96 protein-coding genes, 1 other RNA gene and 1 pseudogene (1 of these 98 running past the window's edge) are annotated in these 115,343 nt (G+C 44.5%); 54 read left to right on the top strand and 44 right to left on the bottom strand.

All coding sequences use genetic code 11. The annotated features are described in order from the left end of the window. Window positions 1-94 carry the 5' portion of a retropepsin-like aspartic protease family protein gene (locus tag LHL20_RS02330; RefSeq protein WP_226432106.1) on the bottom strand. It extends 425 nt beyond the left edge of the window, so only the first 94 of its 519 coding nucleotides appear in the window; it begins with the start codon at window positions 92-94; its stop codon lies off the left edge, out of view. A gap of 132 nt (window positions 95-226) precedes the next feature. Here LHL20_RS02330 and ampD point away from each other — a divergent pair, with 132 nt between their 5' ends. From ampD to LHL20_RS02295, 7 genes are all read left to right on the top strand, one after another. Further along, complete coding sequence (gene ampD, locus LHL20_RS02325) at window positions 227-796, top strand: 1,6-anhydro-N-acetylmuramyl-L-alanine amidase AmpD (protein WP_226432105.1); 570 nt, start codon at window positions 227-229, stop codon at window positions 794-796. Between the two features lie 3 nt (window positions 797-799). Beyond that, window positions 800-1,669, top strand: a complete 870-nt coding sequence (gene ampE, locus LHL20_RS02320) for a beta-lactamase regulator AmpE (RefSeq protein ID WP_226432104.1) — start codon at window positions 800-802, stop codon at window positions 1,667-1,669. A 348-nt stretch (window positions 1,670-2,017) separates the two neighbouring features. After that, complete coding sequence (locus LHL20_RS02315; protein ID WP_226432103.1) at window positions 2,018-2,764, top strand: GntR family transcriptional regulator; 747 nt, start codon at window positions 2,018-2,020, stop codon at window positions 2,762-2,764. 195 nt (window positions 2,765-2,959) lie between these two features. Further along, window positions 2,960-5,635, top strand: a complete 2,676-nt coding sequence (gene aceE / locus LHL20_RS02310) for a pyruvate dehydrogenase (acetyl-transferring), homodimeric type (protein ID WP_226432102.1) — start codon at window positions 2,960-2,962, stop codon at window positions 5,633-5,635. Window positions 5,636-5,656: 21 nt separating this feature from the next. Continuing rightward, window positions 5,657-7,654, top strand: coding sequence for a pyruvate dehydrogenase complex dihydrolipoyllysine-residue acetyltransferase (gene aceF, locus LHL20_RS02305; RefSeq protein ID WP_226432101.1), 1,998 nt, complete (start codon window positions 5,657-5,659; stop codon window positions 7,652-7,654). A gap of 132 nt (window positions 7,655-7,786) precedes the next feature. After that, window positions 7,787-9,208, top strand: coding sequence for a dihydrolipoyl dehydrogenase (gene lpdA / locus LHL20_RS02300; RefSeq protein WP_159626855.1), 1,422 nt, complete (start codon window positions 7,787-7,789; stop codon window positions 9,206-9,208). 227 nt (window positions 9,209-9,435) lie between these two features. Then, window positions 9,436-9,876 carry a hypothetical protein gene (locus LHL20_RS02295; protein WP_226432100.1) on the top strand — a complete coding sequence of 147 codons (441 nt, stop codon included), beginning with the start codon at window positions 9,436-9,438 and terminating at the stop codon, window positions 9,874-9,876. A 28-nt stretch (window positions 9,877-9,904) separates the two neighbouring features. On the opposite strand, the gene LHL20_RS02290 is transcribed toward LHL20_RS02295, so the two are convergent. Then, a complete protein-coding gene (locus LHL20_RS02290; protein WP_226432099.1) occupies window positions 9,905-10,987 on the bottom strand; it encodes a LysR family transcriptional regulator in 1,083 nt (360 codons plus the stop codon). A gap of 960 nt (window positions 10,988-11,947) precedes the next feature. Between LHL20_RS02290 and LHL20_RS02285 the strand changes: the two genes are divergently transcribed. The 7 genes from LHL20_RS02285 to LHL20_RS02255 all read left to right on the top strand — a co-directional run bounded on the left by LHL20_RS02285 (window position 11,948) and on the right by LHL20_RS02255 (window position 20,438). Beyond that, window positions 11,948-13,210, top strand: a complete 1,263-nt coding sequence (locus tag LHL20_RS02285; protein ID WP_226432098.1) for an efflux RND transporter periplasmic adaptor subunit — start codon at window positions 11,948-11,950, stop codon at window positions 13,208-13,210. Continuing rightward, on the top strand, window positions 13,210-16,332 hold the full coding sequence (locus tag LHL20_RS02280; protein ID WP_226432097.1) for an efflux RND transporter permease subunit: 3,123 nt from the start codon (window positions 13,210-13,212) through the stop codon (window positions 16,330-16,332). The genes LHL20_RS02285 and LHL20_RS02280 overlap by 1 nt, the downstream gene beginning before the upstream one ends. A gap of 167 nt (window positions 16,333-16,499) precedes the next feature. Further along, complete coding sequence (locus tag LHL20_RS02275; protein ID WP_226432096.1) at window positions 16,500-17,210, top strand: SIMPL domain-containing protein; 711 nt, start codon at window positions 16,500-16,502, stop codon at window positions 17,208-17,210. A gap of 153 nt (window positions 17,211-17,363) precedes the next feature. Further along, window positions 17,364-17,642, top strand: coding sequence for a DUF1289 domain-containing protein (locus tag LHL20_RS02270; protein WP_159626867.1), 279 nt, complete (start codon window positions 17,364-17,366; stop codon window positions 17,640-17,642). Between the two features lie 90 nt (window positions 17,643-17,732). Further along, window positions 17,733-18,557, top strand: coding sequence for an HDOD domain-containing protein (locus LHL20_RS02265; protein WP_226432095.1), 825 nt, complete (start codon window positions 17,733-17,735; stop codon window positions 18,555-18,557). A 120-nt stretch (window positions 18,558-18,677) separates the two neighbouring features. Then, entirely contained in the window at window positions 18,678-19,481 is an 804-nt protein-coding gene (locus LHL20_RS02260) for a DUF481 domain-containing protein (protein ID WP_226432094.1), read from the top strand. Between the two features lie 210 nt (window positions 19,482-19,691). Beyond that, on the top strand, window positions 19,692-20,438 hold the full coding sequence (locus LHL20_RS02255) for a DUF481 domain-containing protein (protein ID WP_202262223.1): 747 nt from the start codon (window positions 19,692-19,694) through the stop codon (window positions 20,436-20,438). A gap of 78 nt (window positions 20,439-20,516) precedes the next feature. Here LHL20_RS02255 and serA read toward each other — a convergent pair whose 3' ends face one another. The 8 genes from serA to ssrS all read right to left on the bottom strand — a co-directional run bounded on the left by serA (window position 20,517) and on the right by ssrS (window position 28,513). Continuing rightward, the gene (gene serA, locus LHL20_RS02250) at window positions 20,517-21,746 is read right to left on the bottom strand and encodes a phosphoglycerate dehydrogenase (RefSeq protein ID WP_226432093.1); all 1,230 of its coding nucleotides are present in this window, start codon (window positions 21,744-21,746) and stop codon (window positions 20,517-20,519) included. Between the two features lie 253 nt (window positions 21,747-21,999). Next, entirely contained in the window at window positions 22,000-22,656 is a 657-nt protein-coding gene (rpiA, locus tag LHL20_RS02245) for a ribose-5-phosphate isomerase RpiA (RefSeq protein ID WP_226432092.1), read from the bottom strand. A 153-nt stretch (window positions 22,657-22,809) separates the two neighbouring features. Then, on the bottom strand, window positions 22,810-23,808 hold the full coding sequence (locus LHL20_RS02240; RefSeq protein ID WP_226432091.1) for a hypothetical protein: 999 nt from the start codon (window positions 23,806-23,808) through the stop codon (window positions 22,810-22,812). A 295-nt stretch (window positions 23,809-24,103) separates the two neighbouring features. Next, window positions 24,104-24,718, bottom strand: a complete 615-nt coding sequence (locus LHL20_RS02235) for a 5-formyltetrahydrofolate cyclo-ligase (RefSeq protein ID WP_226432090.1) — start codon at window positions 24,716-24,718, stop codon at window positions 24,104-24,106. A 24-nt stretch (window positions 24,719-24,742) separates the two neighbouring features. Continuing rightward, complete coding sequence (locus LHL20_RS02230; protein ID WP_319003205.1) at window positions 24,743-26,368, bottom strand: ATP-binding protein; 1,626 nt, start codon at window positions 26,366-26,368, stop codon at window positions 24,743-24,745. A gap of 78 nt (window positions 26,369-26,446) precedes the next feature. Further along, complete coding sequence (locus LHL20_RS02220; protein WP_226432089.1) at window positions 26,447-27,388, bottom strand: nucleoside hydrolase; 942 nt, start codon at window positions 27,386-27,388, stop codon at window positions 26,447-26,449. 24 nt (window positions 27,389-27,412) lie between these two features. Further along, window positions 27,413-28,309, bottom strand: coding sequence for a ribokinase (locus LHL20_RS02215; RefSeq protein WP_226432088.1), 897 nt, complete (start codon window positions 28,307-28,309; stop codon window positions 27,413-27,415). Between the two features lie 21 nt (window positions 28,310-28,330). Next, window positions 28,331-28,513: non-coding RNA, 6S RNA (gene ssrS, locus LHL20_RS02210), on the bottom strand. A 597-nt stretch (window positions 28,514-29,110) separates the two neighbouring features. On the opposite strand from ssrS, the gene LHL20_RS02205 reads away from it, so the two are divergent. The 7 genes from LHL20_RS02205 (at window position 29,111) to LHL20_RS02175 (ending at window position 37,569) form a co-directional block, all read left to right on the top strand. Further along, window positions 29,111-29,677: a UPF0149 family protein gene (locus LHL20_RS02205; protein WP_202262218.1), complete on the top strand. Its 567-nt coding sequence runs from the start codon at window positions 29,111-29,113 to the stop codon at window positions 29,675-29,677. A gap of 50 nt (window positions 29,678-29,727) precedes the next feature. Then, window positions 29,728-31,038, top strand: coding sequence for a Xaa-Pro aminopeptidase (pepP, locus tag LHL20_RS02200; protein WP_226432087.1), 1,311 nt, complete (start codon window positions 29,728-29,730; stop codon window positions 31,036-31,038). 89 nt (window positions 31,039-31,127) lie between these two features. Next, complete coding sequence (gene ubiH, locus LHL20_RS02195) at window positions 31,128-32,420, top strand: 2-octaprenyl-6-methoxyphenyl hydroxylase (RefSeq protein WP_226432086.1); 1,293 nt, start codon at window positions 31,128-31,130, stop codon at window positions 32,418-32,420. A gap of 18 nt (window positions 32,421-32,438) precedes the next feature. Beyond that, window positions 32,439-33,611, top strand: a complete 1,173-nt coding sequence (locus LHL20_RS02190; protein WP_226432085.1) for an FAD-dependent monooxygenase — start codon at window positions 32,439-32,441, stop codon at window positions 33,609-33,611. Between the two features lie 92 nt (window positions 33,612-33,703). Beyond that, window positions 33,704-35,332: a M28 family metallopeptidase gene (locus LHL20_RS02185; protein WP_226432084.1), complete on the top strand. Its 1,629-nt coding sequence runs from the start codon at window positions 33,704-33,706 to the stop codon at window positions 35,330-35,332. Next, entirely contained in the window at window positions 35,332-36,207 is an 876-nt protein-coding gene (locus tag LHL20_RS02180; protein ID WP_226432083.1) for an EamA family transporter, read from the top strand. The genes LHL20_RS02185 and LHL20_RS02180 overlap by 1 nt, the downstream gene beginning before the upstream one ends. A gap of 72 nt (window positions 36,208-36,279) precedes the next feature. Then, window positions 36,280-37,569, top strand: a complete 1,290-nt coding sequence (locus tag LHL20_RS02175; protein ID WP_226432082.1) for a M24 family metallopeptidase — start codon at window positions 36,280-36,282, stop codon at window positions 37,567-37,569. Window positions 37,570-37,656: 87 nt separating this feature from the next. Here the strand turns inward: LHL20_RS02175 and LHL20_RS02170 are convergent, their stop codons facing one another. The 4 genes from LHL20_RS02170 to LHL20_RS02155 all read right to left on the bottom strand — a co-directional run bounded on the left by LHL20_RS02170 (window position 37,657) and on the right by LHL20_RS02155 (window position 41,383). Beyond that, on the bottom strand, window positions 37,657-37,803 hold the full coding sequence (locus LHL20_RS02170; protein ID WP_202262211.1) for a hypothetical protein: 147 nt from the start codon (window positions 37,801-37,803) through the stop codon (window positions 37,657-37,659). Window positions 37,804-37,903: 100 nt separating this feature from the next. Then, window positions 37,904-38,761 carry a LysR family transcriptional regulator gene (locus tag LHL20_RS02165; RefSeq protein WP_202262210.1) on the bottom strand — a complete coding sequence of 286 codons (858 nt, stop codon included), beginning with the start codon at window positions 38,759-38,761 and terminating at the stop codon, window positions 37,904-37,906. Window positions 38,762-38,861: 100 nt separating this feature from the next. Further along, on the bottom strand, window positions 38,862-40,358 hold the full coding sequence (locus LHL20_RS02160; RefSeq protein ID WP_226432081.1) for a tryptophan halogenase family protein: 1,497 nt from the start codon (window positions 40,356-40,358) through the stop codon (window positions 38,862-38,864). After that, complete coding sequence (locus LHL20_RS02155) at window positions 40,358-41,383, bottom strand: LacI family DNA-binding transcriptional regulator (RefSeq protein WP_159626934.1); 1,026 nt, start codon at window positions 41,381-41,383, stop codon at window positions 40,358-40,360. The genes LHL20_RS02160 and LHL20_RS02155 overlap by 1 nt, the downstream gene beginning before the upstream one ends. A gap of 218 nt (window positions 41,384-41,601) precedes the next feature. Here LHL20_RS02155 and LHL20_RS02150 point away from each other — a divergent pair, with 218 nt between their 5' ends. The 6 genes from LHL20_RS02150 (at window position 41,602) to LHL20_RS02125 (ending at window position 51,596) form a co-directional block, all read left to right on the top strand. Next, the gene (locus LHL20_RS02150; RefSeq protein WP_226432080.1) at window positions 41,602-44,328 is read left to right on the top strand and encodes a TonB-dependent receptor; all 2,727 of its coding nucleotides are present in this window, start codon (window positions 41,602-41,604) and stop codon (window positions 44,326-44,328) included. Window positions 44,329-44,469: 141 nt separating this feature from the next. After that, entirely contained in the window at window positions 44,470-46,983 is a 2,514-nt protein-coding gene (locus LHL20_RS02145; protein WP_226432079.1) for a family 20 glycosylhydrolase, read from the top strand. 84 nt (window positions 46,984-47,067) lie between these two features. After that, a complete protein-coding gene (locus LHL20_RS02140; RefSeq protein ID WP_226432078.1) occupies window positions 47,068-47,973 on the top strand; it encodes a BadF/BadG/BcrA/BcrD ATPase family protein in 906 nt (301 codons plus the stop codon). Further along, window positions 47,973-48,983 carry a glucosamine-6-phosphate deaminase NagB-II gene (gene nagB-II, locus LHL20_RS02135; RefSeq protein WP_226432077.1) on the top strand — a complete coding sequence of 337 codons (1,011 nt, stop codon included), beginning with the start codon at window positions 47,973-47,975 and terminating at the stop codon, window positions 48,981-48,983. Before LHL20_RS02140 ends, nagB-II begins: the two co-directional genes overlap by 1 nt. Further along, window positions 48,980-50,221, top strand: coding sequence for an N-acetylglucosamine-6-phosphate deacetylase (gene nagA / locus LHL20_RS02130; RefSeq protein WP_226432076.1), 1,242 nt, complete (start codon window positions 48,980-48,982; stop codon window positions 50,219-50,221). Before nagB-II ends, nagA begins: the two co-directional genes overlap by 4 nt. A 22-nt stretch (window positions 50,222-50,243) precedes the next feature. Then, window positions 50,244-51,596, top strand: coding sequence for a sugar MFS transporter (locus LHL20_RS02125; RefSeq protein ID WP_226432075.1), 1,353 nt, complete (start codon window positions 50,244-50,246; stop codon window positions 51,594-51,596). Window positions 51,597-51,598: 2 nt separating this feature from the next. Here the strand turns inward: LHL20_RS02125 and LHL20_RS02120 are convergent, their stop codons facing one another. Beyond that, a complete protein-coding gene (locus tag LHL20_RS02120; RefSeq protein ID WP_226432074.1) occupies window positions 51,599-52,606 on the bottom strand; it encodes a hypothetical protein in 1,008 nt (335 codons plus the stop codon). Between the two features lie 449 nt (window positions 52,607-53,055). On the opposite strand from LHL20_RS02120, the gene gcvT reads away from it, so the two are divergent. From gcvT to gcvP, 3 genes are all read left to right on the top strand, one after another. After that, window positions 53,056-54,135 (top strand): glycine cleavage system aminomethyltransferase GcvT, encoded by a 1,080-nt coding sequence (gene gcvT, locus LHL20_RS02115; RefSeq protein WP_159626894.1) that lies wholly within the window; start codon window positions 53,056-53,058, stop codon window positions 54,133-54,135. A 26-nt stretch (window positions 54,136-54,161) separates the two neighbouring features. Then, window positions 54,162-54,551, top strand: a complete 390-nt coding sequence (gene gcvH, locus LHL20_RS02110; RefSeq protein WP_159626895.1) for a glycine cleavage system protein GcvH — start codon at window positions 54,162-54,164, stop codon at window positions 54,549-54,551. A 119-nt stretch (window positions 54,552-54,670) separates the two neighbouring features. Then, window positions 54,671-57,580 carry an aminomethyl-transferring glycine dehydrogenase gene (gene gcvP / locus LHL20_RS02105; protein WP_226432073.1) on the top strand — a complete coding sequence of 970 codons (2,910 nt, stop codon included), beginning with the start codon at window positions 54,671-54,673 and terminating at the stop codon, window positions 57,578-57,580. A gap of 132 nt (window positions 57,581-57,712) precedes the next feature. On the opposite strand, the gene LHL20_RS02100 is transcribed toward gcvP, so the two are convergent. Continuing rightward, a complete protein-coding gene (locus tag LHL20_RS02100) occupies window positions 57,713-58,021 on the bottom strand; it encodes a hypothetical protein (RefSeq protein ID WP_226432072.1) in 309 nt (102 codons plus the stop codon). On the opposite strand from LHL20_RS02100, the pseudogene LHL20_RS02095 reads away from it, so the two are divergent. Beyond that, a pseudogene (locus tag LHL20_RS02095) lies at window positions 58,020-58,589 on the top strand (integrase core domain-containing protein); the annotation flags it as partial. The gene LHL20_RS02100 and the pseudogene LHL20_RS02095 overlap by 2 nt on opposite strands. A 375-nt stretch (window positions 58,590-58,964) precedes the next feature. Here the strand turns inward: LHL20_RS02095 and LHL20_RS02090 are convergent. Further along, window positions 58,965-60,134 (bottom strand): hypothetical protein, encoded by a 1,170-nt coding sequence (locus LHL20_RS02090; RefSeq protein WP_226432071.1) that lies wholly within the window; start codon window positions 60,132-60,134, stop codon window positions 58,965-58,967. A gap of 481 nt (window positions 60,135-60,615) precedes the next feature. Beyond that, on the bottom strand, window positions 60,616-62,331 hold the full coding sequence (locus LHL20_RS02085) for a patatin-like phospholipase family protein (protein ID WP_226432070.1): 1,716 nt from the start codon (window positions 62,329-62,331) through the stop codon (window positions 60,616-60,618). A 281-nt stretch (window positions 62,332-62,612) separates the two neighbouring features. On the opposite strand from LHL20_RS02085, the gene LHL20_RS02080 reads away from it, so the two are divergent. Beyond that, window positions 62,613-63,053: an SRPBCC family protein gene (locus LHL20_RS02080; protein ID WP_226432069.1), complete on the top strand. Its 441-nt coding sequence runs from the start codon at window positions 62,613-62,615 to the stop codon at window positions 63,051-63,053. A gap of 41 nt (window positions 63,054-63,094) precedes the next feature. On the opposite strand, the gene LHL20_RS02075 is transcribed toward LHL20_RS02080, so the two are convergent. From LHL20_RS02075 to LHL20_RS02065, 3 genes are read right to left on the bottom strand one after another with little or no spacing between them, the layout of a single operon-like run. Further along, on the bottom strand, window positions 63,095-66,328 hold the full coding sequence (locus tag LHL20_RS02075; RefSeq protein WP_226432068.1) for a tetratricopeptide repeat-containing hybrid sensor histidine kinase/response regulator: 3,234 nt from the start codon (window positions 66,326-66,328) through the stop codon (window positions 63,095-63,097). 20 nt (window positions 66,329-66,348) lie between these two features. Then, entirely contained in the window at window positions 66,349-66,552 is a 204-nt protein-coding gene (locus LHL20_RS02070; RefSeq protein WP_159626912.1) for a hypothetical protein, read from the bottom strand. 1 nt (window position 66,553) lies between these two features. Further along, window positions 66,554-67,393 (bottom strand): SAM-dependent methyltransferase, encoded by an 840-nt coding sequence (locus LHL20_RS02065; protein WP_226432067.1) that lies wholly within the window; start codon window positions 67,391-67,393, stop codon window positions 66,554-66,556. A 245-nt stretch (window positions 67,394-67,638) separates the two neighbouring features. On the opposite strand from LHL20_RS02065, the gene LHL20_RS02060 reads away from it, so the two are divergent. After that, entirely contained in the window at window positions 67,639-68,760 is a 1,122-nt protein-coding gene (locus LHL20_RS02060) for a zinc-binding dehydrogenase (RefSeq protein WP_226432066.1), read from the top strand. 60 nt (window positions 68,761-68,820) lie between these two features. Here the strand turns inward: LHL20_RS02060 and LHL20_RS02055 are convergent, their stop codons facing one another. Continuing rightward, window positions 68,821-69,192 (bottom strand): hypothetical protein, encoded by a 372-nt coding sequence (locus tag LHL20_RS02055; RefSeq protein WP_226432065.1) that lies wholly within the window; start codon window positions 69,190-69,192, stop codon window positions 68,821-68,823. Window positions 69,193-69,507: 315 nt separating this feature from the next. Between LHL20_RS02055 and LHL20_RS02050 the strand changes: the two genes are divergently transcribed. Then, window positions 69,508-69,954, top strand: a complete 447-nt coding sequence (locus LHL20_RS02050) for a retropepsin-like aspartic protease family protein (RefSeq protein WP_226432064.1) — start codon at window positions 69,508-69,510, stop codon at window positions 69,952-69,954. A gap of 7 nt (window positions 69,955-69,961) precedes the next feature. On the opposite strand, the gene LHL20_RS02045 is transcribed toward LHL20_RS02050, so the two are convergent. The 3 genes from LHL20_RS02045 to LHL20_RS02035 are packed head-to-tail and all read right to left on the bottom strand — an operon-like array spanning window position 69,962 to window position 71,195. Next, window positions 69,962-70,270: a hypothetical protein gene (locus LHL20_RS02045; RefSeq protein WP_226432063.1), complete on the bottom strand. Its 309-nt coding sequence runs from the start codon at window positions 70,268-70,270 to the stop codon at window positions 69,962-69,964. Next, a complete protein-coding gene (locus tag LHL20_RS02040) occupies window positions 70,270-70,818 on the bottom strand; it encodes a YaeQ family protein (RefSeq protein ID WP_226432062.1) in 549 nt (182 codons plus the stop codon). The genes LHL20_RS02045 and LHL20_RS02040 overlap by 1 nt, the downstream gene beginning before the upstream one ends. A 38-nt stretch (window positions 70,819-70,856) precedes the next feature. Next, window positions 70,857-71,195 carry an FKBP-type peptidyl-prolyl cis-trans isomerase gene (locus LHL20_RS02035; RefSeq protein ID WP_226432061.1) on the bottom strand — a complete coding sequence of 113 codons (339 nt, stop codon included), beginning with the start codon at window positions 71,193-71,195 and terminating at the stop codon, window positions 70,857-70,859. A 198-nt stretch (window positions 71,196-71,393) separates the two neighbouring features. Here LHL20_RS02035 and LHL20_RS02030 point away from each other — a divergent pair, with 198 nt between their 5' ends. The 4 genes from LHL20_RS02030 (at window position 71,394) to LHL20_RS02015 (ending at window position 74,686) form a co-directional block, all read left to right on the top strand. Then, entirely contained in the window at window positions 71,394-72,290 is an 897-nt protein-coding gene (locus LHL20_RS02030; RefSeq protein ID WP_226432060.1) for a DUF2268 domain-containing putative Zn-dependent protease, read from the top strand. Between the two features lie 83 nt (window positions 72,291-72,373). After that, the gene (locus LHL20_RS02025; RefSeq protein WP_226432059.1) at window positions 72,374-73,207 is read left to right on the top strand and encodes an NmrA family NAD(P)-binding protein; all 834 of its coding nucleotides are present in this window, start codon (window positions 72,374-72,376) and stop codon (window positions 73,205-73,207) included. After that, on the top strand, window positions 73,200-73,649 hold the full coding sequence (locus LHL20_RS02020; protein WP_226432058.1) for an anthrone oxygenase family protein: 450 nt from the start codon (window positions 73,200-73,202) through the stop codon (window positions 73,647-73,649). The genes LHL20_RS02025 and LHL20_RS02020 overlap by 8 nt, the downstream gene beginning before the upstream one ends. A 50-nt stretch (window positions 73,650-73,699) precedes the next feature. Then, window positions 73,700-74,686 (top strand): AraC family transcriptional regulator, encoded by a 987-nt coding sequence (locus LHL20_RS02015; protein WP_226432057.1) that lies wholly within the window; start codon window positions 73,700-73,702, stop codon window positions 74,684-74,686. Here the strand turns inward: LHL20_RS02015 and LHL20_RS02010 are convergent. The 4 genes from LHL20_RS02010 to LHL20_RS01995 all read right to left on the bottom strand — a co-directional run bounded on the left by LHL20_RS02010 (window position 74,683) and on the right by LHL20_RS01995 (window position 79,116). Further along, window positions 74,683-75,537 carry an alpha/beta hydrolase gene (locus LHL20_RS02010; RefSeq protein ID WP_202262163.1) on the bottom strand — a complete coding sequence of 285 codons (855 nt, stop codon included), beginning with the start codon at window positions 75,535-75,537 and terminating at the stop codon, window positions 74,683-74,685. The two genes, LHL20_RS02015 and LHL20_RS02010, sit on opposite strands and share 4 nt — an antisense overlap. Before the next feature lie 127 nt (window positions 75,538-75,664). Continuing rightward, window positions 75,665-76,561, bottom strand: a complete 897-nt coding sequence (locus tag LHL20_RS02005; RefSeq protein WP_226432056.1) for an alpha/beta hydrolase — start codon at window positions 76,559-76,561, stop codon at window positions 75,665-75,667. 141 nt (window positions 76,562-76,702) lie between these two features. Further along, a complete protein-coding gene (locus LHL20_RS02000; protein WP_226432055.1) occupies window positions 76,703-77,401 on the bottom strand; it encodes a LytR/AlgR family response regulator transcription factor in 699 nt (232 codons plus the stop codon). Next, a complete protein-coding gene (locus LHL20_RS01995) occupies window positions 77,398-79,116 on the bottom strand; it encodes a sensor histidine kinase (protein ID WP_226432054.1) in 1,719 nt (572 codons plus the stop codon). The genes LHL20_RS02000 and LHL20_RS01995 overlap by 4 nt, the downstream gene beginning before the upstream one ends. A gap of 263 nt (window positions 79,117-79,379) precedes the next feature. On the opposite strand from LHL20_RS01995, the gene LHL20_RS01990 reads away from it, so the two are divergent. Both LHL20_RS01990 and LHL20_RS01985 read left to right on the top strand, forming a co-directional pair. Beyond that, window positions 79,380-80,861: a serine hydrolase domain-containing protein gene (locus tag LHL20_RS01990; RefSeq protein WP_226432053.1), complete on the top strand. Its 1,482-nt coding sequence runs from the start codon at window positions 79,380-79,382 to the stop codon at window positions 80,859-80,861. 201 nt (window positions 80,862-81,062) lie between these two features. Beyond that, entirely contained in the window at window positions 81,063-83,570 is a 2,508-nt protein-coding gene (locus LHL20_RS01985) for a putative bifunctional diguanylate cyclase/phosphodiesterase (protein WP_226432052.1), read from the top strand. Here the strand turns inward: LHL20_RS01985 and LHL20_RS01980 are convergent. Beyond that, window positions 83,567-84,517, bottom strand: a complete 951-nt coding sequence (locus tag LHL20_RS01980) for a YihY/virulence factor BrkB family protein (RefSeq protein ID WP_159626927.1) — start codon at window positions 84,515-84,517, stop codon at window positions 83,567-83,569. The two genes, LHL20_RS01985 and LHL20_RS01980, sit on opposite strands and share 4 nt — an antisense overlap. Before the next feature lie 294 nt (window positions 84,518-84,811). Between LHL20_RS01980 and LHL20_RS01975 the strand changes: the two genes are divergently transcribed. The 3 genes from LHL20_RS01975 (at window position 84,812) to LHL20_RS01965 (ending at window position 91,164) form a co-directional block, all read left to right on the top strand. Continuing rightward, on the top strand, window positions 84,812-85,699 hold the full coding sequence (locus LHL20_RS01975) for an SDR family NAD(P)-dependent oxidoreductase (RefSeq protein ID WP_226432051.1): 888 nt from the start codon (window positions 84,812-84,814) through the stop codon (window positions 85,697-85,699). Window positions 85,700-85,879: 180 nt separating this feature from the next. Then, the gene (locus tag LHL20_RS01970; RefSeq protein ID WP_226432050.1) at window positions 85,880-89,131 is read left to right on the top strand and encodes a VPS10 domain-containing protein; all 3,252 of its coding nucleotides are present in this window, start codon (window positions 85,880-85,882) and stop codon (window positions 89,129-89,131) included. A gap of 104 nt (window positions 89,132-89,235) precedes the next feature. Then, entirely contained in the window at window positions 89,236-91,164 is a 1,929-nt protein-coding gene (locus LHL20_RS01965; RefSeq protein WP_226432049.1) for a TonB-dependent receptor domain-containing protein, read from the top strand. Here LHL20_RS01965 and LHL20_RS01960 read toward each other — a convergent pair. Next, a complete protein-coding gene (locus LHL20_RS01960; protein ID WP_226432048.1) occupies window positions 91,156-91,680 on the bottom strand; it encodes a PepSY domain-containing protein in 525 nt (174 codons plus the stop codon). The two genes, LHL20_RS01965 and LHL20_RS01960, sit on opposite strands and share 9 nt — an antisense overlap. Before the next feature lie 318 nt (window positions 91,681-91,998). Between LHL20_RS01960 and LHL20_RS01955 the strand changes: the two genes are divergently transcribed. The 4 genes from LHL20_RS01955 to gloA all read left to right on the top strand — a co-directional run bounded on the left by LHL20_RS01955 (window position 91,999) and on the right by gloA (window position 94,318). Beyond that, window positions 91,999-92,163 (top strand): hypothetical protein, encoded by a 165-nt coding sequence (locus tag LHL20_RS01955; RefSeq protein ID WP_226432047.1) that lies wholly within the window; start codon window positions 91,999-92,001, stop codon window positions 92,161-92,163. Further along, a complete protein-coding gene (locus LHL20_RS01950; RefSeq protein WP_226432046.1) occupies window positions 92,160-93,047 on the top strand; it encodes a DUF547 domain-containing protein in 888 nt (295 codons plus the stop codon). The genes LHL20_RS01955 and LHL20_RS01950 overlap by 4 nt, the downstream gene beginning before the upstream one ends. Before the next feature lie 62 nt (window positions 93,048-93,109). After that, window positions 93,110-93,703 (top strand): DUF1456 family protein, encoded by a 594-nt coding sequence (locus LHL20_RS01945; RefSeq protein ID WP_226432045.1) that lies wholly within the window; start codon window positions 93,110-93,112, stop codon window positions 93,701-93,703. Window positions 93,704-93,769: 66 nt separating this feature from the next. Continuing rightward, window positions 93,770-94,318: a lactoylglutathione lyase gene (gene gloA, locus LHL20_RS01940; protein ID WP_226432044.1), complete on the top strand. Its 549-nt coding sequence runs from the start codon at window positions 93,770-93,772 to the stop codon at window positions 94,316-94,318. 133 nt (window positions 94,319-94,451) lie between these two features. Here the strand turns inward: gloA and LHL20_RS01935 are convergent, their stop codons facing one another. The 5 genes from LHL20_RS01935 to LHL20_RS01915 form a co-directional block, all read right to left on the bottom strand. Next, entirely contained in the window at window positions 94,452-95,606 is a 1,155-nt protein-coding gene (locus tag LHL20_RS01935; protein WP_226432043.1) for a M56 family metallopeptidase, read from the bottom strand. Next, window positions 95,599-95,991: a BlaI/MecI/CopY family transcriptional regulator gene (locus tag LHL20_RS01930; RefSeq protein WP_202262148.1), complete on the bottom strand. Its 393-nt coding sequence runs from the start codon at window positions 95,989-95,991 to the stop codon at window positions 95,599-95,601. Before LHL20_RS01930 ends, LHL20_RS01935 begins: the two co-directional genes overlap by 8 nt. Window positions 95,992-96,116: 125 nt before the next feature. Further along, the gene (locus LHL20_RS01925; protein WP_226432042.1) at window positions 96,117-98,099 is read right to left on the bottom strand and encodes a class I adenylate cyclase; all 1,983 of its coding nucleotides are present in this window, start codon (window positions 98,097-98,099) and stop codon (window positions 96,117-96,119) included. Between the two features lie 39 nt (window positions 98,100-98,138). Further along, window positions 98,139-98,393: a hypothetical protein gene (locus LHL20_RS01920; RefSeq protein ID WP_226432041.1), complete on the bottom strand. Its 255-nt coding sequence runs from the start codon at window positions 98,391-98,393 to the stop codon at window positions 98,139-98,141. 117 nt (window positions 98,394-98,510) lie between these two features. Then, window positions 98,511-99,047 (bottom strand): DUF4136 domain-containing protein, encoded by a 537-nt coding sequence (locus tag LHL20_RS01915; protein WP_226432040.1) that lies wholly within the window; start codon window positions 99,045-99,047, stop codon window positions 98,511-98,513. A gap of 193 nt (window positions 99,048-99,240) precedes the next feature. Between LHL20_RS01915 and LHL20_RS01910 the strand changes: the two genes are divergently transcribed. Continuing rightward, window positions 99,241-100,074 (top strand): hypothetical protein, encoded by an 834-nt coding sequence (locus LHL20_RS01910; protein ID WP_226432039.1) that lies wholly within the window; start codon window positions 99,241-99,243, stop codon window positions 100,072-100,074. A 21-nt stretch (window positions 100,075-100,095) separates the two neighbouring features. On the opposite strand, the gene LHL20_RS01905 is transcribed toward LHL20_RS01910, so the two are convergent. Beyond that, window positions 100,096-101,751: an acyl-CoA dehydrogenase family protein gene (locus tag LHL20_RS01905; RefSeq protein ID WP_226432038.1), complete on the bottom strand. Its 1,656-nt coding sequence runs from the start codon at window positions 101,749-101,751 to the stop codon at window positions 100,096-100,098. A 215-nt stretch (window positions 101,752-101,966) separates the two neighbouring features. On the opposite strand from LHL20_RS01905, the gene LHL20_RS01900 reads away from it, so the two are divergent. The 3 genes from LHL20_RS01900 to LHL20_RS01890 all read left to right on the top strand — a co-directional run bounded on the left by LHL20_RS01900 (window position 101,967) and on the right by LHL20_RS01890 (window position 104,682). Continuing rightward, window positions 101,967-102,764, top strand: coding sequence for a PaaX family transcriptional regulator (locus LHL20_RS01900; protein ID WP_226432037.1), 798 nt, complete (start codon window positions 101,967-101,969; stop codon window positions 102,762-102,764). Between the two features lie 63 nt (window positions 102,765-102,827). Then, window positions 102,828-103,937: a hypothetical protein gene (locus tag LHL20_RS01895; RefSeq protein WP_226432036.1), complete on the top strand. Its 1,110-nt coding sequence runs from the start codon at window positions 102,828-102,830 to the stop codon at window positions 103,935-103,937. Window positions 103,938-104,214: 277 nt separating this feature from the next. Continuing rightward, window positions 104,215-104,682, top strand: a complete 468-nt coding sequence (locus LHL20_RS01890; protein WP_226432035.1) for a DUF3718 domain-containing protein — start codon at window positions 104,215-104,217, stop codon at window positions 104,680-104,682. Between the two features lie 85 nt (window positions 104,683-104,767). Here the strand turns inward: LHL20_RS01890 and LHL20_RS01885 are convergent, their stop codons facing one another. After that, window positions 104,768-106,078 (bottom strand): M24 family metallopeptidase, encoded by a 1,311-nt coding sequence (locus LHL20_RS01885; RefSeq protein ID WP_413228874.1) that lies wholly within the window; start codon window positions 106,076-106,078, stop codon window positions 104,768-104,770. Between the two features lie 283 nt (window positions 106,079-106,361). On the opposite strand from LHL20_RS01885, the gene LHL20_RS01880 reads away from it, so the two are divergent. Further along, entirely contained in the window at window positions 106,362-106,997 is a 636-nt protein-coding gene (locus LHL20_RS01880; protein WP_226432033.1) for a transporter substrate-binding domain-containing protein, read from the top strand. Window positions 106,998-107,066: 69 nt separating this feature from the next. Here LHL20_RS01880 and LHL20_RS01875 read toward each other — a convergent pair whose 3' ends face one another. Continuing rightward, window positions 107,067-107,447: a VOC family protein gene (locus LHL20_RS01875; protein ID WP_226432032.1), complete on the bottom strand. Its 381-nt coding sequence runs from the start codon at window positions 107,445-107,447 to the stop codon at window positions 107,067-107,069. Window positions 107,448-107,532: 85 nt separating this feature from the next. Here LHL20_RS01875 and soxR point away from each other — a divergent pair, with 85 nt between their 5' ends. After that, window positions 107,533-108,012 (top strand): redox-sensitive transcriptional activator SoxR, encoded by a 480-nt coding sequence (gene soxR / locus LHL20_RS01870; protein ID WP_226432031.1) that lies wholly within the window; start codon window positions 107,533-107,535, stop codon window positions 108,010-108,012. A 40-nt stretch (window positions 108,013-108,052) separates the two neighbouring features. Next, window positions 108,053-108,955, top strand: coding sequence for a 23S rRNA (adenine(1618)-N(6))-methyltransferase RlmF (rlmF, locus tag LHL20_RS01865; protein WP_226432237.1), 903 nt, complete (start codon window positions 108,053-108,055; stop codon window positions 108,953-108,955). Between the two features lie 26 nt (window positions 108,956-108,981). On the opposite strand, the gene LHL20_RS01860 is transcribed toward rlmF, so the two are convergent. The 5 genes from LHL20_RS01860 to betB all read right to left on the bottom strand — a co-directional run bounded on the left by LHL20_RS01860 (window position 108,982) and on the right by betB (window position 115,220). Beyond that, complete coding sequence (locus LHL20_RS01860; protein ID WP_226432030.1) at window positions 108,982-109,407, bottom strand: hypothetical protein; 426 nt, start codon at window positions 109,405-109,407, stop codon at window positions 108,982-108,984. A 467-nt stretch (window positions 109,408-109,874) separates the two neighbouring features. Further along, a complete protein-coding gene (locus tag LHL20_RS01855) occupies window positions 109,875-110,573 on the bottom strand; it encodes a TorF family putative porin (protein WP_226432029.1) in 699 nt (232 codons plus the stop codon). A 112-nt stretch (window positions 110,574-110,685) separates the two neighbouring features. Further along, window positions 110,686-111,903, bottom strand: coding sequence for a BCCT family transporter (locus LHL20_RS01850; protein WP_226432028.1), 1,218 nt, complete (start codon window positions 111,901-111,903; stop codon window positions 110,686-110,688). Between the two features lie 176 nt (window positions 111,904-112,079). Then, window positions 112,080-113,738, bottom strand: a complete 1,659-nt coding sequence (betA, locus tag LHL20_RS01845) for a choline dehydrogenase (RefSeq protein WP_226432027.1) — start codon at window positions 113,736-113,738, stop codon at window positions 112,080-112,082. Between the two features lie 15 nt (window positions 113,739-113,753). After that, the gene (gene betB / locus LHL20_RS01840) at window positions 113,754-115,220 is read right to left on the bottom strand and encodes a betaine-aldehyde dehydrogenase (protein ID WP_226432026.1); all 1,467 of its coding nucleotides are present in this window, start codon (window positions 115,218-115,220) and stop codon (window positions 113,754-113,756) included. Window positions 115,221-115,343: the final 123 nt, after the last annotated feature.

Genomic DNA, 115,343 nt, shown 5'->3' with positions numbered 1-115,343 from the left:
AAAATACAAACACCAGCAGACCAAAACCGCAGATCCAAGCCAATGCGACCATCCATTTACCTGCGCTTTGGACAGTGTCATTTTCATTACTCATGCTTTTTCCTTCTCAGTAACGCGTTTTCCTGTTTTTTTAAGTGATAGCATCCAATCCGAATGGCTTGCAATCAAACGCATCGCGATGTCACACTTTAACCTATGTAGATGATTACTCAATAAATCAATTATTATGGTGCTTTACAATCAAGCCACATTTACCCAATCGCCGCATTTCGATGAGCGGCCCTTTGATGCTATGTTGCAGCCTAACAATATCGATTTATTGGTTGTCCACAATATATCGTTGCCTCCTTCTCAGTTTGGCACGAGTGGTATCAGAGATTTATTTACAGGTAACCTTGACCCCCAAGCGCACCCGTTTTACAAGGAAATTGCAGGTCTTCGCGTATCTGCCCATTGCGTAATTTACCGTACAGGAGAGATAGAGCAGTTTGTTCCTTTTGAGAAAAGAGCCTGGCATGCGGGTTTATCTTCTTTCCAAGGTCGCCAACGTTGTAACGACTTTTCAATTGGAATTGAACTTGAAGGCACTGACACGCTACCTTTTACCGACGCGCAATACGAATCACTTAAATCATTGAGCGAATTTATAATTAAGCGCTATCCTCGGATCACTTTAGGGCGTATTGTAGGTCATAATGATATTGCACCGGGTAGAAAAACTGATCCCGGCGAGGCTTTTGACTGGCCTAGATATCGAACCAGTTTACGACGCGTGCTTAAACAAGGACATGCCTAATATATGATGTTAATGAGTTTATTGTTGGTGTTAAGCCTAGAGAGACTTATCACTAAAGACAGTCACTGGCATATTGAGACTTATGCCACTAAGTATCGCCAGTTGTTAGTCAACAATAAATGGCTCACTGAAGACAGTTCGTCAGCGTACTTATATGTGAGCATGTTGCTCCCGCCCATTATTCTTGGGGTGATTGAATACTGGCTATTAGGCGCGTTTCTAACCTTCATAGAGCAAAGCCTAGTCTTATTTATTTGCGTAGGTTGCCCGGCACTGCGTGCAACGTATAAATGTTTTTTAAATGCGGCTGATAGAGGCGACCTGCAAGCGTGCAGTATGTACACTGATCAGCTAGGGCATTGTGGCACGCCAAACGAAAGTGACGGTACCGCCACAACCGAAGGTAAAAGCTTTGGGCAGCACCTGACATGGCTTAACTATCAGCACTATGCCGCGGTTATGTTGTGGTTTATTGCATTTGGCGCACCTGGTGCACTGTTTTATAGCTTAAGTCGCAGTACCACCGAAGCAATGTGCGGTAAAAATCACCCATTGAAGGAAAGCGCAGGGCGTTTGATGTTTGCGCTTGATTACATTCCTGTACGAATTACGGCGTTCGGAATGTTAATGATGGGACATTTTTCACGGGCTTTGCCCGAGTGGCTCAAACATGCGTTGCAATTTGATATTTCGGCCTATGACGTACTGACTAAAATTTCCTCTAAAGCCGAAATGCTAACACCTGAAGAGCGCGAAGCGCAGGCTAAAAATGCAGCGGTTGAACCCAAAGTATTAGTAAAATTGGCTAAACGTAATGTTATTTTTCTTCTGGTAATTACTTCAGCGCTTACGCTAATTGGCAGTCTCGCATAACCACTATTATTAACATTTAATCACCATATCTACTAGAGCTACGTTTGGTCTATAAATTATTTGTTTATAGATCAGACGCTTTCATCTCAATATATACTGCATAGGCCTCATCAGACCAGTTGGTGGGCGCTGATTTTTGTTAACAAATTCAATAATAAACCTTAACAGCAAGCAAAGTGCGCAAGCTTTGCTATGCTCTAGAGTATTTACCTCGAAATCGATCTGCCTTAAACTGTAGAGGTAAAATGGTATTACCAATTTTATGAATGTTTAAATTTTCTCCGATTATTTTTTACATTCACAATGTTGATATCACCCAGTGTTTAAGAAGAAGGATAGATACTGCGCATGCGTCAGCAGCGAAAAAAACTCTCTGATGTAATTACCGAACAATTAGAGTCGATGATACTCGACGGTACGTTATTGGCTGGTCAAAAGCTGCCACCAGAGAGAGAGCTTGCGCTTGAATTTGATGTGTCTCGTCCTTCTTTACGTGAAGCTATTGGTAATTTACAGGCGCGGGGTTTAGTTGAGCGAAAACAAGGCGGCGGTACGTTTGTTAATCGCAACCTAAATGCGGCAATGAAAGATCCATTGATGGATTTGGTGAGTCAGCGTCCAGAAACGCAGTTCGACTTGCTTGAGTTCCGTCACGCGCTTGAAGGCATGTCAGCGTATTACGCGGCATTGCGTGGCCAGCCTGAAGATTACGATGCGTTGAAACAAGCATTAAATGATTTGCCAACGCCCAAAGCCGATGAGAGTAAACGTGCTCAAGCAGAAGCGCTGGGGCAGTTTTATATCATCATGGCACGCGCTTCTCACAACATGGTATTGCTGCATGTAATGAGCACTATGCAAAGTATGTTGGTTGACAACATTGAACGAAATTTAGACATGCTGGCCGCACATCCAGAAGCGGTGGAAGACATTGCCAAGCAGCGTCGCGAAATTGTAGATGCGATAGCCTCGCGTGACCCTGAAGCGGCACGACAAGCGTGTAATACGCATCTGGCGTTTATTGAAAAAACGCTATTGACAATAAATCAGCGCGATACACGTGTTCAACGTGCACTGCGCCGACTGGAAATTTAGTTAAATAACATTGTTGTTTAACTATTCATTCGCAGAGGCCGGTCGGGTTTTTACCTGTGCCACTGCAAAAGCAGGTGAGCCAGATAGGGTCACTGTGAGTACAACGTAATTTAGTTTTCCTTCTTTTAGCGTTCTTTTTGACAAGAACAAGGCTTGAGGAGGATTTTCTATATAAGCAAAAAATAGGATGGCACCATGACTGATATGATGCACCAAGATGTGGATCCACAAGAAACGAAAGAGTGGATTGACGCGCTTGAGTCGGTTTTAGAAGAGGAAGGCGTAGAACGCGCACATTACTTACTCGAAAAGCTTATTGATAAAGCTCGTCGCAGCGGCGCGCATTTGCCTTATGACGCTACCACTGCCTACATCAATACCATTCCTGCGGCGCAAGAGCCAAAAATGCCGGGCGATTTAACCATTGAAGCGCGTATCCGTGCGGCAATTCGCTGGAACGCATTGATGATTGTATTGCGTGCATCGAAAAAAGAACTAGAGCTTGGTGGCCATATTGGTAGCTTCGCGTCATCTGCAATGCTTTATGATGTGGGCTTTAACCATTTCTTTAAAGCGCCAAATGAAAATCAAGGCGGTGACTTTATTTTTGCTCAAGGTCACATTGCACCGGGTATCTACGCGCGCTCGTACATGGAAGGTAACTTAACTGAAGAACAGTTAAACAACTTCCGTCAGGAATGTGCAGGCGACGGTTTGTCTTCTTACCCGCACCCGCATTTGATGAAAGACTACTGGCAGTTCCCAACTGTATCGATGGGTCTTGGTCCACTTCAAGCAATTTACACAGCGCGATTCCTTAAATACCTCACTAACCGCGGTATTAAAGATTGTTCAGGCCAGCGCGTTTACTGCTACATGGGTGACGGTGAGTGTGATGAGCCAGAAAGCTTGGGTGCAATTGGTCTTGCGTCTCGCGAAGGCCTAGACAATCTAACGTTTGTTATCAACTGTAACCTTCAGCGCCTAGACGGCCCGGTACGTGGTAACGGCAAAATAATCCAAGAACTTGAAGGTACATTCCGCGGCGCAGGCTGGGAAGTAGTGAAAGTGATTTGGGGTAGCTACTGGGATGAGCTTCTTGCGCGCGATAAATCTGGCAAGCTTATCCAGCTTATGGGTGAAACCGTAGACGGTGAATACCAAAACTGTAAAGCCAAAGGCGGCAAGTACACCCGTGAAAACTTCTTTAACAAGTACCCTGAAACGGCGGCACTTGTAGCGAATATGTCTGACGATGACATCTGGCGCTTGAACCGTGGTGGCCACGACCCAGTTAAAGTATTTGCAGCTTATCAAAAAGCCATTGATACGAAAGGCCGTCCAACAGTGATTCTTGCGAAAACGGTTAAAGGCTTTGGTCTTGGCCGTTCAGGTGAAGCACAAAACGTAGCGCACAACGTGAAGAAAATGGATGTGGATTCAATCAAACAGTTCCGCGACCGTTTCAACATTCCAGTAGCAGACGACAAAATTGCCGACTTGCCTTACTTCAAGTTCGACGAAGACAGCGAAGAAATGAAGTACCTTCGTGCACGTCGTGAAGCACTAGGTGGTTATTTACCTGCGCGTCGTGAGCAAGCCGAAGAGCAGCTTGAAATTCCAGAACTGAGCGCGTTTGACGCTATCTTAAAAGGTTCTGGCGACCGTCAAGTTTCATCAACCATGACATTTGTACGTGTACTTAACGCGTTGTTGAAAGATAAGAAAATTGGCAAGCGCATTGTACCAATTATTCCTGATGAAGCGCGTACCTTCGGGATGGAAGGCTTGTTCCGTCAGGTAGGTATTTACGCAAACGAAGGCCAAAAATACGTACCTCAAGATGCCGACCAAGTCGCTTACTATCGCGAAGATAAGAAAGGTCAGGTACTGCAAGAAGGTATCAATGAACTAGGTGCAATGGCATCGTGGGTAGCGTCAGGTACGTCTTACTCAACGTGTAACGCAACAACTATTCCGTTCTATATTTACTACTCTATGTTTGGTTTCCAACGTGTTGGCGACTTAGCATGGGCAGCAGGTGATAGCCAAGCACGTGGTTTCCTATTAGGCGCAACAGCAGGTAGAACTACACTAAACGGTGAAGGTCTACAGCACCAAGATGGTCACTCACATGTTCAGGCTAACCTTATTCCTAACTGTGTTACTTACGACCCAACATACGGTTATGAAGTAGCCGTTATTATTCAAGACGGCTTGCGTCGCATGTACGGTAATAACGAAAACATCTTCTACTACCTAACGTTGATGAACGAAAACTATCATCACCCAGAAATGCCAGAAGGTGATGATGTTGCTGAGCAGATCATTAAAGGTATTTACAAGCTAGAGCGTGTTGAAAACGACAAGTCTAAGCTTAACGTACAGCTAATGGGTTCTGGTACTATCTTGAACGAAGTACGTAAAGCAGCACAAATCCTGTGTGACGATTACAACGTATCTTCTGACGTGTACTCAGTGACCTCGTTCAACGAGCTAGCTCGTGAAGGTCAAGACGTAGCGCGCTGGAACATGCTTAACCCAGAAGCTGAGCAGAAAGTACCTTACATTGGTCAGGTTATTACCAAAGACGCAGGTCCTGCTATTTCAGCTACTGACTATGTTAAGAACTACTCTGACCAAGTACGTGCGTTCATTGATACTGAATATCGCTGTCTAGGTACAGACGGTTTCGGTCGAAGCGACAGCCGTGAAAACTTGCGTACACACTTTGAAGTAAATGCGTCGTACATTGTGGTTGCATCACTTTATGAACTGGCTCAGCGCGGCGACGTTGAGAAGAAAGTGGTAGCAGAAGCCATTAAGCGTTTCGATATTAACACTGAAAAACTTAACCCGCTTTACGCGTAAGCCAGATAAGGTATTTTACATATGTCAGATATTCAAAAGATTATCGTGCCCGACGTAGGCGGTGACGAAGTTGAAGTTATCGAGCTATGTGTTGCCGTAGGCGACAACATTGAGGCAGATGAAGGCGTTGTTACTGTTGAAAGTGATAAAGCGTCAATGGACATCCCTGCACCGTTTGAAGGTGAAATTGTAAGCTTGTCAGTATCGGTAGGCGATAAAATTAAAGAAGGCGATGTAATTGGTGAAATGAAGGTTGCTGGTGGTTCTGAAGCATCTGAAGAAGCATCTTCAGACGATTCAAAAGAAGAAGCGCCAAAGCAAGAAGAAACACCAAAAGAAGAAAGCAAATCAGAGGCAGCACCTGCTGCGTCTGGTAGTAGCGAAGTCATTGAAGTTGCTGTACCCGATATCGGTTCTGAAGACGAAGTTGACGTTATCGACGTATTGGTTTCTGTAGGCGATACCATCGAAAAAGAAGATGGTCTTATTACCCTTGAAACCGATAAGGCCACAATGGATGTTCCTTCAACGCACTCAGGTACGGTGAAAGAAGTATTCATTAGCACCGGTGATAAGGTGAAAGAAGGCACGGTTGTCATCAAGCTTGAAGTTGCAGGCTCAGGCTCCACTTCAAGTGAATCTTCTGATGCGCCTGCTCCGGCTGCCCAAGAAAGTGAAAAGCAAGCGTCGGAACCCGCGGCGTCGTCAAGCAGCGAAACTATTGAAGTTGCGGTACCTGATATTGGCGAAGATGGCGAAGTAGACGTTATCGATGTACTGGTATCGGTAGGCGATACTGTTGAGAAAGAAGACGGTCTAATTACGCTTGAAACTGATAAAGCGACAATGGATGTACCTTCAACGCATGCGGGTACTATCAAAGAAGTCTTTATTAAAACAGGCGATAAAGTTAAGCAAGGCACGGTAGTGGTTAAGCTTGAAACTAGCGGCGGCGCATCGTCTCAAGCATCTGAGCCAGCAGCTGAAAAGCCTGCAGCAAAGAAAGAAGAACCGAAGAAAGAAGCGCCTAAACAGGAATCGGCTAATCGTTCTCCAGTGCCAGCAGAGCCCGCACCGAAAGGTAACGGTAAAGCCCATGCGTCGCCTTCGGTTCGCCGTATTGCACGTGAATTTGGTGTAGACCTAACCTTAGTGAATGGCTCTGGTCCTAAGAATCGTATCTTGAAAGAAGACATTCAAGCCTATGTGAAAGCTGAGCTTGCTAAGCCTCGTACAGCCGCAGCATCGGGTAATGCGACGGTGGGCGACAATGTGCTTCAAATTGTGCCAGTTAAACCTGTTGATCACAGCAAGTTCGGTGAAATTGAAGAACAGCCGCTATCGCGTATTCAAAAGATTTCTGGTCCATTCCTACACCGTAACTGGGCAACTATTCCGCACGTTACGCAGTTCGACGAAGCCGATATCACAGAAGTGGAAGACTTCCGCAAAGAGCAAAACGCCTATCACGCGAAAATTAAGTCTGGTCTTAAGATCACGCCACTTGTTTTCGTAATGAAAGCAGTAGCGAAAGCGCTTGAAAAATACGAGGTATTTAATTCTTCATTGTCTGATGACGGCGAAAGCTTGATCATCAAGAAGTTTATCAATATCGGTATCGCGGTAGAAACGCCAGGTGGCCTAGTTGTTCCGGTTATTCGTGACGTGAATAAGAAAGGTATTGAGCAGCTATCACGTGAGCTTATCGAGACCTCTCAGAAAGCGCGAGAAGGTAAGCTTAAAGCGGCTGACATGCAAGGTGGTACTTTTACTATCTCTAGCCTAGGCGGTATTGGCGGTACGGCGTTTACGCCTATTGTAAACGCGCCAGAAGTCGCCATATTAGGTGTATCGAAGTCTGAGATGAAGCCAAAGTGGAATGGTAAAGAATTCGAGCCGCGTTTGATGGTGCCGCTGAGCCTGTCATACGACCACCGAGTAATCGATGGTGCAGTAGGTGCGAGATTCTCTACTGAGGTTGCTGCAAACCTTACTGATTTGCGCAGAATCATACTTTAAATAAAAGGTCGAAAAAGTTTACAATATCAGTAACATTTTCGACGATTTTATAAGCCCATTTGGTGGCATTTAGGTTATGCTATTGCACAAAAGTAATAGCATGACCCTACAAGAACAGGATTGAGGTTCACAATGAGCGAAATTAAAACGCAATTGGTGGTACTGGGCGGCGGCCCTGGCGGTTATTCAGCAGCATTCCGTGCGGCTGACTTAGGTATTGAAACAGTTATCGTAGACTCTCGTGACACACTTGGTGGCGTTTGTCTTAATGTTGGCTGTATCCCTTCAAAAGCCCTTCTTCACGTAGCGAAAGTGATGAAAGAAGCGAAGCACCTTGCAAGCCACGGTGTAACGTTTGGCGAGCCAACCATCGATCTAGACAAAATCCGCGATTATAAAGATAGCGTTGTTAAGCAATTAACTAACGGTCTTGGCGGCATGTCTAAAATGCGTAAAACCAAGCACGTGCAAGGCTTTGGTAAATTTACAGGCGCAAACACCCTTGAAGTAAAAAATGGTGACGACGTTACTACTATTACTTTTGAAAAAGCGATTATTGCTGCGGGTTCTGAGCCTGTAAGCCTGCCGTTCATCCCAGAAGATGAGCGCGTAATTGACTCAACTGGCGCACTGGAAATGAAAGACATTCCAGAGAAAATGCTAGTACTAGGCGGTGGTATCATCGGTCTAGAAATGGGTACAGTATACGAAGCGCTTGGCTCAAACATTGATGTAGTTGAATTCTTAGACCAGCTTATTCCAGCAGCTGACAAAGACATCATGAAAGTATTCATGAAGGACTACAAAGAAAAATTCAACATCATGCTAGAAACGAAAGTTACTGCAGTTGAAGCAAAAGATGACGGTCTATACGTAACATTTGAAGGCAAGAACGCACCTGCTGAGCCAGTACGTTATGACAAAGTACTTGTTGCTGTTGGTCGTAAGCCTAACGGTAAATTAGTGGGCGCAGAAGCTGCTGGCGTTAATGTTGACGATCGCGGCTTTATTAATGTTGATAAGCAAATGCGTACTAACGTTGACCACATCTTCGCAATCGGTGACCTTGTAGGTCAGCCTATGCTTGCGCACAAAGCGGTTCACGAAGGTCACGTTGCAGCAGAAGTTATTGCTGGACAGAAGCACTACTTCGACCCACGTGCAATTCCTTCAGTTGCATACACTGAGCCAGAAGTAGCTTGGGTTGGTTTAACTGAGAAAGAAGCGAAAGAGCAGGGCGTAAGCTACGAAACAGCGGTATTCCCATGGGCAGCCTCTGGTCGTGCAATTGCATCTGATGCAACTAACGGTATGACCAAGATGATCTTCGACAAAGACACGGGTCGCGTTATCGGTGGTGCAATGGTAGGTACCAACGCGGGTGAAATGCTTGGTGAGATTGGCCTAGCCATTGAAATGGGGGCGGATGCTGAAGATGTAGCATTAACTATCCACGCTCACCCAACGCTGAACGAATCTATCGGTCTTGCGTCTGAAATCTTCGAAGGAAGCATTACAGACTTGCCAAATCCGAAAGCGAAGAAAAAGAAGTAAACGTCTTTTTCGCTAATTAATGAAAACCCGCTCAACGAGCGGGTTTTTTGTATCTTGCATTTTTACAGCTCTGTGCTTTTCCTTTCTTTCGCTTAAGTTCTAACATAAAAAATTTCTTATTTGTTGGTTTTTTATACTAAAGGGTGATTTACGTTATTGAACGATTAATTAAAATACGCGCCTCTTAAGTTATCCCATTTTATACTCAACATACATAAAAGGTTTTAATGCAAAGTACTCCACCATCTCGTTTGTCATCTCCGGCTTCATTTTCTAAACACGGTGAATATGCCATTGAACTCAACGGCTGCGTTATAAAGGCAGAATTGAAAGGTATTGCAACGCAAAAAATGCTGCAGCAATATCACGACGATGTTCTCATGCTGACAGGGAATCTTGATGGTGCGCAATGGGGCTTCATCGGCTCAATTTTTGGGACCGGTGTATTAACACCAGAAGCGGAAGAGTGGCTTGTAGTGTCTATAAAGCGCCGTATGGAACTTGGCATGCTTGCAAGTGTGGTAATTGCAGAAAGGGCAAAAGTGCCAGCCTTAGTGGTTAGGCAGTTTGAGCGGGTATTCCAGCAGGCGGGAATAAAGTACTTGTTCTGTAGTAGTGAGCAGGAAGGGCTAGATTGGCTTTCTTCACTGGGATGTAAAGCCAACTAACCCTGTTACTTGTTTTGTTATTGCATGTTTAAGCAATCACTTTTTCTTTAATTTTTTGGTTGGCTGCAACTTCTTCAGTGTCAAACTCTTGCGTTTTAAGATGCGCTGGCGTGAATTCGTTGCAGTCCATATTACGCTGCTCCATAAAGCGCTTAACGGTTTTTTCGCAATACGCTTTACGGCAACATTGAGACAGCAACATTTCGTGACGCTGTACCCATTCGCGTATAAATTTTACTACCAAACCTCGAAGCCATTGTAATCCTGCATCTTGGTCTTGACGCTTGTGCCACATAACAGACAGTGGTGAACTTACAATTTCAATTGGCGTTTCAAAAACCGCAAGTTCACCAGAAAATATCTCTCGCTCCATTACAAGTGATGGTGCAACACAAATGAGGTTACTTTCTTTTAGCAGAGGCGTTGCGTTGTAAAACTGATTAACCGACATAGCTACGCGGCGTTTTAACCCTAAGTTAGCCAATACTTGATCGGTAGGGCCTGTCACATCGCCTGTCACAGAAACCAATAGATGATCAGCGGCCACAAACTCTTCTAACGTAAGCTGACTTTTCGCCAATGGGTGATCTGGGCGCATAACCACAACCCAGCTGGGATCAAGTACATGTTCGGCGCGTATAACTGAATCTGGCTCTTGGTATTTGGAAAACGTTAGCTCAGCTTCTGCGTCTTTAAGTATTTTGTCCGTTTCCATGTCGTAATTAGGAATAGCGTGAATATTGATACCTGGCGCTTCGTTTTCGATAACTTGGCGAAGTGGTCCCCACACCATAGAAACAATACTGTCTGTCGCGGCAATTCTAAATGTACGCTTGGCCGTTGCAGGGTTGAAGTCTGTCGGGTTTACCGCAACTTCAAGTTCACCCAACGGGCCTTGAATTTGGCTCCATAAGTTTTTGGCAAATGAAGTGGGTTGAATACCGCGTCCGTCTTTAACAAATAATTCGTCTTTCCATGCAGTTCGCATACGTGACAGGGCATTTGATACTGCCGGCTGAGTCATTGACAGCCTATCTGCGGCGCGGGTAATAGCACCTTCTGTCATTATCGCATCGAATATCATTAGTAAGTTTAAGTCATGTGGACGCATAATCGTCTCCGGTCTTTAGACGCTTCTTGCGATAATCATTTAGCCAAAAAGGAGGAAGCGCTGCGTAAACGCGCCGTAAACCCATCCTTGGGGGCTCCGCTACCGCATCCTTGCGGTAGAGGGTTTACTCCGCGCTTCCACCTCTTTGTCTCTCGACTATCGCAAAAAGCGTCAATTGTTTTTTATGTACCCAAAGGTACAAGTGAACTACTTCGCATTGACAACGTGTGTCGTCTCGCTTTGTATCTACAGGCCTTGTTATTTCGCCTGAAGTAAGGTGAAGTTACTCCGCGCTTTCACCTCTTTGTTTCTCGACTATCGCAAAAAGCGTCAATTGCTTTTTATGTACCCGAAGGTACAAGTGAACTACTTCGCATTGACAACGTGTGTCATCTCGCTTTGTATCTACAGGCCTTTTTAATTCGCCTGAAGTAAGGTGAAGTTACTCCGCGCTTTTACCTCTTTGCCCCTCGACTATCGCAAAAAGCGTCAGTTGCTTTTTATGTACCAAAAGGTGCAAGCGAATTACTTCGCATTGACAACGTGTGTCATCTCGCTTTGAATCCACAGGCCAAAAAGTTCCGCCTTAATTTTGGTGAACCGTACTTCGGTACACACATTTACTTTTCAGTTTTCGAAAAATATATCGATGTCATAGCAATGACATAGTTTAGTTATAGGTTATAGCTAAATGCATTTATTTTCCAAATGAATGCGATGAGTGACAGTGTTACACTGCGCCGCTGCAGCCCGCTAATTTCATAAGTTCTCGCTTTCTAAGCAGTTATTTGCGTGATAAAGGTGAAACCACCTTTTATACGTTCAAACTTTGTTCACTAGATTCTCAATATATAACATTGTGTGATGTGTTGCATATAAAAAGATAATTATTTTTATTGTTTGGCGTGGTCCATAATGCATTCCATCAAACTTTAGTCGAATTTAAGAGAGAATCTTGCAATGAAAACTTTTACCCGTTTATTGGCTGTTTTAAGCCTTACTGCGCTAGTCGCTGCATGCGGTGGTGACGAGCAGGATCCTAGTCAATCTATGCAGGCAAATGCTGGCGTACCTGTGGATGTAGCAGCAGTTGTCACGCAACGTCTTACCGAATGGGACAATTTCACTGGTCGCTTGGAATCGCCACAAATTGTAGCGCTTCGTCCTCGTGTTTCAGGTTACATCGATTTTGTCGCATTTAAAGAAGGCGAATATGTTGAGCAAGGGCAAACACTGTTCCTTATTGATAATCGCACTTTTAAAGCAGAAGTCGCTCGCTTGACTGCACAGCTTGAAGAATCGAAAAGTCGACTAGAGCTTGCCGAGCAGAACTATAAACGCGCCTACAAACTGCGTAAGACGCAAGCTGTATCTGAAGAAGTGCTTGATGCCCGTTTAGCAGAAAAAAACCAAGCGCTAGCTAGCCTTAATCAAACTCAAGCCGCTCTTGAAGTAGCGCGCTTAAACCGAGGTTTTGCACGCGTTGAGGCACCTATCTCAGGCCGCATTTCTCGCGCTAATATTACTGAAGGTAATTTTGTAACGGCGGGTCAAACGGAACTTACTCGTATCGTGTCAACAGACCGTCTATATGCATACTTTGACATCGACGAGCAAACCTACCTTAATTATGTATCAAGTAGCAATGCCACGTCTGTAAACGACAAGCCAGTTGCGCTGCGCTTAGCCAATGAGTCTGATTATCAGCATTGGGGCCAAATTGACTTTATCGATAACCAAGTGAATGGCAGTACAGGTACTTTACGCGTTCGCGCGGTGTTCAATAACGAAAAAGGTCGCTTGATCCCTGGTTTGTTTGCCCACCTTAAACTCGCTGGAAGTACAGACGAGCAGGGCATCCTTATTAAAGAAAAGGCCATTGGTACCGACTTGAATAACAAGTATGTGCTTGTGGTAAATGAAGAAAACAAAGTGGAATACCGTGCGGTTACACTGGGTGACAAAGTTGGCAGCATGCGCATTATCAAAAGTGGGCTTGCCGCTAGCGACACCATAGTAGTAGACGGATTACAACGCGTACGTCCAGGGGCGCCAGTGTCGGCGAACGAAGTACCTATGGGTGACCAAGATGCACTTGCGAGCTTGCAGGATTGGCAGTCTCAGGTAGATAACGTAACAGAAGTAACCAACATGGCGCATTACGAGGACGTACTGTCTGGTGGTTCAGTGGTATCTAGCACTGTAACAGTAGGTCTTAAGTAATGAACATCTCGCAATTCTTTATTAGCCGCCCGATTTTTGCGGGCGTGCTATCACTACTCATTTTTATTGGCGGTGCCATTGCAGTATGGCAGCTGCCCATTACAGAATATCCAGAAGTTGTTCCGCCAACGGTAGTGGTAACAGCCAACTATCCGGGCGCAAACCCAGAGGTAATAGCCGAAACCGTCGCGACACCACTTGAGCAAGAAATTAACGGCGTTGAAAACATGTTGTACATGTCTTCACAAGCAACCAGCGATGGCCGCATGACATTAACTATCACGTTTGCTATCGATACAGACCCGGATGAAGCTACCACGCTGGTCCAAAACCGTGTGAATCGTGCTACTCCACGTTTGCCACAAGAAGTGCAGCGTTTAGGTGTGGTTACTGAAAAGTCATCGCCTGACCTTACCATGGTGGTTCACCTAACCTCGCCAGATAACCGCTACGACATGCTTTATCTGTCGAACTATGCCGATCAGTTTGTAAAAGACGAGCTGGCACGCATTGACGGGGTAGGGCAAGTACGCCTGTTTGGTGCTGGCGAGTTCAGCATGCGTGTGTGGCTAGACCCTAACAAACTTGCAGCGTTGCAAATGAACCCTGGCGATGTAGTAGCGGCAATTGCCGATCAAAACCAGCAAGCGGCTGCGGGCAGCCTTGGTGCACAGCCAACGGGTACTAGCGAATTTCAGCTTCTAATTAACGTACGCGGTCGCCTTAAAGACGAATCTGAATTTGAAAATATCATCGTTAAAACCGGTGACAATGGCGAGATTACGCGCCTTAAAGATGTAGCTCGTATTGAACTAGGTTCAGAGTTTTATTCACTTCGTTCATTGATTAACAATAACCCGGCAGCGGCTTTACCTATTTTCCAAGCGCCAGGTTCAAATGCTATTCAAATTTCAGACGATGTGCGTTCGCGTATGGCTGAGTTATCACAGTTATTCCCAGAAGGCCTAGAATACGAAATTGCTTACGATCCTACCGTGTTTGTGCGTGGCTCAATTGAAGCAGTAATTAGCACATTACTTGAAGCGGTATTGCTTGTTGTTCTTGTGGTAGTACTTTTCCTTCAAACATGGCGTGCATCTATAATTCCATTGGTTGCAGTTCCAATTTCGTTGGTGGGTACCTTTGCATTTATGCAGTTGATGGGCTTCTCACTTAACGCCTTGTCATTGTTTGGCTTAGTACTCGCCATCGGTATTGTTGTTGATGACGCCATTGTAGTTGTTGAGAACGTCGAGCGTAATATTTCTGAAGGCAAAACCCCATTTGATGCCACGGTACAGGCAATGAAAGAGGTAACTGGGCCTATTATTGCGACAACACTTGTACTTGCTGCAGTGTTTGTACCGACCGCCTTTATGAGTGGCTTAACGGGGCAGTTCTATAAGCAGTTTGCACTGACTATCACTATTTCAACGGTAATCTCAGCAATTAACTCGTTAACGCTTAGCCCTGCCTTGTCTGCACTATTGCTGAAGCCTCACGGTCAAGCTAACGACTGGCTTACCCGAGTAATGGATAAAGTGTTTGGTCGTTTCATATTCGCGCCTTTTAACCGTTTCTTTGACCGAGGTTCTAAGAAGTACACTGGTGCTGTGGGCGGTCTTATCCGTAAAAGCAGCGTCATTATGGTGCTTTACGCTGGGTTGCTTGGCCTAACTTATTTCCAGTTCGCCAATACACCCACTGGTTATGTACCGCCACAAGACAAGCAGTACCTGGTCGCGTTTGCTCAGCTACCTAATGCCGCCAGCTTAGATAGAACTGAAGAAGTTATTCGAGAGATGTCACGTATTGCCATGGAACACCCTGGCGTTGAAGATGCCATTGCATTTCCGGGGCTAAACATTAACGGCTTCACCAATAGCCCAAGTTCAGGTGTTTTATTCGCTACCTTGACCGACTTTGACAAGCGTACAAGTCCTGAATTATCGGGTGGCGCCATTGCTGCTCAGCTAAACCAAAACTTTGGCTCTATTAAAGGTGCATTTGTGGCTATCTTCCCACCACCACCAGTAATGGGGTTAGGGACAATTGGCGGGTTCCGTTTGCAGGTGGAAGACAGAGGCAATCTTGGTTTTGAAGAGCTAGAGCGCGTCACACAAGAAGTGATTGGCAAAGCATGGGCACATCCTGCGCTTACCGATGCTTTCACCAGCTTTACGGTTGCTGTACCTCAACTTGACGTAGATGTAGACCGTGAAAAGGCCGTAAGCCAAGGCGTGAATATCGATACCTTGTTCACCACTATGCAGGCTTACTTGGGCTCACTGTATGTTAATGATTTCAATTTGTTTGGTCGCACGTACCAAGTGAATGTGCAGGCCGATGCGCAGTATCGTCAAGATATTGAAGATATTACGCAATTTAAAATCAGAAATGCACAAGGTGAAATGATTCCCCTAGGTTCATTTTTAAATATCGAGCACAGCGCAGGTCCAGACCGTGTTATGCACTATAACGGCTATATCACGGCAGAAATCAATGGTGCGCCGGCGCCGGGTTATTCATCTGACCAAGCGAAAGCCGCTATTGAAGAAATTTTGGCGGAAACACTGCCATTAGGCATGACTTACGAGTGGACTGAATTAACGTATCAGCAAATTCTTGCAGGTAACGCATCAGCCTTCGTATTCCCACTCGTGGTGTTGTTGGTGTTCCTTGTGCTTGCAGCACAATATGAAAGCTTGCGTCTGCCATTGGCTATCATTTTGATTGTACCAATGACATTGCTGAGCGCGTTAATAGGTGTGCAAGTTTACGGTGGTGATAACAACATCTTCACTCAAATTGGATTGATTGTACTGGTCGGCCTTGCCACTAAGAACGCCATTCTTATTGTCGAGTTTGCTAAAGAGCTGCAAGACAAGGGTATGGATGCGCTGTCTGCTATTAAAGAAGCGAGCCGTTTACGTTTACGTCCTATTTTGATGACTTCAATAGCATTCATCATGGGCGTATTGCCAATGGTTATCTCTACTGGCGCAGGCGCTGAAATGCGTCAGGCGATGGGGGTAGCAGTATTCTCAGGCATGATAGGCGTAACCTTCTTCGGGTTAATCCTGACCCCAGTCTTTTACTATTTGCTAAAGCGCAACGGTTAACTCTCCCGTCTACCCAAGCGTTGCCCTCTTAAGGGGCTCTTTAGGCCACTCACTTGAGTGGCCTTTTTTTTGCCTTAATTCGCCTCAACTAGCCTTATTTACACAATAAAAAGGGTGCTATTGTTGATTAAACTTGGATAAGTATTAAATGTATTAGGGAGTTAATCGTGAAAGTAGGTGCAGCAAGTATTATTGCAATAGGAATGATTGTCGCGTTAAGCGTACTTGGTCTTCAGGTATCAGGCGCGATGAATGATATGCAGACGTGGGACAGAGTCGTCACTGTTAAAGGCCTTTCTGAAAAAGAATACATTGCCGATCAGGTAATTTGGCCCATTCAGTTTGTTGATGCGGGTAACGACTTACCTCTACTGTACGATCAAATCGAAAAGAACAGTGCCAAGGTATCACAGTTTTTACAAACCAAGGGAATCTCAAGCGAAAGCATCACCATTGGGAAGCCAGAAATCACCGACAAGCTAGCACAACAATACGGCGGTTCTGACAGAGTGCCATTTCGTTACAGTGCTATTCAGACCGTCACGGTATTTTCTGAAGACGTGGAAAAAGTCAGACTGTTGATGCAACAAATTGGAGAATTGATCAAAACGGGAATTGTGTTATCTGATCAAAGTTATCGCGCCCAACCAGACTATGTATTTACGCGTTTAAACGAAGTTAAACCGGAAATGATTGAAGAGGCAACACTCAATGCTCGAGAGGTCGCTGAGAAATTCGCAAAAGACTCGCAAAGTACGTTAGGAAAAATCAAGCGGGCGAATCAGGGGCGGTTTACTATCAGTAGCCGAGATAGCCATCACCCTCATATCAAAAAGGTAAGAGTAGTCTCAACCATTGACTATACGCTCATCGATTAGCGCTAGGCGTGCTATGCTATTAAAAACCAACACGTAAACAGTGCCTTCATTTAGGTACTGTTTATTGTTGTTTGACGGGCATTGCAATGAAGCTATCACTCAGTGGAAGCTTGGTAACCCTGTATTTCGCGTATCGATAAACGAGTGTGTCGCATGTCAGAACAATCACCACAGTCTCAGCAGCTGGAATTTTTTGAAATTCCTAGTCCCTGTATTGGTGTATGTGAGTCTGGGCCGAGAGGGTTTTGTAAAGGTTGCTTTCGAAGTCGAGACGAGCGCCTGTATTGGCTTAAGGTGGACGATGCTACCAAACGCCAAATAATCAGTGCGTGTGCTAGACGAAAACGCGCGGTACTTGCAAGGGCCAGAAAACAAGGTGAATCAAGTTCAACTGATGAACTAGCCCAGTATAATTTATTCGGTGAGCCATAAATACGTAATACGTGTTTAAGGGTAGGGTCAACCAAATGATAGATGTATAATGTCATTGTATTGGCAAGTAACCTAAGTGAGAGTAATTAGATGTCGATAGAAAAGTACGTTGCATTTGCGGCGAAATCTTTTGCGCTACCTGATATATGTGTGCGATTACGCGCAGTACTAGATGATCCGCGCTCTACCGCGGATGATTTAGGCAACCTTATTGGTGTTGATCCTTCCTTAACAGCTAAAGTGTTGCGCCTTGCTAACAGTTCACTTTTTCGTTTTCCCTCTCAGATAGATTCCGTTTCAAAAGCAATCAATGTGATTGGCGGAGAGGCGCTCTACAATATTGTTGTTGCAGAAACTGCAGGTACTGCCTTTAAACACTTCGAAACCAAATACGTGAGTATTGATAAACATTGGTACTCTTCGGTGTATTGCGGCATGGTGGCAAAGAGCCTTGCCATGCGACTGAATATTCGTGGTGCAGATCGCTTTTTTGTTATGGGTATGCTGCAAAACTTAAGTGAGTTAGTGGTGGCAAAGCGTGCTCCGAAGCGCTATGTCGCTTACCTAGACAGTAAAAGCAATGGATTACCAGATGAAGGGCAACGTGCGCATTTTGGTTTTACGTTTGCACACTGCAGCGGTATCATATTGCAAAATTGGAACTTACCCCTTGGTCTTTCTCAGCCCGTTACGCACATGAACGACGGTGATCATCAAGCCTCTGATATCGATGTTGGTGTCCTTGCGCTGGCAAATAAAATTACAATTAGCCAGTTAGAACAAGAAATGTATGGTGATATTGAACTTTTTACTTCAGAGATAGCCAATACAGTAAGTCTAGATATGGAACTGGTTAGAATATCTGCGGAGTACGCGGAAATTGAAACTGCAAAAGTGGTATCTCTAATTCAGTGAGCAAATAAAATCAGAATTATAATGCTAGCGTCAAACCGCTAGCATGCTCTTCCAGCGGATGGACGTAAGCAAGCGCCAACATAGGCGTAATATAAAACGAAGCTCGACGTGTATCTCAATATGTTTAATAAAAAATTTATACCGCGCTTAGTAGTGTGTTTAGTTAGTTTTTGCCCCGTTTTTTCACTTCAGGCCAAAGACCTTATCCAAACGCTTTATCACGCTGACTTTACCCCAGATACTGACGATGAAATTCCGCGTTTTTCTTTGGACGGCGAATTAGGCGTCCTGCTTAACTCTGGTAATACGTCCGCAGCGAGTATAAAAGCCGCAGTTAATGCTGACCATGAAACTCAGCAATGGAGTAGTCTTTATTTCGCTGAGCTGCTTTACAAAGAGTCGGGCACAGCAACAACAAACCGAGAGGTGAGCGCTCAGCGGTTTTATACCAGTGCCCAATTTGACTACAAGCTGGTAGCAAACGGGCGACGTCTGTTCATGTACGGCGACTATGAAGACGACAAGTTTACCGGTTACGACCACCGTGCGTCTTTGGCCGCGGGGTGGTCGCAGCGCCTGTGGCGTAACGAAGATAGTGAGTTTCGTTACAGTATTGGCCCGGGCTACACATTTATACAAGCTGAGGAAGACAATGATAACTTGGTGAACGACGGTATCATTGTGCGTGCGTCAGCAGAGTATCGTTATCGCTGGAGTAGCGGAGCGAAGCTTCGTCAATTTGTGAGTACCGAAGCGGGTGAAGAGAATACCAAATCGCGCTCAGAAACCTCGCTCTCTGCCAATGTGTTTGGCTCGTTGGCCATGAAGCTTTCCTTTATTCTTAACCATGAGACAGACACCGCTGAAGACGTAGAACCACTTAGTACAGAAACGTCAGTGGCCTTGGTATATCAGTTCTTTTAATTAATTAGTGTAAATTCGTCTGATTGCTCGCAGTTTTTATGGCGATGTCATTGACGGATAGAATGAGAAATGTACACTTCGCAGCAATGTTTATAAGGCCGCGCTTAGCGCGACCTTTATGCCCTTAATACTAAAATTCGCGTTGCACCGCCTTGCAGTTCAAAAGGTTTCGTGTGTAACAAATGGAACGATAATCAATAGGATTGTTCAATGAAAAAGCACGCGCTTGCATCTTTAATCGCACTTTCACTTTCTTCAACCGCTTTTGCTCAAGATGACGAAGTTAAACCATTCACAATGGAAGGTGAGCTAGGTTTTATCTCAACAACGGGTAACACTGATACTACGTCTATCAATGCAGGTATTACCGCAAGTCAGGAGCTTGAAAACTGGAGCAATGACTATGCTATTGAAGGTTTGTACCGCCAAGAAACGGTAGAAGGTGATGATGGCGAAGACGAAGATGTAACATCAGCGCAGAAGTTCTTTGCATCTGCTCAGGGTAACTACAAATTGGAAAACCCTGACAATCGATTATTCGTGTTTGCGTCATACGAAGATGACCGTTTTAGTAACTTTAATTACCAGTCAACAATTGCAGCGGGTTGGAACCAAAAAGTGCTTCAAACTAAAAAGCACACGCTAGAATACTCAATCGGTCCGGGTTATTCATTTGTTGAAACTCAGGAAGATGAAAGTCAGAACAGTGTCATCGTTCGTGCTTCAACCATTTACTCATGGAAAATTTCAGATACGGCGAAGTTCACACAAACAGCCAGTACCGAAGTGGGTGAAGAGAACACGAAGTCACGTGCAGAATCTGCGCTTACTGCAACAATTAGCGGTAACCTTTCAATGCGCTTATCTTTCAAGCTAGATCACAACTCGCAAGTCGCAGAAGGTGTCGAGAAGCTTGATACTGAAACAGCGGTTAGCTTGGTATACAACTTCTTCTAAGCCAATAGTGGCTAATTGTTAGATATAAAAAAACGCTGCATTTGCAGCGTTTTTTGTTTAAGACGTAGTGCCCAACAATTAATGAAGAATACGGGTTTTTATCGTACCTTCAATTTGTTGCAATTCGGCCAATGCCTCATAGCCACGGTCTTCTTTTACATCAACTACCACGTAACCAATTTCAGCATTGGTTTGTAGGTATTGCGCTTCAATATTGATATCTTTCTGCGCAAATGCTTGGTTAATTTGCGTTAAAATACCAGGCTGGTTTTTGTGAACATGCAATAAACGCGAGCGTCCAGTGTGCTCTGGCAACGATACTTCAGGGAAGTTAACCGCAGATAACGTAGAGCCGTTGTCACTGTATTTGGCCAGTTTACCCGCTACTTCAATGCCGATATTCTCTTGCGCTTCTTGTGTGCTACCACCCACGTGCGGCGTTAGAATTACATTGTCGAATTTACGCAAAGGAGATTGGAATTCTTCGGTATTCGACTTAGGCTCAACAGGGAATACGTCGATAGCGGCCCCATTTAAATGGCCACTCTCAAGCGCATTTGCCAGCGCTTCAATATCTACAACCGTACCGCGAGATGCATTAATCAATATGCTGCCAGGCTTCATTTGTGCCAGTTGTTCTGCCCCAATCATATTCTGTGTTTGTGGTGTTTCTGGTACGTGAAGAGAAACCACATCTGACGTGTTAAGAAGCTTTTCAAGCGACTTAACTTGGGCTGAATTGCCCAGTACCAGTTTATCTTCAATATCGAAAAACTGAACGCGCATACCCAAATGTTCGGCAAGTATACTCAATTGCGTACCAATGTGACCATACCCAATAATACCAAGTGTTTTACCGCGTGCTTCATAAGAACCAACCGCTGTTTTTTCCCACTCGCCACGGTGCGCTTTTGCATTTTTGCTGGGCACTTGACGCAATAGAAGAATAATTTGGCCAAGTACTAATTCTGCTACAGAGCGGGTATTTGAGAACGGCGCGTTAAATACGGGAATACCTCGGCGCTGCGTTGCTTCAAGGTCAACTTGGTTTGTACCAATGCAAAAGCAACCAATGGCTACTAGCTTTTGAGCTGCTTCAACGACTTTCTCTGTAATTTGGGTACGCGAGCGAATACCAACAAAGTGGGCGTCTTTGATTTTCTCAATTAGCTCATCTTCTGGAAGCGAGGTTTTAAGAAACTCAATGTTGCTATAACCATTACTTTTAAGGGTTTCCAATGCACTTTGGTGAACGCCTTCTAGCAATAAAATTCGGATTTTATCCTTCTCTAATGAAACTTTGCTCATGAACTCGCTATCTCTCGCTGATGTAATGTGGGCAATAACTACGTTTTTGTAGGGTTGCTACCAGTATATATTCACCACTAGGGCCGCTTTATACGTTGAGTGGTCTTAACTCACTTCATTATGATAGGCGTCGTCGATTATCTTCAAGGCCATCTAGACGTCTAAACGAAAGCTATCAGAAAATAGCCAAAGATAAAAGTGGTAATTGTGCTAACACTGCACCCAGCGTGTGTGCGCAGTGTCAGCAAAAAGGCTATTTATATGTATCAACACCCGCATCGGTAGCTGAAAGGACAATGTCTGCGCCACGAAGCGCGAATATACCGTTCGTTACTACACCTGGAATATTATTGATTTTTTGTTCAAGCTCTCGTGGGTTTAAAATTTCAAGATTGTGAACATCAAGAATTACATTGCCATTGTCGGTGACCACACCTTGTCGATATTCAGGATCACCACCAAGTTTCACTAACTCTCTTGCAACGAATGAACGTGCCATCGGAATAACTTCAACAGGCAGTGGGAATTTACCCAAAACAGGCACACGTTTACTCTCGTCAACAATACACACAAACGTTGTGGCTGCACCAGCAACAATTTTTTCACGGGTTAGCGCTGCACCACCACCTTTTATCATATGCTTGTGCTCAGTCACTTCGTCAGCGCCGTCGATATACACAGAAAGGTCACTTACTTCGTTAAGTTCGAAAACTTCAATGCCCAGTGCTTTCAAGCGCTCGGTAGATGCTTCAGAGCTTGATACTGCGCCTTCTATTTGGTGTTTTATTTTGCCGAGTTCTTCAATAAAAAAGTTAACGGTTGAGCCTGTACCAACACCAACAATACTGTCTGGTTTTACGTAGGCAATAGCCGCTTTTGCCACGGCCTGTTTCTTTGCATTCTGATCCATAGGGTTACTCTCTGGGTATTTTTGCTTGCAGTGTAACCGATAAAATAACGTGAACCCACCTAAACGAGTGGATATTTTGACAAGAACTTAAAAATGAAAAACGCAGCAAAACAAATTTTGCTGCGTTGGGGAAAGGTCAATATGCCCTCGTGCTTACACCTTAGCTTCTGGCAGTCTTAATTGCATTTGTTGAGGCACTAGCTTTAATACCCAGCGACGGCAGCTATGCCAATACGCTGAAAGCAGAAGCAGTGAAGTACCAATGCACAGACCTGTGATAGCAAAGCTTGAAGACACCATGCCAAAGTCTTCCATAAGTGCTGAGAAGGTGTAAACCACATAGGTCAGGGCCGAAACCATAATGGCACGACGGTCAACGGCGATAGATATGATGGCAAGTAGCACGTACAGAGCCAAAACAATAAGCGAGATAAACAGATCGCCGCTACCTTCAAGCACGCCTAGACTTTGAAATATAGGGTGTACAATCATTGGCGCCGAAATAAGGTGCAGCCAAAATGCAACGTCTGAAGCGCGAGTTTGTCTTGCTGTGTCTTTGCTGTCCCAATACATAGCTAGGCCGAAGATCACTAATCCAAACGCCAAAATGAAGTGGTTAATGTATAGCAATGTTGCTGGGAACATATAAACAACGGTAGCAACAATACCAGCCGTTAGTGTTGCCGCTCCAGCCGCTACGGTAATGGGTACTCTAAAACGCATCCAATGAGCTATTGCACCAAAGGTAGTTAACAACCCTGAGCCTATGAACGCAATTTCTTTAACTTCAGGTCGAAATAGAATAGGAATGGCAAACAACCCAAGTAGGAATGAAAGCAGTAATGCAATTGCAGGTAGTGCCATACGACGTTTATTCACGAAGTATTCGGCAAGTATCCAAGAGCCAACAGCCAGAGCGATACCACCAAGAGGAGGTGTTACCGCAAATCCTAACCAAGCGAGCGACGCAAGTAAAAGTGCACTGGCTATCACGACAAATATATCGTTAAAACCATTTATCAAGCGGAAGTTTTCTTCATCAACAGCATGGCTATTGCGGGTGCTGTTGATGAACTGTCGAAACTGCGTTACATCCGTTTGACTAAATATGTTCTGCTTTACCGCCAGTGTGAGGTCTTCGTCTGTATACATATCCTGTTCCTTATTCTTCTATGCGGATGGTATTGTCATTAACCATTAAAGCAATTTAAACGCCAAGGTAAAAAGTTTATATAAATCAATATTATACTGGTATTTTGGTTGCGTTTTTTTTAAATTGACCACAAAGAAATGACATAACTGACGAATAGATAGCCAACCTGACCATATCATTCAGCAAGCACTAATTCGCTTGCATAAGAACCAGAACGCTAAAAATTGGGCGGCCGGCTGTTGTTAAACGTCATGTACGAGAGTGCTAGTACAATGAATCTAGTGAGGGAGTACCTTAAAAATGAAGTATTCTTGTAGGCGTTACAATTGCATCTAGCGGGATATCCCAAGGGGCGATAGGCAGTGCTGAAACTTCTTGGATATCGTGAGCTACACCAATAAGTGTTGGTTTTGTGTTTGCCAATTTTGTAAAAGCGAGTGTTCTATCATAGTAACCGCCACCCATACCCAACCGATTGCCCGCAGTGTCAAATCCAACAAGTGGCATCAAGATGAAATTTATGTTTTTTGCAGGTACTACGTCGTAGCAAGCGAGTTGGGGTTCTTTAATACGGTACTTATTTTCAATCATTTTGGTTTGCGCACTGTAACGCAAAAACAGCAGGTGTCCTTTGCATACAGGGTGCAAAACGGGCAAACAAAACGTGATATTGGGAAGTTCTCGCCAGCAATGACTGACAAAGGCTTGTAAATCAACTTCGCCATCGTTTTGAAGATACACAGCAACGTTGCAGTGTTGGTCACGAGGAAAAAGAAGCAATAATTGTGAAACCATAGCCTTCGCCGCACGCCTTTGTGCATCAGTTGCTATGGCCTTTCTTGCGGTGCGAAGCGTTTTCCTTAATGCTGCCCGTGCGTTCATATCGGTAAGCTGTAAAGAATCAACCATTGATGTTTTTAACTCAAACTACGGTTATTGATCTCGGCAAAGAAAGGTATTTAGCATGCTTACCAGTTCTTTGCTGTCTATTGGCTTAGTCAGGACTGCATCTAGCCCTTTCTTATGCAAAGCATCGGCTTCTGTGATTACATCTGCGGTAAGTGCTACAACAGGCAGTTCCGGCTTTATCGCCTTAATTTGGGCGGTGGCTTCATCACCTTGTATACCGGGTAGATTCAAATCCATAAGCACGAGATCAACAGGGTTGGATTTGACGTATTCCACGCCTTCCTCGCCAGTACTCACCAAGGCGACAGGGGTTCCCAGTTTTTCGAACAAAGTCTCGATAACAATTTGGTTTATTTCGTGATCTTCCACCACAAGTACATTAACAGTTTTATCGAACATGGCCTGCGCTACAAAGCTTTGAGGCTGGTCCTCAACAAACTGATTCGCGCTAATTTCATCAGCCGGAAGCGTAATACTTACCCTAGTGCCTTCATTGAGTTTGCTGCTTACTTTGATACTACCATCCATCAATTCAACGAGGCGCTTTGAAATATTTAAACCAAGCCCTGTGCCTTTAATTTGATAGGCATTGTCCATGCGTTCATACGCAGTAAAAAGTCGCTCTTGGTCTTCTTCACTCATGCCGATACCTTGGTCGACAACAGTGAAAATAAGACAACTATTTTTGTACTTAACCTGTGCCTTAACCGCTTTATCTCTGGGCGTATATTTTATGGCATTTGACAATATATTAAGGGCAACTTGGCCAAGCTTGGTATCGTCAAAGAAAAGTGAATCTGGAACCGACTTATCAATGTCAGTGGTAAATGTGATATTACTGTCTTGTGCACGAATAGTAGTAAGCGAAAACAAATGGGTGAAAAAATCTTTGGTGTTTACCGCTCTTGGCATAACACGCATTTTTCCTGCTTCTATTTGCTTAATGTCCAGTACCGAGTTAACAATTTCAAGCAAGCGTTCACCGCTTTTGGTGACATGAGAAAGCGGGCCGCTAAAACTCATTGGTAATTCTAGCTTTTTGGCTTCTACTTCAAGCAAATGACTAAACGTGTTTATGGCATTAAGCGGCGTTCGAATCTCGTGACTTACATAAGACAGAAAATCTGATTTAAATTGACTAGTGCGTTCCAGCTCTCGGTTTTTACGTTTTAGTTCAAGATGAGCCACCACTGACTTACTCAAGGTAAGCAACGATGCGCGCTGTTCATCGCTAAGTTCTCGCGGCTTTTGGTCAATAGCGCATAGGGTGCCGATAGCATGACCAGATGGCGTGACTAAGGGGGCGCCAGCATAAAACCGAATGTCGGGCGCGCCGGTTACCAGTGGGTTGTCGTGAAAGCGTGGATCTTGTGTAGCATCGGGAACTTCAAATATTTCCCTTTGTAAAATGGCGTGAGAGCAAAACGCTATTTCGCGTGACGTTTCTTGTGCATCAAGACCTACTCTTGATTTAAACCACTGCCTATTGGGATCGACAAGGCTAATGAGTGCAATTGGTGTTTCGCAAATTTGCGATGCCAATGCCGTCAGATCGTCGAATAGCTGCTCAGCCTCGGTATCGAGTACGTCGTAACTCAATAGTTCGGCTAATCGCTCGTTTTCATTTTCAGGGATAGGCGCAGATATCATGACGTTCTTTATTCAACCTTGAAGACAATAAAAAAGGGAGCTGATCCAACAGCTCCCTTTAACATTATCACACTGAGTTTAAAGTGCGTAAGTATCTATAAAGAATTGTTCAAGTTTCGCGTGGTCGACCTTAGTCGCCACCTTAATGGTGTTTGCTTCATTCCACAATGGGCTGGGTGTTGTGCCTTTAGGCGCTACAACCGTTTGGCCTCGATCAAGCGTACCTGTACCAACGCGAACATGGCCTTCAGTAAGCTCAAATAGCTCAGGGTTACGCAGATGCGCGATAGGGAACGCATCGTGGAAGAAACATACGCGGTCTTCACGGTTTTGCGAGTAAAAGTCCATGTAGAACTGCGCACTTTCTTGAACGAAGCTACCTAGGGTTGGGTTCTTTTCTGCAAGTACGTCTACGAACGTTGGCGCAAATGGAACATCGTTAGTCACGTCTAGACCAAACATGGTCAAATCCCAATCGGCAGCAAACACAATTTCCGCGGCGTTTGCGTCGTTCCAGATATTCGCTTCAGCAACAGGTGTAACGTTGCCTCGAACAAAGGCTGCGCCGCCCATAATGCTTACACCTTTAACCAGCTTTGGCAGTTCAGGCTCTAGGCGTAGTGCTAACGCCAAGTTGCCTAGTGGACCAATAGCTACTATGGTGATTTCACCTGGGTATTTGCGTGCCATGTCCACAATAAATTGCGCAGAGCTGCGTGGATCGAGTTCAGTTTTTGGTGCATCAGGCTTAATGTGACCGAAACCATAGTCGCCATGTACAAAGTGCGCGTAGGTTGATTCTGGGCCTACCCATGGCATGCCAACCCCTTTAGTTACGGGAATATCTTTCCCCGCCAACTCGCAAAGGGTCAGCGCGTTTTGTGCTGCCATATCAACAGGAACGTTACCGAAAACGGTCGTTAAACCAAGAACTTCAATATCTGGAGATTGAAAAGCGAAAAAAATCGCCATTGCATCATCAATACCCGGATCTGTATCTAAAATGATTTTATGTGCCATCAATTTATTCTCAAATGCGTGTTGCTAGTTAGCGTGTTTCGCCAAGAAACGATCTACTTCTTTTTGCGTAGGGATACTCTGTGCTGCACCTTCGCGGGTTACCGCGATAGCTGAAGCGGCACATCCACGACGAAGTGCTTGCTTGGCATCGGTATGGTTGCTGTATGCTGATAAGAAATACCCAATAAAGGTATCGCCAGCCGCTGTTGTGTCTACCGCATCAACAGAGAATGCTTTTACTTCAACATCTTCGTTTTTGCCCAGCATCATTACACCAGCTTTACCTAATGTAATGATGACTTCACAGTGTGACCATTGTGACTTAAACACAGACACAATATCTTCAAGGGATTCTTTTTCAGTAATTGCGGCTGCTTCGGTTTCATTGACAATCAGCAAATCAACACACTCAAGAGGAAGTTGTTTAACCGAATCACTCATTGGAGCAGGGTTGAAAGCAACTTTTAAGTGTTTCTCTTTCGCTTGGCGAAGCACTTCTTCAATGCTACTGGTTTCGTTTTGCGTCAGCACCCAATCAGATGGCTTCGCATCATCAAGTGCTTGCATTACTGTTTTGGCAGTAATGGTTTGGTTGGCACCGCCGAAAAGTACAATGGCGTTTTCGCCGCTTGGAGTAACTTGAATTATTGCGTGTCCAGAAGGCGTTTCAGAGCATTTAACACCGCGACAATCAACACCTTTTTTAATAAGTGCTTGTTTGAATGCTGCGTCGTTTTCGTGAATGCTGCCCACGTGGCGTACGTCAGCACCGGCTTGTGCTAACGCGATAGATTGGTTTGCACCCTTACCACCTAACAGTGTTTGGTAGTGGGTAGAGGCCAGCGTTTCACCAGGTTGCACGAAGTGTTCTACCTGATAGACGTGGTCGATATTGATAGAGCCAAAATTTATAATTGCCATTTCTTCTTCCGTCGAAAGAGGGCGCTTCCCAGAATGCCGCTGTCCATGTTTCGCCCGTGAACCGAAAAGTTCAGGGCGGAAGCATCACAACTGCCGTAGGCTTCTCGATACAAGTCGAGCCTGCACAATAGCAATCGTTTCAACTTCCTTGGTTTAAAGCATCGGCCAGGGACATGAATGAACTAGCAAACATCCCAGGAAACATTGTTGTTGTATTAAACGCAACAGGGTATATCAAACGAGTTGTTCAGTGAAGCGGATCACTTAACAAGCCTACTACTTATTTTTGCGTTGTTGATTATTACTGTTGAAAAGAAACTTTCATTTTCTTGACCAGTTGGTCAGCAATTATACACGCATATTTGATAAGCTCAATATTCAAGCCTACGCCCAAATAATGATTATTACCTGTTGAGAGTGGAATTCCTTATCCTTGGTGAGTTTCAAGACACCTTTAATAGTGGAAAATACATATTACCTAGCGCCGAACTCGTTTGAGATCTTAGATGAATAAGTAGTATGTTGCCAGTGAAGAAGTGCCAAAAAGCGAAATTGTGGGTTCGTTCGCTTAGTGAGTAACCAACGTTATCAACGTAGTGAATTTTTCGAGGCTCAAACTGTTTGTTCTGTGTACGTATTGAGTCAGCCGCACAACCAAATAGATGCAAAACTAGGTTTTACATATTGAATTTTGCTAGTATTAATACCACAAACGAGAGTCAGGCTGCGCGCGTTTGAAGATATTTATTTTTGTGTGCAGCGACGTATTCTCAACACCGAATTACAAAAAGAGATTTCTCTGTGGAAAAACAGCTCGATTACGACAGTGTAAGCAACAAGTTATCACAACACGGCATTATAGTTGATGGTGCAGAAGTGCATGGTATTTTGTGTGGCATGCTATGTGGTGGTATGTCTTTAACTGACCAAAAGTGGCTAGAGGCACTTAGCGAAACTATCAATCAAGGTGATGCGTTTTCTGATCAGGCATCACACTTACTCACCGCCCTTTTCAATCAAACGTGCCAGCAACTACTTGAGCCAGAGTTTGCGCTTAGCCTTCTGCTTCCAGACGATCAAGCTCCTATCAATGATAGAGGTGCAGCATTAATCAATTGGGTGCAAGGCTTTATGCTGGGCTTTGGCTTACACCAGCAAGACTTAATGCAGTGCTCTGATGATGTAAAAGAAGCATTAGAAGACTTTGCTGATATTGCGCGCATGGAAGAACCTATGGACGCCGATGAGGAGTCTGAAAAAGCGCTGTTTGAAGTGGTTGAGTACGTAAAGATTTCTGCTATTTTGTGCTACAGCGAACTCGGGCAGTCACTATTAGACGATCAGCAAGATTCACCATCGGTGCATTAACCATTAGCGTGGCTAAAGGCTTCACATATACGATCTAGGGACTAGGGTTTATGATTAGTGCGCAAGAGTTCATTGCTCGCCAAGACCGGTTGTTGGCGCAGTGTCAACCAAATAGTGTCTGCATAGTACCAGCAGCCACTATGGTCACACGTAGTCGTGACACAGAATACCTCTTTAGGCAAAACAGTGATTTCTGGTATTTGACTGGATTTGAAGAGCCTAATGCGTGGCTTATTTTGTCGAACCATCCTCGATATGGCGAACGTTATCGAGCTATGGTGGTGCAAGCAAAAGACAAGCATGCTGAGATTTGGCACGGCAAACGCTTAGGCGCTGAAGCTGCACTTTCTCGGTTCAGTTTAGATGAAGCATTTGAGTTACAAGAGCTTGAAGAAGCCCTACTTGAGTCAATGCAAGGTCAACAAAATGTGTACTTTGCTTTGGGGCAAAGTAGTGCCTATGACAAACTTTTCAGTGAGGCCATGAACACGCTTCGCGATGCACCTAAAGAATCACTTGCGCCTTTAACTATTCACGACCCTCGGCCTATTTTGCACGAAATGCGTTTGTTTAAATCGGCGTGTGAAGTGGCAATGATGAAAGCCGCTGGAGAAATTACTGCTCGCGCACACAAGCGAGCAATGCAGTTCGCTGCTCCAGGGTGCTATGAGTACCAACTCGAAGCTGAAATTCATCATGAATTTGCCATGGCAGGAGCGCGTTCACCTGCATATAGCACCATTGTAGGCAGCGGCAAAAATGCCTGTATTTTGCACTACACACAAAATAATGCCCAAGTTAATGATGGCGACTTGATCTTGATCGATGCAGGGGCCGAATATCAAGGGTACGCTTCAGACATTACGCGAACGTTTCCAGCAAACGGTGTTTTTTCACAAGCTCAACGAGACATTTACAATGTGGTGCTTAAGGCGCAGCAAAGTGTATTAGATATGCTAGGGCCTGGCATGACGTTATCTGATGCCATGCAGCACAGCGTAGAGGTGATTACCGAGGGCTTGGTTGCCTTAGGTATTTTTGAGGGAAGTGTGGCACAAAACCTTGAAGAGGAAACGTGGCGTCAGTATTACATGCATGGCTTAGGGCATTTCATTGGGCTAGATGTACATGATGTGGGCAACTATAAAATTGATGGTGAAGACAGGCCTCTTAAACCTGGCATGGTCATTACTGTTGAACCAGGTATTTATATAAGCGAAGACAGCGATGTACCCGCGCAATATAAGGGAATAGGGATCCGCATTGAAGATGATGTAGTGATCACAGCTTCTGGTGTTGAAATACTTACCGCTGATGTTCCAAAAGCAATCGATGAAATAGAAGCCCTTATGAAAAAATAAGCGGTGTGGTGGTAAATGACTTTTAAACGCACTGCTCATATTAGTTGCAGTGCGTGACAACCAAGTGAATGTAAAGAGAGTATCAACGGGTGAAATCGGTAGATGTGGTAATTGTAGGAGGCGGTATTGTGGGTACCGTTTTGGCAAAAGGTATCGCCGAGCAAGCCGGTTTGCAGGTTACATTAATCGACGCATCTCATCCCACAATAAATAGCAGCGCAAGCAGTACATTTAACCCGTTTACCGATACACGCGTTATTGCACTGGCAAGGCGTACTGTCAACGAACTGGCCCAATTAGGTATTGAAGTAGACCGTCTTGCGAAAACGCTTCATGGGCAGGTTCCACCAGACATAAAACATATAGAAGTCACTGACAAAGGGCATATTGGCCTTGTCGACCTCAGCTGTGACACATTCAATATTGACGCATTCGGGCAAGTGGTATCGTTAAGTGCGCTAACGCATCTTGCCGCAGAAGCGGGCAGTAGCTATAACACCATTGCCCCGGCGAAGGTAACAACAGTTGAGCGACATCAAGCCTTTACCCAAGTGACGCTAGACAATGGCGATGTGATTCACACTAAGCTATTGGTGCTTGCCGATGGTGGTCGTTCCACGCTTTCACAACAAGTAGGTATTTCAAAAACTGTCACAGACTATCAGCAAACCGCTATCGTGTTTAATGTACATACACAGTTGCCACATAACCATAAGGCATATGAGCGATTTACCGAGTCAGGCCCGCTTGCTTTCTTACCTTTTGACAGTGAAATTAATCAAACGAAAGCCTCTGGCAATGGGTTTTCCGTGGTGTGGACGGTAGATACTGAAAACGCCAATAATCTAATGGCAATGGATGACACTGACTTTATTGACGCATTGCAATCGGCGTTTGGCTATCGCCAAGGTCGCATATTGCGCGTCAGCCAAAGGTCGTGCTATCCGCTAGCGTTAGTTAAAGCTGAAAACGTTGCAACACATCGCACAGTAGTCGTCGGCAATGCGGCGCAAGCGTTGCACCCAATAGCAGGTCAGGGATTTAACCTAGGTTTACGCGACATTGTTGCGCTAATAGAGGTGTTGAAAACGTCATCAACAAAAAGCGAAACGTCAGAATTTGACGCCGGAGCGTTTGCAATAACCCATGCATATGCCAAGTCGAGAACCGCCGACAGAGATGCCACCGTATTATTAACCGATACCTTGGTGCGCACGTTTTCAAACCACCATTTTCCTTTGGTAGTGGGGCGAAACATGGCATTGTTAACACTTGGTGTTTTGCCCAATGCCAAAAACGCATTTGTGAGGCAAACCACAGGGTATGGCCATTACAAAAATAAAATCAGTGGTACAAACAACAACGTAGACGCGCAGCGTTAAAAGAGAGTAAAGAAAATCATGCAGCATGTTGATATTGCCATTGTTGGCGGTGGTATTGTTGGCCTAACACTGGCCGCAGCACTTAAAAATTGCGAACTACAGGTTGCGGTGATCGACAAGGCAGCGTGTTTTCAGCCATTAGGTGACAAACCCAGTGCGAGGGTAAGTGCGATTAATCAAGCCAACATTTCTGCACTTAAGCGCACTGGTGTGTGGTCTTACGTTCAGCAGGATCGTGCGAGTGCTTACACTGACATGCATGTGTGGGACAAAGACAGCTTTGGTGACATTCGCTTTTCTTGCGATGAAATGGGCAGCGACGCGCTGGGTGTTATAATGGAAAACCAAGCGCTAGTTAACGGGCTTGCAGAAGCCGTGGCACAGCAATCTAATGTTCAAATGCTGACAACGGGTATTGAAAGAATTCTCACGGGCCCAAATCAAACTATGTTGATGTTGGATAACAATGATGCATTGAGCTGCCGCTTACTGGTTGGTGCTGATGGCGCGAATTCATTTGTGCGCAAGCAAGCAGGCTTGCCCATTACCTTTAAAGATTATGAGCATACCGCTATTGTTGCGAATATTCGCACGCAAGAGCCACATAACCAGGTGGCGCGGCAAGCCTTTACGCCAACGGGGCCGCTGGCATTGTTACCTATGTCAGACCCACACGTTTGTTCTATTGTTTGGTCACAAAGTCCAGATGCAGCGTCGTCTTTATTGGCCTTAAGTGATGACGGGTTTTGTCATGCACTAAATGCAGCTAGCAACACTGTGCTAGGAACCGTATCTCTTGAGACGCAACGCGCAGCGTTTCCGTTAACTATGCGATATGCCCGAGACTGGGCAAAGGACGGAGTAGTGTTAGTTGGCGATGCGGCACATACCATTCATCCATTGGCGGGGCAGGGGGCTAATTTAGGGATGCAAGACGCCTTAGCATTAGCTGAACTACTTATTAGTTTAGCCGCAGAAGGAAAAGACATTGGTCTTCACAAACACCTTCGCCCCTACGAACGTAGCCGCAAGACAGAGGCTATGAAGATGATAGCGGCAATGGATGGCTTTAAGTTCTTATTTGATGGCGACGACCCACTTAAAAAACTTATTCGGGGTGTGGGGCTTTCTGTCACAAACAAATTAGACACGGTTAAAAATGCCTTTGTCAGTCATGCGATGGGATTGTAACTATAACAATAGTTTATTGAACGTTTTTGGCATTGAGATAGCAATAAGTAAAGGATACCCTGCGGTATCCTTTTCTTTTTTGTACGAGCATCATGTTACTCAAAGCTAACCTTCGCATATTCTTACTTACTGTTGCTACAGCACTTGTCTCAAGCGCCAATGCTAATGAACTTAATATTGATTTAGAGACGTACCGCACCCATGCAAAAACGTTAGCCAGCGATGAATTTGAAGGTCGCGGCCCTTTGTCAAAAGGTGAAGAAAAAACGGTAGCTTATTTAACAAAAACCTTTGAAAAACTTGGCCTTAAGCCTGCTTTTGGTGATAGCTATACGCAAGCGGTGCCCCTCGCTAAAATAACACCTACACACATGTCTTCCCTTAAAATGGGCAATTTGGAATTTAGTGCGGGCACTGAGTTTACAGCGCGTACTCAGCGCATTGCAGATAGCTATGCACTAAACAACAGCGATGTGATATTTGTTGGCTATGGCATTTATGCACCAGAGTACAATTGGAATGATTATGCGGGTCTTGATGTAAAAGGCAAAACGGTGGTTATGTTGGTGAACGATCCTGGTTTTGCCTCTAAAGATCCTGCTTTGTTCCAAGGTAATGCCATGACGTACTACGGACGTTGGACATACAAGTATGAAGAGGCGGCAAGGCAAGGCGCAGAGGCAGTTTTCATTGTACATGAAACCATGCCTGCCGGTTACGGTTGGGGAGTGGTAGAAAACTCTAATTCGAATACCAAATTTGCCCTTGTTGATGATAACAACAACGCTTCGCAAGTTGGCGTTATGGGGTGGTTACATTTGAACGCGGCACGTGCACTATTTGAAAGTGCAGGCCTTAGTTATTCTGAGTTAAAAGCCAAAGCGTCAAAGCCTGGTTTCACAGCAATACCACTTAATACCAAAGCCACGTTGAGCTTTGATAACCAAATAGCCCACGCCGAGTCGCAAAACGTTGCTGGTATTTTACCGGGTAATGAAGCATCTGATGAGTGGGTAATGTTGCACGCCCATTGGGATCATTTAGGCAAAGTAGAGAAGAATGGCAAAACCACCATTTACAATGGTGCAGTGGATAATGCATCTGGGGTAGCAGGTGTTCTTACTTTAGCGCAAAGCTTTGTTGAAAAATCTAAGCAAGAAGGCACAAAACGCACGTTAATGTTTAGCGCGTTTACAGCCGAAGAGACAGGGTTATTAGGTGCTGATTACTTTGCGAATAACCCGCCTATTGATACTGCCAATATGGTCGCGTTCTTAAATATTGATGGAATGAACGTAAACGATGAGGTCGATTACATCCTTCAATATGGAGAAGGGTATTTATCGATAGAAGACGACCTTAAACAGGCCGCACAGTTACAAGGCCGTAAAGTAAAAATGGATCCGCGCCCACAAAACGGACTGTTTTTTCGCTCTGATCATTTCGCGCTTGCCAAGCAAGGCGTACCGTCTATCTTATTTATGAGCTTAGGTGACACCGACCCTAGCTTTATCGCAAAACGTTACCACAAGGCGGACGACGATTACTTGCCCACCTGGACGCTCGGTGGTGTAGCACAAGACATGGCCCTAATAAGCTCGATGATGATTAAGTATGCCAACAGCAATGAGTGGCCATACTGGAAACGTGAATCGGACTTTAAAGCCAAGCGTGAAAAGGCTTTAAAGCAAGCTAAGCGTGTAACGACAGCGGTGAAGTGATGGCATGGGTGTGGTTTACATTGGGCGCCGTTGTTCTACAAACGGTGCGCAACGCCCTGCAAAGCAAGATCAGCAGTCATGTAAATACGTCAGGCGTCACGCTATCTCGCTTTTTGTTGGCGCCTCCTATCGCGCTGGGTTATTTGTTTTTACTAAACACTTCTTCACCTCAGCCGCTACCCCACTTTTCAATCTCGTTTTTAGGTGTTGTGCTTTGTGCATCATTGTTCCAAATAGCCGCCACGTCATTAATGGTGGTGCTGTTTAAACAAAAGAACTTCGCCATTGGGGCAGGCCTTGCGAAAAGCGAGGCTTTGGTTGCGGGCGTGGTTGGCATGTTGTTTTTTGGCAGCTATTTAACCTTGTTGGGATGGGCGGGTATTGTCATAGGTGGTGTTGCCGTTTTTGTATTAAGCAGTGGCAAAGGGCTTAAAGGAATAAGCACCAAAACTATGTTTATAGGCTTATTGTGCGGCACCTGCTTTGCGTTAACGTCATTATTGGTTCGCGAGGCCAGTCACATGCTCGACATGCCTTTTGTACACGCGGCAGCTTGGGTATTGCTGTGGGTTTTGTGCATTCAAGCGCTAAGCTTAAGTGCATTTATAGGTTCAAGAAAACCCTTTGTCTTTAAACAGCTATGGCAAGCTAAAACGTCGGTGCTCGCAATCAGCACGGTAAGCTGTTTGGGGTCGATATGTTGGTTTACTGCTATGGCACTTCAGCATGTTGCATTAGTGAAAACGTTAGGGCAGCTTGAAGTATTGCTTACGCTTCTACTGTCACACTTTTGGTTGAAAAATGCAGTAACAAGAAGAGAAGTTGCAGGGCTTCTGTTGATTGGCGTCGCAGCTATTATGGTAATGTGGGCGTAGAGCAAACGTAAAGATGCTACTGCATTACGACAGAAACAAGAAAAGATAAAACAAAATAGAGGGAATGGTGGGATGGATAAACGACACTTTTTAAAGCTTGCAGGGGCCGCGACGGCGTTAATGCCGATGGCTGCAATGGCACGTACAAGTAATGTAGATACAACAACACAACCTGATTTCAATTCCTTAAACAATATTATCGGCGATAGTGCGCCAATCTCGGTAGAAGAGCGCCGCGCTCGAATAGAGAAAGCGCAGTCGTTAATGAAGGAACACAATCTCGCCGCTATTTTGCTTGAACCTGGCGCGGCCATGGACTACTTCTCGGGTGTTCAATGGTGGCGAAGTGAGCGACTTACCGCTGTTATTGTTCCGCAAAAAGGTGACATTGCCGTTGTTACTCCCTTTTTCGAAAAGCCAAGTGTAATGGAGTCGCTAAAAGTGGGTGACGATGTACGCGTCTGGCAGGAACACGAGAGTCCTTTTGATGTTGTTGCAGACATACTAAAGTCGCGCGGTATCACCTCAGGTAATATTGGTTTTGAAAACAGCGTGCGTTACTTTGTGGTAACCGGGATGTCAAAAGCCATGCCAGCAATCAATATTGTGCCTGCTGAGCCAGTGACACTGGGCTGCAGAATGTATAAAACCTCGTCTGAACTGGCGTTAATGCACAAAGCCAATGAAGTGACATTGCGCGCCTACGCGTTTGTATTTGAGAACTTGCAGGAGGGCATGAGCCAGCAAGACGTGAAAGCACTAATGAATAGTGCTCAGCAACGTTTAGGCGGCAGCAATGCGTGGTGCTTGGCGTTATTTAATGATGCCAGCGCGTACCCTCATGGAACCAATGCAAAACAGGTAATCAAAGAAGGCTCAGTGGTGCTACTAGATAGCGGATGCAGTGTGCACGGTTATCAAAGCGATATCAGCCGCACTCTAGTATTTGGTAAAGCCTCGCAAAAAATTGAAGATGTATGGAACACCGTACGCGAAGGGCAGAATGTTGCGTTTGCAGCAGCGAAAGTGGGCGAACCTGCGGGTAAGGTCGACGATGCTGTACGCGGTTTTTATGCCAGCAAAGGCTACGACAAAGACTACGCGCTGCCGGGGCTAAGCCATAGAACGGGCCACGGCATTGGCATGGAAGGCCATGAGAGTGTTAACTTTGTCAGGGGTGAAAATACACCACTTAATAAAGGAATGTGTTTCTCCAACGAACCGGGTTTGTACATACCTGGGGAGTTTGGTGTGCGCTTAGAAGACTGCTTGTATATGACAGATAGCGGACCACGTTATTTCACTGAGCCACCACAAACCTTAACGAAGCCACTGGGTAAGCTGATTAGTTTGAAGGCGTAGTAACGCCTACCGGTTATTAAAAATAACGCCCAAACAAAAAGGCAGCGCATCTAACTATTAGACCGCTGCCTTTTTACTATTTGAATACTACGACTTCGTTTGATGTTCTGAGTCGTAGTGTTGACGAATAAATACAGGTTGTTTATTTAATCGCTCTATGCGTTTTTTCTCTTCCTTGAAAAAGTACATTAACGCAAGAACCACAGCAACAGTAAAAATGACAGTTACAATCATCTTTTGCTCTCCACGAACGCTTTTTCAATATAAATTACAAAACTTAATACGCATAGAATAACAAAAAGTATCTGTTGCTTTAGTTACGTGTTTGTAACTTTTAGGCAGCGCTATTCTTTAACCGAACCTTAAAAAACTCGGCAAGGGTTTTACTAATAACTGGGTGCTGTGTGTCTTGGTTAAATAAACAGATATTCACCTTACCAAGTTTTGGAAGGTGAGGGTGGTTAAGTGGCGTCAAATGAGCGGGTAAACTCGATTTGGCAAGGGCGGTAACGCCAAGGCCTTGCTGTATAGCCGCTACCAGGCCACCTAAATCAGCATTGGTGTAGGTGATTTTCCACGCAAAGGTTTGCTGCTTTAATTGTTCAATTACTCGACTTCGGTACATACAGCCATCAGGTGCTAATACCAGCGGAATAGTGTTTCCAACCAAAGGGTGGGCATTATCGCCTACCCACACAACATCATCTTCTAGTACTACTTCGCCTTCGGTCTCTTCTTCTGGGTTTACCAGCGCCAGAATAAGATCGAAATGATCGCGCTGACTAGGATGAAGCAAATCCCGACTTAACGCAGACGTAACTTCAAGGGAAACATCGGGGTAGCGTTTTGAAAACTCGCCAATTAATCCTGGCAGTAATGTTGAAGCAAACTCATTGGGAATACCTAAGCGCAATCGACCGCTTAAGGGCGCAGGCGTAAGACTGCGAAAAATATTGTCATTAAGTTCTAATATTTCTTTGGCTTTTGGGTACAACCAATTGCCATCAGCACTTGGCACATGGCGCTGCCCAACTTTGGTAAACAGTTTTCTGTCGAGTTGAGTTTCTAGCTTCTTTATTTGCAAACTAATGGCAGGCTGAGAGCGGCCAAGAAAGTCACCCGCTTTGGCGTAGCCACCAAGCTCAATAACGCTGACAAAAGTGCGTAAGGTGTCGAGTGAAAGCTGCTTCATATTGATTAGACTAATTAATGAACGGGCTTGTGTTTATTATATTTGTAAATGTATGGCGGTGAAAGTGCTACGCTTTTTAAATGTGGGCACGCTTAGCGTTTTATCCCTCACTGACTCTAGCGTTATTAATAGACTGCGCCATTATATTCAGCGCTTGCGTGTTATCTAGCGTACGTGCCGTGCCATTCGTTATTGATGAAAAACGCTGCATGCCGGCAAAAATGCAGTACCACGACGGACGCAAGTACACTAACTTATTGTCAACTTCATTAAGTGCCTGCTCGAAGTCAGCACCTTTATCCCATGCCTCTAGCAAATAGGCGAGGGTGTCTGGCACAACTAATTCAGACTGGCACGCTTTCCAATACGGGGTGTCTGTGCGGGTGGTCAAATAGTAATGGGCTGCAATGTAGTCGCGAATACCATCAAACATGCGGTTCATTTCGGTATTGTAATGCGATATGCGTTGTGCGCTTTCGCTTTGCCAGCAATCAACAAAGTGATGCAACGCATATTGCACTAGCATAAGGGCAGTCGCTTCAAGTGGCTCTATAAAGCCCTGTGACAAACCAATACATAAGCAGTTGCCTTGCCAGTGCTCGCTAAGTCTTCCCACTTGCATGGTCAAATGGCGTACGTCTTGTTGCGGGCTTACAGCATTTAAATCATGTTGGGCTAACTGTTGTCGAAGTTCATCCTCAGCCTGCGAGGCAGTGCAAAACGCGCTGCTATATACATAGCCATTACCCGTACGGTTGGTCAGAGGAATATGCCATTGCCAACCATGTTTTAATGCAATGGAACGGGTTTGAAGTGCTTTGGTTGGCTTTGCAAGTGCGGCGCTGGGTATAGCCACTGCGGCGTCGTTAAATAACGTGTCGGCATAACTTGAAAAGGGGCGAGCGAGTGCTTGCTTACCTAGCAGCCCTCTAAAACCTGAACAGTCTACAAATAACTCTGCGTTAAGTATTTCACCATCGCTCAGCACAATGTGATTGATACGTTGCCCGGCAGTAGCCACACTTTGAACCGTTCCAATTTTATGACTCACCCCTTTTTGCTTGGCGTACTTTTTCAAAAAGTCACCTAACAGACCTGCATCAAAGTGATAGGCATAATCAAGATTGGCAGACGATGAAATGGCTTGCGGTGATATTCCTTCATTCACCATATGGGCAGCGGTAAAATAGTGTGAGGGGTTCACATCCTCGGCATGTCCGTGTCGTCTTCTATTCACTGCGTTGAAATACATATCGGCAGTAGACATATCTAGCGCGGAAAAAAACGGGTGAAAATAGCTATCGCCTGCTGATGTCCACTTTTCAAAGCTTATCCCCATTTTAAAGGTGGCATTACAGTGTTGCATCCATGCACTTTCAGTTACGCCCAAATAGTCAAAGAAAAAACGCAAATAGGGTGTCGAGCCTTCGCCTACGCCCACTGTACTGATATCGGCCGACTCAAGAAGCGTTATTTGCGGCGCAGGTGCCTTCGCATTGGCTTGGTTTATTTCAATAGCTCGAGCTAGGTAACACGCACTCATCCAACCGGCGGTGCCGCCACCTACAATAACAATATCTTGAGGTAAGGCTTTCATCAGACTTTCTCTGTTGACGCTCGAACCACTAGCTCGGGTACAAACGTATGATTTAAATTATCAGCCGTTGATTTGGTTTTTCTTGCGCGTAAAAATTGAATCAGCGACGCTGCCGCATGCTGCGCAATTTCGTTAGTTGGCTGCGAGGCGGTGGTGAGTGGAGGAAATGTTTGGCGCGAGAACGGGCTGTTCTCGAATCCGGCAATAGCCAAGTCGTTTGGCACATCCACGCCTTTCATTCGCGCACCAAAAAGCGTTCCCGCGGCAATCTCATCGTTACACGCAAACACAGCGGAAGGGTGGGGAGACATGCCAAGCAGTGTTTCTGCGCTTTTCACTCCGGTTTCAAACGAGTACGTACCTTTAATAATTAACGACTCGTCTAACGCTAGGCCCGCTTCTTCAAGTGCGGCCTTGTAGCCATTTAAACGCTCGGTGGTCGATTTGTGAATTTCTTCACCAGCAATAAAGGCGATATGCTTATGACCTTGTTGGATCAGGTGGCGCGTAATGTCGTAGGCGGCTTTAAAGTCGTTTACCAGTACGTAAGGAAGGTGTGAGCTTAAGGTGCCGTCTCCCGATAGAATGCGTACATAGCTTATGTTATTAGCGTCTAATTCGCTGAGTACCGCAGGCATTTCAGACAGTGGTGGCGATAAGATAAGCCCGGCAAGTTGCGCCGTATCTACCATTTCCACTAATTCCTTGGCGATGTTACTTGAGCTTGCATCACAAGGGTGAATCAGTAGCTCAAAGTTATTCTTGCGGCATACATCCAATATACCTTTTTGCATATCGATGATGTAGTAAGCGTTGGGGTTGTCGTATACGTAACCCAACACTGAGGCGCCTTTACTTGCAAGGTCGCGAGCCGCTTTGTTTGGTGTGTATTTTAGTGCGGCTATGGCGTCTTCTACGCGCTTTAATGTATCGGGTTTTACCGTCCCCTCTTTGTTTATAACTCGGGAAACGGTCTTAATAGAGACACCAGCCATTTCGGCAACACTTTTGATGGTAGCAGCCAAATTCATTCTCTCTTCAAAAAATTGGTTTAATTTTCAACAATTAAGAACTAAATATTATCTTTTTGTTAAAAAAATATTTGCAGCTTCACAATCTGTCATGTAACTTAACATTCAATGACAGCGTTGTCATCTAAAAACTGTACCTTATAACAACGCCTGTCATTTTATTATTTTAATAAATGACAGCGTTGTCATTTTGGCTGAAAAAGGTTAATACAATGTCCAAAAACCAACAAAACAAACTAACAAGAAGTGTTCGCCTCGCCATAGCTATGGGCGCACTGACAAGTATTTCGGTACCTGTTGCTGTAGCGCAAGAAGCGGGTGAAACTGAAGTCATTGAAGTCACAGGGATCCGTGGTAGCCAAAAGGCCAATATCAACGCTAAGCGTTTCTCTAACGCGATTGTTGATGCGATCACCGCAGAAGACATTGGCAAGTTCCCAGACAAAAACGTAGCGGAAACGCTAGCACGTGTGCCGGGCATCACGATTGACCGCGACTTTGGTGAAGGTCAGGGCGTAACGATTCGTGGTGTTCAGCCAGACCAAAACTTGACCTTGGTAAATGGTCAAGCCGTTGGTACAGGTCAGTGGTTTGTACTTTCAGATGCAACGCGTAACTTTAACTTCGAGATTTTGGCATCAGAAATGATTGCGGGTCTTGAAGTATACAAATCATCACAAGCTGATATTGATGAAGGTGCGCTAGGTGGAACGGTTATTCTTAAAACTCGTAAGCCATTCGACTTAGATGCGCATTCAGGTCAAGTGTCGGTTGAAGGGCAGTATGGTGATATTGCCGACCAATTAGACCCAACACTGTCAGGTCTTTACAGCTGGAAAAACGAAGATGAAACCTTCGGTATTCTTTTCTCTGGTTCATATCAGGAACGTACAGTAGAGCGTGAAACTAACGAAGACTTTGGTTGGTTTGGTCCAAGTATTGCCCGTATCGACCCACTTATTGAAGCGCCTGCCGGTGCTGATAGAAAAGGTGCATTACCTTGGGGTATGGGGTCAGCTCTATTTAAACAAGATCGTGAGCGCGTTGGTTTTGATGTTACCGCACAATGGGCACCAACTGACAACTTCGATATGTCAGTACACTATCTATCATCTACGTTAAAAGCAGACAACGTAAACTCTAACCTTATTGGTATTCCATTTCGCGGTATCGCTTACATGGGTACCGACACTAACACAGGTACTGTTAGCGCAGACAACGTGGTTGAGTCACTTAATGTAGTGGGTGTTGACCAGCGTCCAGTATGGGCTCGAACGCTGGCATACGACAATATTTTCCGCGACGGCTCTGAAATGTCGACTGAAATCATCGACGTTGAAGGTCACTACCTAATGGGCGACGGCAAATTACACTTCCAACTAGGTACAACCACGGGTGAAGGTGAAAACCGTGACTTCTTTACAGAGTTTTGGGCAGACGCAAGCGATCCTCGCGTTGCATTCGACTTTTACAATCCAGGTGGTGATGCGCCGTACATCGACTTTACTACTTCAAGCCCGTGGTTAGCGAACCCGACTGACGAAATGTGGTTAGGTGGCATCTTTGATCAGCTTAACGCGACAGAAGATAAAGAAAATTATATTCAGTTTGATTACGAACACAGTGTCGATTGGGGCGCAGTTACCGAAGTGAAAACGGGTATCAAACGCCGTGACAGAAGCTTCTCGCAATCACGCTATAGAACAGACTTGGCTAACCTAGCACCAACGGGTGAAGGCAGCCTTGGCCCAGCATCAGCATTTTGGAGTGGCGACATGATCAATGTATCGCACTCAAATACTAATGGCGTTGGTGCAAGCTACTTCTTCCCAGACAAAGACAGCATGTACAACGCGCTATACAGCGTTGCGGAGTGTGCGGGCGATGCCACGACACTGTGCCGTCGCACTGACCAGTTCCTAGACGAGTCTTCATTTGAAATTGAAGAAGACATTACTGCTGCTTACGTTATGGCGAAATTCAGCGGTGACGGCTTCAGAGGTAATGTGGGTCTACGCTATGTGGAAACTGACTCTACCTCAAACGGTTTTGACCTAAATACTGGCGAAGCGGTTGCCTTTGATGGCGGTTATAACGAATGGCTACCTAGCATTAACTTGTCTTACGACCTAACTGACGATGTATTGCTACGTATGGCAGCGTCTCGTGTTCTAACTCGTCCTGCTCCATTCCAGCTAGCACCTGCGGTTAACTTAACACCTGAGACAAGCTCTGGCTCGGCAGGTAACCCTCAGCTTAACCCGCTAACGGCAAACCAGTTTGAAGTGGGTGCCGAATGGTACTTCAGCGAGTCTTCTGTTGCGGCAATTACCGTATTTAAGAAAGACATTAACGACTTCATCTTTACTAAAACTGTATCGCGTGAAATTGACGGTCAACAAATTAACCAGTTGAGAACACCTGAAAACGGCGGCTCTACGTCAATTGACGGCATCGAAATGCAAATTCAACACGTGTTCGATAACGGTTTTGGTGGCTATGCTAACTACACCTATACAGATGTAGCCGATGCCAAAGTAGATGAAGCGGTACCAGTAACTGATGCTGACGGTAACATTGTAGGGGCAACTATTGCGTCACGCTTAGTGAGCTTCCCGAACACGTCAAAAGACTCGTTCAACATTGGTGTGTTCTATGAAACAGACGTGTACAGCGCACGCCTTAACTATAACTACCGTTCAGAGTACTTCATTGCACAAGCCGAGATTGGCGATCAGTACCGCGACGAGCAATCACAGCTTGACGCGCAGCTAAGCTGGAATGTAACTGACACCATCACGCTTAAAGCAGAAGCACTTAACTTAACCGATGAAATTTGGGAGAACTACTACGTTCGCAGTAGCGATGGCAAACGCCTAGGCGGTACGCAAAGCGCTAACGGTCGTCGCTTCTTCATCGGCGCAAGCATGCGATTTTAAGGCAGGGGTGTAAAAATAGTTTGTGTGTTCGCTATTTTTACGTTGCAAAAGGGTAGGGCACAAGCTCTACCCTTGTTTTTAAACACACGGCGTTTTAGTACCAGCACAGTAAATATCATAAATCAGTGAAGGATGTGTTACGTGAGATGTATTTTGGGATTATCAATGTTGTTAATGGCGTGCTCGCCAGTCGCATCAACGCAGGCTAACATTGAACAGCCACAGTTAGACGAACTTGGCCAGCATCTTAATGTTCAGTACAGCGTGCTCAGTAATATTGATGACACTGGGTGCCGTGTGCATATTCCCAAAGGTGATTGCTTCTCATCACAAATGACGCTGCAAAGCGCAAAAAGTGCTATTCCAGCAACCACATCATTATTCTTTAGCCATATTGCGCCAGTTCGCGGCTTCGATACCGACAGCGCTATTACTATTGAACACATCAATGGCGATTTACATCGCCTAACCTTTAACGAATCTATAGCGGCTGATACAAAAGTGACAGTGACTTTGTCAGCCCCTTTCTGGCATGCCTCTCGCAGTGACGCCATGCCAAATTACTATTTAACCTATCCATCGCTTCAACCTGTAATTGTGGCATCAACTACACGGGTAAAAGAGCCGGGCACCAATTTGTTAGTTAACCAGCATACTGATGCGTGGCAAAACGAAGCGCAATATAAGCGCACGGCCTCTGATGCTATGCCGTTAATGGACAGTGCTTTTTTAGCAAAGCAGCCAGCATACACCACAAAATCAACCGAGTGGGATAACCGCGTTATTCCTCAAGTTGCAGAGCGCAAAGACACGGGTGAAACCATTGCAGTAACAGGCATTCGTGTAAAAGGCATTAGTGTAAAAGACGACGTTGTTAATGCTTTGTCACCTGCATTAGCGCAGGCGGCTTTTTTTGGACTGTCGCAGCAAGATAACGGCATACCCGTCAATATCAGCTACACGCCTAATACGCTTGTTGAGGGCGAATATTCACTGGTTGTGAGCAATAGCCGCGTAGATATCAAGGCCAAAGATGCTGTAGGTGCTAACTATGCGCTACTCACTTTAGCGCAGCTTTATAACAAAAGCCGTCAAACGCTGCCGATTACTTCAATTCATGACAAACCCCGTTTTGCTTTTCGCGGTATGCATTTAGATATTGCGCGCCATTTTCCGGGTAAAGCGGCCATTACGTCGGTACTTACGCAAATGTTCACGTACAAACTGAACAAGCTTCATCTTCATTTAAGTGACGATGAGGGCTGGCGATTGGCTATCGATGCATTACCGGAACTCACTGACATTGGCGCATATCGCTGTCATGACTTGGCGGAACAAACCTGTTTGTTACCACAGCTTGGCAGTGGCCCGTTTAAAAGTGCGCAAGGGAATGGTTTTTTAACGCAGCAAGATTACATCGACATTCTTCAAATGGCGCATCAGCGTGGTATTGAAGTGATCCCATCACTTGATATGCCAGGGCATGCTCGCGCTGCTATTGTGTCTATGAATGCGCGCTATCAGCGATTCATGAAAACCGGAAACAGCGCTGAAGCAAATAAGTATATGTTGGTCGACAAGCAAGACACAACGCGCTATGAAAGCGTTCAATTTTATCGCGACAACACGATAAACCCTTGTCTTGATAGCACATACACCTTTATCGATACCATAATGGGCGCGGTGAAAGCGTTGCACGACAAAGCAAATGTGCCGCTTGAATACTTCCATGTAGGCGCTGATGAAACCGCAGGCGCGTGGGTTGAATCTCCCGTGTGCAAAGCAAAAGGGCAACAGGCCGATACTATTCTTCCCACCTTTGTTACACGTGTTCAAGACATTGCTAAAAAGCATAACATTGCCATTGGTGGCTGGAGTGATGGCATGGAAAAAGCGGCGAAAAACTTAGATAACACTAAGGCATACACCAATGTGTGGCATCTGTTAGCGGCAGGTGGAGAAAATACCGTATCACATTTTGTCGACGCGAATATTCCAGTAGTGCTGTCGTTCCCCGATGTGCTCTATTTTGATTTTCCTTATCAAAGTAACCCACTTGAGCCAGGTTATTACTGGGGCTCACGGGCTACCAGCACCCATAAAGTCTTCTCGCTGATGCCTGAGCACTTGCCATTGCACAGCCAAGAGTGGACGACGCGCATGGGCGAAAATTACACCAGTAATGACAGGGTAAACACCTCGTCGGTAGTGGGTATTCAAGGCCAGTTATGGAGCGAAGTAACGGTAAACCAAGACGCAGTAGAGTACATGGTATTCCCGCGATTATTGGCGCTTGCTGAACGCGCTTGGTATGAAGCGCCGTGGCAACAAAAGGCACCAGTATTGGCGAAAGACGGTAGCTTACAGAAAAACCGTGATCAGGATTTCCACGCATTTGAACATGCTTTGCTTACGCAACATGCCCCCGCTTTAGTGCAACAAAATATCAATGTGCGCGTGCCAATGCCTGCGGCAAAAATAGCCGGTGGCATGCTAACCATGCAGGTTAAAGCTGGGCTGATTGGTGAATATCAAATTGCAGACGGTGATTGGATTGAGTACATCAAGCCCGTTTCGATAGAAAATGCAGATAACGTAAAAGTACGCGCAAGACTTCAAGGTACACAAAAAACGAGCCAACAAGCACTGTTATAAGTGCTTGTTTTTAATGGTTAAAAATGACAGCGTTGTCATCATTAATTGTGTGTCTTATCTATTTAATAAAAACGAGAAGTGTAAATGAGTTCTGATTTATTTTTTATTGGCATTGACGGTGGCGGCACCAAATGTCGAGCAAGATTAGAAGACAGCAAGGGCACATTGCTAGGCGAGGGCGTAAGTGGTCCCGCGAATATCATGCGCGACAGTGAGTTGGCAAAGGCATCTATGTTAGACGCTATCTCGCTTGCCATAGCATCAGCTAATACGAATTGTGACAGTAACAATGCCATTGGTTTGTCACAGTGTGTGGTAGGTGCAGGCCTTGCCGGTGCAAATATTGCCAGTGCCAAGCAAGTATTTGAAACATGGGCACATCCATTTCATTCACTTCATGTGCTAAGCGATTTACACGCGGCGTGTCTGGGCGCTCACGATGGAGAAAGTGGTGCGGCGATCATTATCGGCACAGGGTCGTCGGGCACAGTGTGGCATAATCACGCATTTCACGATGTAGGTGGTCACGGTTTTCCTATTGGCGATAAAGCCAGTGGCGCATGGCTTGGGCTACAAGCCGTAAAACATACACTGCTGTGTTTAGACGAACTTGCCCCTATAGACGCACTGGCTACACAAATTTGTAGTGCACTTAAGACGAATGACATCAATGACATTGTAAGCCAATGTGCCACGTTTAATACCCATCACTATGCGGCATTGGTTGAGCAAATGCTGCCGTTGCTTTACACCAAAGATGAGACTGTAAGTGCGTTATTTGAAGAAGGCGCAGCGTATATTGAGAGCATGGCGCAAAGACTATTAGCGCAACATGACTATCCTCTTGCCATGATTGGCGGTCTTAGCAACGTGTACTCCACATATTTTTCCGATTCCATTAAAGCCCGTTTAGTGGCGTGTAAGGCAACACCGCAACAAGGTGCTATCCATTACGCCAAAGCGGCTTGTTTTCAATTAAAAGGTGAGTAATGAATTTATCAATAATGGCAAAAGAAGCCCGTGAAGTGCCTACGGTTATCGCAAAACAACTCGATAAAAACGACGGTGCTATTCGCGAACTAGCCGCAACACTTAATAAGCTTAATCCACACCTTATTTATATTATTGGCCGAGGCTCGTCTGATCATGCCGGGGTATTTGGCAAGTATTTGTTTGAAACCGAAATGGGGATCCCGGTTTGCAGCGCAGCGCTGTCGATTGCGGGTATTTTTGGCAAGCAACTTAACTTAAACGGGGCGGTGGCGTTTGTAATTTCACAGTCGGGAAGAAGCCCCGATATATTAAAACAAACAGAGTCGGCGAAAAAAGGTGGTGCTTTCACAGTGGCGTTTGTTAACGATGAAACGTCACCTTTAGCTGAGCTTGCCGATGCCGTTATTCCCTTATCAGCCGGCGAAGAAAAAGCGGTAGCGGCCACAAAAAGTTTTATAGCTACCTTATCTGCACTTCTTCATTTGTGCGCGCGTTGGCGTGAAAACGATGCACTGTTTGAGTCATTAGCTGCATTGCCCGAGTCACTTCAAAAGGTGATTGAATCGCCCAACCAACTTACTGCCAATTATCTTGAAAATACACGCAATACCATAGTGTTGGGGCGCGGTTTTGGCTATGCAGTAGGTCGCGAAGTAGCACTTAAACTAAAAGAAGTGTTAGGCATTCATGCCGAGGCGTTTAGTAGCGCGGAGTTTATTCACGGCCCTGTGACATTGGTAGAGAAAAAACTAAAGTTGATAGCGCTTAATATTCTGGATGAAAGTGCGCCTTTTCACGCAGATATGGTAGGAGATGTAAGAGCACGCGGCGGCGAGTGTCTTGATCTCGGTTTTACCACAGGAACGAGCGCTAGTGATGTACACCCTCGGGTTTCTGCATTGTTGCTTATGCAGCGTTTCTATTTAGACATTGAGCAAATAGCCATTGAGTGGGGCTTAAACCCTGATACACCACCAGGATTAAACAAGGTAACCAAAACCCAATGATCACCCATCTTCTTGTAGAAAAGGTGTTAGTGGACGGCGCATGGTTACCCAACCAAGTGCTAAGTATTGAAAACGGCATCTTTAAAAATATCGCGAGCTACCCGTATGTGAGCGACGAGGTAAAAGCAGGTATTTCACAGCATATCAAAGGCGCAGTTTTACCCGGGTACATTGATACGCAGGTAAACGGTGGTGGTGGGGTAATGTTTAATCATGCCCCTACTTATGAAAGCTTAAAAGTGATGGCGGCGGCGCACCTTCACTTTGGTACTACAACGCTATTCCCTACGTTAATAACTGACGATATAGACACCATTGAGCAAGCCGCCGATGCGATTAGCCAAGCAATAGCAGACAACCATGCATCTATTGCAGGTGTGCACTTTGAAGGGCCGCATTTGTCTATTGAAAAGAAAGGCGTGCATCTGCCCCGCTATATTCGCAAGCTAACTGAACGTGAAATGGCAACCTATACTCGCAAAGATTTGGGGCAAGTGCTTGTGACTGTGGCGCCAGAAAACGTATCGTGCGATGTTATTCGCGAGCTAGTGAGTCATGGCGTTATAGTGGCGCTAGGGCACTCCAACGCGCCTTTTGATGTGGTAGAAAAAGCCATTGAAGCGGGGGCATCTGGATTTACCCATTTATTTAACGCTATGTCACCTTTAACGTCGCGTGAGCCGGGTATGGTGGGAGCAGCAATGCTTCACAACAGTACCTGCGGCATTATTGTTGATCATCAGCACGTTCACCCTAAAACCGTGGAACTGGCCTTTAAAACCAAAGGGCCTAGTGAGCTTATGCTTGTGACAGATGCAATGGCGCATGTGGGGGCAAGCGACAAACGCATTGCGTTTTTTGATACCCATATAACACGTACGGGCGATAAGTTAACCACACCTGATGGCACGTTAGCGGGCAGCTGCCTAGATATGCATGGTGCACTGACTAATAGTGTAAACGACATTAATATTGCGCTAGAAGATGCCAGCATGATGGCAAGCACAACCCCTGCGGTATTTACCAAAATACATGATAGGGTAGGTGATATTGCCATAGGAAAGGCCGCTAACTTTGTTGTACTCGATAGCGCAAATACACTTCGCCAAGTTTACCTGCAAGGTACAAAGCAATTTGCTTATTCTGCAGGCCACAGCTGCTGCGATATCAATTGCGATAATAACGACGACATAGCGCAGCTAAGTGGATTTGGCACATCAAGCGACTCAAGAGAATAATTAAAAATAAGAGACTTTTGACATGACAACACAAGCTCAATCAAATGTACCCGACACACAAGGCATAAACCGATTTATACCCATTTTAAGTATTGGTTTATTGTTCTTTATTTTTGGGTTTATTACCTGGCTCAATGGCGCACTTATTCCTTTTTTACAGATGGTGTGTGAGCTAACCGAAATACAGGCCCTACTTATTGCGTTTTGCTTTTATATCGCCTACGTGGTTATGGCCTTGCCCATGGCCAAGATACTAGAAAAAACCGGCTATCAAAAAGGCATGAGTTTAGGGCTAGGCATTATTGCGGTAGGCTGCTTACTGTTTGTACCAGCCGCACTGACCGCCGTTTTTCCTATCTTTCTTTTGGCACAGTTTGTTGTAGGTAGCGGATTAACCATTCTGCAAACGGCGTCGAACCCTTTTATTGTGCGCTTAGGTAACGAAGAAAGTGCAGCCGCGCGTATTGCGTTTATGGGATTACTGAACAAAGCGGCAGGTGTGCTTGCGCCAATTGTATTTACTAGCTTGGTATTAAGCGGCTTGCCCGATGTTAATCAAGAGTCGCTTAACGCAATGCCTGCAGACACGCGAGCAGTACTTATAAACGACATGTCGGTTTCGCTCATTCAGCCATACATCGGTATGGCCATAGCGCTTGGGCTATTGGCATTGGTGTTTATGCGGATCGCGTTGCCGTCTATTGAAAGTGACGATGATGCGCAAAGCGCAGGTGGCAATAGCGACGTTGCAACCACGCCATCGCAGAGCAAACAAATTTTGCAATTCCCGCACTTGGTATTGGGGGCGATAAGTTTGTTTTTCTATGTGGGCGTTGAAGTCGTGGCAGGTGACACCATAGGCTTGTATGGCTCGTCAATTGGCGTAGAGAACGCCACTACACTAACCTCGTTCACCATGGTTGCCATGGTAATTGGTTACGCCATTGGTTTGGTGTGTATTCCGCGTTTTATCTCTCAACAAACAGCTTTGTTAAGTTCGGCATTACTAGGCTTAGTGCTTACGGTTTGCATACTGCTTAGTTCAAATACCGATACCGGTATTTCAAACGCATTGTGGGGCTGGCTTGGGGTGCAAGCTTTACCAAACACCGTTACCTTCATTGCGCTATTAGGTTTAGCGAATGCAATGGTGTGGCCGGCTATTTGGCCCCTAGCACTGAATAATTTGGGCAAATACACCGCGCAAGGGTCTGCGTTACTCATCATGGGGATAGCAGGTGGTGCCATTTTGCCTATGGTTTACGGCATTGCCAGCGAAGCTATTGGCGGGCAAACAGCGTATATCATTATGTTACCGTGCTATTGCTTTATCGCTTACTACGCGCTTTGGGGATGCAAAAAGCAAAACTGGTGAGCCTAAACAGCCAAATCAATTTGTTGAAATGTGCCGGTACGCCCATCCTCATACAGGAAAAAACTATTGGCACGTACCACAGCTTGCAGCTGATTGTTGGCGTCTTTTACTTCAAAAGGCGCCGCTATATTACCTAAATACAGCGCGCCTATACCTAGTGCGCTAAGCGGCGTAATGACATCACTACCCGAATTATCTCTTTGATAAAACGCTAAGTTAGAAAACACCGGATCGCCTGCATCAATAAAGTGATTGCCGTCACTGTCATACTTGGCAAGCTCGTTAAAACCATTACCGGTGCGCGCACCAAATAGCTCGCTACCATCATCAATTATTCCATTCATATTGATATCAATGGCCAAAAAACCTGATGTTCCTGTTGCAAAGTGCACCTTGTCTGTCTTTCCGTCGGCATCAATATCAAACGCTACTTTGTTGTGTGTAAGGTCAAGGCCCGAATGCGTTGAGTGGCCCAAATTAAGCACCAATGGATCTGTAAGTTCTACTTCGCCCACTGTCATCTCAAAGCGGTTTTGAATGTAATACTGACGTTCTGAGCAATGCGACAACGCAATGTTGATGGTATCGCCTGTGCTGGTGAGTAATTGCCCACTGGCACTAAAATGCCCTGATTCGTGTTCTAAATAGCTTTCCTCATACTGGTATATTAGGTCTGCGGTAGTCGATTGGCGCGCCTGCGCATTACCTTGATTATCATTTTGTGTACCGGTTGCACTATCAAGGTTTGAGGGGCTTGTGAGCGTAATTTTGTGTCCGGCTAATTGCTCAACCAACATCTTCAGTTGAGCCGTTTTAACATCCAAGTGCTGCGTTTCACTATCGGCAGGGGCATCTAACGTGTTTTGCGAAAGCTCATCAGAGGTGGTGTTTCCAGAGGGGACGCTATCTGTATTCGCAGTAGGCCGAGTAGCAAGCGATTCTTTTACCGAGACAGTTTCGCTGTAACTATGCTTATAGCCAAACGTTATCTGACTTTGTGCAATTATCATTGTGTTGGCCCTATCTTTACGTTAATTCAAGGTACAACTCTGCTCAACTGTGTTATCGGCTTCAGCTTAAGAATCTTTATGGTTAGGTGAAAATAATTTCAAAGTAAACAGTTGGGCACTAAAGACGATTAGCGTGCTATTTGAGACCTTTGGTATAAACAGAATAGCTAAACGCATATAAAGTTAATCATGTTCAGGCTTATTGTTTGGGCATCTCCTGTTTTGCGCAATTCTTGTGTGTTGCGCCCTTTTTCGGCAGTGGAAGGATCTTCTGCCGACTTTATTCTCTTTAAGTAAGTTTATCCTTCCAATATTTGATTTCCTGATGTTCGGGCAGTAATACATTTACTTTTTAAATGTATTGATAAATATTTCCAATTTGTTGCACAAACGTTAGCTCACTATACTCAGTGTCGTTTTCTACCTTTCAATTAAAAAGAGTAAGTGGAATGTCTAATACCACCGCCCTACACGCAAAGCACCTAGAAGCGGGTGCGAAAATGGTCGATTTCTTTGGCTGGGATATGCCAATTAACTATGGTTCACAAATTGAAGAGCATCACGCTGTGCGTCAAGACGCGGGTATGTTTGATGTATCTCACATGACCATTGTTGATGTAAAAGGTGCACAAGCGAAAGCGTACCTTCAGTACCTGCTAGCGAACGACGTTGCCAAGTTGAAAGACAAAGGCAAAGCGCTATACAGCGGGATGCTGAATGAAGAAGGCGGTGTTGTAGACGACCTTATTGTTTATCACTTCGACGAAACAAACTATCGCTTGGTAGTTAACTCAGCAACGCGCGAAAAAGACATGAACTGGTTAATGAGCAAAGCAGAAGGCTTTGACGTAACCATTACCGAGCGCCCTGAGTTTGCCATGATTGCGGTTCAAGGCCCTAACGCTAAAGAAAAAGCGGCAACGCTATTTAGTGCAGCGCAAAAAGAAGCGGTTGCAGGCATGAAGCCATTTTTTGGCGTACAAGCAGAAGACTTGTTCATCGCTACCACTGGCTACACAGGTGAAGCGGGCTACGAAATTATGGTGCCAGCTGAGCAAGCAGAAAGCTTCTGGCAAGCACTACTAGATGCAGGCGTTAAGCCATGTGGCCTAGGTGCTCGTGACACGCTACGCCTTGAAGCGGGTATGAATTTATATGGCCAAGATATGGATGAAACCGTATCGCCACTAGCCGCTAACATGGGCTGGACAATTACTTGGGAACCGGCAGATCGTGACTTCGTAGGGCGTAAAGCACTAGAAGCGCAGCGTGAAGCGGGTACCGACAAGCTTGTAGGCTTGGTAATGACTGAAAAAGGCGTGCTTCGTCATGGCCTTAAAGTGAAAACAGAGAGCGGCGAAGGTGTTATTACTTCAGGTACGTTCTCTCCAACATTGGGCCACTCAATTGCCATGGCGCGAGTACCAAGTGATGTTGGTGAGACAGTTGAAGTGGAAATGCGCAAAAAGTGGGTTACAGTAAATGTGGTTAAGCCCTCCTTTGTACGCAATGGAAAAAGTGTTTTATAAGTTAACAGAGAATAACAGGAACGATTATGAGCAACATCCCAACTGATTTACGCTATGCCGCTACGCACGAATGGGTTCGCCCTGAAGGTGACGGTGTTTTCACTGTAGGTATTTCTGAGCACGCACAAGGCCTACTTGGCGACATGGTTTTCGTTGAACTACCAGATGTTGGCGACGCCGTTAGCACTGGTGACGACATTTGCGTTGCTGAATCGGTAAAAGCAGCGTCTGATGTTTACGCGCCAATTTCAGGTGAAATCGTTGCAGTAAACGAAGACCTAGAAGACTCGCCAGAGCTAGTAAACTCTGACCCATACGGCGACGGCTGGTTATTCAAAATCAAAGCTGACGATGCGGCTGAAGTAGAAGGTCTACTTGACGCAGAAGGCTACGAAAACAGCATTGACGAAGAGTAATTCGTTACGCAGTTTTACAGATATACAGTTTAAAAAAGGGGCCTAGGTTTAGCGCCCCTTTTTAACTTAAAGATTTAACGCGCCCTTTGCGGCAACCATTACGAGTGCTTAACAACGTTATGTCGAATACTTCCCCTACATTGGCTCAACTAGAGCAAAAAGATACATTTATCCGCCGTCACATTGGCCCGGGTAAAGGTGAAATTGAAGAAATGCTGTCTGCCATTGGTGCAAGCTCATTAGACGATTTAATCGAGCAAACTGTACCAGCAGGTATCGCGCTACCAGAGCCACTAAAATGCGGTGAAGGTGCGACAGAAGTTGAAGCATTAAGTGAATTAAAAGCGGTTGCGCAAAAGAACAAAATTAACCGTTCTTTCATTGGTATGGGTTACTACGACACACACGTACCAAACGTAATTCTGCGCAACGTGCTAGAAAACCCAGGTTGGTACACAGCATACACGCCTTACCAGCCAGAAATTGCACAAGGCCGTTTAGAAGCCATTCTTAACTTCCAACAAGTTACTATTGACCTTACTGGCCTTGAGCTAGCGTCTGCTTCACTACTAGACGAAGCGACAGCCGCGGCAGAGGCGATGGGCCTTGCCAAGCGTGTATCTAAAAACAAAAAATCGAACGCTTTCTTTATAGCTAACGACGTACACCCACAAACTATTGACGTGGTTGAAACTCGCGCGGAAATGTTCGGCTTTGAAATCATCAAAGGTGCAGCAGAAGAAGCCGCAGAGCACGACGTATTTGGTGCGCTACTTCAATACCCAACTACCACAGGTGAAGTAAAAGACATCAGCGACATCATTGCTGCGGTACAAGCGAAAAAAGGTATTGTTGCAGTAGCGGCAGACCTAATGAGCTTAGTAATGCTTAAGTCGCCAGGCGAGCTAGGTGCAGACGTTGCACTAGGTAGTGCACAGCGCTTTGGTGTGCCTATGGGCTACGGCGGTCCACACGCTGCATTCTTTGCAACACGCGACAGCTACAAGCGTTCACTACCAGGGCGTATTATTGGTGTAAGTAAAGACACCCGTGGCCGCCAAGCATTGCGTATGGCGCTACAAACCCGTGAACAGCACATTCGCCGTGAAAAAGCGAACTCAAACATTTGTACAGCGCAGGTACTACTTGCCAACATGGCAAGCTTCTACGCGGTGTACCACGGTCCACAAGGCCTTAAAACCATTGCTGAGCGCATTCACCGTTTTGCTGACATTCTTGCTACTGGACTAACACAAAAAGGTGCAGAAAAAGGCGTAGCCCTTAAGCACAGCACGTACTTCGACACGCTAACCGTAATGGTAGACAACAAAGAAGACGTACTAGCAAAAGCCTATGCAAAAGGCATGAACCTGCGTGCCGACTTAGAAGGCGCGGTAGGTGTAGCACTAGATGAAACCACAACTCGTGAAGACATTGTTGCGCTATTCGACGTTATTCTAGGTGACGATCACGGCCTAACAGTAGAAGGCCTAGACGCTGAAGTGACTACGCAGGAAGTGAAATCTATTCCTGAAGCGCTAGTACGTACAAGCGATATTCTTACGCACGAAGTATTTAACCAGTATCACTCAGAAACAGAGATGCTGCGTTACATCAAGAGCCTTGAGAACAAGGACTTGGCGCTTAACCACTCAATGATTTCATTGGGTTCGTGCACCATGAAACTAAACGCAACAGCTGAAATGATCCCAGTAACATGGGCTGAGTTTGGCCAGCTTCACCCGTTTGCACCACTAGATCAAGCAACAGGCTATCAAGAAATGATTGCCGAGCTTGCTAAGTGGTTAATTAACGTAACAGGTTACGACGCACTTTCAATGCAGCCTAACTCGGGTGCACAAGGTGAATACGCAGGCCTATTGGCTATTCAGCGTTATCACGAAAGCCGCGGCGAAGGCCACAGAAACGTGTGCCTAATTCCAAGCTCTGCACACGGTACTAACCCGGCATCTGCACAAATGGTTAGCCTAAAAGTGGTGGTTGTTGCCTGTGATTCAAACGGTAACGTAGACCTTAACGACCTTCGTAAGAAGGCTGAAGAGGTAGGTGAGAACCTGTCTTGTGCCATGATCACGTACCCGTCTACCCACGGTGTATACGAAGAAACCGTACGTGAGATTTGTGACATTGTTCATGAGCACGGCGGTCAGGTTTACATGGACGGCGCGAACATGAACGCGCAGGTGGGCATTACTTCACCTGGTTTCATTGGTTCAGACGTATCGCACCTTAACCTACACAAAACCTTCTGTATTCCACACGGTGGTGGCGGCCCAGGTATGGGACCAATTGGTGTTAAGTCGCACCTTGCACCATTCCTACCAAACCACACAGTGGTAGACGTAGCAACAGCAGGTAAAGACTGTGGCGCGGTTTCGGCAGCGCCATGGGGTAGTGCGTCTATTCTGCCTATTAGCTACATGTACATCAAAATGATGGGTAGCGCTGGCCTACGCCGTGCAACCGAAGTGGCAATTCTTAACGCTAACTACGTAGCGAAGAAGCTAGAAGGGCACTACAAGGTACTTTACAAAGGTAACAACGGCCGTGTTGCGCACGAATGTATTGTTGACCTGCGCCCACTTAAAGAAGCAAGCGGTGTTACCGAAGTAGACATTGCTAAGCGTCTAAACGACTATGGCTTCCACGCGCCAACTATGAGCTTCCCAGTAGCGACCACGCTTATGATTGAGCCAACAGAGTCGGAAGCAAAGTACGAACTAGACCGTTTCATTAATGCCATGATTAGCATTCGCCAAGAAGTAGCGAAAGTGGAAAGCGGCGAGTGGGATGCCACTGACAACCCACTACACAATGCACCGCACACGCTAGCAGATATCTGTGACAGCGACTGGAACCGCAGCTACGACCGCATGCTAGCGGCGTACCCAGCACCAGAAGTACACAGAAACAAATTCTGGCCAACGGTAAACCGTATTGATGATGTATTCGGTGACCGTAACCTAATTTGTTCTTGCCCAAGCATTGAGAGCTATTCTGAGGAATAGGGTCTGTAGTCTAGTATTTAAAAATTAGACATTTGTATTTAAAAATAGACAAACTTCGGTTTGTCTATTTTTTTGCCCTTAATAAAGTGCAGATATGCTTTTACGAACTAAATTGATAAGTTCTAATGGCGCTTAATTACTAACAGCGGTGTTTAAGAGGTTAATCTGCTCTGGACTGAAGCCGTGGCGAAGTAGTTCGAAGTCTTTCATTTGCATTTGAGCTTTTCGGCCTACACCTATGACTTGGTAAATACTGCCACTCGCTGTTTTGATTAATTGATTGTTAGGTGAGATTTCTACTATTTTTGATGTACTAATGTAATCGTTAGTAGCGAATCGATATGTCATGTCATCAACACAGATCCCCCACAAAATTTTTCCAATCGTTTTTTCACCGTCAAAAATAGAAACGATGTGCCAGTCTTTTACTATTGTATTCATTGAAACCCTTCACCCTGGGTACCTAGGCTCGCAAGACACGTTTTACGTGGGAAATTTAAAAGGTGTTGGTCGTATCTATCAGCAGACCTTCATCGATACTTACAGTAAGGTAGCCTTTGCTAAACTCTACACCACTAAGACGCCAATAACGGCTGCTGACGCACTCAATGATAAAGTACTACCGTACTTCGAGCAGCATGACTTACCGATGCTCAGAATACTTACTGATCGCGGTACAGAATATTGTGGGAAGGTAGAGCATCATGATTACCAGCTTTACCTTGCGATAAATGATATCGACCACACGAAAACTAAAGCAATGTCACCGCAAACGAACGGTATCTGCGAGCGCTTCCATAAAACGATATTGAATGAGTTCTACCAAGTTACGTTCCGTAAGAAACTGTACGCGTCGCTAGAAGAGCTTCAAAAAGATCTGGACGTGTGGATGGATTACTACAACAATGAAAGGACTCATCAGGGCAAAATGTGCTGTGGTAGAACGCCACTGGAAACATTAATCGATGGGAAACAGGCTTGGGCTGAGAAGAATCTAGCTCAAATCTAATCTGACAGCGGCACCTTGAAAATCGGGTAACTGTCAGATCAAGTCTGAGCTAGTACAGATAAAGACTGTCAACAAAGGGCAAGCAAAGACTTTTTCTGGCGCTTTCGCGAACCAAAATGTGGTCTGTAAATTACGAGATCCTAAGACACTTCAGTTTGTTCGCGATGCTTTTGGTGAGTGACTGTTTTAATAGGTGCATTCACACACTGTTGCTATCCATTGTAGTGCCAGTGCTGTGAGTGCTTAATAAAAGAAAAGGCGAACCCATGGTTCGCCTAGTTAAATTTTTGTGTAATTAGTGCACCAAAAAATAGCTTACTACTTATCGCTCTTACTTCCCCAAAATTGAAAACCAATCAACAAAAGAGAAGTTGTTTATTCTTCCGAACTGTCAGGTGGGGAGCCTGCCTTAGTGCTATCCAGATCTTTCTGAGCCTCTAGCACAAGTTGTTGAGCCTTTAGATAAGCCTCTTCTTTACTAGAATAGTCAATCTTAAGTTCAAGGATCTCTGCTGGAATTGATATAAGGGCTTTGGCAACATCTACAGGTATGCTCAGAACTTCTACAATTTCATTTGGTTTGGTGGCTTTGTATCTCGTCAACATTCCATTCGTAAACTCGTATTCATACTCGTTTGTGACAAAAAAACCTTTATCCAGTGATATATAAGAAAATGTAGTCGGGTCAATAGCGGTGACGTGAAGAGTCTCCACAAAACTTCCATCTTCTTTGTTAGTTATATCAAACCTAAACTGTTTTTTCTGTGGGTAAACTAATCCATCATAAACAGTTGTTGAACTGAACGTTTTTTTATTAACACTGGTAGCCAATGTAACGTCATAACAGAACGAAGTTTTTGCTAGTTTGGTTGCTAATTTGGGTTGCCAGTTTGCATCGTCTAAATTGATTACGTATGTAAATACTTCGGGCTTAGGCGCGATCGGGCACTTAGGACTTTGTGCAGGGGCATCAAAGGATTCAGCTTTAAACTTCAAACTTTTACTAAGGCCCCCACCAGTCAAGGTATTTATTGCTGATACTGTAGACACAATAATTTCATCTAATTGACCATCTGACCTACTTGCCCCTCCGCTTAATAGCCCAGCGTCAGTTGTCTTTATTTCAACCGTTTCACTTGTAATATCATTTTCATTTAAAACAGCCCTAAGTCTATTTTCAGAGTCAGGATAAGGTGCTGAGACCGACATGCTAATGGTATCTTTGAAGGGGGTTGGCGAAGCTCTAAAGGCTGCTAACTCTTTTGTTGCCTTCGTTAGTGCTTTTTGAAAAGCCGCCTTTTCATCGTTTCTTACTGATTTTTCCAGTTCCAGTAATGATACTTCAAGGGTTAACTTTGCTTTTGCAGCATCAGATACATCACGCTTCGCTAATAGGCTTTTCTTTAATTTTAGCTCTTGGTCCAGCGTAACAAGTTTCTTGTCTATATCGTCAATACTTTCCTGTCTTTTTAGAATAGCGTTTTGTAGCGCATTTAAAGTAACGCCAGTACGTTCAAACTTAAGTATTAGGTCTTGCCTGGGCAATGAGTACATTACACCTTTATCTACCGAACCACTCGCAGCGAAAGTACTCACTATCGATGACTTACAATCATCATCACCGCATTGGAGGGTTGATGCACAGCCCCCAATGGTCAAAGGTAAGAGTAACAAAAGGCGACTGAGCCGGTGTTTGTCTCGCAAGTATATTGAAGGTTTCATCTGTAAATCCTTGTTAATCATTTTCAGTCGAATTATCGAATTGATTAAGAACGAAGGAGAAAGCTTGCTATAGCTTAGATCAATAGATGCACTGGGCAGTGACTTTAACAACTTCCTTGTTTTCAGAATCACAGTCACTATATAGTCAAGCTCAAATAACCTCAATAGCCTATTTTTTGAACTGTCGATGTTCGGGTTTTTGTGACTGGGTCATTATTGTAAGTCTTCTCAACATCCAAAATTACCCGCTAAAAAAGCGTAGTTTTTTTGAAATCGCTTCGAACGAAAGGCAACAAACCAACCACTACAACTCCAAATATCCCCGCAAACGCTTCTTGATATAGAAATTGTATAAACCCACGCGTAATACCCAATTCATTCCCATTTGCTTGGCAAGGGCGTAGTATCTGTCTTTCACTCTTTCATAAACGCGCTCTCGCGCAGCTTTTGCTGCGTTTCTTGGCGTTACATTACCCAGTTTTGTGTCGTTAAGAATATCTTCTAGCGTTTTCTTTTGAGCGTTATAAAAGGCGCTGTCTACATTAAGTGGTAGGTGGTCTTTGGCTTTTTGGGCGTTTTGGCGGCTTTCGAGTATGTGCAAAATGACATTGGTTGCGTTAAGTCTGCCTCTCATATAATCGTGGTGACGAAACCGCTCTTCAAAGAAGCCCATGAACGACATTACTTTTTCGCTGGCCAAATCTTCTGGTTTGGCGGTAATGGTATACACGCTCATAATGTCAAAGTCGTTTAATCCTGCCGACTTTTCTAGCAGTGCAATACTGTAAATCCACGCGTCTTTTTCTTCTTGCGTCGCATTGTCATAGTTTGCAAAGTCTTCTTTGTACTGAAGCGTTAAGCGCGCTATGGCATCATTAAGTTGCTCGTCGTTGTCAGTAGTATCTTTGTATATTTCTTGGCATAGCTCTTTTGATGTTTGTGCTAATCGCTTTACTGCCGTTTTGGTAGAGGACGTTACAATATCTACTATTTGTTTGGCCCGTTCGTCCAGTAACTCAACCTTGTGGTTTATCTTGTCGGTCATCAACCAGTCTTGAAAACGACTTTGGGCAAAAATTCCTTTAGCGGCACTGCTAGCAACGCTCATCATGTTGAAATCAGGTGACTCGGCATCAAGCGTTAAATCCATTGTTGACGCTTTTGCACTAGGTGAGATGTAAAAATAAAAGCGCTTAGCGTAATCCAGCGGGTCGTTGTCGTTAGACTTTGCGAGCTCTCTTGCCATACCTAACGGATAGTTATTAAATGCACCGCCATCAATATAGGTAAACTTGCCATCGGGCTTAACTGATGAGAAATCTTCTGCACCACGCCCTTGATAATCGGGCTCTTCAAACCGTCTAAACAGCGCAACCGGTGAAAATGCAAACGGAAATGCACCGCACGCACGTGAGGTATCGGCTATGGTTTGCCAGGTACTTTGATTATCGTCGTTCTCGCCAAGTGTTATGGTCAACCTGTCTTGATGACGGGTTTCTACAAACTTGCCACCAGTAAGCCCGTCGTGGGTAGCGGTAAAAATGTCTCTGGCGTAGTCCACTCCGTTTAGGTTAGACAATGCCAGGCCAAGCTTTATGGTGTCGGCGCTTGCCGGATGAGGAGCTTTAGAAGGTGTGGTGGCACTTTCGTAGCGACCTAAAATCAAGTTGCGCGCTATTGAATCAACAAAGCCTGAAGACAGAATAGAGGTGTTTTCATTGTCGTTATCATGCGCTGTAAGCAAGCCATCGATGTGCACCTTTTTTACCCATGCCAAATAGCCAACGTTAGTGAGTGGCTCGGTTAGCGAGTGGCTTTCGTATAGCAGCTTTTGGGCCGTTAGCGCTGCGGTCATGCCGCCAGCACTCGCGCCTGTCATTACATCAATTTTAATGTGCTGGTCGGGTGGATTAGATTCGTTGTGCAGTTTTATGGCGTTGATAATTTCATACATGGTGCCAGCTTCGTAAGAGCCTAGCGAGACGGCACCTGAAATGGCGATTGCTACTTTGTATGTCATGACAAATTCCTTATGATCATCACAGAACACACTTCGTCCAGACTGCTGATAGCTTATGGTCGTGGTGTATAAGTCACCGCTTTTTTTATTAGTGTACCAGTTACTCACCGTTAAACTAGTCAGAATTTACTTGTTCAGCAGGCTTCATGTTCGTCCACCCTTTTAAATAGGTCACACAATTTCATCTATCGCAATACATTACTTATTGAAATAATCGTTCGGTCAAATCTAGGGTACGATTACAGGCAGTAGATTACGGTTAAAGTAGATGTAGGTAACGAATGTTTTCAATTCATGTAGAGCGCACTATAAATAAGCCCATTGCCGACGTGTTTGCCGTTTTAAGTGACCATGCTAATTACGCTCAGTTTAAAGGTGTAGATAAGTCGACACTGCTTGTTGAAGGCAAACTTGAGAAAAATGGCTTAGGTGCGGTGCGCGAAATTGTTGCCGGTGGGGCCAATTTACATGAAGAGATTGTGGCTTTCGATCCGCCCTACAAACTGGGATACAAAGTTATTAAATCTAAGCCGCTGCCGTACGATCACGAGTTAGGCGAAATCACGCTTGAAGAAAGAGGTGATAAAACTCATGTTACGTGGCGCTCTGTAGGGCATATCTCTATTTTTCTGTTAGGTAGCCTCTATTTTGATAAGCAAGTGCAGAATGTGGGAAGTCGCGCCTTCGGGAGTATTCTTAAGCATATCGATGCTATGAGCTAATTTTTTATTAACCAAGATTCTATGAGCCAAGATTCTATGAATTAGCTGGCCCCAATTTGGGCTTCTATTCTTACTTTCATCTTAGCAATTTCGTTATAAAGCACGTCTATTTGTTCACTGAAACCCTTAGTGGTTTTGTGTTCATTTTGCACTATGGTTAGTTCAACAGCACTGGTTAGTTCGGCCAATGCAAAGGCACCAATATACCTCAGCGCAGTAATGTAAATGTGGGCAACACGTGAGATTGTGGCGTAGTCTTTTTCATCAATTGCTTTGCGCAGTGAATCAAGCTCGCCTTGTAGCCCAATAAAGTCTTTTAGTAACTCGTTATACAGCAGCTCGTTACCTCGAAGCTTACGCATAGCTCTTGGCTTATCAATAACTGAAAGGGTGCTTTGCTTGAAAGAAATGGCAGACTGAACCGCATTGTCACTAGCGTTATCAGGTGCTTGGCGCACTGTGTTAACCTTCATCGCCTTGCTCAATACATCGAAAAACGTCTTCGGCTCAATAGGCTTGTTGATGTGTTCATTCATACCTGCATTGTAGCTTTTTTCGATGTCTTGCTGCATTGCATGTGCGGTCATCGCAATTACTGGCAATGATAAGTTGAGCTCTTTTCGTATTACTTGTGTTGCCGCTAATCCATCCATAACTGGCATTTGAATATCCATTAATACCGCGTCGTAGGTTGAATCTTCGCGAAGAACATTAACCGCTTCTAAGCCGTTACTTGCTACTTTCACGTTCGCATTAGTATCGGCAAGCAGTCCTAGCGTTACTTTTTGGTTTAGTGCGTTATCTTCGGCAAACAGAATCTTCTTGTTGCTGAAATCAGGTATCGCAAATTCATCTGTGGCGAGTGTGCGCGCAGGCATGTTAAGGCAAAGTTCTTGTAATCTGTCTATGAGCTCACTAGTACCTAGCGGTTTTTTGATAAAGGTATGGAGCCCAAGTTGTCTTGCCTGCTCGTGCATTCGAGGCGAATCAAATGCTGACAACATAATCACTTTGGGTATTTTGTTTGAGAGCTCCTGCTTCATTATTGCAGCCACTTCTAAGCCGTCGATATCGGGCATCTTCCAATCTAAAATCATTACATCATAAGGGGCGTTTTGCGACACAGCTTCCCGCAACATGGCAATGGCTTCTTGCCCACCAGTTGCTGTGTCTGATTGGATATTGGCACTCGACAACGCCTCGGTAATGGCGCGTCTAGACAAACTTACGTCATCGGCAATTAGTACTTTAAGAGCAGATAGTTGCTTAGAGGGTGATACTAGTTGTTTGGCCGGGTCACGCTTAACCTGTACGGTGAAGTAAAAGCTTGAACCTTTACCCAGCTGACTTTCTACCCAAATTTCCCCGTCCATCAATGCGGCAAGTTGCTGGCATATTGCAAGCCCTAATCCGGTGCCACCATAGCGACGAGAAATCGATTCATCGCCTTGATTAAACGGTTTGAACAGCTTGGCTTTTTGTTGGCTGCTTAATCCAATACCCGTGTCTTTCACTTCAAACTCTAGCTGAATATCATCGTCTGCCTGCTTACACCTTACACTCACCGATATGAGACCCTCTTCGGTAAACTTGAGCGCATTGCTGACCAAGTTGCTCAGTATCTGCTGAATACGCAATGGATCGCCAATCAGGTGTAGAGGCACATCTCTGGCAATATATTGGATTAGCTCAATATGGTGTTCATTTGCTCGCCCCAAATGCAGTCGTATGGTTTGATTTACCAAGGTATCTAAGTTGAATTGCGTCGACTCAATTGTCAGCTTTCCTGCTTCAATCTTGGAAAAGTCTAGAATGTCGTTAATCACGCCAAGCAAGGTATGCGACGCTGACTCTATTTGAATAAGGTTAGTTTGCTGTTCTTCATTTTCAGCAGCACGCTGAGAAAGCTTAGTTAGGCCTATAATTGCATTTAGCGGTGTGCGTATTTCGTGGCTCATGCGGGCAAGAAAGTCAGACTTAGCTTCAGTGGCTTTTTGTAAGTCCAGAGTAACGGTGTTGAGCGCTTTTCGTTGGTGTCGCGTGCGTAACCATAGGCCAATGACTAACAGTAAGAAAAAGAACACGACGGCAATGAAGTAAAGTTGATAGGTGTTCTGCTTTTGCTGAATAAGATTGCGTTGTTCTTTTAATAAGTTGTCTTTTTCCAGCAGTTTTATTGTTTCTTCTTTTTCTGAGATTGCCAAGCGAATTCGATTAAGCGCTAGTGAACGAGATTGCTGTTCATTAAAGCTTTGTTCATACACTTGCCTGTATTGCTCGGCATAATCTAATGCCGCTCGATAGTCATTGTTCGATTTAGAAAGTGAAATAAGCTGTTCAAGTGCACCTAGCAATAGTGACTTATCGTTTTGGATAGCATCTGAATTTAGCCCAGCATTGAGTTCAGCTATCGCCAGTTCTATTTCACCGCGTCGTTCGTAGATTTCTGCAAGCTGAAGAATATAGGCGCCTTCGTTGTAACGAAAAGCCACCTTGCGGTCAGCCTCGGCGGCTTCGTTAAGCTTTTTAAGCGCTTCGCTTAGGTTGTTCTGTGCAATGTGCAAGTCAGCCATGGCACTGTAAACAATACCGATAAAAGGGTACTGAATGTCACTGAGTAATTCTTCTGCCAATAGCAGGCTAACTTGTGCCTCTTTGTACATGCCCATTTTACTTTGAGCATACCCTTGAAAAAAGTAGGCCACGCCTTCGTCTTTTTGACTGTATAAGCGCTGTGCCGTTTGTTGGTATTTTTTGGCAAAGGTAAGTATTTGCTCGTAATCCTTTAACGACGAGTACACATTGCCCATTGAACTATACACAAACAAAACGCGGTCGCTCTGCATTTCGTTGTACAGCGCGAGTGCGCGATTAAAGGCCTCAATAGAACTGGCGTGTTCGCCAGAAAAGTCGAGTATTAGCCCTTCTAATCGGTACGACTCGGCGAAGGCGAGCGTATTGTTGCTTGATTCAGCAAGTTCGCGGGCCTGAAGTATTACTTCATATGCGCTTATATAGTCTTGCTTTAAAATGAATTGGTACGATCGTAAATTTAGGAAACGCGCTTTTTCATAGTCATCTGAGTTGGAAGCAAAAAAGTTGTCGAGGGTTTGAAATGTTTCGTCAACGGTAGGGTCGCCTTGTTGTATACGTTCTTTAAGCCCATCAATTAAGCTAGTGGCGACGTATGCGTTACCCTGCTGCGTTTGGTAGGCAAACGCAGGCATCATCACCCAAAATAGGGTGATGCTTGCAATGAGAAACAGGTAACGCATGCTTGCTTACAACGAGTTTGTTAATAATGCACTACGCGTGGCGCTTTGTTTTCATCGGTAAAACGCTTCTCTATTTCTTCCCAGTTTTTGTCTTTAAACAATTGTACGTCCTCTTCAGACAAGCCGTATTGAGTTGCGGTCGCCACAGGATCTTTTTTATAGGCTTCTAGTAGCTCGCTGTTGGTGTCTAACTCAACTAAAAAATCTTCTAGTGTTTTGGCCATATCAATTTCCTTCAGTAATGGAGGTTGGGTTTCTAAAACTTACTACTTGTTGCTCTGTTAAACCAAGCTTGGCCAATCTATCTTGGCGATAGGCTGGCAAGCCTAGCGATGGGATCACTAAGGTGGAAACTAAAGTCGTTTCGGCATTAACCAAATTGCTAAGCGCCACTTTTTGAATTACGGGCTCGCTGATTGGAAGAGTAGGGGCTTCGTAAATAATGAGTTCGTGGTCGTCTGGGTAATGTTCAAGCAGTATTTCAGTTAATAGCGCAAGACCAGGACGATTATGTGTGGCGTCAAGTACGCTTAATGAGGCTTCACCCACCAATCCAATTTGCCAAATAATTTGGGTCATGTGTGGGTCGATACGATAATCGCGAAATAGAAATTGTGTGGCCTCGTAAGACTGGCAGCCAAACTTTGAAGGGTCTATGCCCAAATCTGCAATAAGGCAGTCTTCTGCAGACACACCAGGCAGCATAGTTGCGCTGTAGCCTAACTCACGTACTTGATTGATGGCATCGTGTGAAGGGGTGACGAACACACCAGCGTGACCGTAAAAGGCTGCACACACTTTTTGTCCATCAATTACCGCTTGTACGATGCGGTCAGTCATTTGTTTGTAGGTAAGTGCGCGAGACTTACCTTCTTCGTAAAGGTCGTCTAGTGAAATACTGTTTGCATTGAGCTTTCTAACAGCATGCTCGCCCACTTTGTTCATGATGCCCATAAACACAATGTCGGCATTTTCTATGTGGCTTTTGGCTGCTAATGTCATTTGGCCCGCTACACTAATGCCGGTGCCGACAATGACAAGCTCTCCTTTTTTGGCGTTTTCCATGATGTCCTTTTCAATTATCTAAGCCGCACAACATCGAAGTTTCACTATAAATTAGTTTGTGCCTATTTACTATTGTGTTTTCTACAATGCCGTGGGTTGTGTGACAACCTTAATATCGCGTTTCTGGTTTTGTTTTATAAATCATGGCTACCCATATATATTCGCAATATAAATAACACTGATAGTGGCGGCATGTTAGGTTATAGCTACACTTAGCGACTAACTATTATGGCGAATGAATCACTATGACTACATCTAAACAGTTATTTACGCATATCTCATCTGAAGGTGAACTTACGGTTTCTTTAAAAGAGGTTGAGGTTCCACAACCTAAGCCACACGAAGTCATTGTTCGTATGGAAGCATCTCCAATCAATCCTTCTGACATGTGGCCAATGTTTGGGCCGGCTAGCTTAGACAAAGCAACATTTGATGAAAGTAAGAAGGCACTTGTTGCCCCCGTACATAAGCCACTGCTCGCACGTATCAAGTCAAGACTTGATCAAACCTTACCCATCGGCAATGAAGGGGCTGGAACGGTAGTCGCAGCGGGTGACAGCCCTGAAGCGCAAGCGTTAATGGGTAAAACTGTGTCAATTTTAACAGGTGCTGCGTACACCGAGCACGCATGCGTGCCTGTGCAAGCGTGTTTACCTCACTTAGATGGCACTACTGCACAACAGGCTGCGTCATCATTTGTTAACCCGTTAACTGCGCTAGGTATGGTAGAAACCATGCGTATGGAAGGGCACAAGGCGTTGGTGCATACCGCAGCGGCTTCGAACCTAGGCCAAATGCTTAATAAAATTTGTTTAGAGCAAGGTGTTGAGCTGGTCAACATTGTGAGAAGTCAGCAGCAAGTCGACATTCTAAAAGCCATTGGCGCTAAAATTGTACTCGACTCTTCAAGCGAGAATTTCAAAGCAGAACTTTATCAAGCAATTGATAGCACAGGCGCAACACTTGCCTTCGACGCTATCGGCGGCGGCGAATTGGTGAGCGATATTCTTACTATGATGGAAGCGTCGGGCAGTAAAGATGCGAAAGGGTTTAATACCTATGGCTCTGACAGCAACAAGCAAGTCTATATCTACGGTGGTCTAGACTTTTCACCCACTATTTTAAATCGTGCTTATGGCATGACATGGGGAATAGGCGGTTGGTTGCTTATGCGCTTCCTAGGCAAGCTTGATAAAAAGCGTGTGGGCGAGTTGTATCAAAAAGTGGCAATGGAAATTAACACCACCTTTGCGTCGTCTTATTCAAAAGAGCTTTCACTTGAAGAAGCGTTACAGCCAGAAAATGTGGCTTTGTATAATGCTAAGAAAACAGGTGAGAAGTACCTGATTGTGCCCAATAAAGGCTAACTCAACCAAAGATGTTGCCTGTAATTCTTGTAATTACAGGCATTTCTTTGCTTTCGATGTTTAGTTATTGCGCTTAAACGGTGGGCGTGTGCCACGTTTTTGCGTTTTAGGTTGCTCATCTAATACTTCTAGCTGCGCCACATCATATACGGGCATCATTTTTGTTGTGCGGCGATAAGGCGGTTTGCCGCGCATAATCACTTCTTTTACTTCAACGTATTCAATGGCTTCTTGGCCCACAGATTCAAGCTGTGCCACATCATTAACCGATAAGCTAACTACGCGGCGCTTAAATGGTGGTTTGCCCGAATAGTCTACAACTTGTACGTCGACTGTTTCGGCGTTTGCCGACGGTGTTGCTTGTACTGAAAGTGCTGTGAAACTGAATGTTGTAGCAGCAAATAGCGATCCTAGTAAATAGCGTAATTTCATGTCTTGTCCTCGTATTAACGCTCCTAACTTTCTACATTGTATGAACGAATAAGCGCTAAACAATGATGATTGGCGATAGTTAATAGCTATCAGTAAATTTTGTAAACATTAATTTACTAATCACAGACAACATCGCGTCTAACCCTTACTTATACGTTTAGTTGTACGTAAAAGGTGCAACGTTAATGTGCTTTTGCACAAAGGTTGTGCAGAGAATAGTGAAAGGCGTGAGAAGACGTCGTTAAATCAACCAATTACTGTTTTGGTCTTTATCTTGCTGTTCATGTGAACCATTGCCAATATTGGGGCCTGCCAGTGAAGCGTTTTTTTTTAGTTTTGTTATTCTCATTATGCGCTTTAACAGCACCCGTCTCAGCCATTGAACACAATGTTCCGTTGTCACAAAGTTCAGGAGGCACACTCTACTTAGAAGCAACATTGGAGTCGAAATTCAAAACGTCTTTTTTGCTGGATACCGGTTCTAGCTTAGTTACGCTTAACCAAGCGACCTTTGATGCCTTAACCCGAGATCAAAAACTCACCGCCACACGCACCTCTGCCGCCAGAATGGCCAATGGCAAAATATTAACGGTTTCTCAGTATCAACTAAACTCGGTGCGCATCGGCGATGCGTGTGAAGTAGGCCCAGTTGAGGTGGCGGTTTTGCCCAAAGGGAATAACATTCTTGGAATTAATACGCTGTTGCGTGTTGCGCCATTAACTATTACACCTGATTCGGTTACGTTAGCAGGGTGCCGATAGAAACGCGTTAGTCTTCAGGTCCATCTGTTGTGAAAATCAGGTGTTTGCATTTGTCTTTAAACACAACGCCTTTCTTTAACAGCGCCGCACTTAGGCGTTTTTGCCATTTCTTTTCTTCAGCTGCTGCAGCTATCAATGCGCTTTCATCTTCAAATTGGAAGCGAAGTAGTAACGAGCCCGGAAACTGATGGTACTGCACGTCAAACCAGCACTGCACCATGCCATCGAGCTCTTCGCGACCTTGTGCTTCTAACGTATTTGCTACATCGAAAATGAGAGCTTGTTGTTTTAGTTGAACGGCTGAAAGCTTTTTCATTACAGGTGTTTCTCAATGGCAATTTCTACGCTTTCAGTCACCTCTGCACCTTCAATGGTTAGCCACATTTGACCATCTTGAATGGTGACTTGAATTTGCATCGAACGCTGAACCGCGTTCGCAAGTGTTGTCGATAGTGTTTCTGGAAGCGTAAAAACAGACAGGTTTTTTCTTGTCTGCAATTTGCTTTGCTCTTTTTTCCACCACGCATCAAAACTGTTATCTGCGTAAGAGTAAATCATCATTTGCTGACTTTGATTGCAGCCTTTTTTAATACGCTGTTCAGAAGGCTGGCCTAGTTCAATCCAAAGCTCAATTTCGTCACTGAAACTCTTTTGCCAGAGGTCGGGCACATCATCATCGGATAACCCTTTTGTGAATTGAAGTCTTTCGTGTGCATTGACGATAAACGCAATGATACGCAGCATCATGCGCTCGTCGTTTTCTGATGGGTGACGCGCAATAGTGAGGTTGTGATCGTTATAGTAATTGCGGTCCATATCAGTAATTGATATGTCTGCTTTAAATATGGTCGCTTTAAGTGCCATGGGGGTCTCGAATATGTACCAAAGTAAAGTGGTTGCGGTTAGTCGTCTCTATTAAATGCTTCTAGCAGCTCAATTTCAAAGTATAAGTTACTGTTAGGTGGAATTTTTCCTACCTGTCTTTCACCGTAGGCAAGCTCTGCGGGAACCCATAACTTACGTTTTCCACCCACCTTCATGCCTTGTATACCCAAAAACCAACCTTGGATAACTTTATTTTTCGATAATACGGTTTGAAATGGACGACCTTTCGCATAGGAAGAATCAAACTCGCTTCCATCTTCTAATAAACCGCGATAGTTCGCAGTAACCAGCGCGCCCTTTTTAACTTCGTTGCCTTCGCCAAGCACAGTGTCTTCTATTTTGAGTGTGTCTGTCATGTTCTGCAGTTCTTCTTTATTTCTGACGGCGAATAGTAGTGTATTTCTGTGGCTAGGGAAAACGCTAATTCACCTAGCACTATCATTGCATCAAAGGTTAAACGCCCTGCAATGCGCTTTGAACGCTGGGTAAATTAAGTACTTTTTAAACGCGATACAATTTTCGACGGGCTAAATTGTAATCTGCGGAGTTTTATTATGAAGAAGTTGTTGAGCGGTTTTATGCTGGGTATGGGGCTGCAATTTTCTGCAAATGTTCATGCCACTATTGATGTATCAGCGGTTGAAACACTAAACACTATTAATGTAACTGAAATGAAGGCTTCAGAGTTTGAAGCGCAATTTATTGCAAAAGATGCAGGCGGATTGGCAGTGCTTAGTGGGCGCGTTCAATCACCAGAAGCACTAATGCACTATTACACCACACTGACAAAAGAAGACATCGCGCGCTATACACAATGTGCATCTTTGCTAGCAGAGCTTACGCCCGCGTTTTCTGATTTTAAGAAACAGCTAACCAAGTTAACGGGGGTTCCTCTTGAAGATGTTAAGGCGTTTGGTGTTGTTGGTGCGGGTAACACCGCTGCAACCGCTTCACCACATGCAGTGGTACTTGGGCTTGAAATGATTTGTGATAAACAAAGTGCGGGCGACATCTCACTTACCTTTAAGAATTATTTGGCACACGAACTTGTACATGTAACGCAATATCGCCTTACTAAGCGAACAGATTTTCGTTTTAATTTGCTAGAGATGGCGCTTTTGGAAGGTAGTGCCGACTATGTGGCGACTCTGCTATTGGAAGAGACTTTTGTGTTGGATGATAAGCGAGCCGCATTTGGTGAAGCAAATAAAGCGTCGCTAATGAATACGTTCATTCAAAGTATGGATACCTTTAATTATGCGCCTTGGCTTTATACATTGTCTCCCACGTTACCATCAGTTGGCGAAATGCCTTTAGACATGGGGTATTGGGTAGGCTTTCAATTGGCAACCGATTATGTAGCAAATGGTGGCGAGCTATCACAATTGCTGGCACTTGACGACGCTCACGTTATTTATGATCGCGCGTTTCAGCAAAGTTCGAACGATTAGCATAAAATTGCATACGCTGTGCAAAAAATGAACGTGCTGGTGTGGCTATAGTGTTTTTACTGTAACCAAATAGGTGAAAACACATGCATCACAACACACATTCATTTCTCGTTATTGGCGCGTCTGGTAAAACAGGTTCTCGTGTGTATAACACGTTAAAAGATAATGGCTTTAACGTGAAGGGAGCCAGCCGAAATGGCGAAGTTCATTTCGATTGGCAAGCGCCTGAAACGTGGGCAGCTTCATTGCGCGATGTTGATGCCGTTTACCTTACTTACTATCCTGACTTAGCTGTTCCCCAAGCACCCGACGATATTGCAAAGTTTTGTGCGCTTGCCAAGATAAAAGGCGTTAAGCACATCACGCTTTTGTCAGGAAGAGGCGAGCCCGCTGCGCAAGTGTGTGAAGAAATAGTGCAGCAATCGGGTTTGAGCAATACCATTGTAAGAGCCAGTTGGTTTAACCAGAATTTCAGCGAGGGTATGTTTAACGCTTATATTAAGGCGGGCACTATTGCGTTACCCGTTGGCAGCGTTACCGAGCCATTTGTAGATGTGGACGACATCTGTGAAGTCGTTGTCGCCTCACTGACTGATGATAAGCACAATGGTGAGCTATACGAAGTAACGGGCCCACAATTGCTTAGCTTTGAGGAACTCGCGCATACCTTTTCTTCTGTTCTTAATCGGCCCATTCACTTTCAACAAATATCGCTCACCGATTTTGTACAAGGTTTAAAGTCGCATCAGGTCGACCCGAGTGCCATTGAGATGCTGTCTTATCTATTTACAGAGGTGCTAGATGGTCGAAACGAGTTTATTGCTGATGGTGTTCAGCGTGCATTAGGTCGCCCAGCAAAGTGTTTCAGTGATTTTGTGGCCGACAATATAGCGTATTTTGGTGATCATCATGATTGATACATTAGAAGCGGTTACCTTGTTGTCGATAGTTGAAGCACTGCTTCAACTATCGATGATCGTTATGGTGGGGTTGTATTTTATTTTCAGCAATACCGTAATGCTCATACTTGCCACGCATCGCAATGGTGCTGAGGTAATGAATGGTATTAACGCCGTTATTTTGAATCCCTTGTTTCTGTTTTTGTTTGCCGTGTCTGGCGCGGCAGGTGTTTATTTCTTTTGGTTTCATACCGGATTTCAAGCGCTATCGGGCTTGGTATTCTTTATCGGTACTACAGTTGTGACTATGTTGTTTAATGTACCGCTTAACAATAAGCTAAAAGATGCTGGTAGCGAACATGTCGCTAGCGTTTGGGCTGAGTATTTAACGCGATGGGTTAAGTGGAATCACGTTAGAACGATTTCAGGTGTGATATCTGGGTTTTTATTATCGCTTTAATGCTATGCTAAATCGCAAGGTATAGCAGATGAATTGGGTGGTACATATTTATGGGGTTTGACTACAAAGCTCGTGTTGAGACGCCCATTCGCGACGAACCTATTGGTAAGTTATTGGATAGCTTACGAATGGAAAGCGCCTTTTTTACGCAGTCGACACTAACAGTGCCGTGGGCATTAAGCATGCCGCCCATGCACAACTGTATGATGTTTCATATGGTCGTAAAGGGTAGTGCGGTATTTCACATTGGCACAACTAGCGTAGTATTAAATGAAGGCGACTTTATCTTATTCCCTAAAGGTGAGGGGCACCGGCTTAACGATGGTACGTGTACTTTCTTTACGCCTTTAAGTGAATTACCTATAAAAGCCGTAACCGAGCGTTTTGAAACGTTAAGTTTTGGCGGTGGCGGGCAGTCAACAGCCATGGCGTGTGGCGTGTTGCTTTTCCAACATCCCTTGGCGATTAAACTGCTCGGTGTGCTTCCCTCTTTCATCCTTATTCGTAAAGAACTGCTAGGAGAAAAGCAGTCTCCTACCAGTGTGGTCACTAATATCAGTCAACTGCTTGAGGCAGAAACAAGTGGCGTTGGCATTGGTGCTGAGGCGGTAATTGCGCGTCTAGCAGACATATTGGTTATTACGGCCATGCGGCAACATTTAAGTCAGTTAGATGCGGAGCAGATAGGTTGGTTAGGGGCGCTTGAGGATGATCGTATTGGCCAAGCCCTAACATTAATCCACGATAGCCCAGACAATCATTGGTCGCTTGAAGAACTGGCTCAAAAAGTGGGGATGTCGAGAACCAGTTTTGCTCAGCAATTTAAGCGGCTGGTGGGTAATACACCCATGGAATACCTTACAGAATGGCGAATGTCCTTAGCCTATTCTAAGCTGCAGCTATCAAAAGATTCTATGCTTGCCATTGCATTAGATATTGGTTATCAATCTGAAGCCGCATTTTCGCGGGCTTTTAAAAAAATTATTGGTAAAAGCCCTAATGCGGTGCGCAAGGCATATCAAGCCGACGCACTTTAGGCAACGTCAGCTTCGGTTTGAGACGCTTGCTTGTCTACCCATTTAAAAATCTGGCTGACCGTTTTTGCATCACCGAGTATTTTTGTATGCCCAGTATTCTGCATAGGAAGTAAATGTGCATTGTCATTAGCGTCAAACAACTTCTTAGCATCAGAAAACGGTACTTGCTTATCGGCTACGTCGTGCACCAATAAGCTGGGTATATTTGAACGACCAAGCAACTGATGAACTTCAAGCGCTTCAAATCCAAGCCCTACATAATTTTCAACGTCTTCGTGAAATAAGGGTTTGGCCCGTCCTCTTAGAGACAACGCGCTTGCGAAGCGACTGATTACATCAAGAAATGAAGCCGGACTCGAAATGAGTACCAAAGATTTTGCTATGTTAACAGTGCTTGAAACACAGCCTAACGCACCAGCTCCCATAGAGTGGCCTATGGCGATATCAAAGTTTTTGCCAAGCCAAACGGAAGCTTCTGTTACTGCTTCAATAAAAAAGCCGGGATGAGACATAGTGTACCGGCTTGGCCCATGTGCTCTAGGGTGTATACCATAGATGGTATACTCTCGTTCTCTAAGCGCATCAAAGATACGAGTAAACTGTGTTAAATCGCCATTCCACCCATGAATAAGAAGCGCTGTCTTATTGCTATTTCCTTTCCATATTGATAAATGCGCATTGCTCGACTTAAGTAAAATCTTTTCTGGCGCAACAGGTAGGCATGATGGTGGTGACGAAGGTTTTCTCACGGTGAATAGAAGCTTTAATGCTTGCGACGAAGCAATTTTAGGAAGCATTGTGCTTACGCTTGCATAGTATGCTTTGTAGCCAGCAAATATCAGTTTTTTCACGGTGAGTCTCCAGTTAAAGTCTAGAGATTACACGTTTACACTGTCACGAAATTATCAATCCGTTCAATAAAGTATGCAAAGCGTACATACTTTTTTGTGTTTATCGGGTTAGAGCGTGTCTGACTTTTTATTGTTTAAACAACCAAAGCACCGCGTTTTCAAACTCGCCCACCCATAAGGCTTCGTTGTGCTCACCGTCTTCTACAACATGTGAAAAGAGGTTTTGCTGGCTGACTTGCTTATCTTCAAGCGCTTCAGTCATGCGAATAGCATAGGGCACCATAGACTCTCCCTCTTTGCCACCGACAGAAATATAGAAGCGGCTATTTTGTGGAATGTCAGTACGTTCAGTAAAGCGAAAAACCTCTTCGCTAAACCAATAGGAAGGCGAAAAAATGCCCGCTTTGCCAAATACGTCGGGGTGCTTGATGATGGCATAGTGAGTCATAAGACCACCCATTGAACTACCAACCATAACCGTATTTTCGGCATCGTCTAATGTGCGATATTGCTGGTCGATGTATGGTTTCACTACGTCAGTAATGAAAGCGAGATACGCATCTCCTTCTGCAATGCCAAAGTCGTCATGAGGCCATGGTGAAAGCTCATTCATTCTATGCTCGCTACCATTATCGATACCCACAACAATGATATTGAGGCCGTGAGACGCTGAAAGTTTGTTTAAGGTTTCATCAACTTGCCATTCACCTGCATAGGAAGTTTTCTCGTCAAAAAGGTTTTGCCCGTCATGCATGTAAATAACAGGAAAGCGGGTTTGTTCTTGTTTGGTATTGTTATAGGCAGGCGGCAAATAAATACGTACCTTTCTATCTCGAGATAGGCCGGGGATCGTGAACGATTTTTCAATAATATCAGCACTCAAACTATGATGGGTATTCTCACTAGTGGAGCTTTCATGCGCTGTCGCTTGACGCTCAGAACACGAAATTAACGACAAAGCGACTAAGCAATAAAATGTGTTTTTTAACCAGTGCTGCGGTTTGCCTACAAATGTTAACGTCATGATTGGGATACTCGACTAGTGATGTAAAAGGGTGCTACGCATTGATAACCTAGCACATCACATTTTTGTGTGTAACTAAACTCTTTAAATGTAAGCAAATACACATTAAGGGTGAGCGAGTTTTTAATAGCAGGCTTAGTGTTAACTGGGCGCTTCGAGTCGTTCCATTAATTCGCTGAATTTCGTTCTACCAACGGGAACGCTGGCTCCTGATTTTAAGTGAGCAATATACTTTGCCCCGGACTTTTGAGAAATGCTTTCTAATTCGTTGAGCGAAATAGCATAAGAGCGATGCACTCGAATAAAGGTGTCGGGTAAAACCTGCATTAATTTATCAAGGTGCTTGTCGTGCAAAATAACATGATTATCTTTCGTGGTTATTTCACTGTAGTGCCCAGCTGCTTGTACAAATTGAATGTTATCGATTTCAAGAAAATGTACCATGTCTTGTTTTTTGTATGACAGGGTTTTGCATTGACCTTTTACATTAGCATCGGCAAAGCGTTGTAGCGCTTTATCTATTCGCTCTTGCGTAAAAGGCTTACCGACGAAATCAAGTACACCTAATTCAAACGCTTCTAACGCACGGTCAGTGTTGGCTGACACTACAATAGTATGGAAAGGCTGAACGAGTTGCTCGTGGAGTAGTAAGAATCCATCTTTGCCATGTAAATTAAGATCAAGAAACAATACATCAACAGGCTGACTGACAAGACTGTCCTGAGCGTCTTCCAAATTACTAAAGTGTTTAATCGCCGCTTTCCCCAGAGTACTTTCAGTAATAAACCGCCGAAGCCTTTTGGCTACCATTGGCTCGTCTTCTACCAATACGATATTCACTTCGAGTCCTCATGTTTGTTAGCTTTTTCAGAAGCGGGAAAGGTGAGAGTCACTACCCAAAAGTCAGCCTCTTGATGCTCTTTAAATGACCACAAATCGCCAAACGCTTCTTGTAGTCTCGCTTTTACATACTTGTTGCCTACACCCGTATGTAATCCGTTGATATTGTTGTCTGACTCGCGCGCATCAATTGAAATAGCGCCCGCGCTACGCATCGACTTGAAGATGACACTCGTCACTTTAGCGTTTTCTCTATCGGTATTCCCCTCTAAATAGAATGAGTAAGCGTGGGAATCATAGCGGTTGTGGCTAAAGGCATTCTCGATAAGGGTTAATAAGATCCCTGGGGGAATACGTTGCTGAAGATTAATATTATGCTTTATCAACTCAAACTTGGCATCAAAGCGATAGCCCATTATTTTTAAATGACTTTCGCAAAGCGCGAGTTCTTGTTCAAAACTAACGAGGGACTGATTGCTAAGCTGCGCCATTTGACGAAATTCTTGCGCCAATGCTTGAATAAAAGCAACAGCATCTTTGGGAGATGTATCTACCCATTCTTCTATTGCGGTAAGCGTATTAAGAATGAAGTGGGGTTGTAGCTGCTTTTTAACCAGCTCAAGCTCTAATCGTTGGGTAGTGAGTTTGGACTGAGCGAACGCTCTTTGACGCTCACTTTGCGTTTGATTTAGCACCATAAGCATAAGCAATGCTAAACCGATAAACGATACGAAAAAGTATTGGTCCATAAAAGAAAAGCGGCTTAATACTACAGGGGAAATAAACACCATTAAGCCCGTAGTCATTAGCCATGCGTGCTGTTTACGCGCAATTAAGCTAGCTATACAAACGGCAATACTGCAAACAAGCCCTGTACCAAACAACACAAAACTTCGATAGTCATAGCCATCTACAAATAGCATTATTAAGGTGTAGAGCAACGCAAGTGCGCACAGTGAGTAGGTTGCAACCCGTTTTGTGTAGCGGAAAAAGGCAACAAAGAACATCGGCAATAATACGCTGATGGCCAAGGTTAACCATAATACCACTTCCATTCTCACTACGTGCCATGGGTAGGGGTATCCGAACAAACCTCGCCACGACTCCGCTACAATTAATAAGATAAGCGTGAAACTTAAGCTTCCAAACCATAAATAAGTAGCGTTATTAAGTGATGAGAAATAAACAACAAACGAGTAAAGCGCGACCAACAACAAGGCACTTAGCATCATAATTGGCAGTCGGGTACGTTCCTCATTTATGTTTATCAAATTGCTATAGTCATCTGCAAATACCCAAACGCCGCTGTGGGTAAGACTGTCTGGCCTAAACTGGCTACTAAACCTAATCATGACAGTATTTGACCCCTGCATTATCAGATGAGGCGGTAGCAAAAATACGCTATCGATATTTCCGGGGACCTCGGGGGTATCGACTACGGCAGGTATGCCATTGTTGCCAATAAATTCACCATTGAAATAGACCGAGTACGCGCCAAGCACTGAAATAAAGAGCCCTTTCGCTGTTTTAACCTTGTTGTTAGTTAGATCTGCCCCATTGGTTCGCGGTGTATCCTCATTGAGTGGCAATGTAAACTTAAGCCAAATTGCTTCATCGGGTAGCGTCAAACTGGTTATATCTTGGTTTTGCCAATTTGCCTCTTGTGAGGGAAGTGAAGTTTGCGAGGAGTGTAATAGCGCAAAAGATGTAGGCATAACTAACGTCTGTAGCGGTGGCTTGTGCATAAGAACTAGACCCCAAATAATTGCGGCCATCAGCATCAAATAAAACCAATTTACAATTCGCACAGACGGAATTACCTACTTGTTGTTAAGAGGTATTACCTTACACAGTTTTGTTGTGGCATTGAACCTTTCTCAATGCTGTTCAGGTTGTGTAGATGCCGTTCAGGTTTTTGTCGATATAAAACGGGTTCTTTCTGATTAAAGTGTGAACATCTTTATGAGGAGAGAATGATATGACACCCATGAAAACCCTACTTTCTGGCGCTACTTTATTTGCGTTAACGGTACTTAGCGGTTCACCCTATAGCTGCGCAATGGCGGCAGAAACAAAAGCGGCCTCGCAAGCGCAAATTAGTATTACGCAAGCACAACTCGACACGTTGTTGGATGAATATAAACTTTCAGGAGTGAGTCTTGCTGTTATCGATAACTATGAAGTTGTGCTTACGGCTTCAAGTGGTGAAAAGCGTTTTGGTTCGGGTCAAAAGATTGATGATGAAACGGCGTTTTCAACCGCGTCTATTTCAAAACCGGTAACCGCGCTGTTAGTCGCCATGCTAGAAGAGCAGGGCAAGTTATCTCTCGATGACTCAGTGTCAAAATACTTAAAGCGCTGGAAACTTAATTCAACCGATTTCCCTAATCCAGAAGCGATAACATTTCGCCGCTTACTAAGTCATACCGCAGGCACAACGCAAGGCGGATTTGTTGACTATTACGAAGGCGACGATGTACCCACTGCTATTGATAGTTTAAATGGTGTGAAAGTGCCGCGCTACGACAAACCCATCAGTTTGATGTTCGAACCAGGCACAAGTTGGGCGTACAGTGGTGGTGGCTATGTGATAGTGCAAATTGCGTTAGAGGATCTTACCGGCATGTCATTACCAGAACTGGCCCAAACCATGTTATTTGAGCCACTTAATATGTCGCGTACCACTATGTATCAACCCAATCACGATGCGTTCTTATCAAACGTGGCAAGCGTACATAATGATGACCTAACCGTTATTGGTGCAGGCCTACCGATTTGCCCACAAATTGCGCCATCAGGTATGTGGAGTACGCCAACTGATATGGCCAAACTTTTAATTGAAATGCAAAACGCGCTAGCGGGAAAACAAACTCAGGTTATTTCAGACGACGTAGCAAGAACCACTACCCACATAGAAACATTAGACGTTGCCGGCGGGTGGGGACTTGGCTGGATGCGAACCGAAGCAAAAGCTAATCAAGACTGGTTTTCTCATGGTGGCTCTAACACGGGTACTGGCGGTCACATAATGGGCACAATGGATGGCGGCCGAGGTATTGCCATATTCGGCAACGGCGGTAACCCCGCGCGTATTCCAGTTATTGAAATATTGTCTGCTGATATCATGGCGCAATTGGGTTGGAACACATCAATTGCTAATGCTTCGCAACAGGCTGACCAGAGCACGCTTAAAGCGATAGAAGGTACTTATGATTTGGGATTTGGACAAACCCTAACGGTTAAGCAGCAAGCAAATCAATTGGTGTACGAAGGTGGGCTAAAGCTTTGGTCAGCAGATACTAGCGGTGTATTAGTGCACGTTGGTGAAGGAAAATTCGCCACAGACGGCTATGCCAATCTGTTAAGTTTAGATGTGTCTAATAACAAAAAGCGTTTAATGGTTAGTCGGAAAGGCAGCGACAAAGTCTCTTTCTTCCCAGAAGTTGAGCCTAAACCTTAGGGGGAAGCGCTTGATTTGATTGCAAGCGTAATCCGTAACAAAACACACTAAAAAGTCGAGTATTTACTCGGCTTTTTTTATTCGTTTTTTGCTATTTATTACGCTTTTGAAAAACTGTCTATGCTTATTTAAACGCTACCTTAAAAGCAAGGCCATGAGAGACCCCGAAGGGCTAATACGTCTGCGAAAGGGAAAACTTCGATGACAGCATTTTACAGCATGTTGATGACCGTTAACGCCGTGTGTGCTATTAGCATTTTGCTGTCTGGTATCGACAAGCAGAGGCCCTATTTTGTTGCACTGGCCATTCTTAATGTAATCCTGTTCTTCTTCCATTGGTTTTCCCTGTCACTGCACACTGCTACCAATGCAGAAGACGCTATCCTTATCAGCAAATTTCACTTAGCGTGCATCATTATAGGTCATCCATTACTTATTCTCGTACTCGGGCTCTGGACGCATTTTAAGTACATCAATGCGCTCTTTTACGCATTTTGTGTGCTGTCATTACCTATATTGCTTATCAATTTGTTTTCTGACTACTCCATTCGCTACGGAGATAATGTGCAACTTGTGTATTACCAAACCTTTTTTGGTGACACCGCAACATTGTTAAAAGGCGAGGGAGGGGCGTATTTCAAGCTAATTCATTTAAGCTACGGGTTGTCATCGCTTTTTATGATGTACTGCGTCGTTCGTTTTTATAAGCAAAACCAAACCTATCTTTTTGGCGCTTTAGTTTTGACTATCGCGCTTCAATTTGCTTCGAGTGTAGTCGGGTTTCACATAGATCAACAATCGTTAAATTGGGTATACGTGGGAGGCGTACCTTCCACCGTATTGTCTTTGTTAGTATTGGGCATGATAAGTCGCGGCTTCAAAGAAAAGTCAGATGAATTGATGAAAGAAGTTGAAGAGAAAAGCGCGCTTCAGCACGTTTTTGCCGAGCTTGCACAGATTTCTAATGAAGATGGTCAGCATGCCTTTTATGAAGAAAGTGTAGAGTTGTTGGCGCGTTTTTCTCGCGCAGACTATGTGTTATTCGGTCTGGTAGAGCCTCACGATAAACAAAATATCGCAACCAGAGTAGTGTTCAAAGACGGCAAGCGCATAGACAACTTTGTGTACGAACGAAAAGGGACACCGTGTGAAAATGTGCTCACCATCCAGTCTTGTATTCATAAAGCACATGTTGCCGATGATTATCCTGATGATGCGATGCTTCGCGAAGAGGGAATAGAGGCTTATATTGGTTACCCCATTGTTGGCAGCAATCAATGCAATGTAGGTGTGCTGGTGCTGCTCTATAAAAACGTACTGAAAAATGAAAGCACCATTAAAACGGTTACCGACGTTTTTGCAACCCGGATAAGTGCAGAACTTAGACGGCAAGTACTCCAAGATGAATTAAGGGCAACAGCCTATGTGGATTACCTTACGCGCTTACCAAATCGGATTAAACTTCTGCGATTCATTAACACTATTCGAGCTGAGCAACACCTACACAAAAACCAAGCATTACTCATGCTTTTTGATGTCGATCACTTTGGCGAGGTGAATCGGAAATACGGTTATGATGTGGGCGATCGCGTGCTTAAAATTGTGGGCGAACGGTTACAGAGTTACGCCAATGAAGGCGTGTTTATTTCACGCTGCGGGGGGGATGAATTTGCGGTGGTGATCCCTGATGTTCACGCTGATATCACCAGTTTAACTAATGTTCATTGGACCGCCATTCACGCCATAGTCAACAAAACGTGTGCAATAGGTAATCGTAAAATTAATATCAATTGCACAATGGGAGCGGTCATTTTCCCTTCGCAGACCGATGTAAGCTTTGACGTTATTGGCGCTGCAGAACAAGCCTTGATGAAGGCGAAGGAGCACGGACGTGGGCGATTTGCTTTCTTCGATCCTTCATTTCTTTCAAACCTTGAATTCACTCGCGAAGTTGAAGCAGATCTTGTGGCGGCATTGCACAACGAAGACGGTTTAGACGTTTATTATCAGCCAAAGGTTGATAGAGATGGCGCTATTGTTGGCGCTGAAGCACTGGTACGTTGGTTCAGTCACAAACGAGGTTTTGTATCGCCTGCTGACTTTATACCAATAGCCGAAGAAACGGGGGTTATTCACCTATTAGGGCAGTGGGTATTAGCGCGTGTTTTAGAGGACATAACAAAGTGGCGGAGCAACGGGCTCAAGTTAGTTCCCATTGCAATAAATGCCACGGCTTCACAGTTTGAAGACTCAGAATTCATTCAACATCTAATGACCTCGATTGAAGCGCAATCACTTCCGCCCCATTTAATTGAGTTAGAGCTTACAGAGTCAGGCTTGCTTATCGAGCGCAAGAAGGCCATTTCAACATTAAATGCCCTTAGAAGTTTTGGTATTACTGTCGCATTAGATGATTTTGGCACTGGCTATTCGTCACTTTCGTATTTAAGCGAATTGCCTTTAGACGTGCTTAAAATCGACAAATCATTTGTAGACGGACTTCACGATGAGCGCAATCGCGAATTGGTGAAGTCGATAATAGCAATTAGCAACACCATGGAACTTACCAATGTTGCCGAGGGAACAGAGACCTTAGAGCAAGTTGAACTTATGGCATCTTACGGTTGCAAACTATTTCAGGGTTACTATTTTAGCAAGCCACTATCGAAGGCAGACTTCGAAACCTGGCTCACTCCCCAAAATAGTTAACGCAGGTCATCAGGTGTGTTATCGGCAACCACTGCGTTGCGCTCGCCCATCGGTTTGTCTTCGCCGACCGTACTATCTGCAGTAGTTTGAAGCTCCATAGCCGCATTTAGCTCGGCACCTATCAACACAATATAGGCACTTAAATACAACCACATTAGCAGAATAATAAGCCCGCCTACGGAACCATAGGTTTTGTCATACGAGGCAAATTCATTAAGGTAGAAAGAAAATGCACTTGATGCTAGCACCCATAGCAACGTGGCAACGCACGAGCCTGGCGTTATCCAGCGCCAGCGGGCAGGTCGTCGATGGGGGGCATAGCGGTATAAAAGTGACAAGCTCAGATTGAATAGTAGCAATAGCAATGGCCAAGTTATCCATCTCGCATCTTTTTTATCGAGGCTGTAATGGGTTAGCGCACTGATAAGTTCAGGTAAAAGCGACACACTAAAAAGTGCTATAAGCAGCATAAATATCATGCCAAGCGTACAAACAACGCGTGCAATTAGTCCGTGAAAAAAGCTTCTTCCTTCAGGCTCAATATAAGTGATGTTGCAGGCTTTGATTAAGGCGTTGCCTCCTTTGCTACTGCTCCACAGTGATAACAGCAGTGTAAAAACAAAGCCCCATCCCAGTGTCGCGCTTGACTTTTGTGTAAGGGAAGTTAACTGCTCTTCAATAATGTAGCGGCTTTTTGAAGGCACTAGGTCAACTAAAAGTACCATGTGCTCTTGTAATTCTTGTTGCGACACCACCAAACCATAGAGCGAAATTGTGGCGGCCAATAATGGAAATATAGCAAGTAGAAAATAAAAAGCGGTGCCCGCTGCAATAAGCGGAACATTGTGGTCTTGTATATTGCCAAATACTCGCTTGGCTATACGCCACCAACTGCTTATAGAGAGATCAAATAATGATTTGGCACTTTTGAAATTGTCCTTGTTCACAAAATCGCATCCTTTAAATAACTGCTTACTCTTACGAAGCCCGTGAACATATGGGTTACTCGCTAGGCTAAAAGCGCACTAAAGTGCCTGTAATAGCTTCACACATCGCGCTTTATTCCATCAATTTCATGAAGTCTGTCAAATTCGTCAAATAAAGTATTCCGTTTGAAAAAGCCCGCCTACTCTTAGTGCTAATGACTCGTGCCTCGCTGCGCTAGTAACCTTTCGCGCAGTGAAGTGCAGCAATAACGCCATTTCAAAGCCAAAGAGGCAGAAATACAACAGGAGTACATAATGTCTAATGAGTTTGCCGGAAAGACAGCGATCATCTCTGGAGCAGCAGGTGGGATAGGCTTGGCATTGGCAGAAGCCTTTGCCGAACAGGGGATGAATATTGTAATGGGCGATATTGATACGCAAGCGTTACAAATATCGGCCGATGAACTGCGTGCCAAGGGCTTCAATATTTTAACTTGTGCACTTGATGTCACAGACTATGCGCAGTGGGAGGATATTGTGACAAGTGCCAAAGCACAGTTCGGTAAGGTGCACATGGTAGTTAACAATGCAGGTGTGGGCGGAACGCCGGGAAAAATAGAAGACTCAGAGCACGAAACATGGCGCTGGGTAATGGACGTAAACGTAATGGGTGTGCTTTATGGCGCGCAAGCATGTGTACCCGCTATTAAAGAGCATGGCGAAGGCGGCTGGGTGCTTAATGTTGCCTCTATGGCAGGTATGATGGGGATGCCATATGCAGGCGCGTACTGCGCTTCAAAAGCGGCAGTGGTATCGATGTCTGAAAGCTGGGTTGCCGAATTACAGCCGCACAATATCCATGTGTCGGTATTGTGCCCAGCTTTCGTTAAAACGCGCATTCACGAATCTTATCGCAATCGTCAACAGAAATACGCTGTAACCTCTGACAAGCGTATTGATAAGGATAAGCTAAAAGCGGGGGCACAGGCTGCTACACGAGCCGTCGAATCGGGTATTCCAGCTACAATGCTTGCACAGCGAGTATTAGAAGCATTGCGTTCGAATCAAACTTACATTTACACGCACCCTAATTATCGCAAAGTAACCAGCGCGCGTTTTAAAGCCATTGACCATGCATTTGTTGATGCAAAAGACAGTGACGTGGTTGGACATTTAATTAATGATGACATCGTGACGTTTTAACGGGTGTTGTTCGTGAATGGGCACGACCGAGTATGCAGACATCCATATTAGTTTACACTCGTTAAACTACATTTTTGGGTGGTTGGTCGTGTGGTTAATTGAAAGTTAACCAAAATATTAGTAATGCTATAAAGTTACACAATAGAACTCCCATAACATGAAACACACTGGATAATAATAATGAACAAGCTCCTAAAAGCGGCAGTAGCGGTGTCGATGGCACTTTCTATGCCCGTAATGGCAGATAAATCAGACAAGGAAACGGTTTTCAACAGCGCGACTTTTGAAGCGATGGAACTGAGAAACATTGGCCCTGCATACATGTCTGGTCGTATTGCTGATATTGCTGTCGACCAGAATAATCCATCAACTTGGTATACTGCTGTAGGTTCTGGTGGCGTGTGGAAAACCACAAACGCTGGCACCACATGGAAGCCAATTTTTGATAAGCAGGCAGTGTATTCAATTGGTGATGTGACGATAGCGCCAAGCAATTCAAACATCGTTTGGGTTGGTACTGGCGAAAACAATGGTGGTCGTCACATTAGCTTTGGCGACGGTGTTTATAAGTCTACAGATGGTGGCCAGACATGGAAAAATATGGGGCTGAAAAAGTCTGAACACATTTCTGATATAATTATCCACCCAACAAATCCCGATATTGTATGGGTTTCTGCGCAAGGTCCACTTTGGACAGGAGGCGGCGAACGCGGTCTTTATAAAACCACTGATGGTGGTGAGACGTGGAAGCAGGTTCTAAAAGGTGCCGATGAATGGACTGGCGTAACGTCGCTACTTATTGACCCTCGTAATCCAGATAAGCTATATGCTGCCACGTGGGCGCGTCAGCGTACCATTGCTGCTTACGTAGGTACCAATGAAGGGGCAGGTATTCACACATCAGATGACGGTGGTGAAACTTGGACTGAGCTAAAAACTGGCTTACCAAGTGGCAACATGGGTAAAATTGGTATGGCAATATCACCAATGAACCCTGACGTGCTATATGCCACCATTGAAACCGACAATCGCAAAGGCGGTTTCTACCGTTCATCAGATCAAGGCGCAAGTTGGAGTAAGATGTCTGACGAAGTAGGGGGCGGTACGGGTCCTCACTACTATCAAGAGATATTTGCTGACCAGCATCAATTTGACCGCGTTTACATTGCCAGCAACTACAGTAAAGTGTCTGATGACGGCGGCAAAACATGGACGCCAATTAATACTAAACGCAAACACGTAGACGATCACGCCATGGCGTTCCATCCAACCGATCCTGATTTTGTGTTGATGGGATCTGATGGTGGTATCTACATGTCTCACGACAGAATGGCCAACTGGCGATTTATGGCAAACCTGCCATTAACGCAATTTTACAAAGTTGCGCCAGACGACAGCAAACCTTTCTATACCGTTTATGCTGGCGCGCAAGACAACTCGACACAAGGTGGTCCATCTCGTACTAACCGAGAAGAAGGTATTAAGAACAAAGATTGGTTCTTAACCTTAGGCGGAGACGGACACCAGCCAGCGGTGGAGCCGGGCAACCCGGATATAATGTACTCTCAGTGGCAACAAGGTAATCTGGTTAGAATTGATACAACCAATAAAGATGGTGTGTATATTAAGCCACAACCACTACCAGGGGACCCGGCAGAACGCTTTAACTGGGATGCGCCAATTAACGTATCAGCACACGATCCGAAGCGCATTTATTTTGCTTCACAACGTGTGTGGCGAAGCGATGACCGTGGAGACAGCTGGACGCCAATCTCTAAAGACCTAACGCAGAATAAAAATCGCATGCACATGCCGATGATGGGCAGAACCTGGTCGGTAGAAGCAGGATGGGACTTGTATGCAATGAGTGAGTTCCACACTATTGCTAACTTTACAGAGAGCCCAGTAGATGAAAATATCCTGTGGGTAGGTACTGATGACGGCATTATTCAAGTGACCACTGATGGCGGTAAAAACTGGAAGAAGATTGAATTAGGCGATATTCGCGGTATTCCTGCCACGGCTTACGTCAACGATATTCGAGCGGATCTGTTTGATCCAAACACCGTTTACGTCGCCTTGGATAATCACAAGTATGGCGATTACAAACCGTATCTTATTAAGTCGACCAATTTAGGTAAAAAGTGGACGTCACTTGCCGATGATTTACCTGAGAAGCATCTTGTTTGGCGTATTGTCCAAGACCATGTAAACAAAGACTTGATGTTTATCGGTACTGAGTTTGGCATCTTCTTTACGGTTGATGGTGGTAAAGATTGGGTTGAACTTGATGGTGGCATGCCAACGATTTCAACTCGTGATGTAAAGATTCAACGTCGTGAGAATGATTTAGTAGCCGGTACATTTGGCCGTGGTATTTATATTCTGGATGACTACGCACCATTGCGTCAGCTTACTAAGCAATCGATGGAGCAAGATGCGTTACTCTTTGCACCAAGTCGCCCGGTTAAGTGGTTCCAGTTAGATACTAACCATACTGATTCTGACGGTGATGATCGCTTTGTTGCTGAAAATCCGGAGCATGGTGCAACACTGACTTACTATCTGAAAGATAGCTTGCTAACTGCCAAGGAAAAGCGTCAGGAAGCTGAGAAAAAACTGCTTGATGACAAAAAGTATCCTAAATATCCAAGTTGGGAAACAGTAGAAGCCGAGCTTGAAGAAGCGAAGCCTGCGGTTTATTTAGAGATTCGTGATGCCAATGGTGATGTGGTGAATCGTGTTGAAGGAAGCACTAAGAAAGGTCTTCACCGTGTAACGTGGGAAATGGACTATGCGCTCACAACACCGCTTACCGATAAAGAAGGTCGAAATGGTGGCTTTATGGCAATGCCTGGTACTTATACCGCGGCCTTGTTTAAGCGAGAGGGCGCTGAAATAACGAAGTTGGCAGCGCCAGTTGAGTTTGTTTTAGAGTCGATTTACCCAGGTGCTTTAGAAGGTCCTTCTGCTCAAGACATTAAGACATTCCAAGCGTCGTTAGAAAGTGCGCAAAAACGCGCAATGTCGTCAACGGCTGTGCTTAAACAGCTTGAAGGCACAATGGAGCTACTACGTGTTGCCATTGACCGTACACCGAGCGATGTGTCTTCACTTGAAGCGAAGTATGCGTCTATACAACGCGAAATTCACGATGTGAATAACGTACTGTTTGGACTTGAGTCTCGTGATCGCAAGGGGGCAAAACCTGCAAACGTGATGAGTCGCTTAGGCTATGCACGTTCGGCGCTTTGGTCATCGTATGGTCCAACACAGCAGCATAAAGATCAGTTAGGTTATGCTGCTGACGGTCTAGCAGACGTTACGGCTCGTATTAAAACGCTTCAAGAAAGCGCGGTACCAGCACTGCAACAATCTGTTGTTGACCAAGGAGGTCCTTGGACTACAGGTTTAACTGTTATTGCTAAGTAAGTAAGCCTTTGATAAAAAACGGCAGACAGTGTTCTGCCGTTTTTTGTTTTCACTCCATTGCGTTATTTGCGAAGGCAAATACGTTTTAATTGTAAGAATTTAGATTGTTTAAACTCACCTTTGCACTGAGCAGTGTGTTGGTGTCTGCTCAACTTTTAGCAGTACCAGAAGCCAACATTGAAAGATACACGGTTACTACTGAACGTTCGTTTTATGACGACACGCTCGCACGGATTTTTCCTCAGTATCACTACAATCAGCGCAATATTGGCAGCCCTGTACACATTAACGATATTTTATTGCAATCACCCTCGGTCAGCTTAAACGGGCAGGGTGGACAATTACAAAACATCAATATTCGAGGCTTTTCAAGATGGCGCGTTCAGTCGCTTGTCGATGGTGTTCCCGTTGTTAGCGACCGCCGTGCAGGGGCAAGTATTGGTTTTGTTCCCCCATCATTAATTGACAATGTGTCTGTTGTACCCGGCGCAACCTCTACCTATCTTGGTTCAGGAGCAATAGGTGGAGCGGTCAATTTGCACTTTAATAGTGTTGTTGAGCCAACTATTCAAATAGGCGTTAGCGACAACCAAAATAGGCGTGAAATTAGCTATGCTGACGTTGTTGATGACACCGACTGGCATATTGCTTATCGGCATGCAGGCAATGGCGAAGATGCGAATAGTCGAGAATTGTTAGATGGGTTTGAACAAACATCATTTTTTATTCGTCATCGTTCACAAGACAGTGATGTAGAGGAAGCATGGACACTTTATTCACACAATCGAGATATAGGAAAGTCGAGTAGCGATTTTCCCACGGATAAGATAACGGTTTACCCAAGTAATACACATTGGCTTGGGAAGCTTCGTTTTAATATAAAAAGTCAAGATGATGATAGTGAAAATGGCCTAGAGGCAAGTGTGTGGTGGCACCGCAACACGCTTGAAACTAACACATTACGACCTGAAAAAAGGATAAATACTAGCGACAATGAAGCACTGGACTTTGGGGCGAGTGTAGGCAAACGCCTAATGGTAAGTGAATGGTTTACGCACTGGCAGTTACAAGTAAATGGCCGAGAAGGCGTAATTACTGATGAGAGTGAGTTTTCGCTGCCATCGGCATCGCTGGAATATGCTATTCGCACCTTAGATGCAAGCGAACTTACCGTTGCAGGCGTATTAGATGCCAGTCGCTCATTTAACAGTGTGTCAGTTGCAGCGGGCGGTCGGGTCGACTGGCAGCAACAGTCAACAGATATTGCCGATGTTGTTGATGCTCAGGACGTAACTAATGCTAATGTCAGCGGGTTTATAGGCACAAGCTACGCACTGTCGTCACAATGGACAACAAGTCTTTACTTGTCGAGTGCCTTTAGGAATCCGTCACTGACCGAGCGCTTTTTTAGTGGGGAAACACCGCGTGGTACTGTACTGGGCGATAGTCAGCTGGATAGCGAAAGCGCCACCAATACGCAGGCTACAGTATTTTATGCAGATGATCAGATTAGTGGTTCATTAGCACTGTTTTATCAGGAAGTTGATAATTATATCGAGAGAAAAACGGTTCGCGATAATGCGGGGAATGACACCGAGATATTGCAATATTCCAATCTCGATAGTGCCGTGATCAAAGGGGCAAATTATCAAATTAAGTGGAATGACTCAAATGAACAATGGGGCGTTCAACTGACTGGGGCCTTCACACATGGTAAGGACAACCATGGCGCGACAGTTGCCGATATCCCTCCGCACAATCATCGTCTAACCCTTCATTACGATGCAAACCAGTGGCGGTGGTTTAGTTCCGTAATTTATCGAGCCAGTAAGCGAGAGATTGGCGATGGTGAGCGTGAACTCGAACGCGTGGTTACGTTAGATATAGGCGCGGCATTGCAACTTACACCACGGATAAAAGTTAATGCTGACGTTCAAAACCTAACCAATCAGCTTTTTTATAGTAGTGCCGACGACAAAGCGGCATATGCCCAGGGGCGAACGATACAATTGAGTGCCACTTTCTTATTGTGAGCGGTATAAACGTTTTTTGTATTTGCTCTTTAGTGTGGTGTATAGCATGACTAAACCGGTAAGCCATAATACAAATAATAAAATGGCGACCGGAAGAAACACCCAGAGTTTCGCCCCTTCAAAAAACCAGCTGCCATCATGTATGGCTTCTATTGTGTCGGTGCGTCTGTAGGCGACATGAAGCACTTCGGCAGTGGTTGCATCTATCTGCACTTCCCAGTGGTTCTTACCCCGTATCTTAATGATGCCTTTGCTGGGTCTTACATCAAGGCGGTCAATGTCATCCCATGTTGTTATGTTAACACTGGGAACCTGTTGAACTGCATTTAACACGCCTTCGAAACTAACGGATGGCGCAGCGTTTTGCACTTTTTGAGTAGGAGGTTGAAGCCAGTCAAACTCCTTCTTTACCTGCAGTAGTAACCCGCTACCAATAACAATAACAACGGGAATAAAGATCACCAGAGAAAACCATAAATGCAGGTTTCGGCTGATTCTTCGAAGGGATGATGACATGTAATTACTACCTCAAGCGATTAAAGCGCGCGGTGCTATTGTGGGCGCGCTTGTGCTGCACTATAAGGCAAATGACTTTTTGAGTAAAAATAGAAAACGGTCAAGTGCTATAAAATATCGTCTGTTTGATACATTTCTCTTATGTGGTGTCACATTTTTAATGTCAGTACGTTGTGCGTTTTTGAGCTGCATATATCTCGATTGAAAAAAAGTGCCATATTGCGAAAGGATTTTTCGTAGAAAAAGGTCTTTTGGGTTATTGCGTAATTTCGAAAGGCACTAGGTCAAGCTCGTGGGTAAGTAAAACGTTACGAGCCATTGAGTGAGCGCTACAAAAAAGAACGATATCAACGCGATAACATTATTCCAATTCGCAATCTTTCTGATAGAGAGCAAAACGACGAGCAAAATGGCGACCAAAACGGTGACCAGAACGAAAGAGCAGCGAGTTCAAATCAACTAACCGGGAACAAGATATCATGATACCGACAAATACCAGCGTAACGCGACAACCAAGGTTATTTCACTGTAACCCATTTTTACTACTGCTCCTGTCGTTGTTTTTTGTTTATCTTGTACCCGCGGCAAGCTATAGCGAAGCCGCGCAGGTAGTGGCGAGCGCAAATTCAGGAAATGATAGCGAACAGCCCCTTGAAGTGCGTTATCAACGCGCTATGAAGCACTGGCGCTATGTGTTAACAACGTACGTCGATGAACAGGGGCGGACAAATTTTCATGCCCTAGCGAAGGATATTGAGCCACTTGAATACGTGGTATCAGTCATTGAAGTTGTGAGCCCAAGTGCCACTCCTCAACTCTTTCCTAGTAAAGAAGACGTATTGGCGTTTTATATCAATACTTACAACGCACTTGCGATGTACGGTGTTATTGAAAGAGGGATCCCAGATGGTTTCACGAACTTCTTTTCAAGAGCGAGCTTTTTTAAACTTCGCGATGTCGTTATTGGGGGGGAAGTAACAAATCTGTACGACTTCGAGAATGACGTTATTCGTCCGCTTGATGAGCCAAGAGTACATTTTGCGCTAAATTGTATGGTAAAAGATTGCCCCAGACTGCCTCAAGAGCCTTTCTATGCGCACAACCTTGATAGCGTGCTCGAATCGTTAACCACCGCGTTCTTTGCTAATCCGAAGCATTTCTATTTAGACAGTAAGCACAAACGCGCATACGTGTCAGAAATACTCGACTTTTATACAGAGGATTTTGTTGAGTCAGGTAAGTCGCGAGACCTGCATCAGTATATTAATCGGTACCTAGAATCTGAGATACCGAGTCATTACAAAGTGCGCTTTATTGACTACGATTGGCGTATAAATTCAACCGATACGGTAGGCGTATCGAAGTGAGGCGATGTGATATATAATTAAGGGCTCAACTTCCCCTCATTTTTATATTTCATAGGCTATACATGATCCACAACGATGTTTTACGTCGCTTGCGTTACGCACTTGCAATTAACGATACTGCTGCCATCAGTATATTCAAACTTGTCGACTACGACATGGATATTGATTACCTACATGCCATTATGAAAAAAGAGGGCGAGGAAGGTTACTTACCTTGTCGAGATAAAATTATCTCGTTGTTTTTAGATGGCTTGATCATAAAAAAACGAGGAAAACAGGAAGGCAGCACGCCGCAAATTTTAGAAGCCGGTGAGCGCTTAAGCAATAACGACATTCTCAGGAAAATCCGTATTGCTATGAGCTACAAAGATGACGATATGATTGTTGTGCTAAAAAACGCTAACTTTCGTATTAGTAAGGGCGAGTTATCTGCATTCTTTAGAAAGCCCGATCACAGAAATTTTAAACCTGCTGGAGATCAGGTTGTCCGCAACTTATTGCAAGGTATGGTGAAAAAGTACCGTCCTGACGCTACACGTAGCGCAAATAGAAAACCTAGCGATAAGACCAACGACAGAAGTAAAACGGTAGCAAAGGATAAAGATGGTCAGAAGACCAACTCGGTTTGGGGAAAAGTCGCTAAACCGTCACGTTGATATTTAATTAAAATTGTTTGATTTGCACGTAGCGTGCGAATGTGAACAACGAAAAGGACAGATTAAATGAGCCGACATTTTGATAGTGCTGAAGGATTATGCGAGGAAAAAGATAATGCCACCCATGGTTATGTTTTTAATCAAACCATGTTGCGTATTGCTGACCCTAAGCGTTCGTTAGATTTTTATACGCGAGTAATGGGCATGACGCTCATCAAGCGTTTAGATTTCGAAGAAATGCAGTTTAGCTTGTATTTCTTAGCTGCGGGTGAGGACTTTTCTGACATTAGTGAAGACGACAATACCCGCATGCAACAAACGTTTGGACGCCCTGCAATGTTGGAGTTGACTCACAATTGGGGGGATAGCCCCGAAACGGTGCAATATCACAATGGCAATAGCGAACCTAAAGGGTTTGGTCATATCGGCTTTCATGTACCGGATGCAGAAGCAGCATGTGCGCGATTTTCATCGCTTGGCGTAGAGTTTCAAAAAGGTCTTAACGATGGCGCCATGAAAGGTATAGCGTTTATTAAAGATCCAGACGGTTATTGGATTGAAATTTTCAATGCGTCCAACGTGGCCGACACCTGCGCACCACATCTAAAGAAGTAAATTCGAAAAAACACTAAAAGGAGCATCTGCTCCTTTTAGTGTTTTCTCTTCTACCATTCAACATTTTACACGCGATTTTACAACCATTTGCTATAGCATTCGTGGTCTACATTGAAGGCACTTTTACACCAGCTTAAGGGGCCAGCTTAAAATCAAGTTGTACTAATAAACCCTTTTGTTTCATTGCTTTCCCGTTTTTAATAGCGGGCTTGTATTGCCATTGCTTAAATGCGGCAATGGCATTTTTTTCAAAAATCCCTTTAGGTGACGACTTCACTATTTTGATATTGTCTGTACTGCCTGTTTCAGTAATATCAAACTTTAGTACCACAAAACCTTCCAGGTTTTCCTTAATAGCCTTATCAGGGTAAATGGGCTCAATGCGCTTAGTGGGATAGGCTTCATTTATTTTCGCACTGGCTTTTTTCATTTCAGCCTGAGGGGCATTCGCTAATACGGTGTTTGCGGTAAACAAGGTCGCAATAGTCAATGCGACTACGGCTACTATCTTACTGCCGCTGGCAGGTTGTTTTATTGCATGTAAGCGTTTCATCATAGTACTTTTTTCTCCAAAAGTAGGGTACAGGGTTATTGTTGTGGAGCACTCCTGTGCGCATTGCACGAGTGCTTTGGCGTAGTTAATTTTTTCTTTTTCAGTTTTGCTTTGTAATACACTGTGATCACAGGCGAGTTCTTGATTTATACGAAATGACTTAAGTGCAATCCATGATAATGGGTTAAACCAAAATACGGCCGCAAGTACCAATGCCAGTGTGTTCCAAAGATGATCACAGTGCTGTCGATGCACAGTTTCATGCTCTAGTATTAAAGCCTGCTGAGCCGGTGTGAATGCAGATTTAAACCAATAGGGTAGCAACACTTTAGGGGCAAAAAGTCCAAAGAGCATAGGTGTAGCAGCTTTGCTTGAATAGTAAGCTTCGGTATTAATGGCCTTTCTCTTGCTAATTGAGCGCCACGTAGTGACGTGATGCACAAGAACATAGGCCGCAATTGTGCTTGCCCCAACTGCCCACACACTAAATAGAATATTGATATCTTGATTTACGATATCAGGCCGTACCCCAACCACATAACGGCTAAATGCTGATGACTCTATTGCTACCATGTCGACAGGAAGGTTGTTAGCAATAAGTAACAAAGGCACAAGAAGCCATAACTTGTAAGTCAATAATGTTCCTAAACGCGCTGTTAAGTGGCGTTCTGCTAATACCAACATGGCAAGTGAGATACACAGCACACCTTGCTGTGCAATAAGCCAATCAATCATTGTCTTTTTCCCATTTCTCAATTAATGCTTTCAGTTCGCTTACATCTTGTTTGGTTAGCTCATTTTGATTGGCAAAACCCGCTACCATAGGCGCAATCTTTCCTTTAAATAAGCGACTGACAAAACTGCTGGTTTCTTTTTTGGTGTAATCTTCGCGAGCGATGAGAGGGTAATAAAGGTATTGGCGCTGTTGCTTTTCAAAGCTAACCACTTCTTTTTTAACGAGTCTTCCCAGTAGTGTCTTTACTGTTTTCTCGTGCCAGTCTTTGCGCTTGTTCAAGCGTTCTACAACTTGATTTGATGTTGCAGGACTGTCATCCCAAAGTACATCAAGCACTTCAAACTCAGCGTTGGAGATATCGCTTTTTTGCGTGTTACTCGTCATTGTTACTCACCACTATATATGATTACAACTGTAGTCTTAAGGTTAAGATTACATCTGTAATTATATTTTGCAAGTAATTTGTTGTTTATTTAATAAACAAGTGTGGGGAGGGGCAGAAATAAGGTCTAGAGCACAGTAAAATTTAAGTCGTTCTCTTCAATAAATTCGCCAAGAATGCGCGCTTGTTGATTACCTCGTGGCACCATTACATAGCACTTAGGTAGCGGGGTAACTTCGCGTAATTCGTACCACAGATCATCAAGGACATCGTTGCCATGTTTTAGGAAGGTTTCACCCCAGGAGGTTGTGTAGAGCACACTTACATGTTCAACAGATGCTTTTTGACGTAGGGTTGGAAAGTTCACCATAGCTAAACACGCGGTAATGCGCTCGGGGGCGAGTAAGTCCTCTCTTGGCAGTGCAGAGACTTTTACCGGAGGGAAGTATGCGCACAGATGCTTTAATAAGTCGTTGAGGTCGAGCTCACTAATCTCGCCATAGTTATAATCGAGGTATACCTTGCTGTTGGTATCAATTATTTTACTGGATACACACCACACCATCAGTGCTAATGCATTTGACGCTTGAGTAATGCGCTGTGCGTCATCCATGATACCCGATTTACTAAGTAAGTCACCCGCGTAGGCTGTCCAAACCTCGGTACCATTTTTCTGTTGCTTCATGGCAATGGTGATTTTTTCGCAGTAAAGGCTTTCGTCAAAGGCGCGTCGCAAAAACTCTATTTTGTGCTGTTTCTTGCCATAGAAGGTACTAAGGCGTCTGCCTAGCACTGTCATATCTTTTTCATCCATGGCTTGTTTGTATTCGCCAAGTTGTTTAGAAATACGGCGATAGCACTTCAACAAAAAGCGATGAATACGAGCGCTAAGTTGCACGCGCTCGCTAAACGACCATTCGTGTTGGTTGTCTAACAAGTAAAGCTGTTTTCTGCTCCAACCCCATCGCTTAGCATAAGACGCCATAATCTTGCGCTTAAAGTTGGGCTTTTCGTTTTCAGCGACTGTTTCGCTTAAGCGGCATGCGCATTTCAAATACAAGCATTGCTGCAAAATCAAGATGTCTTCGGGTTGGCCGTGGGATTTATAGTGTTCAATGAGCTCATCAAACATAAATGCATAAGGGTCGATATCAGCAACTTGTCCGGGCGCTTCACTGCCATGGTGTACGTGCTTCTTCAACACATTACACAATGGCTGTCCGTGCTCAATATTTGCTAGATAAACTTCTAATTTGGCCATCTTGAGCAGCGACTTAAATGGCGAGTCCATTGCTTTACCCAATTGCCATATTGCTGCTCCAAACAACTCGCTAGCATCTAGCCGCTCTACGTTGCCTAAATCCATGAACCAATCAACATCGGGTGAACCGCCTTTCTCTAAGCTGCTGTAGAGTGCTTGGTATTGCTTGTCGTTGGTTTTCTCTGGCGTTAGCCACCAAAAAGGCGCTTTTCCGGCAACCACAATATTGGTGCTGTAAAATTCAGCCTTCAAAAATAACGCTTGCGCTGAGCCTGCGCTCTCGCCATCGGCTACACCAAAATCGTTTTGTTTCACTTTGCCGATTTCAGACAGGAAAAAGTGAACCTCGATATTAAATTGCTGCTCTGCCCACGCTTCAATTGCCGATAGTTTTTGCTGCAATAAATCGAGCGCTTCGGGTGAGAATTGGCTGCCGTCTACACAAACCCAATAATCAAAATCCGATTCATCGGTTTGTGCAATAGTGCCTATACTTCCCATTAATACGAGCGACGCTATAGCGCGCTGCCTTGGCCAGATTTGTTTTATATCGGCAAACAGGTTTTGCTGCTGTGGGAAGCAGCGCATGAGTGCATTTTCCACATCGGGTCGAAACGAGTAATTGTTAATACCGAAGGGGACTGCTTCACCCTCAGCGTTTGGGGCGACGTAGCCAGGCAGTTGTTCGTGGTTTACATGCACTAAGAACGGCAGTACGTGAAATAGTGGGCGATGTTCTAAAGGAAGAAGTGTCAAGGCACGCTCAATGCGCGCTTTGTTGTATCTCAAAACGCGTAATAAGCGAATAGTTAAGTTCTGTTGAACCGAAAGCGGCTGAGGCGCTGTCATTGCACTTTTTCTAACATCTTCATGTTGCCAAGCATAGCGCTATTTCTTGTCGAATTCTTTAATTTTCAGTGATAACTGATAAGATTTACCTAATGGGTTTAGCTGCGCCGTTTTGTCAGTGCCCAATTGGACGTGGAAATCGTTGAAGGAACCTTGTAGTTCATCGGCTTTTTTAGCCTTCTCTACCACAGCCTGTAAAGCGTTGGTATTCCCCGCTGAGTCGTTCATATAGTCGACAAGAGACGGTCTTGAAGCGGTATTTAAGCGAGATAAATTTTGGTAAGTGGCGTCCATTTAGGCGTTCTGTGTTAACGGCGCAATAGCGCTGTAAGTTCAACATGTCATTACAGCAGCAAATATTGCGCCACAGATAGTTTTCGCGCGTCATCCCTCTAAATCTATCTTTTATATTTATCGTCTAGTGGGATATTGTTCCAACAGTTGCTCGACAAGTTCATCGAGTTTAGCCTGTACGCTGATACTGTCTTTTGACTCAAGTTCAACACTGCCGGATGCACTGTAGATAAACTTGCCTTCCTTAACGATGTCAATTTCCAGACCTTGATAAAACGACACTTGCTCACCCACGGGAATGCTAAATATGCTGCCAAGTGAAATTCCACCGGAGCGACCATAGCTACCCGTTCCCAAACCTAGATTAAGGGTTGTTCCATCATCTTTTGTAGCTGTAGAGGGAAGATAACCAACGCTTATATCTGCGTCATCCTCTGTAGCAGGAGTAAGCCCTTTTAACACAAGATGCTGAGTAATTTTATTTTCTAAATGATTTTGAAGTACTTGGTTTACAGCGTTAACTGGCGGTTTAACGAAAAAGGTTTCTATATCGGCAAAGTTTTGTTGTTCGTCTACATTAACTTGAGGTTTATTAGACGCACAGGCTACGGTAAGCAGTGCCGTAATTACTATGAACAGAATGCGTAAAGTCATTGTGTATTTTATCCTTAAGCTGGTGCAGGCATTACTTTATCAGTTTACTTAAACGCATATTTACGTCTTATGGTTTGCAGAGTAAATCAAATAAATTATTGGTGATAGGTTTGTTTATTGCGATCTTTGCACTAGGTTTGGGGAAGAACGCGGTTAATTGGTATTACATATAGTGGAGGTGTCTAGCGTGCGAATGGCTGCGGTAATGCTTCTTCTTATCTGCGCACTTTTCTTTTCAAGGTTGCCACAGGCACAAGAGAATGGATTCACAATTACATGGGCCATTAATGACGCCCCTCCTTTTCACATTATCGAAGGTGAATACGAAAATTCAGGTATGTGTGATGTGCTCATTGATGCACTTAGAGCGCAAATGCCAGAGGTAGCGCATGAGACGATTCTGATGCCTCAAAATCGAATTAGAATGCTATCGAAGCAAAAGCAAAATTTGTGTTTTCCGTGCCTTATAAAAAGAGAAGATAGTGAGGTATGGCTTTACACTGATGAGACGGTTGTTCATGCGCCTTTAGGAATTATCGGGCTACCTGATGTCCTCGCGCCGTATTTAAGGGCGGATGGTAGAATATCATTGTCAGATCTTGCCAACGCGTTAACACTTAGAATGGGAAAGCCGCTAGCGCGACGTTATCCTGATGTGCTGCAGCAATATGTCGATAAAGTCAGTAAGACAAGCCATTTTGCCGAACTTACTGGTGAGAACGCTACAGTAAGAGTACTTGAACAAATTGCGCTGGGAAGAATAGATTACACCCTTGAGTACCCCTCTATTTTGAAATTTCATAACTTAACACAGGGCGAGAAAGCGTTGGTGTACTATGAAACGACTGAGCTATCGAACAAGGGAATATCGGGTGCAATAGGATGTACTAACAATGCGTGGGGCGAAGAGGCAGTTTCCACAATAAACAAGGCATTACCCGTTATTTTGAGTAGTCCCATCTACCAAAAGCAACAACAGTTTTGGCACGCAAATGTTGTCGCGCCAGATAAGACCGCTACACGTTAACTGCTTTAACACCCAAAGACCCTAAGCCATTATGCTCGCAAACGCTATAATGTCGTCAAAATTGGTATCGCGCGCTAACGTCCCAAATGTTAATCCGCAGGCGTTACTTAAACGCGTATTACAAAACGCTTGCGCTAACGGGTTGGTGTCATCACTGAGCAACACCGCGCCTTGTAACGCTAATGCTGCCTGTTCGGTAATATGTCGGCTTCGCAACTCCATATCGCCAGAGGCCGAAAAAGCGTCATACAGTTTTGCAAAATGTAAATCAAAGTATTTGTTCTTTCCTACTTGTTGTTTTAATTCATTAAATAGGGCGTTTTTCGCATTAGGTTCTTTAGCAATGGCGCGTAGCACATCTAAGCACTGCACGTTGCCACTACCTTCCCAAATCGAATTAAGTGGTGCTTGGCGGTAATATCGAGGCAAAGGGTTTTCTTCAACGTAGCCAATGCCGCCCAAGCACTCCTGAGCCTCGTTTACAAAAGCAGGTGTACGCTTACAAATCCAGTACTTTCCAATAGCAGTCGCAATTCGTGCAAACGCGGCTTCTTGTTCATTGTTCGGCGCGTCATCTACTGCTTTAGCGACACGCATAGTAAGTGCGGTAGCAGCTGCGCACTCTAAACTAAGATCAGCTAATACATTGCGCATTAAAGGTTGATTAATAAGGGTATTGCCAAAGGCGTCTCTATGGCTAACATGGTGCATTGCTTGTACCAGCGACTGACGCATGAGTGCTGACGAGCCAATCATACAATCTAGTCGTGTTAGCGACACCATATCGATGATAACGGGAACGCCGCGCCCTTCTTGTCCAACCAAATATGCTGTGGCGTCCTGAAATTCAACTTCAGAAGAGGCATTACTCCAGTCACCAAGTTTGTCTTTCAAGCGCTGAATTCTAACGTTATTTAATGTGCCATTTTCCAGTCGCCGAGGTAACAAGAAGCAACTTAATCCACTTTCAGCTTGTGCCAGAATTAAGTGTCCATCACACATAGGAGCGGAAAAGAAAAACTTATGACCGACAACGCGATAACTGCCATCATCTTGTTTTGTCGCCGTAGTGGTGTTGCGACGCACATCTGAACCACCTTGTTTTTCCGTCATCCCCATACCTAGGGTGATTCCGGCTTTATCTTTTGCGGGAAGCTCTCGATTATCATAGGTGCCATAGATGAGCTTTTCTAGCCAGTATTCAGGGAGTTCTTTTGCATGGCGCAATGCAGGTACCGCAGCATGGGTCATTGTAAGTGGGCATGACGTACCCGCCTCAGCTTGATAATGCATGTACATAAGCGCCGCGCGCACAATATGTGAGCCAGCTTGACTTTCATTGCGCCAAGAATAATTGTGCGCACCATTCTCCATGGCAAATTGCATAAGCGCATGATAGCTAGGGTGAAAATCTACGTTATCTATTCGCCTGCCGTAGCGATCAAAAGGTGAGAATACAGGTTTGTTTTTGTTCGCCAATTCTCCATGTTCCATTAATGACTCACCTGTTAAGGCGCCATAGGTGGACAGCGGTGACAGCATAGACGATTTTTCATTAGGCAGAAAAAGGCAAGTGAAATGCTTTAGCAGACCGTCCTTTTCCCAAAGATTATAGGGAGGCATTACCTGAGGTTGGTTGTCTACGGTGTGGGTTTCAAAACGGTTTTGTTCAGTCATAACATGTTCACTTAAAGCAATGCGATATAAAAAAACATTACATTTAATGTTTCATTTAATCAAATAAAGTAATGTTGAGATTGGTAGAAGGTTATTAGAAAGTGTTTGATAGGACGTACCAGCTGCTCGTGTATTATGGTAGCGATAGTGCAAACTCAGGTAAGTGCCATTCGCACAATAAGCAAAAGTCACATGTAGGTGAATTCGACTAAAATATGACTACAGATAAAGTGAAAAAGCCGGTAGCGCGTAAATTGCTGCTTAAACTGCTTGGCTCAAGAGACGATATTCAAATGAATGCAGCAACTGCTGTAAGAGTAGGGGCATTGTTTGGCATTTCGGAAAATAATATTCGCGTTACTCTCAACCGTTTGCACAGTGCTAATTTACTGTCGCTGGTGGAAAGAGGCTACTATCAATTAGGGCAAAAGGGTAAGCAGTTTGCGGGTGAAATAAACCAGTGGCGAAACGCAGAATCGCTGTTGACCTCGTGGCACAACGATTGGATTGTTGTTCAAACGTCGATGTTGGCTAAAAGTGATAAAAAGCAGCAACGTCACAATACACGCGCCTTAAAACTTCTCGGCATGCAGAAATTGGTCAATGACATGTACGTCAGACCAAACAATATGAAAGCGAGTGTAAATGAAATCAGGCAGAAGCTGCTTACAGTAGGTTTATCGAAAGAGGCCCTCGTATTTAGCGCTTGTGACTTTGAGCAACGTATTCAGCAGAAAGCGTGCAAATTGTGGCAGGGCGAACGCTTGGAAAAGCACTACCGGGAAGGTATCGACAAATTGCAACAATCCCTTGATAGCCTTTCAACGATGCCCCTTGAAGGTGCACTCATTGCTTCTTACGAAGTGGGAGATAACGCAATTCATGACTTGGTTTTTGACCCATTACTACCCGCTCCTCTCGTGAACGCAAGTCTTCGAGAGCAATACCGCGAATTGGTTAAGCACTACGATGACGTAGGTAGTCAAATTTGGTATCAATTCTTGCATGGTTAAGTGCATAAGAGCTAGGTGCATGACAATTAAGCTGGCGTAAATGTAGGGAAGTAAACGGTATTTATGAGTAAAAACAGACCGCTATTTAAGCACATACGTAATCATACTGCTTTGTTCAGTGAACTGTGTCACTACAGAAATGAAGCAGTACAACATCTTGGCTTTCAAGACTACGAATTTCACAAAACACCAAAGTTTATTACCGAAGATGGTGCGCGACTGACCATTGAGCCTGAACGCAGTATCGTGTTACCTAGTGTCAATACCCTTGCGGGTCTCAAAAGCAAGCTTGTACAGGCCATTGAAACACTGCACATGGTTGAAAATAGTGAGATCGGTTATCGCTATCCTACGGCGGCACTAGCGGGCTTAGATGCACCATTTATTAAACGGATGCGCTCTGAATATTTTCACCGAGTAGACGAAGATAGAAGTATCTGTCGGCCGGTAAATTTATCTTACGGGATCAAAAGTCGAGGTAAAGCCGATAATCGCTTGGAGTATGAAGTCTGGATGCCAGATGAAGCACCAGATCAAAATCCGCTACCCTTACTTATTGATTTATACGGCGAGGACCTCCCTAATGATGTGCGACATTTTGTCGAGCAGCCGTCTAAAGTCCATGGCTGGATGGGGGTGAAAAGAGCTGCATTTGAAGCGCTGTATACCCACAAAGAATGTGGTGACCTAATAATATGTGTGGCGATGAGTGTCGATGCTTACAATATTGGTGCTAAGCCAGATTTGTCATATTCCCCCGAAGCTGAAAGCTCAATTGCCATTAACAACGCAGAATTCGAGTGGGAAGTAGAGGGATACTATGCGCCGCGCGATTGGCAGTTTGACCACGACGCTGTATGGCATGCCATCAACCATACATTAGAAGCAATTAATGCGCCGCTAGAAGACCTTTATATAAGCGATATTATTCCTAGCACTGAAAGCAAAACCGAGCGAATCCTCTCTACGTTAGCGTCACTGGGGGTTACTCAAAACGAAATTGACACATTGAACCTACAGCCCTGGGAGTTCATGTTGACAGAGAGTGAGCACAGAGTAAAAGCACACGATCCTACGCGCTCTGTGAACTTACTGGGTAGATTGAATCGTCTGTTTTACCAACCAGAGCAACAGTTGCCTTCTCTTAATTGGATCCATGACCTTATTTTGTAAGGTCATGGTATCCAAATCATCTTTTTTTCTTATCACTTTTTCCATTCTAACAGTGAATACGACGGCAAGGGCTGTCATGAATTCGCCTTATTTGTAAATTTTTAGATAAAATTACATTACTTTTGTAAATAACTTTCAGTTTTGTCGTGATCTGACTGTTTGTTTCGTATTTTTTGTAATTAAATTACGAAAAATGCTTTATTTATTGAAAGTTTTGTTCATAATGTACACATCACTGAGGTGATATCTAATTTAGTTACAAAATAGGAATTCAAAAATGAAACTGTCTACATTCGCCATTGCTTTAACACTTTCTGTTGCTGCAACTCAATCTTTTGCTAAAGATGTTCGTCTTAAGCCTGTAAACAATAATATCGAAACACAAGCGTGTTTAACGGCTGCTGAAGAAGGTTTTGGTCCAGCATTGCGCTTTATCCGCAACAGCGGTTTTAACGCAGAAGAATTTAGTGCATCTGTTCGTTGTAATGGTGAGTCATTACGTACGTTTGCTTATATGTATAAAAACAATGAAGTAACTGAGAATGCAAAAACGGTTGCATTGGTTGCTAAAAATCAAGACGCTGCGTCACAAGCTTGTCTAGAAGCACTTACTATCGGTAAAGATGCTGCTTTGGTTAAGTATGGCCTAGAAGGTGAAAATATTATTTGTAACCATCAAGACATTTCAGACTTTGTACGTCAGTACAGTGTTGAAAATGTCATCGTGCGCTCTAACGCAGAGTAAGCACTAAGCAAATTATTGCTTACAAAATTGTACAGTTTCATGGCCTTTCGCTTGAGAAAGCGGAAGGCCTGACACTTTACCCAAATCACTGCTTTGAAGCGCTAATCAAGTGAAAGGCCTTTTGCCTTCCATCCAAATACACCACTTCACGCCCGTCAAAAAACGCATCTTCTTCTAGCATAATTCGAATTTCTTTATTCCAAGCATTAACTACGCTAGCTGCATTTAATTCTATTGAATATACCGTTTGACCATACATAGGGTAGTCGCCCTGAACAGGCACACCTTCTTGTGCATCCCACATTCCTATTGTTGGGCCTGCAGCATGACCGTGTAATCCCAACGGGTGAGTATAAATTGATGGTGTAATGCCTTCTTCTATTGCTTGTTCTCTGGACACTTTTAAAATGGCATTACCTGTTCGCCCAAGTTTAAAGTTGCTGGTTAAAATGTCTTGTAGACGATTGGCAGTAGCTAAAGCTCTCTTTAAATCCTCGGGTGCATCAGTTTCGCCTTCTTTTAGAACATAAGCATGTTGTTGCTGGTCAGTGTTAAGCCTAAGATAAGTAATGCCGAAATCAACATGAAGTAGGTCACCAGGTCGAATCACATTTTCGCCCGGACGCTTACTAAATGCTTTTATCTGGTCAAATTTTTCGTCATCAGCGCGTTGTATTGAAACGGTAGGGTGAAACCAGTTTGTGAGTCCAAGTTCGAGAGTTTGATCTCTAAGCCACCACACCACGTCATCTGTGGTGGTAATGTTTGGGGTTATCACGTCGTTAGAAAACGCTTTTGCTATAAGGTCGTGGCCAATTTGAGTGAGTATTGGATAGTGTTGCATTTCCAGTTCACTACGTGTTTCTAACCATCCGATAGCCAGTTTTTCACCAGTCACAACTCTTGATGCAAAGGTGTCAGGCAAAGCAGTCATTAAGTTTGCGTATTCTGTTGAACTCATGCCATCTGCTAGCGCAAATTCCTCCGACGTATTAACAGCAATGCGCTTGGGGTTACGTTGTTTAATAATTTCTACCAGTGCTTGCCACTGATCAGGCTGCGCTTCCTTATCCCATGCTTTTTCAAATATATCGCCAACGGCATAACGTGCAACGGCAAGTGTCTCAAGCGCACGGCTGTCTTGGGGGCGATAAATGACAAGCATCGTATGGCGCCTTGCTGACAGCCAAGTAGAGGGAAGCATAGTCTTAAGGACAGGATCTTCATTGTATTCCCTAGACATAACGATCCACATATCAATGTTTTCTCGTTTCATTATGTCAGGAAGCACCTGCTCGAAACGCTGTTTTGTAATGCGATCAATTAGCTCGCTTCTTTCTTGCATGCTTAAAATGGGTGCAGCGCTAACAGTACAAATAGAAAACACGGCGAGCATGGCAATGGGAAATAGTTTACTTAGCATTGATTTTTCCTTGAGCATTGACTAATGACTAATACAGCCCGTATAAAAAAGCCCCTATATTAACACTAGGTCCATATACTAAACGCTAAGTGCGTTGACAGGCGTCTACCGCATTTGAGTTGATCGATATCGCGGTAAGATTGATATTATCTTTTTTGTAATACTTGTCATGGTTTGGTGAAACGGTTTCATGAAGTATTTTGCGCTCTTATTACTTTTTTTATCTGCGTTTGTTAGGGCAGAGGGAGCCACTACGGTGAAATGGGGTACTGATCAGTGGGAAGGGTTTACTGATTACGATGGTACTGGCTTCTACCACGAGCTGATGAGACAAATTTTTCCTTTGCCGCAATTTGAGCTCGAAGTGAGTTACTTCCCATGGAAACGTTCCTTAAAGCATTTGACGCAGGAAGAAATTGACATGACCGGAGGAATGCCTAAAAACAATGCTTTCTATCAGTCTGATAAGCCTGTTTTGAGTGAAAAAATTCTGCTCGTAAGCCGTGAAACACTTGATCGTGGTGACATACAACAAATGCTAGGTGCATACCGAGCGGGGTACGATGACGTAATTTTTTATGCTGCATTACCTAACAGCGCGTCTGGCATTGAAGTGAAGAGTGTTGAACAAGGCTTGGCACTACTAAGACAAGGCAAAGTTGATTTTTATGTGGACACCGAAATCCTGATTTATCGTGTTTTCAGTGAGGGAATTCGCAATGGTGAATTTCAGTCTGCAGAAGTGGGTGACTTTGAGCTATTTTGGTCTTTCGCAAGAAATAGTAAAGGCAAAGCGCTCAAACGTCATTTTGATGCACAGGTAGCGTTGCTTAACCAACAAGGCACTATACCTGCACTGTATCAAAAATACGCCATTGCAATGCCTTATTAGCGCCAGTCGCCCCTGGTGTGAAAGCGTGCCTTTTAATAAGCACGCCCAAGTGTATCGTTCTAATAAATGCTACGTGTAGCTTACCACTTCAATTTCAATATTATCTTGTGCCATAAAATAAAAGCGTCGTCCCGGTTCATAGTCGCCATGGCTGAATGTATCGATGCCCATGGAAAGTATTTTAGCCTCTACAGCATCAAGATCAGCTACCACCACGCCAATGTGGTTAACGTTGGCAAGTGTTTTGTAGTCACTCACAATAGCATTTAGTTTTACAGGTTTATACAAAGCAAGATAGGCATTGTCATCGCCAACATGCACGCTATACCCCTCATTTTTGGCACCGCCTTGCCACCGAACCTTCCATTCAAACAACGTGCAAAGTAGCTGCGCCAGCGCATCAGGATCGGTAACGGTAATATTGGCGTGTTCTAGATATGCATTTTTCATTATTTACCCCTTTAAGTAGATAGTTAACGAAAATCAGCTTAATATCTAAAGCTAACTTTAGATCAAGTGCTGATTGGGATTTTTTATGTCACCAGAACCGCTAGTCAGTATCGGCTTCATTGCGAAGCGGACAGGTAATGCCGTTTCGCTCATTCGTTACTATGCCAATGAAGGGTTGATCCCGTCGGTACGTACCGAGGGAGGAAACCGCGTTTTCCCCCGTTCGGTCATAAGACGTGTTTCATTTATTCTTATTGCACAGAATATGGGCTATTCACTTGCGCAGATAAAGACGTTGTTATCGTCTTTGCCAAATAACAGAACCCCCACGCAAGAGGATTGGATAGCGCTTAGTGAAACATTCAACCAACATATTGAACAAAGAATAGCAGCGCTTACTAGCTTAAAAACGTCGCTGCAGGGCTGTATCGGTTGTGGTTGTTTGTCACTAGAGCGGTGTAAGCTGTACAATAGCGATGACAAAATGGCCGCGAATGGGGCAGGTGCACAATTGCTAGATGATAATGTTCAGTCTACGTATCTCGCACAGCGCCCTAAAGGGTAGCGGTCTTACTTCAACTAAATACAAGATTTCACAATCTCTTATGCACGTAAGAAACCTCCATAAAAATGGCTACCCAATAGCGGCACTTTGTCAGTCATTTCCCGCACTAACCCCTTTTGTTATTAATGCTAAAAGCGGGAACAAAAGTATAAACTTTGCCGATCCTAATGCCGTAATGGCACTGAACTCGGCTTTGCTTAAGCACTATTACAAGGTCGATTTTTGGGAAGTGCCAAAAGGCTACCTTTGCCCACCTGTGCCGGGGCGTGCCGACTACATTCACGCAATTGCCGATTTATTGGTGGCAAAGCCGCCCCAAAAAACAAACACGGTAAGGGGGCTCGACATTGGTGTTGGAGCCAATGCTATTTATCCAATAATAGGTGTAAGTAGCTATCAATGGGAGTTTGTGGGAAGTGATGTCGATGAAGTCGCGTTTGTAAACGCGAGTCGAATTGCCAAGAAAAATGCGCACTTATCTGAGCGGTTTAGTGTGCGCAAACAGGCTAGTTCCGACTACATATTCAAAGGTGTGATAAGAGACGACGACTACTTTACCTTTACGATGTGCAACCCACCGTTTCACAAATCGCGGGAAGATGCGTTATCGGGCACGCGGCGAAAAACAAAAAACCTCAAGCGCAACGTGAGCAAGCGGGGTGGAAAGTCCAGCGCAATAGGTAAAGCCACCGCTAACCTTAACTTTGCAGGTCAGGCGAATGAGTTGTGGTGCAACGGCGGTGAGCTCGCTTTTATACAGCGGATGATAGAAGAAAGCACCCATTACAAAACTCAGGTAGGTTGGTTTACCTGTTTGGTTTCAAAAAGTGCGCATCTCAAGCCCCTTGAAACCAGCATTCGCTATCACCAAGCCTTAGAATTCGACATTGTTGAAATGGGGCAGGGGAACAAGCTTAGCCGGTTTGTGGCATGGCGTTTTTAGTGCCTGTCGTTGAGAAAAATGCGCGCTTAAGAAAAGCGCGCATTTCTGTGCTTTGCTGCAATAGGGCTCACTGCTACCCACTTGAACAAATACATGATTACCAGCTTAGTTATTCCACTTGTCACGGCTAATACTAAGAGGGGCCAACCTTTTGAAAGCCCCATGGTTAGCGCAAAAGCAATTGTTGATATGTCCATCATAAAAATGAACTGACTCATTTTTAAGTCTACCGCTCCTGTGCGCCCCGATTTATAAATAAGCCTGATTTGATGAAAATAGCCCTGCGCGATTAACACTGAAACACACAATATTATAGAGGTGGATATTACCTTTCCTTTATAAGATATGGATTCACCGTAAAAAAGATCAATAACAGCAAGTAAGAGACCGCTCGCGGACAGCACAAAGCTGACTATCGACCTGGCCGATTTCCTATCCATCATGATTTCCATAATGATCCATAAAACCAGCAAAGAGGCGATTAGCCTAGGCCAAACAATATAGTGATTAAAAGGCTCTATTGAGTATCCATACACGAAAAAAGACAAATAAGCCAAGAAGCTCACAGTAAACTGGTTTAAAGATAAAAGCTCGGTGGGATGCAAACCATTATCCGTATTTTTTCTTCGCCATATTTTCCTTAACTGTGAAAATACACCTATAAGGCTTATGAATATAAATGCGGTATTAACCGCACCTGTAATGTTGTAAAGGTTCAAGCGCTTGCCTATTAATGATATTTTGTCGACAAAATATCATTAATAATAAGTTTATTAGTATTTCTTTGCTTTATATTACGGATATTGTCGACATTGTGGCGTTTAAAAGGCTTGGTTATCGAGTGGGCCATAAAGGCTACACGTAACGCATCGCTTGGAAAGCGGTAACGCTAAACGTGTAGCCAGACGAGATATATAGTCTAAAACCCGAACGTTTTTGAAATGCCGAACACAACTCTCTCGTCTGCCGTGTTGTAGTCTAGGTTGGTATTTTCTGCCGCAATTTCTATGTTGAAGCCCTGGTAACTGGTTTGATAGGCCAAGCGGTAGTGATAAAACGACGTTTCATTGTCTTGCCATAGCCACTTATCGCTATCGAGGGAGTTTGATACATCAAAACTTGCACGCAATGCATGGTTTTCTGCTAGCTGAAATGTATGTGCAACCATTGCGATAGCATGCTTTGCGCCTGTACCAAAGTAGTCCCACGTGTACCAAAAGTTTAGCTCTGATGCGCCATAATCACTGGCATAACCAAACTTGGTATAAAGCTCAGGATAGTTTCCGTCGCTTGAATCGCTTGCACCGTGATAAGAGTAATAGGCAATGCCGTAGTCAACACTGACGGTTTCTGTGAGCATTTGGTAGCGACCAACGTAAAAGTCCCACTCAAGATTTGTGTCACCACCAAAATCGACATTTGATGCCCATGTACCTGCATATAGTCCACTATCAAATGCTTTGTCTAAGCCCACTTGCAAAGCGGGATCATTTTGGGTTTGGCTAACACCATTGAAAGTGTAATCTGATACGCCAGATACAGTAGCACTCCAATTGGCATGTGTGGGTAATGTGAAAAGCGCAGCAAGTGCAGCAATAATTGAATATGTTTTGTTCATTTTATAAAAACCTTTTGTCTTTATTTTTTCGTTAGTTATTACAAATCGCACGCGAGCAAACACACGGCTTGCTTTCGCAAGCCATGATGTATGCAAAGGAAAAAGCGTGAAGTTAGTTCAGATTTTCGATCTTCGTGAAATCGATTTTGTTTTCTTTAGGCGATGCTTTTATTGCCATGACCGACTTATATTTTTGGCTGAGAATATAGCCAAAGCAGCCAAAGAACAGGGCGATGACGAGAGCGCCGACCCATTGAATTTGCAAGAAGTCTAGCTTGAACAATAACGTTAGCATCGAAAGAGCGACAATGTTTAATGCAAGGTAGTTGGCACGACCGATGCGTTCTACCGTAATATTTAAATTGTCGGTGTAAAGGCGAATGAGTGAATCGAGTGAATTGATCACAAATACAATACCGACAAATACCATGGCAAAGTTAACCAAACCATCTGTTGAAATACCCGCACTGTGGTAGTGGTAAAGCACTGAGAACCATGCGGCAATTGGGATAGACGGTATCACCATCATTGCAATTAGTACCTGATAGGTTTTAAGGCCACCGACAAAGCGCGATGTAAACTGGCCAATCATAATGCTCCAGCTAAACCACCAGAATAGATAAAACTCATGATATTCATTAATCGGTAGTACAAATTTATCGATATTGGCAAAGTAGCCGCCGATTAACCCTAAGTTTGCAAAGTAACTTGCCATCTTACTTTCGCCAAATATGAAAGCGCCTGCCCACATACCTGCAATTAGTGCGATAAAAACCCATGTTGTGGTAATACTCAGTATGCGAACAAACTTGATACTGGTACTTGAATACACAGCAAACGCAATAGCAGCAAAAACAATGGCGTAGAACGTCGGCACAATTGACTCACCATCGCCTACGCTGGGCAAGTACCAAGGCAAGTTAGAGAGTAATAGAAAGGCCGTAAATGCACAGGTGCCAATGATCACAACGTTGTTAACGAACTTTACTGCTGGAAGCTCGAAAAACTTCACCTTTGGCTCGATTACGCAGAAATAAAAACAAGTTAAAAAGTAAAACCCCCAAATTAAGAACCCCCAGAAGCCAAATTCTATAGCCAACGGGTTGGTAAATGCGTATTCGGGGCTTGCGCTTATGTCAGCATAACCGGCAAATTCAGTCAGTGGGAACATAATTAAGCCCACGTCTAAACCTGAGGTAAAGAGGATAGCAATAAAGGTAAGGGTTCTCACTGGCATAACGCCAACCACTTTCACATTGCCCCATTTAAACAAAATATAGGCCACAGAAAGTAGAGCGAAAATAATGCCTGCACTAAGCCATACTGTCATTATCACCCTCCCAATATTGATAAAAATGTAACATGTTTTTTCCTTTTTTTAGTTATAAACATTGTGCCCAAATTACCTTGCTAATCGCACGATAATACACTGCACAGGGTGACCTACCCGGTAGGTAGAACACTGGTGTAAATGCTCGACTTTAATGGTGTTTCACGTTTTATTTCCTAACGCAGCGCGGTCTGCCAATTGGCGTTTAGTCCAACACTGACGTTTTGCTCAGGCAGCCTCGGCTTTCCCAAGATAATATCTGCTGCTTTTTCCGCTACCATAATGGTGGGGGCATTTAGATTGCCATTTGGAATGGTTGGGAATATAGATGAATCGACAACTCTTAGGCCTTTAATACCATGAACCTTGGTATCAGAATCTACCACTGCCATATCGTCTTCTCCCATCTTGCAAGAACAAGACGGGTGGTATGCACTTTCTACGGCATCACGAACAAACGCATCTATTTCTTCGTCGCTTTGAATGTGCTCTCCAGGCTGAATTTCACCATCGCGAAAATCATCAAATGCCGATTGCGAAATTATTTCGCGAGTCAGACGCACACAGGCGCGGAATCCTTCGATATCCTCTTTATGCTGTAGATAATTAAACACTATCTTTGGCGGCACTTTAGGATCTGATGATTGAATGGTTACGCTACCGCGACTCTTAGGCTTGTTATGGCCTACGTGCACTTGGAATCCATCGCCGTCAAACGCCGACTTACCGTCATAGCGAATTGCTGCCGGCAAAAAATGATATTGAATATCAGGCCATTCGACCTGAGGCTTTGAACGGATAAATGCACATGACTCAAAATGATTGGTCGCACCTAGCCCTGAGCGATTAAGCAACCAACGAGCCCCAATAAGCCCTTTTGAAATAAGCCCCAACTTGCGATTAAGGGTAATAGGTTGTTTACATTTGTACTGGAAGTAAAACTCCAAGTGGTCTTGCAAGTTTTGTCCAACACCAGGCAAGTGGTGTTTGACCTCTATCCCAGCAGCATTAAGGGCATGAGTTTCTCCTATACCTGAAAGTTGCAGTATATGGGGAGAACCAATAGAACCTGCGCTTAAGATTACCTCTTTACTTGATTTTGCGTTATGCGTCTTTCCTTTTACTTGGTACTCAACGCCAGTAGCTTTTTTGTCTTCAAGAAGCACTTTGGTCACGAGTGCGCCTGTTACTACAGTTAAATTCTTACGCGATTTTACGGGGTCGAGATATTCACGGCTGGTTGAACTTCTAACACCATTTTTTACCGTCATATGCATGGGGCCGAAGCCTTCTTGTTGGCGACCGTTGTAATCAGCAGTAATGTCGTAACCAGCCTGCTCGCCTGCCTTTACAAAAGCAGTGTAAAGCGGGTTTTTCATTTCATTACCGTTGTTAACGCCTATTTCACCGTTACCGCCGCGATAGGCATCATTTCCTTTGTACCAACTTTCGGCTTTTTGAAAGTAGGGTAAACAAGCTTGGTAGTTCCAATCTTTAGCGCCGTGGGCTTCCCACTCGTCAAAATCTTTTGCATGCCCTCGAACATAAACCATGCCGTTGATTGAAGACGAACCTCCCAACACTTTACCTCTAGGGCAGTGCATTTTTCGGTTATTAAGGTAGGGCTCTTCTTCAGTGTGAAATTGCCATGCGTACTTGTCGGTGTTCATTGGAATAGACAAAGCAGTGGGCATCTTTATGAAGATACTTTTATCTGAACCACCCGTCTCTAATAGCAGTACGCTATGCTTAGGGTTTTCGGATAAACGGTTTGCCAGTACGCACCCCGCAGAGCCCGCACCTACAATGATGTAATCAAATGTTTGTGATGTCATTGGTAAAACTACTCCTTAAAACGGGCTCTCAATATCAACCATACCGACATAGACTGACTTCGTCTGGGTATAGCTGTTGAGTGTTTCTACGCCGTTTTCTCGGCCAATACCGGACTGTTTATAGCCTCCAACTGGCATTTCAGCAGGTGAGTTACCGTAAGCATTAATCCAACAAATTCCCGCTTGTAGCTGATGAATGACGCGGTGTGCACGTTGAATATTTTGACTAAATACTCCAGCGGCAAGCCCAAGTGTTGTGTTGTTTGCACGTGTTATCACTTCATCTTCTTCATCAAAGACGAGTACGCTCATGACAGGGCCAAATATCTCTTCTTTAACAATGGTCATGTCATCCGTACAGTCGGTAAAGATAGTAGGGGCGACGAAGAACCCGTTTGGGGCTGATTCAGGTGAAACGGCGTGTCCGCCAGTAAGTAATGTGGCACCTTCCTGTTTACCTTTATCGATATAACTTAGTACCAACTCTTGGTGCTTTTGTGAGATAAGAGCCCCCATATTGACGCTGGGGTCAAGGGGATCACCAATGATGATGTTAGCTTCGGTACGTGCTTTTAGCTCATCGATAAACGCTTGATATACAGAACGATGTACGTAAACGCGCGTACAGTTTGTGCAAATTTCGCCTTGGGTGTAGAAGTTGCCTAGCATCGCGGCACTTACCGCCTGACTAATATTGGCATCTTCAAAGACCAGCAATGGCGATTTACCGCCAAGCTCCATGGTAACGTCTTTTAGGTTTGTCGCTGCGGCACTTTGCATAACTTTCTTGCCAGTACCGACTTCACCGGTAAACGAGATTTTTTCAATGTCAGGGTGTGAGGTTAGCCATTGACCCACTTCTGCAGCGCCGTGGACTACGTTAAATACCCCAGCAGGAACACCTGCTTCTATGAATATTTCTGCAAGTTTCATAGCGCCCATTGGCGTTTCTTCAGAAGGCTTGAATATAAATGCATTGCCTGCCGCCAATGCAGGGCCTGATTTCCAACAAGCTATTTGAATGGGGTAGTTCCAAGCGCCAATACCAGCACAAATACCTAGCGGCTCTTTTCGCGTATAAAAGAAATCACCGCCCACACCTTGCTGTGTTCCTAATTGTGTTGGTGCGAGACCTGCGTAGTACTCAATAACATCGGCACCCGTTTCAATATCAACGCAGTCTGCTTCTTGAATGGGCTTACCTGTGTCTAGCACTTCTAATTTAGCGAGTTCGTCGTTACGACTTCTCAACAACGCAACCGCCTTATTAAGAATACGCATACGCTCAACAGGCATCATGGCAGACCAAGCTGCAAAGCCCTGTTTCGCACTCTCTATTGCCTGTTGTTGAATGAACTCATCAGCAATTTCGACGTGATAAATCACCTCTGCTGTTGCGGGGTTAGTAACAGCGAAGGTTTCTCCGTTTTTATTTGCCAACGGCTTGCCATGAATGAAATTCTGATAAGTCGGTAATGCCATGTAAAACTCCTAACGCTGTTAACTTAAAATCATCGAGATACTTTCTATAAACACAACAAACACTACGATTTCATGAATATGTGTTTAAAAGTTAAGCACTTAGTCTGTCAAAATCATTTAATA

The sequence above is a fragment of the Alteromonas sp. McT4-15 genome (genome assembly GCF_020515205.1).
Lineage (GTDB): Bacteria > Pseudomonadota > Gammaproteobacteria > Enterobacterales > Alteromonadaceae > Alteromonas.
Note: the sequence above shows the minus strand (reverse complement) of the source record. Positions and strands in the feature narration are given on the sequence as shown.

Bases quoted from the DNA above. Each gene is read 5' to 3' on its own strand.
- LHL20_RS02065 (WP_226432067.1), bottom strand. From the start codon at position 67,393: ATGGAAAACGCCAAAAAAGGAGAGCTTGTCATTGTCGGCACCGGCATT.
- aceF (WP_226432101.1), top strand. From the start codon at position 5,657: ATGTCAGATATTCAAAAGATTATCGTGCCCGACGTAGGCGGTGACGAA.
- gloA (WP_226432044.1), top strand. From the start codon at position 93,770: ATGAGCCGACATTTTGATAGTGCTGAAGGATTATGCGAGGAAAAAGAT.
- LHL20_RS01985 (WP_226432052.1), top strand. From the start codon at position 81,063: ATGACAGCATTTTACAGCATGTTGATGACCGTTAACGCCGTGTGTGCT.
- LHL20_RS02005 (WP_226432056.1), bottom strand. From the start codon at position 76,561: ATGACGTTAACATTTGTAGGCAAACCGCAGCACTGGTTAAAAAACACA.
- rlmF (WP_226432237.1), top strand. From the start codon at position 108,053: ATGCACGTAAGAAACCTCCATAAAAATGGCTACCCAATAGCGGCACTT.
- LHL20_RS02020 (WP_226432058.1), top strand. From the start codon at position 73,200: ATGATTGATACATTAGAAGCGGTTACCTTGTTGTCGATAGTTGAAGCA.
- betB (WP_226432026.1), bottom strand. From the start codon at position 115,220: ATGGCATTACCGACTTATCAGAATTTCATTCATGGCAAGCCGTTGGCA.
- LHL20_RS02260 (WP_226432094.1), top strand. From the start codon at position 18,678: ATGTTTAATAAAAAATTTATACCGCGCTTAGTAGTGTGTTTAGTTAGT.
- nagB-II (WP_226432077.1), top strand. From the start codon at position 47,973: ATGAATTTATCAATAATGGCAAAAGAAGCCCGTGAAGTGCCTACGGTT.
- LHL20_RS02030 (WP_226432060.1), top strand. From the start codon at position 71,394: ATGAAGAAGTTGTTGAGCGGTTTTATGCTGGGTATGGGGCTGCAATTT.
- LHL20_RS01915 (WP_226432040.1), bottom strand. From the start codon at position 99,047: ATGACTTTACGCATTCTGTTCATAGTAATTACGGCACTGCTTACCGTA.
- LHL20_RS02240 (WP_226432091.1), bottom strand. From the start codon at position 23,808: ATGTATACAGACGAAGACCTCACACTGGCGGTAAAGCAGAACATATTT.
- LHL20_RS02140 (WP_226432078.1), top strand. From the start codon at position 47,068: ATGAGTTCTGATTTATTTTTTATTGGCATTGACGGTGGCGGCACCAAA.
- LHL20_RS01925 (WP_226432042.1), bottom strand. From the start codon at position 98,099: ATGACAGCGCCTCAGCCGCTTTCGGTTCAACAGAACTTAACTATTCGC.
- LHL20_RS01970 (WP_226432050.1), top strand. From the start codon at position 85,880: ATGAACAAGCTCCTAAAAGCGGCAGTAGCGGTGTCGATGGCACTTTCT.
- LHL20_RS01885 (WP_413228874.1), bottom strand. From the start codon at position 106,078: ATGCTCGCCGTGTTTTCTATTTGTACTGTTAGCGCTGCACCCATTTTA.
- gcvT (WP_159626894.1), top strand. From the start codon at position 53,056: ATGTCTAATACCACCGCCCTACACGCAAAGCACCTAGAAGCGGGTGCG.
- LHL20_RS02165 (WP_202262210.1), bottom strand. From the start codon at position 38,761: ATGAAGCAGCTTTCACTCGACACCTTACGCACTTTTGTCAGCGTTATT.
- LHL20_RS01930 (WP_202262148.1), bottom strand. From the start codon at position 95,991: ATGACGAGTAACACGCAAAAAAGCGATATCTCCAACGCTGAGTTTGAA.
- soxR (WP_226432031.1), top strand. From the start codon at position 107,533: ATGTCACCAGAACCGCTAGTCAGTATCGGCTTCATTGCGAAGCGGACA.
- LHL20_RS02080 (WP_226432069.1), top strand. From the start codon at position 62,613: ATGTTTTCAATTCATGTAGAGCGCACTATAAATAAGCCCATTGCCGAC.
- aceE (WP_226432102.1), top strand. From the start codon at position 2,960: ATGACTGATATGATGCACCAAGATGTGGATCCACAAGAAACGAAAGAG.
- LHL20_RS02100 (WP_226432072.1), bottom strand. From the start codon at position 58,021: ATGAATACAATAGTAAAAGACTGGCACATCGTTTCTATTTTTGACGGT.
- lpdA (WP_159626855.1), top strand. From the start codon at position 7,787: ATGAGCGAAATTAAAACGCAATTGGTGGTACTGGGCGGCGGCCCTGGC.
- LHL20_RS01945 (WP_226432045.1), top strand. From the start codon at position 93,110: ATGATCCACAACGATGTTTTACGTCGCTTGCGTTACGCACTTGCAATT.
- LHL20_RS01935 (WP_226432043.1), bottom strand. From the start codon at position 95,606: ATGATTGATTGGCTTATTGCACAGCAAGGTGTGCTGTGTATCTCACTT.
- LHL20_RS02150 (WP_226432080.1), top strand. From the start codon at position 41,602: ATGTCCAAAAACCAACAAAACAAACTAACAAGAAGTGTTCGCCTCGCC.
- LHL20_RS02235 (WP_226432090.1), bottom strand. From the start codon at position 24,718: ATGGTTGATTCTTTACAGCTTACCGATATGAACGCACGGGCAGCATTA.
- LHL20_RS02285 (WP_226432098.1), top strand. From the start codon at position 11,948: ATGAAAACTTTTACCCGTTTATTGGCTGTTTTAAGCCTTACTGCGCTA.
- LHL20_RS02035 (WP_226432061.1), bottom strand. From the start codon at position 71,195: ATGACAGACACACTCAAAATAGAAGACACTGTGCTTGGCGAAGGCAAC.
- LHL20_RS02075 (WP_226432068.1), bottom strand. From the start codon at position 66,328: ATGCGTTACCTGTTTCTCATTGCAAGCATCACCCTATTTTGGGTGATG.
- gcvH (WP_159626895.1), top strand. From the start codon at position 54,162: ATGAGCAACATCCCAACTGATTTACGCTATGCCGCTACGCACGAATGG.
- nagA (WP_226432076.1), top strand. From the start codon at position 48,980: ATGATCACCCATCTTCTTGTAGAAAAGGTGTTAGTGGACGGCGCATGG.
- serA (WP_226432093.1), bottom strand. From the start codon at position 21,746: ATGAGCAAAGTTTCATTAGAGAAGGATAAAATCCGAATTTTATTGCTA.
- LHL20_RS01990 (WP_226432053.1), top strand. From the start codon at position 79,380: ATGACACCCATGAAAACCCTACTTTCTGGCGCTACTTTATTTGCGTTA.
- LHL20_RS02045 (WP_226432063.1), bottom strand. From the start codon at position 70,270: ATGAAAAAGCTTTCAGCCGTTCAACTAAAACAACAAGCTCTCATTTTC.
- LHL20_RS02040 (WP_226432062.1), bottom strand. From the start codon at position 70,818: ATGGCACTTAAAGCGACCATATTTAAAGCAGACATATCAATTACTGAT.
- LHL20_RS02280 (WP_226432097.1), top strand. From the start codon at position 13,210: ATGAACATCTCGCAATTCTTTATTAGCCGCCCGATTTTTGCGGGCGTG.
- LHL20_RS01875 (WP_226432032.1), bottom strand. From the start codon at position 107,447: ATGAAAAATGCATATCTAGAACACGCCAATATTACCGTTACCGATCCT.
- LHL20_RS02185 (WP_226432084.1), top strand. From the start codon at position 33,704: ATGTTACTCAAAGCTAACCTTCGCATATTCTTACTTACTGTTGCTACA.
- LHL20_RS01860 (WP_226432030.1), bottom strand. From the start codon at position 109,407: ATGGAAATCATGATGGATAGGAAATCGGCCAGGTCGATAGTCAGCTTT.
- LHL20_RS02175 (WP_226432082.1), top strand. From the start codon at position 36,280: ATGGATAAACGACACTTTTTAAAGCTTGCAGGGGCCGCGACGGCGTTA.
- LHL20_RS02190 (WP_226432085.1), top strand. From the start codon at position 32,439: ATGCAGCATGTTGATATTGCCATTGTTGGCGGTGGTATTGTTGGCCTA.
- LHL20_RS02055 (WP_226432065.1), bottom strand. From the start codon at position 69,192: ATGAAATTACGCTATTTACTAGGATCGCTATTTGCTGCTACAACATTC.
- pepP (WP_226432087.1), top strand. From the start codon at position 29,728: ATGATTAGTGCGCAAGAGTTCATTGCTCGCCAAGACCGGTTGTTGGCG.
- betA (WP_226432027.1), bottom strand. From the start codon at position 113,738: ATGACATCACAAACATTTGATTACATCATTGTAGGTGCGGGCTCTGCG.
- rpiA (WP_226432092.1), bottom strand. From the start codon at position 22,656: ATGGATCAGAATGCAAAGAAACAGGCCGTGGCAAAAGCGGCTATTGCC.
- LHL20_RS02180 (WP_226432083.1), top strand. From the start codon at position 35,332: ATGGCATGGGTGTGGTTTACATTGGGCGCCGTTGTTCTACAAACGGTG.
- LHL20_RS02070 (WP_159626912.1), bottom strand. From the start codon at position 66,552: ATGGCCAAAACACTAGAAGATTTTTTAGTTGAGTTAGACACCAACAGC.
- LHL20_RS02270 (WP_159626867.1), top strand. From the start codon at position 17,364: ATGTCAGAACAATCACCACAGTCTCAGCAGCTGGAATTTTTTGAAATT.
- LHL20_RS02060 (WP_226432066.1), top strand. From the start codon at position 67,639: ATGACTACATCTAAACAGTTATTTACGCATATCTCATCTGAAGGTGAA.
- LHL20_RS01960 (WP_226432048.1), bottom strand. From the start codon at position 91,680: ATGTCATCATCCCTTCGAAGAATCAGCCGAAACCTGCATTTATGGTTT.
- LHL20_RS02160 (WP_226432081.1), bottom strand. From the start codon at position 40,358: ATGAAAGCCTTACCTCAAGATATTGTTATTGTAGGTGGCGGCACCGCC.
- LHL20_RS01895 (WP_226432036.1), top strand. From the start codon at position 102,828: ATGAGTAAAAACAGACCGCTATTTAAGCACATACGTAATCATACTGCT.
- LHL20_RS01950 (WP_226432046.1), top strand. From the start codon at position 92,160: ATGATACCGACAAATACCAGCGTAACGCGACAACCAAGGTTATTTCAC.
- LHL20_RS02315 (WP_226432103.1), top strand. From the start codon at position 2,018: ATGCGTCAGCAGCGAAAAAAACTCTCTGATGTAATTACCGAACAATTA.
- LHL20_RS02220 (WP_226432089.1), bottom strand. From the start codon at position 27,388: ATGGCACATAAAATCATTTTAGATACAGATCCGGGTATTGATGATGCA.
- LHL20_RS01890 (WP_226432035.1), top strand. From the start codon at position 104,215: ATGAAACTGTCTACATTCGCCATTGCTTTAACACTTTCTGTTGCTGCA.
- LHL20_RS01905 (WP_226432038.1), bottom strand. From the start codon at position 101,751: ATGACTGAACAAAACCGTTTTGAAACCCACACCGTAGACAACCAACCT.
- LHL20_RS01975 (WP_226432051.1), top strand. From the start codon at position 84,812: ATGTCTAATGAGTTTGCCGGAAAGACAGCGATCATCTCTGGAGCAGCA.
- LHL20_RS02295 (WP_226432100.1), top strand. From the start codon at position 9,436: ATGCAAAGTACTCCACCATCTCGTTTGTCATCTCCGGCTTCATTTTCT.
- LHL20_RS02255 (WP_202262223.1), top strand. From the start codon at position 19,692: ATGAAAAAGCACGCGCTTGCATCTTTAATCGCACTTTCACTTTCTTCA.
- LHL20_RS01850 (WP_226432028.1), bottom strand. From the start codon at position 111,903: ATGACAGTATGGCTTAGTGCAGGCATTATTTTCGCTCTACTTTCTGTG.
- LHL20_RS02120 (WP_226432074.1), bottom strand. From the start codon at position 52,606: ATGATAATTGCACAAAGTCAGATAACGTTTGGCTATAAGCATAGTTAC.
- LHL20_RS02290 (WP_226432099.1), bottom strand. From the start codon at position 10,987: ATGCGTCCACATGACTTAAACTTACTAATGATATTCGATGCGATAATG.
- ampD (WP_226432105.1), top strand. From the start codon at position 227: ATGGTGCTTTACAATCAAGCCACATTTACCCAATCGCCGCATTTCGAT.
- LHL20_RS02025 (WP_226432059.1), top strand. From the start codon at position 72,374: ATGCATCACAACACACATTCATTTCTCGTTATTGGCGCGTCTGGTAAA.
- LHL20_RS01920 (WP_226432041.1), bottom strand. From the start codon at position 98,393: ATGGACGCCACTTACCAAAATTTATCTCGCTTAAATACCGCTTCAAGA.
- LHL20_RS02230 (WP_319003205.1), bottom strand. From the start codon at position 26,368: ATGATATCTGCGCCTATCCCTGAAAATGAAAACGAGCGATTAGCCGAA.
- LHL20_RS02170 (WP_202262211.1), bottom strand. From the start codon at position 37,803: ATGATTGTAACTGTCATTTTTACTGTTGCTGTGGTTCTTGCGTTAATG.
- LHL20_RS01855 (WP_226432029.1), bottom strand. From the start codon at position 110,573: ATGAACAAAACATATTCAATTATTGCTGCACTTGCTGCGCTTTTCACA.
- LHL20_RS01910 (WP_226432039.1), top strand. From the start codon at position 99,241: ATGGCTGCGGTAATGCTTCTTCTTATCTGCGCACTTTTCTTTTCAAGG.
- ampE (WP_226432104.1), top strand. From the start codon at position 800: ATGATGTTAATGAGTTTATTGTTGGTGTTAAGCCTAGAGAGACTTATC.
- LHL20_RS02125 (WP_226432075.1), top strand. From the start codon at position 50,244: ATGACAACACAAGCTCAATCAAATGTACCCGACACACAAGGCATAAAC.
- LHL20_RS01995 (WP_226432054.1), bottom strand. From the start codon at position 79,116: ATGCCTACATCTTTTGCGCTATTACACTCCTCGCAAACTTCACTTCCC.
- gcvP (WP_226432073.1), top strand. From the start codon at position 54,671: ATGTCGAATACTTCCCCTACATTGGCTCAACTAGAGCAAAAAGATACA.
- LHL20_RS02215 (WP_226432088.1), bottom strand. From the start codon at position 28,309: ATGGCAATTATAAATTTTGGCTCTATCAATATCGACCACGTCTATCAG.
- LHL20_RS02085 (WP_226432070.1), bottom strand. From the start codon at position 62,331: ATGACATACAAAGTAGCAATCGCCATTTCAGGTGCCGTCTCGCTAGGC.
- LHL20_RS01900 (WP_226432037.1), top strand. From the start codon at position 101,967: ATGACTACAGATAAAGTGAAAAAGCCGGTAGCGCGTAAATTGCTGCTT.
- LHL20_RS02265 (WP_226432095.1), top strand. From the start codon at position 17,733: ATGTCGATAGAAAAGTACGTTGCATTTGCGGCGAAATCTTTTGCGCTA.
- LHL20_RS02015 (WP_226432057.1), top strand. From the start codon at position 73,700: ATGGGGTTTGACTACAAAGCTCGTGTTGAGACGCCCATTCGCGACGAA.